Raw genomic sequence first — 95,060 nt, forward strand, 5'->3', positions numbered from 1 at the left:
CACGCAGGAGCAGAACCCCCGAGGACTTGACTCGGCAGCCCGACGAAGACGAACCGCTGGACCGCCGCGACCAGAGCGAGAAAACCGTAGGCAATGACCGAGATGGGAACGCCCAAGACCGCTGCCAGCACGAGCGCTGCGATGTATGGCCTGGAACGAATCACGACGGTCGGATCGATACTGGGCGGCGACGCCGCAGGCTCGCTCATTCCGGGCAACCCGGTGCGACTGTGACGATTCGGGTCAACCCGAATCTCCATCGTCCGTCCGAAAGACGGCCCCCAGCAAACGGAGGCGCCGATAGGACCTGGAGAACGGGTGCGGTGCGCCCGTGGTACCAGTTGAGCATCCCTGCTCCTTCCGCTGGCCCTCCGCTCGACGGCGGGAGCGTTCAGTGAGGTCGCACAAGCGATAGAGGCTGGTCAATCACGTGTTCTTCACGCTAACGCTTCCGGTGGGGGCAGTCGTCACCCAACGCGGGTGAAAGAGAACGGGTCATCCACCAATGGATACTCCGGGAGCCGGTCTTCCTGCTTGCCCGGACCCGGGAACGCCGTTCGCGCCCCTGGCTCCTACGTGCGGCTTGGTTGAGGGTGGATGACCATCCGTACGGCCCCGGTCGCGGCAAGGGCATCGGCAAGCCGGAGGGCATCCCCTGCCCGCACGCCGTCTGTGGGCGGCACGGTGGGGGCCTCGCTGGTGCAGTTCAGCAGCGCGGCCGTGACTTCGGCGACCAGATCCGGGAACCGGCTGAACCGGTAGCCGCCGTCGGCGGGGTCTTCGACGTGGCCCAGGGCTCTGGTGACGAGCACGGCGGCCTGGGTCCTGCGTGCCATGCCGAGTTTCATCAGGATGGTCGAGACCATGTTCTTCACGGTCTTTTCTGCCAGGAACATCTCCTGGCTGATCTGGCGGTTGCTCAGCCCTTTCGCCAGGCCGATGGCGGCAGTCATTTCCCGCTTTGAGAGTCTCTGGAGTCTCTCGTCCTGCCCTTGCGGCCCGAGCAGGGAGAACGGGGCCACGAGCGCCGGATGGAACCGGGCGCTGTACGCGGTATGCCCGGCCAGGGCCCGGCGGATGAGCCTGAGTTGTTCGCTGCTGTCGTCCTGCTTGGACAGGCACCCCCGAGCGCCCGCCAGAATGGATTCGATCAGCACGGCTTCGTCGGTGTCCGCGGTCATCAGCACGCAGCGGATGCCCGGGTCGGCCGCGGTGATGGCCCGGCACACGTCTTCACCGGAACCGTCGGGAAGATCATCGTCAAGAATGACCAGCTCCGGGCGAAGGGCAGGGATCCGCCGGACTGCTTCGCGGGCGGATCCTGATTCCCCGGCGACGCTCAGGCCATCGGACTCGATCAGTTGACGCAGGCCCCGCCTCACGACCTCGTGGTCGTCCAGCAGATACACGCCTCGGCCGGCAAAGCTGTTGTGCGGGTGGTTTTCCGGGTCAGCCATCATTGCTGTTCCGTTCTTTCGCCTTTGAGACCCCAGAGGCGTTGTTAGTGAATCCCTGACGCCGGCCCCACTGATGCGAAGACGAACCCGGATCCCCATCCGGCCCCCCTGCCGGCGCGCATTCATGCGCGCCGGTCCTTTCTCCCCACGCTAGACCTAATACCCGCTTAGTCCTAACAGCCTCCGGGCAACAGCGCAGTTCGGCCGCGTTCCCGGCTGACAGGTCTATTCCGTAGTCGGTGCCCTCGGTTGAGAACCGCACGGCTTCCTCGGCATCCTCGGCATCCTCCCCAGAAAGATCATCGATCAGCCGGACATTGATGTCGCCGGCGGCTAAGTCGTAGCTTGGAATGGCGCGCAGTGGTCAGCTTTGGACTCGCTGCCGGTACTGCCGCGGAGTTTCCCCTGCGTCGTTGAGAAAGTGCCGGTTGAAGTTGGACAGATTCGAGAAGCCGACTTCGTAACAGATCTCGGAGATCGCTTTTTCGCTCCGCTCCAGCAGGCGCCGTGCGTGGGCCAGTCGAAGTTTCCGGACCAGGTCACTGAAGTTCTGGCCGGTGGCACGTTTGAAGTACTTCGAGAATGTCGGCTCCGGCATCCCCACCATGGCTGCGGCCTCCGACATCTTGACGCTGCCGGCGTGGTTGCTGAATACGTACTCGAGAACCATGTCCACCACGGCCGCGGCCTGGCCGTCCAGCTGCGGCCTGAACCATTCGTCGGCAAGGTAGCGCCGTTCCTCCTGGGGCGCCCGCGCCAGAATTGTAAATAGCTCCAAGAGGTGGCGGAGCCGATCCAAGCCGGTGGACGCACCGATCGCCTCGATGGACGCTGCGGCCGACGCGGCTGAGCGGCCCAGGAACTCGACGCCGCGTGCGGACTGTTCCAGCAGGGGTTTGAGTTCGGCCAGTTCTGGGACCAGGGCAGCGGTCTGCTCGACCCATTTTCCGTCAAACTGGATGACTGCGTCCCGCTTCTCCAGGACTTCGCCGGGCTCAAGGTCGCTGACCCAATCATGCGGCAGCCCCGACCCCACGAGAGACACCTGGCCGGCCTCGAAGGTGCCGATGTGGTCTCCGACGATGAATTTTCCGGTGCCCTTGCGGATGAGGTGGATCTCGTACTCGGGATGATAATTCCAGCGCGCCACAGGGCTGGGGTAGTCGTGCTCATGCCACCGGACCGAGTGGTTGGGGTCGGGCGGGATAACCTCCCGGTTGGCGTGCATTCCCAGCAGCCGTTCGGCCAGCCTGGCAGTTGCTCCGTCGAGAGGCTCCGCGGCAGTCATTGCAATTCTCCGTTTGGTGAGTGGTTATGAAATCTGGACGGCACCTAAGCGCCTTCCCCTAGGTTAGCGGCTTCTTGGAAGAAGAGCGGCGAAAATTAGTATCAGAAATTGGCAACCAGGACGCTAGTTGTGTCATACCCCACAGGCCTAATCTTGAGGAACAGCAGCACGGCAACCGGCCTCGAGCCGGTCGCCCGTCTTCGGCCCCGCACCCCGACGCAGCAGTCGGAATGGGCAGCATCGCACCCCCTGAAGAACAAAGGAGTCCTTAATGCGCGCAAAAATACGCGTCGCCACGTTGGCGGCAGGCGCCCTGTGCGTGGCACTCAGCGCCTCGGCCTGCGCAGGCGCCGGTGGCGGCAATTCCGCCGGTGACCCCAACAGCATCAATGTCCTGATGGTGAACAACCCCCAAATGGAGGACCTGCAGCGGCTCACCGCTGATAACTTCACCAAGGAAACCGGAATCAGGGTCAACTACACCGTCCTGCCGGAAAACGACGTCCGAGCCAAAATCAGCCAGGAATTCTCGAGCCAGGCCGGCCAGTACGACATTGCGTCGCTGTCCAACTACGAAATCCCCTTCTATTCCGCCAACGGCTGGCTGGCACCGCTGGACAACGTGGCCAAGAATGCCGAGTTCAACCAGGCGGACATCCTGCCGGCCTACACCGCCTCCCTGACCGGCAAGGACGGCAAGCTCTATGGTGAACCGTTTTACGGTGAGTCTTCCTTCCTGATGTACCGGAAAGACATCTTCGACGCCAAGGGCCTAACGATGCCGGAGAAACCGACGTGGGACGAGGTCGCAGCCCTCGCCGCCAAGGTCGACGGGGCAGCGCCGGGGATGAAGGGCATCTGCCTGCGCGGCGAGCCCGGCTGGGGCCAGGTCTTCGCACCCCTGACCACCGTGGTGAACACGTTCGGCGGGACCTGGTTCGACAAGGACTGGAACGCAAAGGTCAACGCTCCCGAGTTCACCGCGGCGGTCGATTTCTACACCAAGCTGGTCCGCGACCACGGCGAAGCAGGGGCCGCCCAGGCCGGGTTCACCGAGTGCCTGAACAACATGAGCCAGGGCAAGACCGCGATGTGGTACGACGCCACCTCGGCGGCCGGGGCACTGGAAGCGGAGGCCTCCCCTGTGAAGGGGAGGATTGGGTACGCCCAGGCCCCGGTGAAGGAGACTAAGTCCTCGGGCTGGCTGTGGACCTGGTCCTGGGCCATGCAGGCGGCTTCCAAGAAGCAGGACGCTGCCGGGAAGTTCATTGCCTGGGCCAGTTCCAAGAAGTACGAGGAACTGGTCGCTGCCAAGCTCGGCTGGGCCAAGGTCCCGTCCGGCAAGCGCATCTCCACCTACGAGAACGCCGACTTCCAGCAGGCAGCGCCATTCTTCAAAGCCGAACGCTTTGCCATTGAAAACGCCGATCCGAAAAACCCCGGCGTCCAGCCGCGGCCGGCTGTCGGCATCCAATTTGTCGGTATCCCCGAGTTCGCCGCCCTGGGCACCAGAGTGTCCCAAGGTGTCAGCTCTGCCATCGCCGGCCAGGGCTCCGTGGCCGATGCCGTGGCCAAGGGCCAGGAAGCCGCACAAAAAGTCGGCGACAAGTACAAGTAGCAACAACCGAACCGCAGGAGAACATCATGACTACCGCAACGGCGCGCGTCTCCCGGCACGGGAGCAGCACAGCCAAACCTTCCAAGAACGCCAGCGCGCGGGAACGCGCCGTGGCCTGGGCACGGCGTGCACCGCTGCTGCCGGCACTGATCTTCCTCATCATTGTCACCCAGCTTCCGTTCGTGGTGACCCTGATCATCTCGTTCATGAACTGGAACAGCCTGAGCCCGGACAAGACCGGGTTCGCCGGCATTGAGAACTACATCCAGGTACTCACCGATCCCTACATGCTGCAGGCGATCGTCACCACCATTGTCGAGACCGTCTCGGTGGTCCTAGCCAGCCTGGTCCTCGGCCTTGGCCTGGCCCTGCTCCTGGACAAGAAGTTCATTGGCCGCGGCCTGGCCCGAACCCTGCTGATCGCACCGTTCCTCATAGTTCCGGTTGCCGCGGCGCTCATCTGGAAGCATGCCATCCTCAACCCCGTCTACGGCCTGATCAACGGCGCCCTCACCTGGATTTGGTCGCTCTTTGGCAGCGACGCCCCGCCCCAGCCGGACCTGTTGTCCCAGGCGCCCCTAATGGCCATCATCGTCTCGCTGGTCTGGCAGTGGACTCCGTTCATGATGCTCATCCTCCTCGCCGGCCTTCAGTCCCGTCCGATGGACACCGTCGAAGCCGCCCAGATGGACGGCGCAAGCCCCTGGGACATCTTCCGCCACCTCACGCTGCCGCACCTGCGGCAGTACATGGAACTCGGCGGACTGCTCGGGGCCATCTACATCGTGCAGAATTTCGACGCTACGTTCGTCATCACCTCCGGCGGCCTGGGCACGGCCAACCTGCCCTACGCCATCTATGAGACGTTCTACTACGCCAACGAATACGGGCTGGCGTCCGCCGCCGGCGTCGTGGTGGTCATCGGCACCATCATCGTGGCAACCTTCGCACTCCGCACCGTATTCTCGCTCTTCAAGAAGGAGGCAGCACGATGAGCACGCTCACCCCGGCCGAACCCCGGGCATCAGTCCCCGCCCCGCCCGCCCGCACTACCGGTTCCCGACGCCGGGGCAAGTCACGCATGGACCCCACGCGCAACAACACGGCCGCCGGCATCGCCGCCTGGCTGCTGGCCCTGCTGTTCGCGGTACCGGTCCTGTGGATGATCCTGACCTCGTTCCACTCGGAAACGGACGCCGCGACGAACCCGCCCTCCATCGCCGCCGACCTTAACCTGGACGCCTACAAGGAATTCTTCGGGGCAACTTCCGGCGTCAGCCCGTGGCCGTCGCTGATCAACTCCGCCACCGCCTCGATCTTCTCCACCGTCCTCGTCCTGTTGCTGGCCATCCCGGCCGCCTACGCCCTGTCCATCCGGCCGGTGAAGAAGTGGACCGACGTCATGTTCTTCTTCCTCTCCACCAAGATGATGCCCGTCGTCGCGGCCGTCCTGCCGCTCTACCTTTTCGCCAAAACCGCCGGGGCGCTGGACAACATCTGGTTCCTGGGCCTGATGTACACGTCGATGAACCTGCCCATCGCCGTGTGGATGATGCGCTCTTTCCTCGACGAAGTGCCCGTTGAAATGCTCGAGGCCTCCCAGATCGACGGCGCGGGCCTGTTGCTGACGCTCCGGAAGGTCGTCGCCCCCGTCGCGATGCCCGGCATCGCCGCCACCGCGCTGATCTGCTTCATCTTCAGCTGGAACGAACTCCTCCTCGCCCGGGTCCTCACCGGCGTCGTGGCCGGCACCGCCCCGGTCTTCCTCACCGGCTTCGTCTCAGGACAAGGACTGTTCCTCGCCAAGGTCTGCGCCGCCGCCGTCGTGATCTCCCTGCCCGTACTCTTCGCCGGTTTTGCCGCCCAGGACAAACTCGTCCAGGGACTCTCCCTCGGCGCCGTGAAATAGCGCCGTCAAATAGCGCCGTCAAGTAACCGGCCCCCTTCGATTCTCAAAGGAATACTTCGATGACAACGTCAACCGCACAGTCCCGCGCCTCCGGGCATTCTGAAGTACCGGCCACCATGCGCGCCGCCGTCCTCAAACGCCAGGGCGACATGGCCATGGAAACCCTGCCCGTCCCGAAGCTGGAAGCGGACCAGGTCCTGGTGAAGGTCGCCGCCGTCGGCGTCTGCGGCAGCGACGTCCACTACTACGAGCACGGCCGGATCGGGGACTACGTCGTGGACCACCCGCTGATCCTCGGCCACGAGCTCTCCGGCCGGATCGCCGCCGTCGGAAGCGATGTTGACCCGGGCCGCATCGGCCAGAGGGTCGCCGTCGAACCGCAGCGGCCCTGCCGGAAATGCAGGCAGTGCAAAGCAGGACGGTACAACCTGTGCCCCGACATCGAGTTCTATGCCACCCCGCCGGTCGACGGGGCCTTCACCGAATACGTGACCATCCAGGGCGACTTCGCCTACGAGATCCCGGACAGCGTCAGCGACGAGGCAGCCGCCCTCATTGAACCGCTCTCCGTCGGCCTCTGGGCCTGCGAACGCGCCGGTATCAAGCCCGGCAGCCGCGTCCTGATCGCCGGCGCCGGGCCCATCGGCATCATCGCCGCCCAGGCCGCCCGCGCCTACGGCGCCGCCGAAATCTACATCAGCGACATCGCCGAAGACCGCTTGGCCTTCGCCCTGAAACACGGCGCCACGCACGCCCTCAACGCCGGGACCGACAGCGTCGAAGGGCTCGACGTCGATTCCTTCATCGACGCCTCCGGCGCCCCGCAAGCCGTCCGCTCGGGCATCAAAGCCGTAGGCCCCGCCGGCAGGGTCATCCTGGTCGGGCTCGGAGCCGACGACGTCGAACTCCCCGTCTCCTACATCCAGAACCACGAAATCTGGCTCTCCGGCGTCTTCCGCTACACCAACACCTGGCCCCTTGCCATCCAGCTCATCGCCGACGGCAAGGTGGACCTGGACATCCTGGTCACCGGCAAGTTCACCCTCGCCGAATCCGAAGAAGCCCTGAAGGCGGGAAAGCAGACCGGCCAGCTCAAAGCCGTCGTCTACCCGGGCCGCTAGGCTCCGCGGCTCCGGGACATCAGCAACCACTCTCAGCACCAACCTGCAAGGAAGCAGACATGCCACCACCCGAGAACGGTCCCCAGCCAGACCTCTCTGACAACGTCCCCCTGTTCACCGTCATCGGCGAATCACTCGTCGACATCATCGATGACCCGCGCCGAGGAACCACCGCGCCCGAAACCCACCCCGGAGGCAGCCCCCTGAACGTTGCAGTCGGCTGCGCCCGCCTGGACCTCCGAACCAGCCTCATCACGCACTTCGCCGAAGACCGCCATGGGCGGATGATCGCCGAGCATCTGGACGGCAACCGCGTCCGGGCCATCGTGGGCGGTTCCCTGCCGACATCAACCGCGCTGGCATCCCTGGACGCCACCGGAGCCGCGCAATATTCGTTCTCCGTCACTTGGGATATAAACGCGGCCTCCATCCCGGCCCTGGCTGCAGTGGAGAGCTCACTCCATGTCCACACCGGCTCCATCGCGACGGCGCTCCCCCCGGGCGGCACGTCGGTACGGGGACTGATCGAGGCGGCCCGGCCCCACGCCACCATCAGCTTCGACCCCAACTGCCGGCCCGCCATCAGCCCCGAAACGGCTGCCGCCCGCCAACGGGCAGAAGACTTCGTTGCCGTCGCCGACATCGTCAAAGCCAGCGACGAAGACCTCCGCTGGCTCTACCCCGGCAGGACCCAGGACGAATCGATGGCAGCGTGGCTGGAGCTCGGACCATCGTTAGTGGCACTGACCCGTGGCGCCCAGGGCCCGGTGATCCTCACCCGGCGCTGCCGTGTGGAGATGCCCGGAGAATCCGTCACCGTGACCGACACCGTCGGGGCAGGGGACTCCTTCATGGCCGCACTGATCTCCGGACTCGCCCAAATGGACTTACTCGGGGCCGCATCCAGATCACGCCTGCAAGACCTTGGCCCGGACGAACTGCTCGCCTTGGCCGCATACGCGAACAGAGCCGCTGCGATCACTTGCTCCCGGCAGGGGGCAAATCCACCCACCTCCGGAGAATTGGGATCGATGACCGGATTCTTTGCTGCATCGGGGGATAGCCCGCCGACGGCGGAGCGGGGCAAACTTTGGCCGTCATGCGGAGTCGAAGCCCCGATTTAGTCCCCGGCTTTGAGGCTTCCTGCTGTGACGGTGGCGAGGTCGTCACGGAACATTTCGGGCTCGTTGGCGACAGGGAGGTCCACAATGTCTTCGGCTGCATCGAGAGATTCGACTGAGTCTGGTGTCAGGGAGGTGAAGACGGCGGTGAGGTCGTCTTGTTCGGGTCCGCGGTCGGCGACGAGTTCGAGAGTCTTGTGGTCAGCGGCATCAATATCAAGACTGTCGATCAGGACGCGGGCGATCTGGTCCCTGGCGATAACGCCGTCGGAGGGTGAGCCGGACTGTCGCCTGTCGCCCTGGATCATGACGACCTTCCGCTGGTCGGGTTGATTGTAGTCAAACCAGCCGGGGCGCACGATCGTGTACGGATGACCGCTGGCGCGGATGAGGCGCTCACTGCGCAGCTTCCACTGGGCGTAGGCGACGCCTGGTCGTGTTATCCCGATGGCGGTCATGAGCGCGATGCGTGGCCGGCGGCCGCCCAAGGCCTTCAGGACGTTGGCGACGCCGGCGTAGTCGTTATCCCGCACGTCGCGTTCGCTGGTCGTGGATCCGTGGGTGAACACGATTGAGTCGACTCCGTCGACGGCCGGCCCGAGGGTTTCGGGACGAGTCAGATCCCCGATCACCAGGTCCACCCTTTCGGGGAGTAGGCGGGCGGCGCGGGTCTGGTCGCGCACGAGCGCCCGGACCGCGTAACCCTGTCGCAGCGCCTCGGCCACTGCGTGGCGGCCGATGCTGCCGGTGGCGCCAACGATGAGCACGGTGGAGGGACGGTCGATCACTTCTTCTCCTTGACGGGGATCTGCGGGGTGGGCTGCTGGGTCGCGGCCCAACTGGCGAGGACTTTCAGAGCGTCTTCGGAGGGTGTCCCGGGATCTGCTGTGTACACGTTGATGCGCAGTCCCGGGTCTGCGGGCAGCTCAAGTGCTTCAAAGCTCAAGTCCAAGTCACCAACGATCGGGTGGTGGAGCCGCTTCCGGCCGGCGCGGTGGTACTTCACATCGTGACGGGCCCACCGGGTGCGGAACTCCTCGCTGCGGGTTGAGAGTTCACCGATCAGATCCGTGAGGTCCTTGTCGTAGGGGTTCTTCCCGGCCGTGGAGCGCAGGACTGCGACGACGTCGTCCGCTGCTCGTTCCCAATCAGCGAAGAACTCCCGCGCTTTCGGATTCAGGAAGGTGAAGCGTGCGCTGTTCGGCGGAGTGGGCCCCTCTGCCATCATGTCCAGATAAAGGGCACGCCCCAGTTCGTTGGAGGCGAGGACATCCCCTCGGTCGTTGCGGACCCAGGCCGGCGCCGTCGTGATCGCATCGATGACGCGCTGCACGCTCGGCCGCACCGTCTGGGGGCTGCGCTTGCGCCGCACCCGGGGGGAGGCGGTCGCGGCGCGGGCAAGGTCAAAAAGGTGGGCCGTTTCGGCGTCGTCGAGCTTCAGGGCACGCCCGAGGGCTTCAAGGACACTGTCCGAGGCGCCGGAGAGGTTTCCCCGCTCAAGGCGTATGTAGTAATCGATGCTCATTCCGGCGAGCATGGCGACTTCCTCACGGCGCAGGCCGGCAACGCGCCGGTTGCCGCCATAGGCCGGCAGGCCGGCCTCCTCGGGCGTGATCCTTGCACGGCGGGAGGTCAGGAATTTCCGCACGTCGTCGCTGTGTGTCATGGCATCCACGCTACGCGCGGTCGATGGGACGAGGGAGGGACTGGCAATACCCGGAACGACAGTGACTCCCGGCCCGTAAGGAATCAAGGTTGCATTGAAAGCATGAAACCTGCACCCGCAACCGCTCCCCACTCGGCGGCGATCCTAGCGATCATCCTCGTCAGCTACTTTATGATCCTGCTGGACAACTCGGTCATCTTCACCGCGCTGCCGAGCCTGCAGGCCGATCTGCGGCTGACGACCAGCGAGCTTTCCTGGGTTCAGGATGCGTACACGCTGGTCTTCGGCGGCCTGCTTCTCCTTGGCGCCCGTGCAGGCGATCTGCTCGGACGGCGGCGTGTCTTCGTCTTCGGGCTGGTGGTGTTCTCGATCGCGTCCCTGCTGATCGGCGTCGCCCCGGCGGGGTGGTGGGCGATCGCCGGCCGCGCCGTCCAGGGTATCGGAGCCGCGATCGTCGCGCCCGCATCACTGTCCCTACTCACCGCGAGCTTCCCGGAGGGCCGTGAACGCACCCGTGCCGTCGCTTTGTACGGTGCTACCGCGGGGATCGGCGCAAGCCTGGGGCTGGTCATCGGCGGCGCGCTGGCCCACTGGATCTCCTGGCGCGCCGGGTTCTTCGTCAACGTACCCATTGGCGCCGCGATGATCGCGCTCGCGCCGCGGTTCATCCCGGAAACAGGCCGGACCCGCGGCCGCTTCGACGTGCTCGGGGCGCTCAGCGCCACACTGGGTGTCGGCGCTCTCGTGTTCGGCATCATCAACACCACCGACGCCGGCTGGACCTCACCGGTCGCAATCACGGCCGTCAATGCCGGCGTCGTGCTCCTGGTCGTGTTCGTGCTAATCGAGCGCAGGGCGGCCCAGCCGATCATGCCCTTGCGGCTGTTCGCGAGCCGCCGCCGCACCGGCGCCTACCTGGCACGTTTCCTGTATCTGGGCGCAATGATCGGGTTCTTCTTCTTCACCACCCAGTTCCTGCAGGAAGTGCTCGGCTTCGACCCGCTGCAGGCGGGCATCGGGTTTCTACCCATGACGGCGGTCAACTTCGCCGTCGCGATGAGCATCCCCAGGCTCGTGGGCCGGATGCCGGGCTCGGTCCCGCTCCTGACCGGGATCCTGCTCACGTTGACCGGGATGTTCTGGCTCAGCCGAACCGGAGTCGACTCCGCATACCTGACTGGGGTGGCTCTGCCGATGATCCTCATCGGGGCCGGTCAGGGCCTCGCTTTTGCGCCACTGACCTCGTTCGGCATCACCGGCGCCCCCGCGTCCGACGCCGGCGCCGCATCCGGCCTGGTGAACACCTTTCACCAGGTCGGCACCTGCCTCGGGCTTGGTATCGCGGTCGCTGCCGCAGCGACCGTCCCGACCACGGGTTCTGCCGTAGCCCACCTGGCCGCGCAGGTCAGCGTTGCGCTGACCACGGGCAGCGTCCTACTGTTCCTTGCCCTGGCCGTCACCGCCACCCTCATCCTGCCAGCAGACTTGGCTGCCCGCCGCACCAGGGCACCCCGGATAGCCGTGCCCGTACCGGAGGCCGAGCGCGTCCGCTGAGCTGGCCGGCCCGGCAAGCCCAGGGCAACACCAACGAGCGGCACCCCTCGCGGTGCCGCCTCCCGCTCGATGGAGGTAATGATGTGCCCTCCCGCAACTCCCCACCTCTGAATACCGTGAAAGGCATGGACATGAAACTTACTCTCAACAACGGCATCACGATGCCCGCCCTCGGTCTGGGCGTCTTCCAAAGCGCCCCCGAGAAGACCACGGCCGCCGTCGAGGCCGCGCTTGCTGCCGGCTACCGGCATATCGATACCGCCGCCGCGTACGGCAACGAGCGGGAGGTCGGTGAGGGCATCCGCAACTCGGGCCTGGACCGTCCAGAGGTGTTCATCGAGACCAAAGTCTGGGTCAGCGACTACGGCCACGCCGAGACGCTGCATGCTTGGGACAAAGCGACGGGCAAGCTCGGCGTTGACTACTTGGACCTGCTCATCCTGCACCAGCCCGCCCCGGACCGGTTCGAGAAAACCATTGCCGCGTACAAAGCACTTGAGCGCCTGCTCGCTGACGGGCGCGTGCGGGCCATCGGCGTCAGCAACTTCATGCCGCACCACCTCGAGCAGCTGCTGGCCACCACCGAGATCGTCCCGGCCGTGAACCAGATCGAACTGCACCCGTACTTCACCCAGCCGGACGTCCAGGCAGCCGACACCGAACACGGGATCCTCACCCAGGCATGGTCACCGATCGGCGGCATCACCTTCTACCCGGGATGGGGCGAGGACCGCAGGAACGTGATGGAAGACCCGACGATCACCAGCATCGGACAAACGCACGGCAAGAGCCCAGCCCAGGTCATGCTCCGCTGGCACTTGCAGCAGGGCCGTTCAGCCATCCCGAAGTCGACCAACCCCGCACGCATCGCCGAGAACTTCGACGTCTTCGACTTTGAACTCAGTGCCGACGAACTCGCCGCCGTCGACGCGCTCGATACGGGCGTGCGCAACGGACCGGACCCCGACGAGGCCCGCGAAGAGCGCTTCGCCATGGTCATCCCCGAAGCCTGAGACAGAGAGTAGACACCACCATGGAATATCGCCCACTTGGCCGCACCGGCGTGCAGGTCAGTCCCTTATGCCCGGTTTTGCCGCCCGCACACTCACCGACGCCACGATCTGGGGATCCAGGTCCACCTGGCACCTGACGCTGAGTTCCTGGTTCGAACCCCACGGAGACGACTGGGTCATAGCACGCACCGTCGCATCCACCTGGTAATTCCCACGCAGCCCGTCCATTTGACGCACGAAAGATTCCAAACCGAAAGAAGGATCATCATGACTGACCAACCCAAGCAGCTCGGTGGCGGCCGAAAGATGTTCGGCGACTTCGCGCCGAAGCTTGCCGAGCTCACCGACGACGTCCTCTTCGAAGACGTCTGGAACCGGCCTGAACTCTCCGCACGGGACCGCAGCCTCATCACCGTGGCCGTGCTCACCGCTGGCGGAAACACCGCCCAGCTGGGCTTCCACCTCGGCCGCGCCATCGAGAACGGCGTGACCCAAGAGGAGCTCATCGAAGCCATCACCCACGTCACGCTCTACGCGGGCTGGCCCCAGGGCATGTCTGCCATGGGCGTCGCCAAACAGCTCTTCACAGACAACAAGTAAGGAACATCATGAACATCGAACCCTCTGTGCCCACCACGAAAAACCCGGCGGCCCAGTTCGCTGGCGACGTCTGGCTCGACCCAATCGCGCTCCCCCACGAGTCTGACCAGACGATGGTCGTCGCGCCCGTCCGCTTCGCGCCCGGAGCACGCACAGCCTGGCACTCCCACCAGCACGGTCAATATCTGCGCGTCACCCAAGGTGTAGGCCGTTTCGGTACCCGAGACGGAAAGATCATCGAAGTCCATCCCGGCCAGACGCTCTACACCCCGCCCGGCGAGGAGCATTGGCACGCCGCCGCCCCGGGCTGCTTCATGGAACACATTGCCATGATCCAAAACGGCGAAGACCCGTCCAAGACCACCACTTGGCGCGAGCACATAACAGACGACGAGTACAACGGCCGCTAACCGCGGCTTTCCCCCAAGGGCTTCGGTGTTTCAGCGCCGTCGGGTCTGGACCAATTTCCCTATTGGAGGGACGCCGTCAGGCGCGCCAGGTTGTCGAATACTTTTTGGGCTATGGGCCGCCGGATCCAGTCCTCGAGCTGCAGCTCACGGCTTTCCACGCGGTACCCGTCTTCGATCCGGCGAATTGCGTCCACAAAACCGCGGCCGTGCACAAGGACGGAAACTTCCATGTTGAGGCTGAAAGAACGGACATCCATGTTGCTGGACCCAATCACCGCAACCTCCTCATCGATGGTGAAGTGCTTAGAGTGCAGTACCTTTGGCGCCCGGTAAAGGTAAATCCTGACGCCGGCGCGGAGCAGTGCCTCGTAGTAGGAACGCTGCGCGTGATAGACCATGCTCTGGTCTCCGACCTCGGAAACAAAGAGCTCGACACTTAGCCCCCGCGCGGCTGCCGTGACAATAGCCATCAGGATGGATTCGTCCGGGACAAAGTATGGACTGGTGATGCTGACGCGACGCTCAGCTTTGTGGATTAGCGTCGCGTAGAGCTTCAAATTGTTGTCGTTGTCGAAGCTGGGACCACTGGGCAGGACCTGTGCGTCAACGAGCGCGGAACGTTGGCTGACTCCTAGGGGGCTTGAATCCAGTGGCAGTATCACACCCGTTTCGCTGTACCAGTCCGTCGCGAAGACCGCATCCAGCTCCCGGACCACAGGTCCCTCGACGCGCATCATCAGCTCGTGCCACTGGAGCCCGCGCTTCAGGTTGCCCTTCGTGTCGTAGCTCGCGTCGATGACGTTCTGGGACCCAGTGAATCCCACGCGGCCATCGACGACGAAGATCTTCCGGTGATTGCGCAGGTCCGGCCTCTGCCATTCGCCGCGCCACGGCCGCACCGGCAGCATGGGGCGATATTCCGCCCCTATCTTCTGGAGGAAGTCCAAGGTTTCTTTCCGGCCGGGGAACTTGAGGCCAGCCAGATGATCGGACAGAACCCGGACGTCAACGCCGCGTGATCTTGCTCGGGCCAACGCTTGAAAATACGGCGCCGTCGTTGCGTCCAACACCAGGATGTAAAACTCCACGTGCACATAACTGGTGGCCGAATCGATCTCAGCGATCATGGCATCGAAAGTGCCGTTGTAGTCGCCCAACAGGGTCGCACTGTTGCCCGCGACCATAGGGAGCGCCCCAAGGTTGCTGTTCAACACTACCGCCGAATGTAGCCACTCCGGCCAGTCAAGGCCGCGGCTGATCAGTGGGCTGCCTTCAGTCCGCGCCAGGACCAGAGCGTTGACTTCGCGCTGTTTGTCCCGGCGCGCCTTGGGCAGTTTCGAGTAACCGACAAAGAAATACGCGACTGCACCCAGGATCGGTATGAAAATTATGGCGAGCACCCAGGCAATAGCCGAGGACGGACGGCGATTCATCGACACGAGGACAGCTGCGACGGTCACGAGCAATATGTGGGCCGCAAGCAGGAGCAACGCAAATGTTTCAGCGTCCTGGAAGAATCCGCGCACGGCTGCCTACTTCGATGCCGCGAAGGCCGTCAAACCAGCACCCGGCTTTTGATTCTTTCAAACTGATCGCGAAAAAGGTCACCGATGATCGCAAAAACACCAAACAGGTAGGCAAAGAAAACGGACGCAGCGAAGAACCGCCAGAAAATATCCCACGAGTTTTCCCAGAAACTCATTTGTGTTACCTGCTCTCAAAGACGCGGTCTCGTTTCCGGGACGGCCTGTCCCTCAGCCCTACCCGTGGAGGGTATGACTATTGTTGGCGCTAAGCCCGGCATGGACCTCACCCGCTGCGGGTGAAATCCCGGAAATGTTTGGAGCGAATTCCGGAAACGAGTTCATGAGCGTCTGGCCGAAGGGCTGCTCACAAATAGCTCGAGAAGGGAAAATCCGTACGCTTTCAGGAGCCAGAGCCGGTGAAACTTTTGTCAGCTCGTGGTTCGGTGCCTTTCAGTGGGTGTGTGCTCGCTCGCTCCCCAGCTTGCGAGGAGGCGGAGACGTTCCGCTGAAGGGGAGCCTGGCTCTGCGGTGTAAACCATAAGCACGAGGCCTGGCTCGGCGGTGATCGCGAGTTCCTCGTACGCGAGGGTAAGTTCCCCGGCCACGGGGTGATGGAAGCGTTTTGTTCCGGAGCCATGGGTGCGTACGTTGTGCGCGCCCCATAGTGCACGGAAGGTCTCGCTTCGTGTCGACAGCTCTCCGACAAGGTCCTGCATTGTGCGGTCGTGAGGGTCCCGGCCCGCTTCGGCACGCATGATGCCCACGCACATCTCGCCAAACTGCTCCCAGTCGGGGTAGAAGTCGCGCGAAGCCGGGTCCAGGAACTGAAACCTCGCGAGGTTCGGGGTGCGGCCACTGTCTCCGATCACCCGCGAGTAGAAGGCGCGCCCCAAGGCGTTTGTCGCGAGCAGGTTCTGGTACGGGTCGCGGACGAATGCGACACCCTCGGTGATCGCTTCCAGCGCCCACTGCAGGCTCAAGCGGGCCCCGGCTTGGGCGGTGGCGCGTTTGCGGAGCCTCCCGGAGGTCGGGATGCCATCTGCCGCCCGGGCCAGGTCGAACAAGTGCGCCCGCTCGGTGTCATCGAGACGAAGGGCGCGGGCGACGGATTCGAGCACGGACGCGGACGCGCCCGCGATGGAACCGCGCTCGAGCTTCGCGTAGTACTCCACGCTGACGTCGGCGAGTAACGCGACTTCGCTGCGCCTCAGCCCGGCCACCCGACGATTCGACCCCGCGGCAATGCCGGCGTCTTCCGGTGTGAGTCGTGCGCGCCGCGACATCAGGAACTCTCGCACTTCAGCCCGGTTATCCATGGTTCAAGGGTAAATCGGCAGGGAGGAACGAGGGGTTCCCTCTCGGTACACCCCTCAACAGAGACTCCCCCGCGCACGGAAAGAAGGTTGGACTGGTTGGACCCGATGAACAGGAGAGCAAATTATGCGTGGTGTTGTCATGTACGGCGCCGTCGGACTCTCGGCGATCCTCGCCGCCAAGCAGCTCGGCGCCAAGGGTTCTATCCCACGGCCCGTGGGATAGACCTCCCGCCGCGTCCGATCTCCAAGCCCGATCCCCGGCATCACCGCCCCGCACGAAAGGAGCCACATGACAACCGTCCCCACACGAACACCTGCACCAGAAGTCAGGGCACAGCAAAAGCTGCCTTTGCTCGCCCTCGTCGTCCTGGCCGCAATGGGATTCATCCTCGTCGCTACCGAAACCATGCCAGCCGGCCTGCTCCCCGTCATCGCAGCAGGCCTCCACACAAGCGAAGGAACTGTCGGTCTGCTCGTCAGCGCCTACGCTCTCGGGACGGTCCTCGCCACCATTCCCGCGATCACCCTCACCCGCGGCATGCGACGAAAGCCTCTGCTGCTCGCGAGTATCGCCGGACTCGTGATGGCCAACACGCTCACCACGTTCTCTCCTGAGGCGACACTGTCTCTCGTCTCACGATTCCTCGCCGGCGCGTTCTCGGGAACCATTTGGGGAATGCTCGCTGCCTACGGCCGCCGCATCAGCCCGCCCCAAAACGCCGGGCTGTCCCTGGCCATCGTTTCCATGGGCGCTCCCCTCGGGTTCGCTTTCGGCACCCCCCTCGGCGCCTGGATCGGAAGGACCTTCGACTGGCGATGGTCCTTCGGCGCGCTCTCCGTCCTCGCACTCGTCGTCGGCGCACTGATCATCGCATTCGTCCCTGATGCCCCCGGGCAACCGGCCACGTTGCGGCTTCCCCTGGGGCGCGTGTTCCGGATCCCCGGAGTAGCCCTCATCCTCACCGTCATCGTCGTCTGGATGCTCGCCCACAGCACCATCTACACCTACATTGCCCCCTACCTCCGCGCCACAGAAACCGGCCTCTCCGCCGACCTCGTCCTACTGATCTACGGCATCGCATCGGTCATCGGCGTGGCCATCACCGGAGCGCTGCTGGACCGCTGCCCCCGGCCCCTCCTGCACCTGAGCGTCACCGCGTTCGTCGCATCCGGAGTCATCCTGCTCATCGGACACAGATCGGCCCTGGCCATCGTGATCGCCAGCGCCCTCTGGGGCGTCGCGTTCGGCGGCGCGTCAGCCCAGCTGCAGGGCCCGCTGACCACCGCAGGAGGCGAAAACGCCGACGTCGCCAACGCGTTCCTCCCGGTCGCCTTCAACATAGCAATCTTCGGCGCCGGCATCCTCGGCGCACTCCTCCTGACGCCATTCGACGGGCTGGCGCTACCGGTAGTCATGATCGCCCTCGGGATCGCAGCCCTCCTGCTCACCCTGTATGGCCGCCGGTCGGCATTCCTCCGCCGCCTCTGAGCAGATCCAGTTCCTGCAATGAGGGCAGGCACGGATGGGGGACTCTGCAAATAGCGCTCAAGCGGGCACCACAGGCCACGACGCACGCAACCTGCTTCCCAGCTGAGCCACCACAGTACGCAGCGATACGCGGCTCAAGACGACCGACTCAGCCCCTCAGCGGTCAGCCCGCGCCCTGGCCCTCGCGGGCCACCTCTTCCAGAATCCTGGCCGTCGGCGCTGCCGTCATCAGCTGCCCTATCACCTCGGGTTTGTCCCACACCTGGCTGCGCAACGTTTCCAGAAAGACGGTCGCGGCGTCCTTGGTGTCGAAGTCGAGGAGCACGGCCACGCTGTTCTGGTCCTCCGTGTCCCGGAACACCCGGATAGACCGGGCGCCCGAGGCGGCGCGGCCTGCGGGATCGGTGTCGAAGACTTTCTTCCATGCCTCGTAGTCCCGGACCGGATAGCTAATATGCAGGGTGAACATCGTCGTTCCTTTCCCTCGGGCTGTGTCAGGACCACGATAGGTCGTCCAGCGTCATCCCGGTAGGGCCGGAGGGCGGCCCTGCTCCCCTGCGGCGCGGCCTCGAAACCTTCGGCCCTCGCTAGACCAAACCCTTCGGGCCGGCCGTGGCAGGTCCGACCAGCCCGGTGTAAACGGGGCCGCGGGGCCACAGCGTGCTCCGCCGCGTCCTCGAGCCCAGACCTACGCCCTCGTTGATGGGCTGTGTTGCGGGAGGCGGCAGAGGTGGCGCAGCCGGAATGCGACCGCGAAGATCCAGGCCATAAACGTGACCAGAATGGCCCGTTGCACGAGACCTTTCCAGTCGAAGAGTCCGTTCCCGGGCTGCTGGCTGATCTTGAGCAGAACGATCCCGAGAGTAAGGACCACGCCGCTGAGAAGTGTCCACCCCGCCAGGGGGCGCCAGGCCGGGTCCCTGCGGAAGCGCCGGTAGAAAACGAAGCAACTGAACGGCGCGAACGTGAAGACGATGGCGCCGAAGATACCGTGCACCATGCCATGCGGACTGGTTTGGCCGAACATCGCCGACGGGTCGGTGACGAACGGCCCCGAGGCAATCAGGCTGACGCCGATCCCCTGCACAAGAAACGGCCCGGCCCGGGAAGCCGCGCCGGCGCTGAAACAAGCGGCCAGACCGCGGCCGAACATCAACACCAAGGCGCCCGTCAGCACGAAGTTGAGGACCTGGACCCACCCATAGGAGCCAAGAGACAGCTCGCTGACGAACATACCCGTCCAGGAGTAGCCGGGGTACAGCCACCCGTAGACGGTGAAGACGGATACAAACAGAACGGCGCCCGCCATGCCCGCCACGGCCCCCACCCGGACGCGCCGTCGGGCGGCCGCCGACAAGCCGGGGACAGGGCTCGGGATCACAAGGTGGAGCCTAGTACGATCCGAGGGTCATACGACACGGCACCGGGAAGCAATTTGGTGCGTACGCTGATGGTGACATGAGCGTTCACGGCTTCGGGTTCGCGCATAACTCTTGGCCGCGAAGATCGTCCAATACGGCCGCAGCCACCGCGGACCAGGCCACACCAACTTCCGAACTGGAGAATCTCTAGGCCTTCGCGGACGTCAGAACATAGTTCGGCCCGTTCCGTAAGCCCGCACGCACCCTGCCCACGCGGTAGATGATCGTCGATATTGAGCGGCCCGCTCACGGGTGGTTGCGTCGGCCGATCAGGACGAAGCGGCTTCGATGATCTTCTCATCGCCCTCGTTCACGGCCTTGACCACGGCGTCGTAGTCACCACTGTCGATGGCTTTGCTGACCTTCTTGGTGGCCTTGTCGACCGCCTCGTCGACGCGGTCGAGGTAGAGGTCGTCGACGACGGCAACGATCGCCGAGGAGCCCGGCGGCAGCCACTCCTCCGCGTCGACGCCGATGGACTTCTCCTCGTGACGCTTCGCGATGGCCCCCACACCTGCGCCGATCCCAGCACCGATCACGCCGGACAGCAGAAGCGGCGGAGCGAACAGTCCGACCACCAGCCCGCCGATGGCGCCGGCCTTGGTGCTGCCGGCGACCAGTCCGCCCCCATGCTCCTTGACCTCGGTCTTGCCCGAGGCGTCACGCGACAGAACGACCGCAGCCGCCACAGCCGCGTCGTCCATGCTCTTGATCGCCTTGAAATCGTCCGCCGCCGAGCCCGTGTCGGCGTACGACGAAACGAACAAGATGTAGTTGTGCTCTGCCATGGTGTGCCCTCCACTTGGTTCTGGCCGGCGTAGCGGCCACCCCGCTTCCTACTGGATGCTGTCTCCGGACGGTCTTAGACAGAACCGCCCCAGCTGCAAGAGGCCTGTCGCGCCCGGACCGGCGCCGTACGCACATCGGGCGTCGGGTAGGTCCAACTCTTGCCCCGGCAGGCTCGCACCGGCAGGGCCCTAAGTCACTGGTTCAGCGAAGAACCCTCTGGCAGGCAGCCGGGCCCCAATGCCTTGGCTCATGGTCGGACTTGAGGCCGGCGCAGGAATACCCGGCCCGGTTTTATCCGGCGAACCGGGCTGCCTGCCAGGTGGGCACCTGACCTGGCCGTGGCGCGCTTTTCAATGGAAGCGGTGTCCCGCAAAGCGCCGAACAGCATGTGCGGGGATCATCGGATGTCTCACTCACACAGCTGAGCGCTGCGGCGGCGCGGACGGCCTACTCGCCGAGCTCACTGGCTCCCGAAATGCCTCATTGACGCGTTGATCCTTCTAAATCTGTTCCACGGTGAGGTCAGGGGGCGCTGTGCCGCCGCGGGCCGTGCCGTGACCGCAGCGTTGTCTTGACGCGGCGCGGCCACAAGCGTATACAAGGGCCATCCCGGTGTCGTCGCGGGGGTTATGACCGTGGAACAAACTCGGGCGGCGCGGGGACCGTCATTATGAACCGTGGCGGAGCAGCGAAGTGAGGTGTGAGCGATGACCGGATTAGCCGCCCTCCGCTTCGTGGCGCTCGGCTCGGCAGGCTTCGTCGCCGCGGAAGCAGGGATTGCGGACGAATGGGCGTACTACTTCGGCGTCTTCGTGATTGTGCTGGCCCAGTGCGCCGGTGTACCGCTTCCCGCCGTGGCCGTACTGCTTGGGGCCTACGCCTCGGCGCGCCACGGAGATCTGAACCTTGCTGCCGTTATCGCGGTCGGCAGCCTGGGCGCCATGCTCGGCAGCACTATTGGCTACGTACTTGGGCGGGTGGGAGGCCGTCCGTTGATGCTGCGACTCGCACGGCGCTTCCACGCCGACGAGAATCGCATCGTCCAGCTGGAGTCGTTCTTCGATCGGCACGGCGGAACAGCCTTGTTCTTCGGCCGCTGGGTCATTGTCGTCCGGCTCTGGGGTGCCATTGCCGCAGGGGCTGCCAAGATGCCGTGGCCCAAGTTCCTGCTGTGGAACATCACGGGGTCCATTGCGTGGGTCGCGAGCCTCAGCGTTCTCGCCTATCTGGCCGGGGCGCTGGCCCATGCCATCGGTGACGCTCTCGACATCGGCGGCTGGGTGCTGGTCCCCATCGTCGTGCTTGGCCTGGTGATCGTCTGGCGCCGGCGCAGACGCCGGAAGCTCAAGTCAGCGCAAGCGTCAGGGGACGACGTGCCCGACGCCGAATGAAGCCGGGGCCTAGCTGCCCCGCGCGGGATCAACCTCGGCCCCTACGCTTGAACGTCCGCCCAGGTATTCCCGGTTAGGCGGCTGTTCCTGTCGCCGCATTCGCCGTGCGGTACGAGGATCCAAGTAGGCACTCGGGTTCCTCCGCGCAGGGTGGAAGGGGCAATGCCCACACTCTAAAGCAAAAACCCCTCTGACGAGGTGTGCTGTGCCCGAGGTGGGACTCGGACTGCATTTCCTCCCCTGCAAACACTGGACTCCCCCGGAAACACGCGGAATCCGGTCCGATCCAACTCCAGTGCGACCACGTCCGGAGCTCAAAGTGTGTACGTTGTACACACTTCCCCGCCCACAACCTGGATGAGATGGAATAAGGTCCTGATCTCTCTTCCTAGGAGACTTTGGCGTGCCATAGTCTGGGCACGCCAGCCTGCGGCCGAAGGTGAAAAAGGCGGAAAGCAGGACAGAAGACGCGTAGAAGGGACCAACCATGCTGCTCTGTGCAACCTGCGCCGTCGAACGCGACGAACCTACCCCGGGGGTCTGCCCGATTTGCGCCGATGAGCGGCAGTACGTGCCCGAGGACGGCCAAAAATGGCTCACGCTGGACGGCCTGGCGCAGGAGGGCCAGCAGACAGTGTTGAAGGAGAACGAGCCGGGACTGACCGGGATCACGACGGAGCCCAAAGTCGGGATCGGCCAGACCGCCCAGCTTGTGGTGACACACGAGGGTTCGCTGCTGTGGGATCCGGTCGGATATGTCGATGACAGCGCTGTGCAGGCAGTCCTCGAGCGGGGCCCGGTCCTGGCGATCGCCGCTAGCCATCCACACATGTTTGGTGTGCAGGTCGAATGGTCGCATCGGCTCGGTGGCGTCCCTGTACTTGTGGCCGACGCAGACCGGGGATGGCTGGGACGCGATGATCCGGTCATCGAATGCTGGTCCGGCAGTCAAGCTATCGCGGAAGGGTTGACACTGCACCAGACCGGCGGACACTTCCCGGGCAGCGCGGTGGTGAACTGGGCCGCAGGGGCTGGCGGCAGAGGAGTTCTGATGACCGGTGACAGCGTGTATCCGAATCCGGACCGTCGCTCCATCGCCTTCATGCGCAGCTACCCGAATCATTTGCCGCTATCCGGCGCGGTGGCGTTGCGGCTCGCCGCGCAGTTGGGAGAGCTCAAGTTCGACCGGATCTACGGCAACTTCAACAATGTAATCGCCTCCGGGGCAAAGGCCATTCTGCACGATTCAGCCCAACGGCACGCTGCTTGGGCGCGAGGAGACTTCGACCATATGACCTGAACCGCCGTCTGCACGAGGGCTTGGAGCGCCTGCCCCTGGCCGTCGTGGCGGTTGCGGACGGCTGAGATGTGCTGCCTCGGATCCTTTATTGGAAGTGCTTAAGGAAGCCGCCGACGATGTCTGTCCCGGTGATCTAGGAGGAGTCGTCGCTGGCCAGGAAACAGTGTGGTGGTGGCGATCTTCTCGGACTTGGCGGCCCGGCCGCCCCGCGGATCCATGAGCCGAAATACTCGTCTCGAACGGCGGCTTGGGTCCATCATGGGGAGAAGGCGTCAGCTCGGCGTTCCAGACGTGTTGGGGGTATGTCCATGAACCACAGGAATTCATTCGTGCTGCCGATCAGCTCGGTGCCAGCTGACCGCCGCTCGCTGTTGAAGGCAGTCGGCGTCGGAGCTGCGGGCATGGCAGGGATGCCGCTGCTGGCCGCCTGCACCGACCAAAGAGCCAGTCAATCTGGCGCCTCCGGCACGCCGTCGGCCTCGCTCCTGCCGGCACCGGAACCACAGGTCAAACCGCTCCTGGACCAACAGAAGGTCAATGACGCCGTTGCCAAGCTTGACGGGATAGTCCAGGGGGCCATGGGGAACACCGGAGTCCCCGGAATCGCGGTGGCAGTGGTCTACCGGGACCAGGTGCTGTACGCCAAGGGCTTCGGCGTGCGGGAGTCGGGCAAGCCCGAGACAGTCGACGCGGACACGGTCTTTCAACTGGCCTCGGTGTCCAAACCACTGGCTTCCACGGTGGCGGCCGTAGCCGTGGGCCGCAAGGCCATCTCCTGGACGGACCCGGTGATCATGCACAGTCCGGGGTTCGCCCTCAAAGACCCTTTCGTTACGGCAAACGCCACGATGGCGGACCTCTTGTCCCATCAAAGCGGCTTGCGGACGGGAGCGGGTGATCTGCTGGAAGACCTCGCGTTCGACCAGTCCTACATTCTCAGCCACCTCAACCAGCAACCGCTCGACACATTCAGGTCAAGCTACAACTACAGCAACTTCGGCTACACCTCCGGCGCCAAGGCCGCTGCCGATGCCATGAATATGCCATGGGCAGACCTCGCCGAAGACGTGTTGTTCAAGCCCCTTGGCATGACCTCCACCAGCTACCGCCATGCGGACTACCAAAAAGCGTCTAACAGGGCTCTCATCCATGTGCCCGCCGGCAACGAGACCTGGGTCGCCAAATACAGCCGGGACGCCGACGCCGAAGCACCCGCCGGCGGCGCCAGCTCCTCCGTGAATGACCTGGCCCGCTGGATCCGCCTGCAGCTCGCCAACGGCAGATTTGGAGGCAAGGACGTTGTAGACCCTGACGAGCTTGGCGTCACGCATGTCCCGCACGCAGTGTCGGGCCTTCCCGCGACACCGGCCGCCCGCACCCGCTTCTACGGCCTCGGCTGGAACGTCTCCTACGACGATTACGCCCGGCTCCAACTCGGGCACTCAGGAGCCTTCAACCTCGGTGCCGCGACCGCCGTCTCCATGCTGCCGGGCGAGCAGCTGGGCATCGTGGCCCTGACGAACGGCCGTCCGCAGGGCATTCCGGAAGCCATCTGCGCCGCATTCCTGGACACCGCCCAGAACGGCGCCGCGACAGTTGACTGGTTCGGATTCACCGCGGGCGTCTTCCAGAAGATCGACGAGGCGGACAAGCCAAAAGTCGACTACTCCCAGGCGCCCGCACAGGCCAAACCGGCGCGGGGCAGCGACTTCTACATAGGCAGCTATGCGAACCCCTACTACGGCCCGCTCACCGTCGCGGTGGAGAACGGCGGGTTGTTCATGGAGCTCGGCCCCGCTGGCAGCACCACCAGGTTCCCCCTCAACCACTTCGACGGCGATACCTTCAGCTTTGAATCCATCGGGGAGAACGCCAACGGCCTCGCAGGGGCAATCTTCGCCTCTGCCGCAGGTGCGGCGCCCGGTGCCGGCGGCACGGCGTCGAGCGTGAGGCTCGACTTCTACGATCCGACCGGACTGGGCACCTTCACCCGTGGCTGATTCCGGCCTCCGGGAACGTCTTCCGTAGGCTTCCAAGGCACACATTGCCCGGAGCCAAGGTACCCATGCCGATCAACAAACGCTCGCCCAAGGAGGACGAGTCTGCCGGGTTCAGGACTCTCGCAGACGTGGCGATCAACCGGATCCCGCAGCGGACCGGGATCTTTGCAGTGCCCGCCAGCCGGAATCGTGAACGCGGACAGATCCCAGGAGGGCGTGGTGTCTAGGTTCACCCGGCGGTCCCCGGCACACCGTTACTGATCCTGGATACGGTCACAGTGCTACGTGTTGAGGTCCCAGTGGACACGGATTGCCTCTGCAATCGGTCCGGCCGTGACTTCGACTCGCAGAGCAACGGGCGCGGTCCCTGTCTCTTCGATAACCGCGTCGTGGTAAACGCGGCCGCATGAGGGACACAGGGTGTAGATATCCTCGTCCTCAGGCCATGCAGCCAGCCCCGCGGGCACGGGAGTGTTTGCGTCGTTGTGAACGGGAATGCCTTGTGAGTTGGCCTGAATCAATCCCTGGTTGCTGACGGTATTGCCGCATACGCAGGTGATGGTGGTGACGTCATGATCGATGACCTCAGCGAATTCGGTGTCCATGATGAGCTCCCCGGTGTTGGAAGAAAGCGTTCTGTCGTAGATTGTGCCTGCGGACCCAGCTGCAGGGGTCGTGCCGCATCCTGCTTCAGCGGTTCAGGTTCCGCAGAACGTCCGGTAGGGGCCGAAGCTTTCCGGGGCGGCGTCGGCGTAGTGCTCGAGACCGGGCCGCTCGTCGAAGGGTGAGGCTACTGCGTCCATCAACCGTTCCAACGGTCCCGTATTCCCGCCGGTAGCGGCAGCCAGGGCCTCCTCCACCAGGTGGTTCCGCGGGATGTAGACGGGGTTGACCCGGTCCATGGCGTCTGCGTCCGGCGCGAAGGCACGCCAGCGCCTCGCCCAGGCGTCGAACCCTGCCGGGTTCAGAAGCTGGCCGCGTGCAGGTTCGGCCTGGCCGCGGGCGGCTTGGCCGAGATGCCGGAAAAACGTAGTGTAGTCCGCCCTTGACTCCTGAACCAGAGCCACCAGTTCGTCCACAAGAGGCGAGGTCACCTCATCGTCGAGCCCTTCACGGAACCCCAGCTTGGCCTTCATTCCTGCCGACCAGGCTTCACTGTACTGCCGGCGGAACCCCCTAAGTGCTTCCATCGCGAGCTCCACCGCCTGCTCCTGGTCATCGTGGAGCAGAGGCAGGAGAGACTCTGCGAGCCGGGCAAGGTTCCACTCCGCCACCACCGGCTGATTGCGGTAGGCATACCGTCCGGTCTCGTCGATCGAACTGTAGACGGCGGCGGGGTCGAAGCCTTCCATGAAGGCACACGGCCCGAAGTCGAGGGTTTCGCCCGAGATCGTCATGTTGTCGGTGTTCATGACCCCGTGAACGAACCCTACGAGCATCCACCGGGCCACCAGTGAAGCCTGGGCTGATATGACCGCCTGGAATAGTGCGAGATAACGGTTCTCGGCGTCCGCGGCGACCCGGTAATGACGGGTTAGTGCGTATTCGGCGAGGCGGCGAAGGAGTCCTACGTCGCCCGTGGCCCGGGCGTACTGGAAGCTCCCCACACGCAGGTGGCTGCTGGCAACCCGGGTAAGAACGGCGCCTGGCAGGAGCGTCTCGCGCTGCACCGAACGCCCCGTCGCGACGACGGCGAGGGATCGCGTGGTGGGGATGTTCAGCGCGTGCATTGACTCGCTCACGATGTATTCGCGCAGCATAGGACCGACCGCTGCCTGGCCGTCGCCGTTTCGCGCAAACGGCGTGCGTCCTGATCCCTTGAGATGGATGTCGCGGAGCTGCCCGTCCGCGTGCCCGATCTCGCCGAGCAGCAATGCGCGCCCGTCGCCGAGACGGGGTGCGTACCAGCCAAACTGGTGGCCGGCGTAGGCCTGTGCCACCGGGCTGGACTCCCCAGGGATGGCGTTGCCGATCAGCAGGCGCAGACCCTCAGGGCTCCTGAGAAAGGCCGGATCGAGACCTAGCTCGGTGGCAAGGTGCTCGTTGAGTACCAGAAGGTGCGGGTCGGGAGCCTCCTGCGCGCGCCACGGCATGGCCATCTCCTTGAACTCCCGGGCGAAGCGGCCATCAAATGTGACGGTTGAATGCGCGATGTCACTCATCTATTAAGGATACGGGCGACACTGTCAGCAATGTCGCCTGCCCGTATCCGCTCGCCGCCGCAAGGCGATCCACTGCAGCGCTCAAGGTCAGCTGCCGCAACACTGCCAATCGGTGTAGACAGCACGGCTGCCCTGGTTCTCATGAGTGCCGCGAACAGTCCTGACACACTACATGCGGACGTCCCGCCAGATTCTTCGAAAGGCATGTCACACAAACTGCATAGGCGCATGAACTCGTGTCAGCAGAAGTAGGCAACGCGAGGGTCGCGGATGAGCCACGGAATCACACGGACACCGGTGCGGACCCTGCACACCCCCTCTTGGCCGGACAAACGTCCGCCGCCCGCTCCCCCCAGCAGGCGGAGGGTCCACTAGCTGCTGTGGTTGAACCTCGATGCCACGCTACGAGCGCCCACCGACAATTAGAACGCACGCCAATTTAGACTGCACCCATGAACGAAACTCACAGAACCAACACAGACCCGGCTTTCGAAGCTGCCTACGAAGCCGCACAAAAGAGTCTCCGAGAGGGCGGCATCCCGATCGGTGCTGCCCTGGCCCGCGGCGGGGAAGTGATTGCCAGCGGCCACAACGAGCGTGTCCAGCATGGTGATCCAATCGCCCACGGCGAGATGTCTGCGCTGCGGGCTGCCGGACGCCAGAAGAGCTACCGGGACACGACCCTGTACACCACCCTGGCACCGTGTGCGATGTGTACCGGGACCATCATCCAGTTCAAGATTCCGCGCGTGGTGGTGGGCGAAGCCGAGACATTCCCCGGCGAATTCGAACTTCTCCGCGCACGCGGCGTCGAAGTAGTGGTGTTGAACGATGCCCGATGCGTCGAGATGATGCGCACCTTCCAAGACGAACACCCTGAACTATGGGCCGAGGACATCGCCGAGTAATCAGCAGCAGAAAGGAAGAACGGTGAAAGGGGTCGCGACCATGCCAAAGCCATCGTGTGCCGCGACATCATGCGCCTGTCACCTGGATTCGCCGCCCCCTGGCATTCTCCGCCATGGGCCTTCAGCCCGTGAACTCATTCGGCGCTGCCCGTCTTCGCGGCGTATGCAGTGGCTTGGGCCCGCACCTGGCGAATGTAGGAATCGGACTGGTTGTAGGAGTAGATGGCGTCCGTCCACCCTTGCGCGGTTGTGAGGTCACGTCCGTGGGCGCACAGATAGGTCGCCGCGCTGAGGGCGGCGTCGTCAATATTGAACGGGTCGACTTTTCCGTCCCCGTTCCCGTCCCGCCCTACAAGATGCCAGGTGGAGGGAATGAACTGCATGGGTCCGACGGCGTGGTCCCAGCGGGCGTCGCCGTCCAGGGCGCCCGCATCCGTGTCGGCGATGGCGGCGAATCCGGCGCCATTGAGGCTCGGGCCCACAATTGGGCCGCTCGCCTGCCCTGCGGTATTAAGGCTGCCGCCGCCGTAGGTTCCGTGCGCGGATTCGACGAAGCCGACAGCTGCCACGGTGTTCCAACCGATCCCGCACATCGGAGCGGAATCGTTGGCCGTGGCTGCCGCAGCAACGTAGGCCCGGAGCGCGCGGGCAGGGATCCCGGTCTGCGCGGCAGCCCGGATGAGCCACTGGGCATCCGGGCTCCGGGTTACGTTCACGGCGGTGGTGATGCCGGTGGAGAACACTTCGAGTTTCGCCCCCGCGCGCGGCGGTGGAGAGAGGGCGCCGCGGACGTCTGCGCCGGGCTGCCGAGTTGCCCAGAACGAGAACGCGGTGATGACGCAAACCGCGAACAGGCTGAAAACCATAAGGCGTTTTAGACGGAGCACGGACTAATCAAACCATCCAAGCTCCGTGACTGGTTGACGAAACGGTTCTCATCGGAGCAAGGAGGCCGTCGGGTCGGTCGCGGGTGCTTTGGCCGGCCACGCGGACCTGGCACCGAACGCTCCATAGGCACCACGGCGTCCCACCGTTCCGCCACGTCGGCCATTCCCCGGCGGCATTCGCACATTGCTTTCCACCGCAGCTTCTGGGAAGCGTCGGAGAATGCTTTGCTGCTTCGCCTGTGGCCGGTCACTGAAGCGCACTTGACGATTGCCCTGGCCCAGGACAAGGCCACGCGCGCGGATCCGGTCCGCACACATGAAGTGCATGCACAACTCGTCGCCACCTTGCGGACCGACGATATGGCGGCCATGGAAGCGGCCTTCACGACGCACACCATGGACAGCGCCGAGGAACTGATTGCGCTGCTGAGCGGAGACCGCAAAACAGTATGAGGATATTGGTCATCGGAGCGAGCGGGCTTCCGGGAACGGCCGCTGCCAGCGCGCTGGAAGGGCGCCACGAGGTTCTCCGGGCCTCCCGGTCCGGAGAAGTCGAGGTGGATCTGGCAAGTTCAGCGTCCATCGCGGTTATGTTCGACCGCGTCGGCAAGGCGGACGCCGTCGTAGCATGCACGGGGATCCTCGAATCGTTTGTGATGGCCACGGCTGCCGAGCTTCCCCGCGGCCTGCGCATCAACGCCGTCAGCCCGTCGGTCCTGGAAGAAGCAACCGGCTACCTCAGCTACTCCCCCGGTTTCGCACGGTTCCCGGCAGACGAAGCAGGCCAGGCCTACGTCAAGTCCGTTGATGGAGTCCAGAGGGGCCGCGTATTTTCGCTCGGCCAAGCGCACCGCGGCTCTTCGCAACTGACCGTCCCGGCCCGGAAGCAACCGCAACGCCGGCCGGTCGCCACTTAAGGCGACCGGCGGGCGTTGCACTTTCTCGGTTTGTGGGACTAGTTCACTGCGGAGAGTGCTTCGTCGTAGATGTCCAGGGCCCTCCGGACTTCCTCGGGTGTGACGACTGCCGGCGGGACGACGTGGATGCGGTTGTCGGCGATGAAGGGCAAGAGCCCGCGGTTCAGGAGTTCAGCTTTGATGCGCCCCATGAAGGCGGGGGTGACGGGCTGGCGGGTCTGCTGGTCCTGGACGAGCTCGAGGGCCCAGAAGACGCCGCGTCCGCGGACTTCTCCGATGACCGGATGGCGGGCGGCGAGGGCGGCCAGGCCTGGCGTGAGGTGGTCGCGGCCGATGTGTGCGGCGTTTTCCACGATGTTGTCCTCTTCGAAGGCGTCGATGGAGGCGACGATGGAGGCGGCCGCGAGGGGGTGGCCGGAGTAGGTCAGTCCTCCGGGGAACACCCGCTCATCGAACGTGGCAGATATGTCTTCGGAGATGATGACACCGCCGACGGGGACGTAGCCTGAGTTGACGCCCTTGGCGAAGGTGATCAGGTCCGGCTTGACGTTGTAGGCGTCCAGGGCGAACCAGTCGCCGGTGCGGCCGAACCCTGCCATCACTTCGTCGAGGATCAGCATGATGCCGTGCTGGTCGCAGAGGGCGCGGACGCCTTCCAGGTACCCGGGCGGCGGGAGCAGGATGCCGGCGGTGCCGGGAACGGTTTCCAGGAGCACTGCCGCCACGGACTGCGGTCCCTCGAGTTCAATCGTCCGGCGCAGGTGCTGCAGCGCGCGCTCGGACTCCTGTTGCGGCGTCTCCGCCCAGAACTCAGAGCGGTACAGGTAGGGTCCGAAGACGTGGACGTGGCCGCGGGAGTATTCGTTGGGGATCCTCCGCCAGTCGCCGGTGGCCACGATGGCCGCTCCCGTGTTGCCGTGGTAGGACCGGTACCGGGAGATCACCTTGTCCCGTCCGGTGTGCAGGCGTGCCATGCGGATGGCGTTCTCGTTGGCGTCGGCGCCGCCGTTGGTGAAGAAGATCTTGTTCATGCCTGCCGGTGCGTGGGCCAGGATCCGCTCAGCGGCCAGCCCGCGGGTGTGGTTGGCGTGGGCCGGGGCAACGGTGACCAGGGCGTCGGCCTGCTCCTTGATCGCCTCGATCACGCGGGGGTGCTGGTGCCCGATGTTCGTGTTGACCAGCTGGCTGGAGAAATCCAGGTAGGTCCGGCCGTCATGGTCCCAGACAGTGCTCCCCGAACCGCCGGCAATGACCATCGGATTCAGGGCTTTTTGTGCCGACCACGAGTGGAAGACATTCGCCCGGTCCAGGGCGATCACGTCCGAGTTGGTGATAGGTGCGGCTAGAGCGGTCCGGCTGTGGGCCATGATGGTTCCTCTCGGGGACGGTGTAGTGCGTTCCCCTTCATAGTCCGCCGCAACATCCAGTCATGTCCTTGTACATTTTTATACTCGTGGCTATGAGTTTCGACGATCCGGCAGGGGTGGCCTAAGTGCTGCCCACCATTACCGCCCTGCTGCACACCCGGGCCCTGAATCTGCGGCTCGTGGTCCCCGACCCGGCCAGTCCGGCATTGGACGCGCCTGTGTCCTGGGTGCACAGTTCGGATCTGGATGACCCGACGCCGTTTCTAGACCCGGGACAGTTGCTGCTGACCGACGGGACGCAGTTCCCGTTCAGCGAAGCGGCCGCCGACGCATACGGCAGCTACGTCAGGCGCCTGGTGGACCACGGAATCTGTGGCCTGGGCTTTGCCACCCAGGTGATCCATGGAGTGCTTCCGGAAGGACTGGTAGCGGCCTGCCGCGAGCAGGGCCTGCCTCTGCTGGAGGTGCCGGACCGCACGCCGTTCATTGCCGTTATCCGCACCGTGGCGGACTGGCTGGCCAAGGAGCAGAACGCCAGGTCCGAGTGGTCACTCCAGGCGCAGCGGGCCATCGCCCGGGCGGCCCTGCGCCCGGACGGGCTGCGGTCGATACTTGCCGAGCTGGAGCGGCAGCTTCATTGCTGGGTTGCCCTGTTTGATGCAGCGGGAAACCACCTCCTGATGCCCAACAGCCGCCCGGTGCCGTCGGATCTGATGCCGGCGGTCCGGGAAGCCGTACTGCGCGCACTGGAGCAGGGCAACAGGTCCGTGGCCCAGCTGACGGTGGAAGACCAGCAGGTCACCCTGCAGACCCTCGGCCGGCGGCACAGTCTCAGGGGGGTCCTGGCCCTGGGCGCCATCGAGCCGCTGGATCCGGCCCGCACAGACATCATCAACAGTGTGATCGCCTTGGCCAGCCTCGCGCTGGAGCAGGCGCGGACACTGGACACGGCGCGCAGGCACCTGCGCTCGGGCGTGTTTGAGCAGATGCTCTCCGGAAACACCGAGGTGGCCGCGCGGACGGCACGGCAGGTGTGGGGAAAGCTGCCCGGCGAACCGGTCATCGTGACGGTGGCCCAGCCGCCGCGGCAGGGACAAAACCTGCTCGAGGCCCTCGAACTGCTTTCCGATGACCACCGCGGCGCGGTCTTCTACGCACAGCGGGGCGAAAAGGTCGTCGTGCTTGCCAATCCGGTGCACCAACAGAAGGTGGAGGCGGTCCTGGGAAGATATGGCGCCAGGGCCGGGACGTCGGCAGAGACTGCCTTTGATGGCCTGCTGCGGGGCGTGAAGGAAGGCGAGAAGGCCCTGGCCAGGGCGACCGAGTTGTCACGGGCGGTGGTCACCTTCGCGGATATTGCCGGTGGCGGCATGCTTGGGCTGCTCCCGCGGGAGGAAGCTGAATCGGTGGCACGCCGGCTCGTGGATCCACTGGTGAAGCACGACGACGTGGAACAGTCACAGCTGCTGCCGACAGTTGCTGCGTGGCTGGCCAATAACTGTGTCTGGGACCGTACCGCGCGCCAGTTGGGCGTGCACCGGCACACGTTGCGGAACAGGGTTGCGGCTGCGGGCAGCATCCTGGGTCTGAACCTGGACGGGCTGCGGGACCGGCTGGAACTGTTCACGGCGCTCCAGTTCCTGGAGATAGACGAGGGGCACCCGGAGCGCTGAACGCGCCGCGTGCCCCTCAGTCGGTGACGCCGGGACTCAGTTCTGGGGGAAGCCCAGGTTGATTCCGCCGTGGCTGGGGTCGAGCCAGCGGGACGTGATCGCTTTTTCCTGGGTGAAGAACTGGAAGCCCTGGATGCCGTAGGCTTTGGCGCTTCCAAAGATGGAGGCCTTGAACCCTCCGAAGGAGTAGTAGGCCACCGGGACGGGGATGGGCACGTTAATGCCCACCATGCCCACCTGGACTTCATTCTGGAAGCGGCGGGCCGCGCCGCCGTCGTTGGTGAAGATAGCTGTTCCGTTGCCGAATGCGCCGGAGTTGATCAGTTCCAGGCCCTCTTCGTAGGAGCTGACGCGGACCACGGACAGGACCGGCCCGAAGATCTCCTCCTGGTAGACGCGCGAGGTCACCGGCACGTCGTCGATCAGCGTCGGGCCGAGCCAGAAGCCGTTCTCGTCGCCGTCGACCTTGATGTTCCGGCCGTCCACCACGACTTTGGCGCCGTCGGTCTCGGCAAGGTCTATGTAGGAGGCGACCTTGTCCCGGTGCTGCCGGGTGACCAGGGGGCCCATGTCGCAGTTCCTGCGTCCGTCACCGATCTTGAGCGCGGCCATGCGGGAGGTGATCTTTTCGATCAGCTGGTCCGCCACCGGTTCCACGGCGACAATCACGCTGATGGCCATGCACCGCTCCCCCGCCGAGCCGAATCCTGCGTTGATGGCCGCGTCGGCGGTGAGCTCGAGATCGGCATCCGGGAGAACGAGCATGTGGTTCTTCGCGCCGCCCAAGGCTTGGACGCGCTTTCCGTGGCGGGCCGCGGATTCGTGGATGTACCGGGCGATGGGGGTGGAACCGACGAAGGAGATCGCCTTGACGTCCGGGTGCTCCAGCAGTCCGTCCACGGCTTCCTTATCGCCGTGCAGGACGTTGAAGACACCCTCCGGAAGGCCGGCTTCGGTGAAGAGCGCAGCGAGCCAGTTGGCAGCGGACGGGTCTTTCTCGCTGGGCTTCAGGACAACAGTGTTGCCTGCCGCGATAGCGATGGGGAAGAACCAGAGCGGCACCATGGCCGGGAAGTTGAACGGGCTGATGATGCCCACGACGCCCAGCGGTGACTTGGTGGAGTAGACATCTACGCCGCTGGAGACGTTCTCGGAGTGCTCGCCCTTGATCAGGTGCGGGAAGCCGGTGGCCAGCTCGACGACTTCCAGGCCGCGGGTGATTTCGCCGAGGGCGTCGGAAACCACTTTGCCGTGCTCCGAGGTGATGATCCCGGCCAGTTCGCCCTTTCGCTCATTGAGCAGCTCCCGGAACCGGAAGATGATCTGCTGGCGCCTGGTGATGGACAGGTCCCGCCATGCGGGGAATGCCTTGTGGGCCGAGGAGATTGCCGCCTCGATGTCCGCGGCGGAGCCGAGCCCGACCAGCTTTGACTCCTTGCCGAGGGCAGGATCAAACACCGGGGCCGTACGGTCGCCCGACGAGGGCATCTCCTGTCCGCCGACAAAGTGCGGGACAACCTGCAGTTCGTTGATATCAGACACAGTCTTCTCTTTCTACGGTGCGGAGGCGATGGAAATCATCTGTTGCCACCGTAAGCGCCCGCCCGCGCAGGAAGTGCTATACAAATGTCCATCACGGAGAACACCGCTTACCAAAGGTCCAAGCACCGACCGGTCCGCCACCGCCTCAGCGTAGGGCCCGGTTCTCCGAGGGATCGAATCAGGCGCCCTATGCGAATGGACGTAGTCGTATCCGATCCCCGCGTCCCTAGACCTGCTCTGAACGGCCGTGGGCGCGCCAGCCGCCGCCGTCGAGGATGCGCCAGTTCACGTTCGGCACTCGTGCGCCTGTCGTGGTCCCAGACCGGTCCTCGCTGTTCCGCAAACGCTAGGTGGAGTCTTATTGGCGGGACCGAACCCGCACCTGGTTGGCGAACGCCGCTGAGCGAGCTGGTGGTGAACGGTGCAGCCCCGCCAACCCCATTGGCAGGGCGCGAACGGCACCTCCAACAAATTCCGGCCCGATCACCCGCATTGGCATTAGATGCATCCCTGGACGGGGCGCTGGATGCATGGAAGCCCGTGGCCGCGACTGAAGGGGCCTTCGTCTCCTTCACCAGAGATGGGACGATGTTCGACTGCTTGTGTCGGCGACCCGATCCGGCCGCTATTGGCCGGGATGGGAGAAGGTGAGGCTTGCGATGTGGTCGAGGAGCGTGTCGCGGTCGAGGCCCAGAAGGGCCGAGGCGAGACTGGCGACCAGATCAAGCACGTCCTCGCTGCTGGCGGTGCCGGCCAGTACATCCATGACCAGGCCGTCTTCCTGGGCCACCAAAGTCCGCGCAATCTTCGCAGGTTGCAGGACCGGAAAGAACTCACCGGCCTGCATCCCGTCGGCAATGATTCGTTCATACGTCGCTTGCTGGGTACGGGTGAGTTCCGCTTGGATCCGTCGGTGTTCCAGGTCCCGGAGCGAATGGGTCCAGTATTCGTAGAGTATCCGGGACGCGTCGTCGTCCAGTCCCGCAGTGGTGCCTGCGCTGATGACGGCGGCGAGCCTGACGGTGGGACTCATGGCGGGGTCCGCTGCCTCCGCCAGTCGCGCGAGGAACCGGTCGGATGAGGCCTGGACGGCCGCCGCGGTGATCTCCGCAAGGCTTCCGTAGTAGTACAGGACCGCGTTGGCGGCCATGCCCGCCTCCGCCGCAATCGCCCGCAGTGTCGCAGCCTCCGCGCCGTCCCGGGCCGCAACGGCCTGTGCTGCTGCCGCAATCTCCCTGCGGCGCACTTCCCTCTTGCTGAGATCTGCCATTGCCATTCCTCCCCCTGGCCCAATGCCTATTGACAACGAGTCTAGACCGGTATTGAATGGCATTCAAATTTGAATGTGATTCAAATAACTTTGATTCGATAAGGAGTCTCCGTGTCACATCCCCTTCCACCCCCCGCCGCTCCGCCCGCCACCCCTCCGGCAGCCACCCTTCCGGCCGCCGCTGCGACCAAGGGACTGAAGGCCGGCTCGATTGGCATCGGCCCCACCGTGGCGCTGGGTCTAGCCGCCGTGGCCCCCGCGTACAGCCTGGCCGTCACCCTGGGCTTCGTTGTCCTGGCGGTCGGGTCGAGCACTCCCGCCGCATTCCTTCTGGGCTTCGTGCCTATCCTTTTCACGGCCTTCGCATTCCGGGACCTCAATCGGGAAATGCCTGACTGCGGCGGGGTTTTCGTGTGGATCTCACGGGTCTTCGGCCCGTGGTCGGGCTGGTTCTTCGGAGGCTGGGTCCCCCAGATTGCCACCTTCATCTCCAGCGCGGCCCTGGCACAGGTTGCCACGACGTATCTTCTGACCTTTCTGGGGCTTGGCTGGGCCGCCTCGCAACCGGTCATCGTCGCGGCCATCGCGTGCGGGCTGATCGCCATGAGCGGCGTCGTGGCGGCGCGGGGAATCGAACTCTCCGCTTGGCTTCAATACGCGCTCATTGCCTTGCAACTGCTTGCCCTGGGCGGTTTCTGCATTGGCGCCTTTACCGCCATGGCCGCCGGCACCGCGGCGGCGGGCGCCGAGCGGCCACGGCTGGACTGGTTCAACCCCTTTGCCTCCGGAGATCTCTCCGGCCTGGTCCACGGCGTCATCCTGTGCCTGTTCATCTACTGGGGCTGGGACGCGCTGATAGCGGTCAATGAGGAAACAACCGACCGCAAGGGAACACCCGGGCGGGCCGTGGTCATCACGACGGTGATCCTGCTGTTCTTCTACGTCGTGACCGCGACGGCAGCCGTCGGATTTGCCGGAACCGCCGGCATCACGGATCCCGCAACCGTCTCGGACGTCCTGTCCGTGCTCGGCCCCCAAGCCACCGGCGGCCTCTTCGGGCAGGTCATCATCCTCGCCGTGGGCACCTCGGCATTGGCGGCGCTGATGACCGTCGCGATCAGCAACCCCCGGTCCTGGCTCAGCATGGGCACGTACGGCGCACTGCCCGCCGCCACCACGAAGATGCATCCCTCCAGGGGGACACCCACCACGTCAATCATCTGGTGGGCGCTCCTCAGCATTGCCGTAACGGTCGTCCTGACAGCGATCAGCGCCGACTTCATCGGCCTGGCCATTCTCTCCGTCGGCCTGATGATCGCCGCCTACTACGCCGCGACGGCGCTGGCCTGCGTGGTGTACTTCGCTCCCCAGATGCGCACCTCCGCCTCCGCCCTTGTGGTCAAGGGCATCCTCCCGGGCATGGGCGCCCTCCTGATGACTGGAGCCTTTGCGTACACCGCCGTCGACATGCTGTCCCCCGACTACGCCGGTCTCTCCTGGCTCGGCATCGGAAGCGTGTTCTGGATCGGCATCGGCGCCCTCGCCCTCGGCGTCCTGGTCATCGCCATCATCCGGCCCGGTCTCCGGCCGTACTTTGCCGGACAAACCATCCCCCGCGGAACCTTCTCCACCCGACACGAACTGCCATCCATCCTGAGCAGCGAAACCGAGGCATAAATGCGCGTCCTGTCCATTGCAGCAATCCAGACCAAACCCGTACCCTACGACGTCGAAGCAACCTGGCAACGCTTCGCCGCCCAGGCCGAAACGGCCAAGGACCTTGGCCCCGAGGTCGACATCATCGTCGCCCCCGAACTTCTGCTCGCAGCGCCCGGAGAATTCCTGGTCCCGGACCCTGAGGCCGAAACCCGGTCCGCCGGGCCCATCCCCAGCGCGCTCACCGACCGGATCGCGGACCTGGCCCGCCGTCTGGGGGTCTGGCTCGTGCCCGGATCCCTGCTGGAAACCGACGGCGGGAACACCTACAACACGGCAATCGCCGTTTCCCCCGACGGCGAGATCGTGGCCCGGTACCGGAAGCTCTTTCCCTGGCGCCCCTTCGAAACAACGACGCCGGGCGACTCGTTCGTGACCTTCGACATCCCCGGCCGGGGACGCGTAGGCCTCGCCATCTGCTTCGATGGAAGCTTTCCCGAGGTCGCCCGGCAACTGGCATGGCTCGGAGCCGAGGTCATCATCCAGCCCACCCTCACCACAACCCGGGACAGGGCGATGGAAATCGTGATGTCACAGGCCAACGCCTTCGCAAACCAGATCTACGTCGTGAACGTCAACGGCGCCGACCCGTCAGCCGTCGGGGAGAGCGTGATTGTGGACCCGGAGGGCACCATCATGCAGCAGGCCAGAGGAGGCGAGGAAATCCTCTTCGGCGTCCTGGACCTCGACCGGGTCACACAGGTCCGCCGCTACGGAACCCACGGCATCAATCGGCCATGGGCTCAGCTCCACGACCAGGAAGGAATCCTGCGCTACCCGATGTACGGCGGCGCACATTTCCAGCCCCCGGCGTGGAGCACCCCGGACCCGGACGGTTCACGCGTGAACCAGCTCAGCCCCTCAACGGCCTGACCGCTTTTCCACGGCCGCGCCCCACCACCACAACGAGTGCGTACCTCCGGTCCCGGAGGTACGCACTCGTTGCCAGAAACGACCATCGCCGGCACGATCTCATCCGCACCCGCCAGCTGTCGGTCGCTGTGAAGCGGTGTGACCCTTGCCGCCAACGTTCTAGGCGCGTGCGCAACATTCAAGATCAGGGGAAGTCTGATGCCCAATAACCTCAAATCCGCGGACACTGTCATCGTTAATGCCAGGGTGCACACCCTCGATGCACGACAACCATCTGTTAGCACAATCGCCATCGCGAACGGCAGGATCCTCGCCTCTGGCGGCAACCACCTTCTTGGTGAGCACCGGGGTCCACGAACACGAGTGCACGATGCCAAGGGCCAAACCATCACGCCGGGACTCATCGACGGGCACATCCACCCCATCCAGGGTTCGGAAATCACGGTCGGTGTCGATTTCGGCCCAGTGTCAACGTTTGCCGGTTTCCTCGCCGTCCTGCGCACCGAAGCACTTCGAGTGCTTTCGGAGGATTCGAAGGGGTGGGTCCGCGGATGGAACCTTGATTACGGCGTCTTTGAAGGCAGACGAATATCCGCTGACCTGATTGAGGAGTCGGTCTACGGCCTCCCGACGTACATTCTGCTCTTTGACCTTCACACCGCACTGGCGAGCAAAGAAGCTCTGGGACTGAGTGGCATCACGGGAGGTCGCCGGTTTTGCGACAATTCAGAGATAGTTGTTGACGACGCCGGGAACCCCACAGGGGAACTGCGGGAAGCCACCGCCTACGACTTGGTTGGAGCCGTCGCGCCGGCTCTTTCTGCAGCGCAGGCCGTTGAGAGGGCACGGGAGCTGATCTCCTGCTTGTCGAGAACCGGCATTACCTCAGGAACGATCATGGATGGTGACCTTGCTTCGCTCGATTTCATCGACGAGATCGATAGCACCGGATCGGGGCTGCCGGTCAGGCTGGTTTCCGCACTCGAGCATCGGCCCGGCCTGACTGCTGAAGAAGCCCGGCCCTACGTCCTGTCAAGGGATCGACGGGGTCGCCGTTGGCGCGGCGGGCTCGTAAAACTCTTCCTGGATGGTGTTATCGATACGGGAACCGGCTGGCTCTATGAACCGGACACGTTGGGCGGCGGACTGAGATCATTCTGGCCCGATCCGGCTGAGTATGCGGCAACCGTCAAACAATATGGCGACGCAGGATTTCAGATCGCGACGCACGCTATCGGTGATCGTGCCATTGGTGCTGCGATCGACGCATACGTCTCGGCCGGCGTGCGGTCCCGGCGGGGAGCCCCGCACCGGATTGAGCATCTGGAGTGCCTTGCGGACAGGGACCTCGCACGCCTGTCCACGGCAGGAATCACCGCATCGATGCAGCCCCTGCACATGCAATGGCGAAAGCCGGACGGATCCGACTCATGGTCCAGCCGCCTGGGGACCGAGCGATCGAAACGGGCCTGGAGGATCCGTGACGTCATAGATTCAGGTGCTCCCGTCGCGTTGGGCTCGGATTGGCCGGTGGCTCAATACGACGCACGCATCGGCATGGCATGGGCCCGCCTGCGTCGCATCCCGGGCCAGACTGATGCGCCTGTCTTTGAGTCTTCACAAAGGTTGACGGCGCTCGAAGCGCTCAAGGGCTTCTCGGTCTGGGCCGCCGAGGCCCAAGGAGACTATGACCAGGGAACCATCCGGCCCGGGAACAAGGCCGATCTCGCGATATGGGCCGATGATCCCCTTCTGGTTTCCGCCGACGACCTTATTGACCTCCCGATCGAATCGACCTGGGTGGATGGAGAAAGTGTCTTCAGCCGCCAAGAATAGGCCGACGCCACCGCCCTATGGTGCCGCCAACAACCACAGACGGACTCTCTTTCCGCGCTCCATCCCAGCCCGACACCCACAGGCGTTCACCCCTGACCTGACAGGACGCGCTGCAAACCAATCCCTAACCTGCGCGGTTCCCACGCTGTCTCATCACAGTCGACCCAAACTGCTGAATCGAGCCGGATGGGGGCGATTGGCTGCTGTGGTTCTGGTGGTTTGCTTGCTGGTGATGGGCCGCTCACAGAGTGCGCCAAGGCAGCGATCGTGTGGGAAATTACTTTGTTCGACAACACCGGTTGGCGAGCGGATACTGAAGAACCATGAAGCCTACCCAATGCGGGTTGCGCATCCAGCTTCTCGGCTCGTTCATCGTGTACGTCAACGGGAACGCCGTCGAGAACAGCCACTGGCGGCTGCAGAAGGCAAAGGCCGTAGTGGCGATGCTGGCGTTGGCGCGTGGTCAGCGTGGCCGTCGCGAGCAGGTACTGGACCACCTGTGGCCTGACATGGAGCCGGTGGCCGCCGCACGGAATCTGCATCAGACCCTGTACGTCGCTCGCCGTACGCTCGCTGGAGCAGGCCGCGACGGGCTGCTCGCCATCCGCGGTGAAGTGGTCGTGCTGGATGACACGGGCCCGGTCGATGTCGATGTCCTGCAGTTCGAGCGTTCGGCCGTGGCAGCGTTGGCTGCCGGTGTCGAGGCAAGCCTGCGCGATGCGGCCGACTTGTACAGTGGTGATCTTCTGCCGGATCTGCCGGATGCGGATTGGCTGACGACACGCCGCGATGAGCTCCGGGAAATCCATCGCGAGGTACTGGTGAAACTGGCGTCCACGGTCGCGCAGCGCGCACCGGAGGAAGCGTTGGTCATCCTCACCCATGCCCTCGAATCCGATCCCCTCCACGAGGGAGCCGTGCGCGCGCAGATGGTGGTGCTGGCTGGAATGGGCCGGCGGTCGGAAGCATTGGCACGATATGAGCGGCTGGTCGACGAACTCCTCGACGCATTCGGGACCGACCCGGACACCCGGACAATGGGACTGTTTCGCGAGTTGTTGACCGGCTCGCCGCCCGAGGAGCGCCTCCACCAGCCCGCCGGCGTGAACGGCGAAGACGATGCCATCGGTTATCTGCCATCCCCGTTGACAAGCTTCATCGGGCGCGAGCGTGAGCTCGTTGACGTCGAGCGGCTGATGGGCCATGCTCGCCTGCTCACCCTCACCGGGGCAGGCGGCAGCGGCAAGACCAGGCTGGCCTTGGAGGCCGCGAAGACAGTTCGTCCTGAGTACGTGGACGGAGTCTGGTTCGTCGACCTCGCGGCCGTTGGGGAATCGCTGCTGGTGGCCGATGCCGTAGCCGAGGTCCTCGGGTTGGATTCCGGCGCGGCACCAAGCCGCGTGCAAGCGCTGGTCGACCAACTGCGGCGACGCTCGCTGCTCCTCGTGCTGGACAACTGCGAACACCTGCTCGCGGCCTGTGCGCAACTCGTCGTCATGCTACTTGACGGATGCCCTGGGGTTAAAGTGCTGGCCACCAGCCGGGAGCCACTCCATGCCGACGGGGAGTACACCTACCGGGTGCCGTCATTGCCCCTGCCCTCGGCCCTGCGGACCGACGCTCTCGACCTGGCCGTGCTGGGCCGTCTGCCCTCTGTCCGGCTTTTCGTTGAGCGGGCAGCGCAGGTCCGCCCGGGTTTCGCGCTCGATGCCGACAATGCGCAGGGGGTGACAGAGTTGTGCCGACGGCTCGACGGGATGCCGCTGGCCCTGGAATTGGCCGCGGCCAGAACCGCCGTACTCGAACCCGCCGAGATCGTCCAGAGATTGGGCGATGCTTTGTCCATGCTCGGCGGGGGAACCAGCGGCGTCACACGGCACCAGACGCTGCGTGGCACCTTGGAATGGAGCCACGAACTGCTCACCAAACCGGAGCAGGTTCTGCTGCGCCGGCTGTCTGTGTTCGCGGGTGGTTTCACCCTCGACGCTGTGGTATCGGTCTGCGCTGACGCGCCCCTCCAGCAAATCGAACTGCTCGACCTGTTGGCCAAGTTGGTGGACAAGTCTTTGGTGGTCGCGGAAAGGAGGGGCGCCGGGACCCGATACCGGCAATTGGAGACGGTCCGCCAGTTTGGCCACGAGAATCTCGATCATGCAGGTGAGGCCGCTCAACTGGCGGCTGCGCATTGCGCCTACTTCCTTGCCGTCGCCGAATCCCACAATCCCGAACGGGCCACCGGGGTGGTCATCGAACAGCCGAAGGTGCTCGACCGCGAGCACGACAACCTGCGCGCTGCGTTGCGCTGGTCGTGCGCCCACGAGCCCGAGACCGCGCTCCGGCTCGCCGCCAGCCTGTGGCGGTTCTGGTTCGTCCGCGGTCACGCGGTCGAGGGAGCACGGTGGGTCGAGCGTGCCTTGGCGGTGGCTCCCGACTCGACCCGGCCTCGGGCGGCCGCTCTGATCGGCCTGACCGGGCTGGACAGCCGGCAGGGCCGCAGCGATCGGCATCGGGCGCTCGGCGCGGAGGCCCTGGCAATTATGCGGGAGATCGGCAACCCCGACGAGGTGGCGATGGCCCGGCTCATTGAGACCTCGCTCGCCTGGAGCACTTTCGACTTGGACGAGGCCGAACAGCTGGCAGCCGACGTCCACACCGAGGCAGTCGAGGGTGGCAGACCCGAACATGCCGCTGCCAGCAGTTGGCTGCTCGGCCAGTGCGCGTTGTCCCGGGAGGACGGACCACTCGCCGCCCGTCACCTAAACACCTGCATGAGCGAACTCGCACAGTCTGAGACCAGCACTCCACCCTTCCTGCCGGTGATCACGCCCAGCCTGCAACTGGTCCCGATCGCCGGACGGTTGGTCCCCTGCGTCGAGGAGACCCTGCTGTTGGGCCGGCGGGTTGGCGTCATCCAAGCCAAAGGCTACGTGCTGTCCGCGATCGGCTACGCGGCCAGGCTTTCGATGGACACGCAGTCTGCGATATCCGTCATCACGGATGCAGCCGAACATTTCGCCGAGTTAGGAGATGACCTGGCTAGGGCGCAAACACTTCACCAACTTGGCTGCATTCTGCGCGACTGTGGCGACCACGGCGCGGCCGATGAGACCCTGTCCTTGGCGCGGGAGCTTCGGCTCGGCCTGGGCGACCGACGCGGCGAGCTGCTGACGGAGATTAATATCGCCCTGCTGCGCGCCATGGGTGGTGATATCGCCCGCGGCCTGACAGACGCTCGGCGTTGCCTTTCGGGGTTCGAGTCCGCGGGAGATCAGGTGGGGATGGGCGCCACGCTGACCATTCTCGGTGCCGCCGAACTGATCTCCGGGGAGGTCCGGGCAGCGCGGGAAATGTACAGGCGGGCAGCGGAAAGGCTCGACCCGTGGCGGCGACACACTGGCTGGCAACGGTTGATGGTGGCAGAGCTATCCAACGAGCTCGGCGACCCGCATCGGGCGGCCCGCGAAATTGACAGGGCTGGAGCGATTTTCGACCGAACGAGATGCGTCATCGCCGGTCAGCGGCTCGCTGCACTGCGTAGGCGGGGCTCGGATGATGATGTTGAGACGGCGTTGAGTTCTCGTTGAGGACGGTTCACTAGCGTTATTCCTGGATCTGGCAAATAGGTCTGACAAACAAACAGCAATCAGGAGGAACGCATCGTGACAACGACGCAGACTGGGCCGACCCGCATCGGCGAGGCCACCATCGCCGAGTTCGCCGCCGGCCTGCGCGGCAAGGTCGTCCGGCCAGGGGACGCGGACTACGACCGCGAACGCAGCATCTGGAACGGGGCGCACGACCGCCGCCCGACGCTCATCGCACGCTGTGCGGGTGTGGCAGATGTGATCCGCACGGTCGATCTCGCGCGCAGCGAGGGGTTGCCGTTGTCGGTTCGCGGCGGTGGCCATTCGATCCCCGGGTTTTCCACCGTCGACGACGGTATCGTGCTGGACCTTTCGCTGATGAAGGGGGTCCAGGTAGACCCTGCCCGCCGCCGCGTGGCGGCACAGGCAGGGTGTACCTGGAAAGACGTGGATGCAGAGACACAGCAATTCGGGCTTGCGGTGACCGGTGGCCTGGTGTCCTCGACCGGCATCGCCGGCTTCACCACCGGCGGCGGCATCGGCTGGCTCGTGCGCAAGCACGGGCTGGCCAGCGACAACATGGTCGGCGCCGACGTCGTCACCGCTGACGGGCAGTTTATTCACGCCAGTGCCGACGAGCACCCCGATTTGTTCTGGGGACTGCGCGGCGGCGGCGGCAATTTCGGTGTGGTGACGTCCTTCGACTATCAGTTGCACGAAGTGGGGCCCATCGTCCTTTCCGGCCTGGTTTTCTACCCCGCAGAAGAGGCGGAGCAGGTGTTGCACGGCTATCGGGCGGCCTGCGCGGCGGCCCCCGATGAGCTGACCACGCTGGTCAACATGACCACGGCACCGCCGGTCCCGTTCCTGCCAGAATCGGTGCACGGCAAGCCAGTCATCGCTGTGGGAGGGTGCTGGTCCGGCGATCTCGATGCCGGCGAGGCCGCCACCGCGCCCTTCCGGTCATTGGGCACGGTCATCGCCGATGTGTTCGGGGCCAACCCGTACGCGGGGTGGCAACAGGCGCTCGATCCGCTGTACCCGCGGGGCGTGCACAACTATTTCCGCTCGGCATTTCTTCGCGCCGCCGACGACGCGTCCGTGCGCGTGCTGTTGGACTCGTTTGCCGCATTTCCCAACGCCATGACGGAGATTCACCTGCACCACCTTGGCGGCGCTGTCGGCCGGGTTCCGGCCGAAGCAACGGCCTTCGCACTCCGCGACCAGGAATTCGTCATCAATGTTATTGCGCGCACGCCGACGGCGGAAGGCTTCGCGGATGTCGTCGAATGGGCCCGGGGCGTGACGTCCGCGCTCGGTCCGGATGTGGCGGCCTACGTGAATTTCACAGGTGAAGCGAATACGGCGCTCGTCCGGGCGTCGTACCCGGCGGACACATACCGGCGGCTCGTGGAACTAAAGAACGAATTCGACCCCACCAATCTATTCCGGTTGAACCAGAACATCGCCCCCACGGTGTGACAGCACTGCCTGCGTGAGAAGTGGATGATCGACCGAGGATCGGGAAGCAACCTGACAGCCCGCGCCCCTAACCTGAAGTTGCGTGAGTTGAGGCAGGAAGATCCCCGGGTTTCCGGGGATCTTCCTGCCGGTCTCGTGGGAAGCAGGCAAGGAGCGAGCCACAAGGCAGCAACGGCAGGAAACTCACTCCGGTCTGGACAACGTGCGCGCCGCCCGATCGCTATGCGGGCGATGTTTGGGAGCCTCGCAAACGCTATGCGGGTTCCCGCGAATAGCTGGCCGGCTCAGTCGCCGACGGCCTCGCGGCCGCGTCGCACGATGAGCGGGTCGGCGTCGTGGACTACCGAGGTGTCTTTGCCGTCGTAGTCGAACTGGTTGAGGAAGAAGCGCATGGCGTTGATCCGCCCCCGCTTCTTGTCGTTGGACTTGATCGTGATCCACGGAGCATGGTCCGTGTCGGTGCGCAGGAACGTCTCCTGCTTGGCCGCCGTGTACTCTTCCCACCGGTCCAGAGAAGCCAGGTCCATCGGCGAGAGCTTCCAGCGCCGCACGGGATCGATCTGCCGGATCGCGAAGCGGGTGCGCTGCTCATGCCGGGTCACCGAGAACCAGAACTTGGTCAGGTGAATGCCGGAGTCCACCAGCATCCTCTCGAAGAGAGGTGCCTGAACCATAAACGTCTCGTACTCCTCTTCCGAGCAGAAGGCCATGACCCGTTCGACATTCGCCCGGTTGTACCAGGAGCGGTCAAACATCACGATCTCCCCGGCCGAGGGCAGGTGCTGGATGTAGCGCTGGAAATACCACTGGCCCTGTTCACGGTCGGAGGGTTTGGCCAGCGCCACCGCCCGGGCCGAGCGGGGATTCAAGTGCTCGGTGAAGCGCTTGATCGTTCCGCCCTTGCCGGCCGCATCCCGGCCCTCGAAGACGATCACATGCCGGTGCTCCTGGTCCTGGCCCCAGTACTGGAATTTCAGCAGCTCAACCTGCAGCCGGTATTTCTCCAGCTCGTAGTCCTCACGGGACATCCGTTCCTCGTATGGGTAGCCCTCCCGCCACGTCTCCACGGCCGAACCGCCGGGATCGATCAGTTCCGGGTCCTCGCCCTGTCCGCCGCGCACCGAGTAACCGAGCTCAACGAGATGGTCTATGGCGTGGCGCAGATTGTCCCTGACCCACGATTGGTCCCCTGGTGTCCACTGCGCGGCCTGCGACATCCGACTCTCCTTCCGGCCTCGACCAACCGTGACGGCATTCTAACAGGGCGACCCGTCGAGCCGAAGGACACCGCCGGAACACCTTGCCTTCGGTTTCCGCAGAGAACACCGCGTGATGCCGACGACTTGTCCGCGGAGGCAACCCGCACGGCAAACGGGCACGCCGTTCCGGGCACCGTGTCCGGAAGGGATGCCAGCGAGGGCCGGCGCCTCCGGCGCCCCTGGAAGCCATGGCGAGGCAGATCGTCTGGTAGCCGCCGGGGTCGCGGTCCACGGTTCAGCGATCAGCTTCATCCCGTCAAACATCGGGTCGGCGTCAATCAAACTCGAAGAACGCCGACAGCATGTCGACCCGTTCCGAGGCTCGGGCCGTCCGACGCCGGGAATGACCGACGACGGCGACCGGCGCCCTGACTTCCGGTCAATCGCGCCCGACCATCACCATTGATACCCAGGGCTGGGGATGCGCCAGAGCATTCCCATGGCCGATTCGGCCATGACCGTCAAGAACAAGACGCACCAACCCGATCCGCGGGCCAGGGTGCGCACAATGTACACATCCTAATTTCGCCATCCCAACTCCCCTCCACCGGACTCCCGGTGACGGTTGATGTCACTCCCGTCGCCCAAACCTTCGGAAGAGAGGGTTGCCGGCCGGGGGCCTGGCTCTTAGGAAGTTCGCCAGCCGAGCTCGCGCGCAGGAATGATGAGCTCCGTTGCTACCTTAAGCTCCATGCCATCAACGTGACACGGCCTGCGAAGCCCGTAGCCGTAGTTCCCTTAGAACAGCGGCCATGGCACCGCCGACATCTCACCGCTCGGCGCCGGAAACCGCCCTGCCAAGCGCAACCGGGCGCAGCGCGCGGCGAGCGATGCAATTTCCTCGGCGCTGAGCAACTCCGCCAGGTCTCGGCCCAGCCCACCGTGCAGTCCCTCGCTCACACGATCTATGCCGTCGCGTTCCTCGGCGGTCAGAGCGTCTCCCAGCCATCCCCACAGCACCGTGCGCAGCTTGTGGTCACGGTGAAAGGTGAGCCCATGGTCCACGCCGTACCGGTGCCCGTCCGTCATGGCAAGAATGTGGTCGCCTTTGCGGTCGGCATTGTTGACGACCAGGTCGAACACCGCCATGCGTCTGAGCGCTGGCGAGTCTTCGTGAACGAGGGCGACCATCCGTCCTTCCTCATCCCGTCCCTCGAGAACCTGTTTCCAGCCCGTCTCGGGCACGTGGTCCGTCGCGACCAGGTCCACAGCATTCTGGGCCGGGTCCTGCTCCTGCCAGAGCTGCACCATTCCTTCACCCATCGGACCATCGCGCAGCCAGGTCTGCGGCACGACGTCCCAGCCGAAGACCTGCGAGACCAGGTAGGCGGCCACCTCCCGGTAAGCCAGACTGCCATCGGGAAAATCCCACAGCGGACTTTCGCCTGCTATCGGCTTATAGACGACCACCACGTCGCCGATGCTGCCCAGAAATGTCGCGTTCGAAGCCGTTGTGATGCGGCCGGTGAGCGTCAGAGCGGCGGTCAGTAGGTCCGGCGCTGGCATCAGACCTCGGGAAGGGTGCAGATGTGCCCGTCGGCGTCTATGGGGTAACCGCAGAGCGGGCACGTCGGACGCCCGGCGCCCACGATCTCACGGGTGCGCTTGGCGAAGGCGCGGGCGGTGCCGACCGGCATTCGTACCAGCAGCATTTCGGGCTCGTTAGCGCCGTCCTCATCAAGCGATTCATCATCGTCATCGTCATCGTCACTAGCATCGACATCGGTGATGGGGTAGGCCTCTATTACGACCTGGGCCGTGGTTGGGTCCCAACCCAGGCTGATGGCGCCGGTGCGAAACTGCTCCTGAACGGCCTCGAGCTGGTCATTGTCGACAAGTTCAATGGGAGTACTCGTGGGAACGCTGAAGGGGTTGCCCTCGACGGTGATGAGCTGGTCGAGAATGTCGTCGATCTTCTCCGCGAGCAGAGCCGACTGCTGCTTCTCCAGGGCAATACTCACCATCTGCGTCCCTGCGCGCACCTGCAGGTAGAAGGTGCGCGCCCCCGGAAGGCCAATGGTGCCAACGACGACCCGATCAGGCCAGGCAAACTCGTGAACACGTGTAGGCATGTCAGTATTTTAGGCACATGGGGTTCATGGCGCCTTTTGCCCTGCACCGCCGCCCACCGGCGCGTCGCCAGAGTGGATGCCGTTCGAGAGCCACGACAGATCACCCGCGTCGGTGTTGGTCGCGTAGACGCTCGGCCGACTAGCACCGTAGCGCACGATCGATACGGAGGCGGGGCCCACGTTAATACGCTGGAACAGGTCAAGGTGCATGCCGAGCGCGTCGGCGAGGATTGACTTGATGATGTCACCGTGACTCACTGCCACCCACACGGCCCCTGGCCCGTACTCGGCTTCGAAGGCTGCATCGTGGCGTCGAATCGCTGCCACCGACCGAGCCTGCATCGCGGCCATGGATTCGCCGCCGGGAAAGACGACGGCGGACGGTTGCGACTGCACAACCGGCCACAAATCCTCGGTCGCGAGATCACTGAGCCTGCGGCCCTGCCACTGGCCGTAATCGCACTCGGTGAGATCGAGATCGACCGGCGCGTACGGCGTGCCAGCCTGGCGATCGAGGATCAGCCGGGCGGTCTGCTGACAACGCTCAAGAGGGCTCGACACCACCCCGACCACGGGCACGGCCGCGAGCCGGTCTCCGGTCAGAGCCGCCTGGTCCCGCCCGATCTGGTCCAGGCTGACGCCGACGGCCCGACCGGCCAGCAGTCCAGTGGCATTGGCTGTGGTGCGGCCGTGCCGCACGAGAATAACTGTCGCCATCCACCCACCCTAACCACCCGCTCGATGACGGTGTGAACCGTACCTGGTCGCGCGCCGAACATGCAGACGGCGATGACGGCGAAAATAATGGCGGCGGCGGGTTAAGAGGTGGGAAGACCGTGGCAGCAAGGCCTACCAATTTCTACAACCCGCCGACGAAGCCAGCCCGCCAACCGACTGGCCAGGCTCACCGGCCTCATGATCAGCTCCGGATCAAGCCACCCCTCCTGCACGTACCGTCATCCCAAGGCCGCACCGTCAGGGGGAAATGGCTGTGCCGGCTGCCGGTTCGGCTGAGGTTGGAAGAATCCGCCGTCTAACCGGGGCGGCGAAGCGGGGAGCCTTGTCCGGCGCGGGTCCTTTAAGGGCGGAAGGGCCGGCTCACCGCTGACGCATACAGAAGAGCCCCCAACCGTCCGGGGATGATCCCGGATAGTTGGGGTCTTTCGTTGGTTCCTCTGGGAAGGTGCGGGGGGAACCGGCCCACCCCCAATAAATAGTTACCTGGGGCCACTTCCTAATCGCCACGCTAGCCATGTCCGACGGCCACGGCAACTGGTAGGGCGGTCCAGTCCAGCCGCCGTGGCAACGTAATTCCAGAGTCGTCTGCACGGCCACTACAGGTCCCTAACGGGAACCCTCAGCAGAACTCAGCAGAACATTTCAGTCGGCAGTCGGCTCCTCGTCGTTAGCGACAGCCTCGATCCAATCCACCGCCTCGTCGGAAAGCTGGGGACCGACTGCTGATTCGCCAGCCCACCACTCAGAATCGGTCGTGCCGCCCGTAACTGCCATGATGTCGGCGATTACATTCGGCAGCAGCGGTTCGCCGTTGTGCTCAATGAGCCAGTCGCGTGATTCCGCATCGACCAGAGGCCACCACTCGAAGATGTTCATCAACGCAGTATTGCACCGACGAAATCGTGCGCACACAGTCCGCAGTGGGACTAACTCCGGCGGAGGCACCGGTCAACGAGCGCGGCCAGCCCCGATAGCGACGCCCCAGGGGTCTCCCGTTGGGGATCGTGCAACGGGCGGTCAGGCCGGGTTAGCTGCAGAATTCGAGGCAAGGACGTCTTTGCGGATTGCCCAACGGCCGATGGCTGCCGCTGCGCCAACAGTGGCCCATGGGATCAGCAGCCAGGGTTGCCAGCCGAAGCCCAAGACGCTTCCCAGCAGCCAGAACACGAGGGTGGGCACCGCGAAAAAGGCCCCGATGTGGATCCTCTGATTCCGGACCGGGCCCAAAAGATAGGCCAACACCCAGGCCAATGGCGCCGCAACCACCAAAGAACCTCCGAAGCCATACAAAATCACCATGCCCAAAAAGCCCCACACGTGGCCGGCGTCAGCGCCGTCCCGCGCGGCGGGTACGCCATAGCCTCCCGCAACCAGGAGCAGTAGCAGGCCCACCCAGAGCGAGGTGGCGATGAGCCAGCCCTTGATGAACGCGTACGCATCCAGGACCACCCTGTGTGACCGAACTGCCTGCGGCTGCGCCGCATCCCCCAATGCCATGGGCTTAGCCTACCGATGCGCAAAAGCTTCCCGCCCGTGCCGAGCGTGCGGCCGTCCGATAATGGATCCTGTTACGGCAACCCTTTTCGTGTAAGTCTTTGCCGTAGTCCCGAGGAAGTAGGGTCAAGGCTGGAGGCTAGGCTCGTCAGCCGCAGTACTACAGGGAGATCTGCTGGACCGCGCTCGCTATGAACCCCAGAGTGTTGATCAATGCCAGTGTGGCTATGCCATACCCAACGGCCAGGGCAGCAAAGGCTAGCCCGCGGCCTCGTTCGCCTCTCAGTGAGATCTGATTGAGGGCAACGTGTCCTGGCCCCACTGCAAATACAGCGAGAACCGCGACGCCAAATACCCAGAATCCTGATGCAGCGATGGCGGCGAAAATGATGGCCGCAACGGCCAGTTTGTTCAGTCGAGCAGTTGACGTGCGAGCCGGCACCATAGGCGTACTCATTTCGGTTCCACCAACCTCGTTAGTACCAGCGAGTCTAGCTGGCCCCGCCCGCAGACAGAACGGATCCGAAGCGTTCCGTTTCGGGAACCTGCTGCGGGATGGACACGTCCGGCTCTCCTTCGAGCTCGCGCAGTTCGAAGGCCGAGCACATAGGTGGCCCAGGGGAACTCACCCTAGATCCCAGTGAGGAACTGACTGCAGCCGTCGAAGTACTCCGAGACTTGCTGTCCGCCCGAAAATTGTGAGCCTCCGGGCGTAGTCGCCACTACTGAGGCAGACTCTCATGGGGCGGCTACTCCCGGCCCGTCTTTACCCGTGCATGCCAGTTAGTGCAGGCCCTCATTGGATTAGGGACCTCCCATGTACGCCCCAACCGCGCACGGGGGTGTCCTCGAAGAATGTCATCAGCCGACTCCCTTGATCTGCTCTGATCACTCACATTCACCCCGGATCTCCCCGCGGTCGTCGGCGTTATGCGCACTCCTGCGGTCTCGATCCCATTACCACCTCGACAAACCGCCGCCGTCGGCGGGTAGCCTTGGTTCATGGCCTCATCCGCACCCACCCTCGCGACGCGCTGGGATCCGCTGACCCCGCGCGCCGCTGCCGAGCTGCTCGGTCTGTCATCGGCGCGCTGGTGGCTCTCCGGCGGGGTGGCACTCGACCACTGGCTCGGCACGAGCACTCGCGAGCACCAAAATACCGATGTCAGCACGACGGCTGCCGACCTGCCCCGGCTGGTGCACGACATTCCGGCGCCGTTTAGCGCTTGGGTTCCGTCAGGCGACGGCGTGATCCCCTGGGCAACGGCCGATATGGATGCCGATCTGCAGCCGGTCCGTATCCACGACGACGCGACGGGCGCATGGGTACTGCAGATCGACGTCGAGGACGGCACGGATCGCGTCTGGGTCTACCGCCGAGATCCGCGACTGCAGCTGCCGTGGGATCGTGCCGTGATCGACGTCGACGGGATCCCGACCGGGGCGCCCGAGGTGCAGCTGGTCTGGAAGGCGCTGCGTCCCCGCCCGGAGGACGACGCCGACAAGGATGCGGTGCTACCGGAGCTCTCAGACGAAGCCCGCGCCTGGTGGGAGCACGCGATTCTGACGATCCACCCGCACTCGTCGTGGTCGATCCACGTGCGTAGCCCGTTCGCTCCGGGTAAGGCCAGCTGGAACAGGACGAAACGCTAGCCTCCCGCTTGAGCCCGCCGGCGATGGGAGCCCTGACTTACCCTGCCTATGCAGTGTCGATGAGGTGGCCTAGGACCCAGCCGATTCACAAGAGCGAGTCGTGGCATCCTCCTCCCAGGTCATGCTGCCCGTGCCGTGGATAACAGCCGCCTTCACTAAAAGAACCTCACAATCTCTAGGTCGACTGGCGACGCCGGGTCGCACGGTCCCCACAGATCTCTTCAGTCGCGCCGACGCAGCATGAAGGGCCCGTCCGATCTTGAGACGACCGCAGACAGTAGCCACTACGACCTGTATTCATCCGCCGCAACCGCATCAAGCACCAGCGAGCGGAACCATCGCTGCGCCTGGGAGAGGCTGGCCTCGCGCCGCGTGTACAACTCCACCGGTGTGCTCTGCCCGGACCAGGGCAGCTCGGCGATGCGAAGGCGGGGGAACCAGCCACAGAACACCCCCGCTACATGTCGAGGCAGCAGGACGACCAGATCCGTTGCCTCGAGTACGGCGGGCACGGTGCCGTATTCCTCCATGGTCAGCACGACCTGGGACATCAGGTCGTGTTCGGTCAGCGTCTGCACGGGATACACGTGCCCGCCCCGGGCGGAGACCCGCACAAAGCGCCGCCCTGCGAACATGTCAGGCCCTGTCGCGGGCAGCGGATGCGCCCCGGACGACAGCGCCACGTATTCGACCGAACGCACGTGCGTCCGCCACAGCCGCGGCGTGGTGATCCGCGACACTGTCAGTGCCAGATCGACGGTTCCGCGGATCAGACCGCCCTCGACCTCGTCCGAATCGAGACGTTCCACCTGAAGCCGCGGATCGGCGCCGACCCGACTGAGGGCGGTCATGATCGGCGGGAGGAAGGTCTGCTCGCCGATCGAGGTGAGTCCGAGGACGAGTTCGCCGCTGAATCCGGTCGGCTCGAACACCTCCGATCCGATGACGGTTGCGTCTATCTGTGCCAGGGCGTTGTGTAGGGGCCCAAACAGTTGCGTCGCCTTCGCGGTCGGCACCATGTCGTTCCCCTCCCGACGGAAGAGCTCGTCGCCGAACCGTTCCCTGAGCCGCTTCAGGGAGTAGCTGACCGTGGGCTGTGTTACGTGCAGCCGGCCGGCGGCGGCCGTGACGCTGCGCAGCTCGTACAGCGTGACGAATGTCCGGATCAGGTTCAGGTCGGTGAACGTCATCTCATAGATCCCATCTATGGCTCTGTCTTTGCATATCTATTGGATCACAGTGGCCCACATCCCCTAAAGTCAGTTTTAGGCAGCACCGATTCAACAACGTGCAGCTGCTCTCGCACCGCTTACACTCAGTGACAAGGACGACACGCGTGATTATCGACATCCACGGCCACTACACCACAGCTCCAGCGCAGCTCGGAGCCTGGCGTGACCTGCAGATCGCTTTTACTGAAGGACGCGCGGACGCTCCTGATCCCGAGACCCTGCGCATCAGCGATGACGACATCCGTGAGACCATCGAGGCCAACCAGCTCAAGCTCATGAACGAGCGCGGCAGCGACGTCACCGTATTCAGCCCTCGTGCCTCGTTCATGGCGCACCACATCGGAGACCTCGCTGTGAGCGAGACCTGGGCCCGGATCTGCAACGACCTGTGCGCCCGCGTCAGCGAGCTCTACCCCGAACGCTTCCTGATGGGGGCGATGCTCCCCCAGTCCCCCGGTGCGGATCCCGCGACGAGCGTTGCCGAGCTTACTCGCGCCGTCGAGGAACTCGGCGCCGTCACCGTGAACCTCAACCCCGACCCGTCCGGCGGCAACTGGACGTCCCCGCCGCTGACCGATCGCTCGTGGTACCCGATATACGAGAAACTCGTCGAGTACGAGATCCCGGCCATGGTGCACGTCAGCACGTCGTGCAACCCGGCCTTCCACACGACCGGAGCGCACTACCTCAACGCCGACACCACCGCGTTCATGCAACTGCTCCAGGGCGACCTGTTCCGCGACTTCCCCGAGCTTAAGCTCGTAATCCCCCACGGCGGCGGCGCCGTTCCCTACCACTGGGGGCGCTTCCGCGGACTCGCAATGGCGCTGGGCAAGCCCGTGCTCGAGGAGCACCTGCTGAACAACGTGTTCTTCGACACCTGCGTGTACCACCAGCCCGGCATCGACCTTCTCACCAACGTCATCCCCACCGAGAACATCCTCTTCGCGAGCGAAATGATCGGCGCCGTGCGCGACATCGACCCGCGCAGCGGACACTACTTCGACGACACCAAGCGGTACGTCGACGCCACCACGAACCTGAACGACGCGCAGCGCGCGCAGGTGTTCGAAGCCAACGCCCGCCGTGTCTACCCACGGCTTGACCGCGCCCTCACTGCGCGCGGACTCTGAGAGGACCATCCATGCGACTGAACAACCTCGGCATCGTCCGCACCAACATCGAACGGCCGGATCCCACGGACGTCGAACGGCTTTCGCAGTTCGGCGTCGCCACCATCCACGAGGCGATGGGTCGAGTCGGGCTCCTGCGTCCCTACATCAGGCCGGCCTACACCGGCGCCAAGCTCTGTGGTCCGGCAGTGACCGTGCTGCTGCAGCCCGGTGACAACTGGATGTTCCACGTCGCGGCCGAGCAGGTGCAGGAGGGCGATGTGATCGTCGCCGGCTGCACCACCGAAAGCGAGGACGGCTTCTTCGGCGAACTGCTCGCCACCTCACTGACCGCCCGCGGCTGCAAGGGCCTGGTGATCGACGGCGGTGTCCGCGACGTCGCCGATCTGGAGAAGATGGACTTCCCGGTGTTCTCCCGCGCTGTCAACGCCAAGGGCACGGTCAAAGCCACCCTCGGATCGGTGAACATCCCCGTAGTGGTCGCGAACGCCGTGGTGAACCCGGGCGATGTGGTCGTGGCCGACGTCGACGGCGTCGTGGTTGTCCCGCGCGAGCTGGTCGGAGCGGTGGCAGACGCCAGCCAGAAGCGCGAGGATAACGAGGAAGCCAAACGCGCAAAATTCCGCGAGGGCGTCTTGGGCCTGGACATCTACGGCATGCGCGAGCCTCTCGCCAAGGCCGGCCTGGAATACGTGGAGAACTGATGATGACACACGGCGACACCACCGGAGATTTCGAGAAGTCGGAGGGCTGGCTCGACTGGTACGACGGGCCGAGCACCCCGACGTTCCGGCTCCCAGAGGGCTCTGTAGACGCCCACTGCCACGTGTTTGGGCCGGGCGGGCAGTTCCCCTACGCACCCCAGCGCAAGTACACCCCGTGCGACGCCTCGGCAGACCAGCTGTTCGCCTTGCGAGACCATCTGGGCTTCGACCGCAACGTCATCGTGCAAGCGACATGCCACGGTTCCGACAACCGAGCCCTGGTCGACGCATTGCAGCGCAGCGCAGGTCGCGCCCGCGGCGTTGCGACCGTCCGCCGTGACGTGACCGACGAGCAACTCGCCGAGCTGCATGAGGCCGGGGTACGGGGCGTCCGGTTCAACTTCGTCAAACGCCTGGTCGACCGCGTGCCCACCGACTCGCTCGAGGAGATCGTGGCCAAGATCTCGCCACTCGGATGGCACGTTGTGATCTACTTCGAGGCCGAGGACCTGCCCGAGCTGTACGACTTCTTCTCGTCGATCCCGACCGACGTGGTCGTCGATCACATGGGACGGCCCGACGTGACCAAGGACCCGGACGGTCCCGAGTTCGAGCTGTTCCTGCGGTTCATGCGTGAGAACACCAACGTGTGGACCAAGGTCTCCTGCCCCGAGCGTCTGTCCGTCACCGGACCTCGCGCTCTCGACGGCGAGCAGCACGCCTACCGCGACGTCGTGCCGTTCGCCCGCCGCGTGGTCGAGGAGTTCCCCGACCGCGTCCTCTGGGGAACCGACTGGCCGCACCCCAACCTCAAGGACCACATGCCCGACGACGGGCTGCTGGTCGACTACATCCCACAGATCGCGACGACGCCCGAGCTCCAGCAGAAGCTGCTCGTGGACAACCCGCGCCGCCTCTACTGGCCCGAAGGAGCATGACATGGCACTCGACAAGCCGTACAAGGACGTTCCCGGCACGATCATCTTCGACGCGGAGATGGCCCGCAAGGGATACCACCTCAACCAGTTCTCGATGTCGCTGATGAAGCCCGAGAACCGCAAGCGCTACCTGGCCGACCGCGAGGCGTACCTCGATGAGTGGCCCCTTTCGCCCAAGCAGCGCCAGGCTGTGCTGGACATGGACCTCAACGCCATGATGGCCGAGGGCGGCAACATCTACTTCCTGAGCAAGATCGGCGCCACGCACGGCCTGAGCTTCCAGCAGATGGCCGGCTCCATGACTGGCATGTCCGAGGCCGCCTACCGCGACATGATGATCGGCGGCGGACGCCGCCCCGAGGGCAACCGCCTTAAGGACCTCGACGGCTGGGCCCCGCCGGCGCCGCGCGAGAAGTCCGAGACCATGCGCGAGAACGCCCCGGCGAAGTACATGTCGGCGCTGTTCACCTCGCATGTCCCGGCGATCGGTGCCGCGATGGACCTCGGCAAAACCGAGGAGCCGTACTGGAAGAAGGTGTTCTCCGGGTACGAGTGGACCCGCAGGTGGGCCAAGGAGAATACGCCCGACGTCGTCATCCTCGTCTACAACGACCACGCCACGGCCTTCGACTCGTCGATCATCCCCACCTTCGTGCTCGGCACAGGGGCAGAGTACCCGGTCGCGGACGAGGGCTACGGCCCCCGCCCTGTGCCCGACGTGAAGGGCTACCCGGAGTTCGCCGCGCACATCGCGCAGTCGGTCATCCAGGACGACTTCGACCTCACCCTCGTCAACGAGATGGTCGTGGACCACGGGCTCACCGTGCCGCTCTCGCTCGTCTTCGGCGACGTCGAGGAGTGGCCATGCAAGGTCATCCCGCTGGCCGTCAACGTGGTGCAGTATCCGGTGCCTTCCGGCCGCCGCTGCTACGAGCTCGGGCGCGCGCTCCGCCGTGCGCTCGACAAGTGGGACGGCCCGGAGCTCAACGTACAGATCTGGGGCACCGGCGGCATGAGCCACCAGCTCCAGGGTCCGCGTGCCGGCCTCATCAACGAGGAGTGGGACAACGCGTTCCTCGACCACCTCATCGCCGACCCGCTGGGCCTGACCGAGTGGGATCACATGGAGTACGTCGATGAGGCGGGCTCCGAGGGCATCGAGCTCGTCGACTGGCTCATCGCGCGCGGCGCGATGGACGACCAGTTCGGCGGCGAGGCGCCTTCCGTTGACCACCGGTTCTACCACGTGCCGGCGTCGAACACCGCCGTCGGCCACCTTGTTCTCACGAACCCGACCGACTGACCGCATCCGCAACCTAGGAGCCCCCATGACTGACAAGATCCGTGTGGCCGTCGTCGGCGCCGCAGGCGCCTTCGGCATGAAACATCTCGACGGCCTGATGAACATCCCCGATGCCGAGGTGACCGTCGTCAGCGGCACGCGGCTCGAACCGACCCAGGCAGTCGCCGCGAAATACGGCGTCGCCAACGCCGTCGTCGGGCTCGACGCCGTGCTCGAGCGCGACGACGTCGATGCGGTGATCCTCGCGACGCCCACGGGTCTGCACGCCTCGCAGACGCAGGAGGTCCTCAAGGCCGGCAAGCACGTGCAGGTCGAGATCCCGCTCGCCGACTCGCTCGCCGACGCCGAGGCAGCGCTCGCCGCGGCCGAAGCTTCCGACCGCGTCGCCATGGTGGGCCACACGCGGCGGTTCAACCCCTCGCACCAGCTCGTGCACAACCGGATCGCCGAGGGCTCGTTCAACGTGCAGCAGATGGACGTGCAGACGTACTTCTTCCGCCGCACCAACACGAACGCGAAGGGCGAGGCCCGGTCCTGGACCGACCACCTTCTGTGGCACCACGCTGCGCACACCGTCGACTTGTTCGCCTACCAGGCCGGCAAGATCGTGCAGGCGAACGCGATCCAGGGCCCGATCCACCCCGAACTCGGCATCGCGATGGACATGTCCATCCAGCTCAAGAGCGAGTCGGGCGCGATCTGTACGCTGTCGCTGTCGTTCAACAACAACGGGCCGTTCGGCACGTTCTTCCGCTACATCGGCGACACCGAGACCTACATCGCGCGCTACGACGAGCTCTACAACGGCCGTGAGGAGTCGATCGACGTGTCGCACGTCGCTGTCAGCATGAACGGTATCGAGCTGCAGGATCGTGAGTTCATCTCGGCAATCCGCGAGGGACGCGAGCCGAACTCGTCGCTTCGCCAGGTGATCGACTGCTACCGCGTGCTCGGCTCGCTTGAGAAGCAGCTGGCGTGAGGCTGCCCTCCACCGGGCTCGGCTGCATGTCGCTGAGCCACGCGTACGGCGTCCCCCCGTCGCGTGACGAGGGGCTGGCGATGCTGCGCGCGGCTCTTGATGAAGGCATCGGGATGCTCGACACGGCGACGCTTTACGGCGGCGGCCGCAACGAGGAACTTGTCGGTGCCGCGATCGCGGGGCGCCGTGACGAGGTGTTCCTGGCGAGCAAATGCGGGATGGCGTCCGTCGACGGCGTGAAAGTCATCGATGGACGCCCCGATACGCTGCGCGCACAGGTCGATGCTTCGCTGAGCCGGCTCGGTGTCGACTACATCGACCTGTACTACCTGCACCGGTGGGACAAGAAGGTGCCGATCGGCGACAGCGTCGGCGCGCTGGCCGAGATGGTCGCCGCGGGCAAGATCGGCGCAATCGGCCTGTCCGAGGTGTCGGTGGCGCGGCTGCGCGAGGCGCAGGCAATCGCCCCTATTGCGGCCGTGCAGAACGAGTACTCGCTGTGGAGTCGCAATGCCGAGCTTGGCATGCTCGACGCCACTCGCGAGGACGGCGTGACTCTGGTTGCGTTTTCGCCGGTCGCACGTGGCTTCCTCGCGGATGCGATCAAGGACCCGGGCGAGATGGCCCCGAACGACATCCGCCGCAGCATGCCGCGCTTCCAGCCCGAGCACTGGGGTGCGAATGCGGCACTGCTGGAATCCTGGCGGGAGCTGGCTGCGGAGGCCGGTTGCACGCCCGCACAGCTCGCACTGGCCTGGCTGCTCTCCCGCGGCGATCACGTTCTGCCGATCCCGGGAACAACGAGCATCGCGCACCTACGTGAGAACATGGCGGCGGCCGGCATCTCTGTCGACGGCGCGCTGCTGGCGCGGGCCGGCGGGCTGATTGGCACGGCCACGATCTCTGGCGCGCGCTATGCACCGGCATCTGCCGCCGAAGTCGACGCCGAGACCTTCGAGGATGCCGCATGAAGGCGATCTCGTCGATGGCCACCCGCCACGTTCTCGCCGACCTCGCTGAAGCTGCCGCCGCGGCCGGGCTACCGCTTCTACAGATCGAATCCGTCGGCGGAGTGGACGCCGCCCGGCGGGTTGCCGGCGGCGAGCCGTTCGACCTTGTGTTCCTCGCCGTGGACGCTCTCCAACGCCTCGCTGCCGAGCGGCACGTCGATCCGGCCTCCATCACCCCGATCGTCCTGTCGGAGGTAGCCGTAGGCGTGCCCACACGCAGCCCCGATGCAGCCAAACGTCCCGAAGGCACGGCCTTTGCTAATGCCGATGAGCTTCGCAGCGCCCTGCGCACGGCATCCCGCATCGGCTATTCCACCGGTCCGAGCGGAACCGAACTGTTGTTAATGATCGACCAATGGGGCATGACCGATGAGGTCCGCGACCGGCTGGTGCAGGCCCGTCCAGGCGTGCCCGTGGCGCGCCTGCTCGCCGAGGGCGAGGTCGATCTCGGCCTGCAGCAGCTCAGCGAGTTGGTCGGGCAGCCCGGCGTGCGCATCCTCGGCGTCCTCCCCGCCGACTGCGCGATCAGCACGGTCTTCGCGGGTGCTGTCGCGACATCCTCCAGCGACGCGGCGGGCGCGGCGGAGCTGTTGGCCTTCTTCCGCTCCGACCTCGCGGCGTCTATCAAGTCCTTGCACAGTTTTGGCGCGCCCTGAGGTCTCGCTGTGACGGATTGGCTGTTATGACCGCCCTAGTTCACTCTGTTTCTTGGCTGGTCGTTTGTGCCGATATCAGGTGTTCCGCGTTGTCACGCCTTCTGCTTGCAGGAACGACCCAGAGGATTAGCGCGATGGCTGTCGCGACAGCGCCGCCCATCATGATCGCTGTCCATCCTCCGAGCTGCCAGAGAGCGGTCGCGAGCGTCGAACCGGCGGCCCCGCCGATGAAGTTGCTCACCACATACGCCGTATTGAGACGGCTGCGTGCCCCATGGTCGACGGCAAGAACACGGGCCTGAGTCAAGGTCGAGACCGTGCGCACCGCAATGTCCAAAAGGATGATCACTGCGAGCAGCACGATGATGGATGTGGCCCCGATCCAGGCGAGGAAAAAGCACACCAGGGTGAGCGCCAGAGCTGCGCTGATGACGGGCGTGGAGAAGCCTCGATCGTGCAGGCGCCCGGATCGTTGTGCCGCGACGGCGCCGGCGATTCCCGCAAGCCCGACCAGGCCGATCGTGGTGACGGAGTACGAGAACGGTGGGGATGCGAGCAGAAACGTCAACGCCGTCCAGAAGAGCGTGAGCACGCCGAAGGCAGTTCCACCGACGAACAGTGACATGCGAACGGAGGGGTGTCGTTTGATCACGCCGAAGGTGGAGCCGAGCAGGGCGGCGTAACCCAGCTTGGCCCGTGGATCCATCGGTGGAATGGTCCGTCGCAGGAGGACCGCCGAGACAAGGGCCAGGGCGGCAGCTACGGCGTACGGCGCCCGCCACCCGAACGCTTCGGCGAGAAGGCCACTGATCGTGCGCGAAGCAAGAACTCCGATCATCAGCCCCGAGGCGACGGTTCCGATCACGTGTCCGCGCTGGCCCGGCTCGGCAAGGTCACCGGCAAGGGGCGTCAGCAGGGGCCCGGACACTGTTGTGAGGCCAACCAGGACCAGTGCGAAGAGCAACACCTCAAAGGTCGGAGCTACGGCAGCTACAGTAAGGGCGGCGGCGCAAAGGAGCATCATCAGCGGCAGGAGACGTCGTCGATCCACGACATCACCTAACGGAACGATCAGGAAGGTGCCGACAGCGTATCCGACCTGCGCGGTCGTGACCAGCAACCCGGCGGTCCCAAGCGAGGTTCCGAACGAGGACGCTATCTCCTCAAGCAGCGGTTGTGCCCAGTACAGGTTGGCCACGGCTGCTCCACCCGCGACGGCAAAGAGCAGGATCATGGCTTGGTTGATTTGTGCTGGTGCCGGTGCCGGTGCAGTTATTGACTCCAAGGGTTGTCCTTCTGGTCGGTGTTGGCTGGAAAGCATCCGCCGTGATTCCTGCCGGAATCGTGGACGGACTTAGAGGCTGGCTTCGGCGCCATGTTGGGACGTTGCCCGGGTACGGGCCAGGACCGGGAGCGTCAGTAGACCGAGGACTGCCATGATGATCGCGATGGTCAGCGGGCCCAGGACGCCCAGCGTCGATTCGAGCGCCTTCGCGCCAAACCAGGTGCCGATTGCCGTTCCACCGTTAAACGCAGATACGGAAACGGCGGCAGCCAATGTTGGCGCACCGTGGGCGAAGCGGACAGCGAGTCCGGTTCCGACGGGCGGTATGCCCATACCGGCAATGCCCAGCAGGAACATGAGAACAAACATGCCAAAGGCGTTCGTTGAGAAGGGGACGAGCAGCCCCATCAGCACCACGGTGCCTGCGGTGGCTGTGATGAAGGTGGTGACCGGGTGTTTGTCGGCGTACCGTCCGGCAAGGTTGGTTCCGATGATGGCGCCGAGGCCGAAGACAACGAAGAGCAACGGCACTGCCCAGGTCGGCATTCCTGCACGGTCAGTGGCCAGCGGGGAAAGATAGCTGAAGGCTGTCATGTAGCCGCCGGTGGCAAGAACGGTCGCGATGACAAGAATGGCCATCCGGCCGGTCATGATCGCCCTTACTTCGGCACGCACGGATGGCACGTGGGAGCGGGTGTCTGCGGGCGTGAACCGCGCAATAACGGGAGCTGCGAGGAGAGACAGGATCGCCAGGGCCCAGAATGTCCCTCGCCAGCCAAGGAGCTGGCCGGCGAAGGATCCGAGCGGGACGCCCGCAACGGTGGCAAGGCCGACGCCGCTCATCATGACACCCAAGGCACGGGAGCTGTTGGCCGGGCCGGCCGCCTGCGTGGCGACGACAGCGGCCACGGACCAGAATGCCCCTGCCGCCAGGGCAGTGATGACACGCGCGAGGAGAACGATCCCGAAGTCGCTTCCCAGCGCCGCCATGACGTGTCCGGCCGCAAAGACCACCAGCGCGAAAACGAGCGTGGCGCGCCGCGGCAGGCGCAGGGTCGCCAGAGCCATGACAGGGGAACCAACGATCATTCCGACCGCGAAGGCCGTGATCAAGAGCCCGACCTGGGCAAGACCGACGCCCAGATCGGCCGCGATCTCCTGGAGAAGTCCCGCGACGATGTACTCGGTAGTGATCATCAGGAACGTGCCCAACGCAAGCAGCGGAACGACGAACGGGAGCCGTTGCCGGGTCGGCACCGCCGGAGTAGTGGATGTCGTCATACGCGCAAAACTTCTTTCGGTGGAGTGGAGGCCGGAACCGATAGGTTCCGTCCCTTCGACGATCCCGTACCTGCCCTGCGCAGAGAAGGCCCTGTTGAGACATGGTCTGGCAGGTCCTGTTTCGTCTCTTCCGTTCCTCGTAACGTCAGCAAGGCGGGCCATTGGAGAACGCCGAACCCTTGAGAAGGAATGTCTTTGAACACCACCACCACACTCACCCCAGCGGGAGTCCGTCATTCAAAGGCAGCGCTGCTCGCCGCCGTCACCGGATTTTTCGTCATCACGCTCGATGCCGTGGTGGTCAACGTCGCTCTGCGCCAAATCAGCCTCGACCTCGGTGCGACGATCACCGGTTTGCAGTGGATCGTTGACGGATACACGTTGTTGTTCGCCTCGTGCTTGTTATCGGCCGGAGCGTTTTCTGACCGGGTCGGAGCCAGGCGTGCTTACGCAATCGGCATGGCCGCGTTCGTGGTCACCTCGCTGGGATGCGGACTCGCGCCCACCGTCACTGTGCTGATTGTGGCAAGGATCCTCCAGGGAACTGCGGCGGCAGTGATGCTTCCCGCATCGATGGCGTTGATCGGCGAAGCCTTTCCCGACCCCATCAAGCGTGCACGCGCTGTCGGGATGTGGGCCATGGGAGGGGCACTGGCTTCAATCTCCGGACCCGTGCTGGGCGGTCTGCTTTCGCTCGTCGACTGGCGGTTGATTTTCCTGATCAACCTTCCAGTCGGGGCGGCGGCATTGCTGCTGCTCCGGCGCGTTCCACGCTCGCCCCAACGGTCCGTCCCTGTCGACTGGGCCGGACAGGTCACTGCGATCACCGCCATGGGTGCCCTCACCTACGGTGCCATCGAAGCCGGAGCTGCCGGCATCACGGCACCGCCAACGATCGTTGCATTTGGCTTGTTCGTCCTTGCAGGTGCAGGCTTCGTCGTTTCGCAGCGCCGCGGAGCGCACCCCATGGTGCCGCTGCCGCTGCTGGGCAACCGGACCCTGGCTGTGTCCACGGGCATTGGCTTTTCCTACATGGTGGGCTACTTCGGCCTGCCGTTCGTCATGAGCCTCTACTTGCAGCAGGAACGCGGGCTCTCACCGGTGGAAACCGGAGCGGTCTTCGTTCCCATGATGCTCGCTGGCGCGATCCTCACGCCATTCATCGCCGGACTGTCCCAGCGCTGTGGCGCACGCACACTCATCGCCGGCGGGATGGGCCTGATGGCCACAGGACTCACCCTTATCGCCCTCCTGCCGGCCGCCATGCCGGTCTGGGTAGTGGCCGCTGTGATGATCCTTGTGGGTCTCGCCGGCCCCCTGGTCATCCCGACCATCACCGCCGTCCTGCTGAACAACTTCGATTCACAGCGTGCGGGCACCGTGAGCGGCATCTTCAACACCAGCCGTCAAATTGGCGGGGCATTGGCGGTCGCGGTGTTCGGCTCCCTGCTCGCCCGCTCGACCACCTTCCTTCAAGGCTTCTCCACCAGCCTGCTGATAGCGGCCGGTCTCGCCCTGGCAATGGCAACCCTCGCCACCCGTTTGCCGCGGCGATGAACGCACCTGAGCGTTGGGGGGACCTGACAGGTCCTGTCAGCACCCAAGGCTGCTCGCCTACCCTTGGAGATATGGATTCCCGGTCCGAGATCAGCAGCTTTCTCACGTCCCGCCGCGCCAAACTCACCCCCGAGCAGGCAGGTGTCCCGCTCTACAGCGGAGCCCGCCGCGTCCCCGGCCTGCGACGCGAAGAAGTAGCGCACCTCGCCGGCGTCAGCGTCGACTACTACGCCCGTCTCGAACGCGGCAAAATCTCCGGTGCGTCCCGCGAAGTCATCGAAGCAATAGCCCGCGCCCTGCAGCTCGACGAAGACGAACGCGACCACCTGCTCGACCTCACCCGGATCACCCAACGGCGCGCGCCGCGACGGAAACCCTCCAACCGCAGCACCGTCAGGCCAGGTATCCAGAGTGTCCTGGACTCCATCGATGCCCCCGCATTCGTGCAGAACGCCCGACTTGACCGCCTCGCCTCCAACAGAATCGGCCGGGCACTCTACTCACTGCCTGACGACGGATCCCGCGACCGCTTCAACTACGCGCACTACCTGTTCCTGGACTCACGAGCCCAACGGTTCCACCGCGACTTCGACACCGCCAAACACAACGTCGTCGCGCTCCTGCACGCCGCAACGGCCAAGGACCCCTGCGACAAGGAACTGATCGAGATCATCGGCACCCTCTCGACCCAAAGCAATGAGTTCCGCTCGCTCTGGGCCTCCCACGACGTCTTCCGCTACCGGTCCGGAGCCAAAATGCTCACCCACTCGGCCGTCGGCGACCTCGAATTCGGCTACGAATCATTCGAACTCTCCACAGACCCAGGCCTGGTCATGCTCGTCTACACCGTCGAACCCGGATCCGCGACCGCCGACGCCATGCGAATACTCGCCAGCTGGACCGCACCCACCATCTACTCCCACTGAACCGGTCGCCCTGTGGAGACAGGAACCTGGAAAGGCTCAAGCAGGACCTACCGAGGCGCCGGCTGCAGCCCGTCAGTGAACCGGTGTCGCCAGTCCTGGGGCTACGTCTTGGCAGGCGTCACTTGCGAGCGTGCGACGAGTCCAGATCGCTGGTCCGCAAGAAGGTCGCCTCCGTCCACCAGGTCCGCACTATCGTTGCCCGGCAGCCTTGGACAATCCTGCCTGCCGGCCGCCGAAGTCGTTGCCGATCTGCCGCGCGGCGTCCTGCAGGAGCGGAACGACCGTTTTCTCGATGGCTTCCGCGGGGGCCCGGTGCGTCTGCAAGGAGACGTTGATGGCCGCGACGACGTCGTTGCCGCGCCACACGGGCACGGCCACGCCGCGCAGGCCCTCCTCCAGTTCCTGTGACACCATCGACCAGCCCTTGACGCGGGCTGAGTCTATTTCTGCCCGGAGCTGGTCGACGCTTCCGATGGAACGCTCGGTGAAGCGCTGCAGATGGACCGAGTCGAAGTAGGCCTGCAGTTCCGGTTCTGATAGCGCCGCCAGGAGGACGCGCCCCATCGACGTCGCCCAAGCTGGGAACCGAGTGCCCACACTGATGGAGACGCTGAGCAGCCGCGGAGAGGGCACGCAAGCCACGTAGACGACGTCGGTGCCGTCCAGGATGCACAGCGAGGTTGTTTCGTTGAGCCGCGCTGCCAGGGACTTCAGGTGCGGCTCCGCCACTCTGGGGAGCGTCAGGTTCGCCAGGAATGACTGGCCGATGTCCAGCGAGCGTGGCGTCAGCTCGAACTGCGGGCCGTCGGCGCGGAGGTAGCCCAGATCCGTCAGGGTCAGCAGGAACCGCCGCGCGGAGGCCCGGGTCATGTCCGCCTTGACGGCGACCTGGGAAACGGTCAGCCGCGGAGAGGCCGCGGTAAAGGCGAGCAGGACGTCGAAGGCCTTTTCCACCGACTTCACAAAATACGCCGGTTGCTCCTCCATGGACTCCCTGCCTTCTTGAACCTGCACTAGGGCCGGCAGATACCGAAAGGCTGCAGGCTTTTACGATCATATAAGGCCCCGGACAACGACGGCGGCGCGTGCGTCCCGGCGTCGGGCTGTATGTCAGCTCTTCGTCCGGATGGCGGCGAGCGTGCGCTGTATCAGGGCATCCGCCTGCGGCGCCAGGTCCAGGAGCGGAATCATGGCGGCCGCCTGGGCTCGGAGGTGGTCCCAACCGTCGGCACAGCACAGTCCTTGGTCCCTCGCGGCGGCTATTGTGCCGGTCACGTGTCCGGCGTAGACGAAGTCGTAGACGAACGCGTCCCCGGCCAGCCGGCCCCCGCCCCAGACCGGCGCGTCGTCGCTCCCTTTGCCAACCGGCGTCGCGTTGACGATCAGCGAGGCCCGGGACGCCTGTTCCTGCGCCTCCGCCCACGTGGCCGTCTCCGCGTCCATGCCCAGGCTCGCGCCGAGGGCAAGCAGCTGCCGCGCGGCCCCCGGGTCCCGGTCGGAGATCGTGACCCGCCCGGCCAGCCCCTTGAGCGCCACAAGCGCTGCCCGGGCCGCGCCGCCGGCCCCCAGCATGACCGCATGCCGCTGGTGCCGGCCACCGAGCAGTTTGGCGACGGCGGCAACGTCGGTGTTGTGCGCGGCCAGCCTCCGCCCGTCCCGGATGAGCAAGTTGGAGGCGCCGCTCAGCCGGACCGCTTCGGTCGCAACGTCGGCGGCCTGCGCGGCCCACTGCTTGTGGGGCATTGTGACATTGGCGGCGACGACGTCGGATTCCAGGAGCCGGGCGCGGACCCCGGCCATGGGCACGTCGCGAGGCACATCCCAGGCCTCATAGGCCCAGCTACTGCCGAGTTGTTCGAGGACGGGATTCCACAGCCCCGGCGACATGGCCTGCGAGGCTTCCGAGCCGATGAGGAACAGCCGGGAGGCCGGTGTCTGGTTGTCCATGGTGCCACCTTTCAGGGAGGGGAAGCCGCCGGGCGAAGCAATCAATCGTTGTGAGGCACCTCACGCTGCGGTATGCTATTCCATAATCGCATACCGCACAGCTGCTCGGTATGCGCACACACTAAAAAATCTCCCATCTCCAAATCCCCGTCTTTCAGTGCGGAAGGACCAGCACCATGACCAAACTCGCAACCAGCCCCACGGTCGTAGAAGAGGAGCGTAAGCTCAAGCGAGCCAAGAAGGCGGCCCTGGCCGCGTTTCTGGGCGGCGCCCTCGAGTACTACGACTTCTTCATCTATGCCACCGCGGCATCGCTGATCTTCTCCAAGATCTTCTTCCCACCCGGCGACCCCACGGCCGCCCTGCTGGCATCCTTCGCGACCTTCGGCGTCGCCTACGTGGCACGGCCCTTCGGCGCGGTGCTCTTCGGCCACCTCGGCGACAAAATCGGCCGCAAGTCCACACTGGTCCTGACCCTGGTCATGATGGGCGCTGCAACCTTCCTCATCGGCATGCTGCCCGACTTCAGCACCGCCGGATACTGGGCACCGGCCCTGCTGGTGCTGCTGCGCCTCATGCAGGGCCTCTCCGCCGGCGCCGAAACCGCCGGAGCCTCCGCACTGACCATGGAAGAGGCCCCCACCGGCCGCCGCGGCTTCTTCGCGAGCTTCGCGATGAGCGGCATCTCCTTCGGCATCGTGCTGGCCTCGCTGGCGTTCCTGCCCGTTGCCGCCATGAGCGAAGCCGACCGCCTCGCCTGGGGCTGGCGCATCCCGTTCTGGCTCTCCATCTTCGTCCTGATCGTCGCGTTCCTCGTCCGCCGCACGCTGGAAGAACCTGAGGTCTTCGAAGAAAAGCACGACCACGGCGAACTCGTGAAGCTGCCCTTCGCCAAGATGTTCAAGACGCACCCGGCGCAGTTCTTCCAGGTAGCTCTCATGTCCTTCCAAGTGGTGACCAACACCTTCATGCAGTCCTTCGGCCTGGCCTACGCCGTGTCCGTCGGGGTGAGCGCATCGACCATGCTGACGGTCAGCATCCTCGGCAACGTGATCGCAATCGTCACGCAACCGCTCGCGGCCCGCCTCTCGGACCGGTTCGGACGCCGCATTGTCTTCATCACCGGCGTCATCGGGTCCGGGCTGATGATCTTCGTCTACTTCTCCGTGATCTCCACCGGCAACATCCCCATGATCTTCGTGGCCAGCACGCTGATCACCGCAGGCACCTACGCCGCCTCGAACGCCGTCTACCCGGCCTGGTTCTCCGAGCTGTTCAACGTCAAGGTCCGTTACTCCGGCATGGCTATCGGCCTGCAGATCGGCATCCTCTGCGCCGGCTTCACCCCGCTGCTCGGCACCGCGCTGGTCGGTGGGGACAAAGCCAACTGGGGCCCGGCCGCCTGGATCGTCGCCGCCTCCTCACTCCTGGCCGTCGCCGGCGCCGCATGGGCCCGCGAAACCAGCAAGACCCCGCTGCGCGAACTTGGCAACCCCGTCAACTGACCGTCCAACTGGGCTGCGAAAGCCTCCAATACGGGGGACGACTGCGGGAGAAGAGGAACTCCAGCGATCGTTCTACCGGCAAGACCTGGAAGGGCTACATGGAGGACATGGGCGCTCCCTGCCAGCATCCCGAACTCGATTCCAGGGACGATCGCCAGAGAGCCAAAGTCGGCGACCAGTACGCAACGCGCCACAACCCGTTCGTGTACTTTGAGGAAATCACGTCCTCCCCGGACTGCCAGAAAAACGTCGTGGACTACACCCATTTCGCTAATGATCTGAAGTCCCCGGACACGACACCGAACCTTTCCTACATCACACCCAACCTGTGCAATGACGGGCACGACAGCCCCTGCGTCGACGGCGGGCCGGGCGGCCTCGAAAGTGCCGACAGCTGGCTGCAGCAGCAGATTCCGGCCATCCTGGACTCGCCGGCCTTCAAACAGGACGGGGTGCTGGTCATTACCTTCGACGAAGCCGACAGCAAGACCTCCGGTCCGTCGGGAGTCCCCGGAGGCACGGCTGGCGGGCGGGTCGGCGCGCTGGTGATCTCGCCGTTCACCAAAGGGGGAACAACATCGGACAGGATGTACAACCACTACAGCCTGCTCGCCAGCATCGAGGACATCTCTTCAGTACCCCGGCTCGGATACGCGGGGGCGGCCGGCCAGAACAGCTTCGGCCCGGACGTCTTCAACGCCCGGTAGCCGCCGGTGCCGCCGGGTTTCTCAGCCTTGCCGTTCCCGGTCGTGGGTCCTTGGCTAACATCACCTCGTGCCGCTGGCGCCCGGAGTTGCTCCCTCGCCCCGGGGTCAGAGGCTAGCTGACCTCTCACCCGCCCGTCGGACTATTTGAGGAGCTTGGCGGGACATGTTGCCCTCCGGTGCCGCATCCAGGCCGTTGACCGGTTCCGCAGACCGGAGGCACAGTGGTAGCCTCCAGGCGGGGCCGTTCGCGAGGCCGCTTGCGAGCGCCCGACGACGGGGAGGGCCACCATGTCGACCAGGGTTCCGAAGAAGCAGATGACCGTCATTCAAGCGGCCTTCATCGGCGTGGGTTCGATGGTGGGCGCGGGAATCTTCGCCCTCTTAGGAGCAGCGGGCGCCGTCGCCGGCTCGGCCGTGTGGGTGTCCTTTCTGGTCGCCGGAGCCATCGCAGGTCTTCAGGGGTACTCGTTTGCAAAGCTTGGCGCCACCTATCCTTCCGGTGGGGGCATGCTCGCCTACCTGGCCCGAGGGTTCGGAGAAGGCCACGTCACCGGGATCGTTTCATGGCTGTTCTATGTGACCGGAGCGATCGTCGGAGCAATGGTGGCGTCGTCCTTCGGCGGCTATGCCAGTGCAGTGCTGACCAATCGTGACCCAGGCTGGGCCAAGGTGTTCGCCGTCGCGCTCATCGCGGTCATGACTTTCCTGAACGCCGTCGGGTCCACGGCGGTGGCAAAAGTCCAGTCCGTGATCGTGAAGGTGGTGCTGGGCATCCTGTCCGTGTTCGCGATCGTCACGATCGTTAACTGGAACCCGACGCTCCTCGACCCAGCGGGCTACCCAGGCGTTCGCGAGATCGTCGCGAGCGTGGCGTTGACGTTCTTCGCCTTCCTCGGGTTCGGTGTCATCACCTTCACCGCGAAGGATCTGCCTGACCCGTCGCGTCAACTGCCTCGCGCCATGTATCTGGCGCTGGCGATCGCCACCACGGTGTACGTAGCCGTCTCCCTGGGCGTCTTCGGGACGCTGACCGCCGACCAGGTCGTCGCCTACGGCGCCACGGCGCTGGCCGAGGCCGCCAAGCCCACGCTCGGCCAGTTCGGCTACGTACTGATGGTCATCACGGCCCTGCTCTCTACTTCCGGGGCGGTGAACGCCAGCCTCTACCCCTCTGTGGGGATGACCCGGCATCTGGCCTCGGTGGGCCAGTTCCCACCGGTTTTCGGCCGCTCCCTGGGCCGCCGGCAAGTACCGGTCGGGCTGCTGGTCATGGCCGGCCTCGCGGCAGTAATGGTGCGGCTGTTCAACCTGAACAGCATCGCATCGCTCGGAAGTGCGGTAGCACTGCTCATTTTCTCCGCCGTCACCCTGGCCCGCTTCAAGGTGTACCGGGAGACCGGTGCCCTGCTTTTCATGCTCATCATCGCCCTGATCGCGACCCTGGGAACGTTCGTCGTATTTTGCACCACCACGCTCGTCAACGAACCCGCCACCGCCGCCGCGCTGGCGGTTATCCTCGCCCTGGCCCTGATCACCGACCTGCTCTGGAAACGCACCCGAAACCGCGCAAATTAGCACCCCGCAGACCTGACGCATAGGGGAGTTAGAGACTGTTCCCTGCTAATTTCTAAGTCCATGCTGTAGGCACCGAGAACTTTGTGTGATAAGGGGGCAGTGGCATGTTCAAACCGTCGACTACTCGCCCCAGGCGGTATAGCTCCGCCTGGCCCGTGGCACAGACCACGGGGCGCCCCGGGATGTGGCTCCCGTGAGCGAACAGGCACTGACCCGGCCGAAGGCGCCCCCTGCCGTGTGGATCTCCTGGGTGGCCCTGACGCTGATGACCACCAGTTCGGTCGCCAGTCTCCGAGCGGCCCCGACCATGGCCGTCTACGGCCTCGCTTCAGTCTTCCTCTACGTGGTTCCCGCGATCGTCTTCCTGCTGCCCACCTCCCTCGTGTCCGCCGAGCTGGCCTCCGGATGGAAGGGCGGCATCTACAACTGGGTATCGTCCGGAATCTCCAAACCAATGGGCTTCCTGGCGGTGTGGTGCCAGTTCGCAATGACAATTTTCTACTATCCGACCCTGCTGGGATTCGTCGCGAGCACGCTCGCCTACGTCTTCAACCCGGCACTGGCCAGCAACGGCGTGTGGACAGCCTTGGTGATCGTGGTGTTCTACTGGGCCGGCGTGTATGTCTCCTCTCGCGGCACGAAGGGCGTGGCAGGCCTGGCCAGCGGTGGCCTGATCATTGGCACCCTGATCCCGGGCGCCCTGCTCGTCATCCTGGGTGTGGTCTTCCTCGGCCAGGGCAATCCGTCCGCCGCTCCGATGACCGCGGCAAACTTCTTCCCCGAGTGGGCCGGACTGGCCAGCCTCGTGCTGATCGTGAACAACTTCCTGTCCTACAGCGGCATGGAGATGAATGCGGTGCACGTGTCCTCCCTGAAGAACCCGTCCAAGGAGTACCCGAAGTCGATGTTCCTGGCCATGGGACTCGTACTGCTCATCTTCATCCTGCCGGCGCTAGCGATCAGCTGGATCGTCCCGGCCGATGAGCTCTCCCTCACCGCGGGTGTCATGCAGGCCTTCGACGCGGTGCTGGCGTCCTTCAACATGCAAGGTCTCACGCCGATCCTGGGCATCATGCTCGTCGCGGCCTCCCTCGGCGGCATGCTGACCTGGCTGGCCGGTCCGTCCAAGGGCCTGCTGCTGATCTCGCGTGAGGAAGGCTACCTCCCGCCGTTCCTGCAAAAGCTGAACAAGAACGGCATCCAGCAGAACCTCCTGGTCATCCAGGGGCTCGTCACCACCGTGATCGCGCTCGGATATGCGCTGATCCCGGACGTCTCGAGCACGTACTGGATCTTCTCGGTGATCACCACGCAGGTCTACCTGATCATGTACCTGCTCATGTTCGTGGCCGCCGTCCGGCTCCGCCGCAACGACCCTGAGCACCCGCGTGGCTTCCGAGCGCCGATGCTGCTGACGCTGTGCGGCGTAGGATTCGCAGCCTCCCTGGCCGCGCTGCTTGTCGGGTTCGTCCCGCCGTCGCAATTCGGCAACGGGGATCCGCTTGTCTATTTCCTGATCGTCGGCGGCGGCGCACTGGGGCTCGGCCTGCTCGTGCCGTTCCTCTTCTATAGGTTCCGCAAGCCCTCCTGGAAGCTGCCCGACCAACAAACGCAGACGGAGGTGCCGAAGTCATGAGCACGCAGACTGAGTCCTCAACCAAGCGCAGCCGCTCGGTCATCTACATCGTTGCCATGACCTTGCTCGTGGTGTTCGCCGTTGTCGCACTGCTGAACTTCAGGCAGGCGAGGGAGACGCAACAGTCCCTGACGAAGGCCGACCAGCTGATCGCGACGATCGAATCGGCCGGGGGGACGGCCCCCTCGCGCGAACAGATAGCCCGTGTACTCGGCGACGACGGCGGCGCGGTCTGCGCGAACCCGAACAATGCGCTGAGCCGGGCCACCTTCCTGAGCCAGCTGACGAACGGGGCCACCGGGCCAGGCAACAGGCCCGTGATCGCGAACGCCCGCATCGCCATCGGCGAGGTCGCGATTATCAAGGTCTACTGCCCGGACCAGCTCGCTGAGTTCCAGCAGTTCATCAATGACCTCAAGACGTACCGCACTGGTGGTGCGTGAGCCGTGGACCTCCGAGACCGCATCACCGAACTAATGCGACCGGCACGGGAGGAGTTGGCCGAGTTCGTCGCCATCCGGTCTGTGGCGGACCCGCGGCAGTTCCCCGTCGAGGAGTGTGCCAGGGCCGCTCAGTGGGTGCTCGAAAAATTCGCTGAGCTCGGATTTTCCGATGCCCATCTCGAGCGGACGCCGGACGGCTCCGACGCAGTCGTCGGCTCAAGACCGGGCCCCGATCCGGAGGCGCCCACCGTGCTCCTCTACGCGCACTACGACGTGCAGCCACCCCTCGATGATGCCGCGTGGCGCACCCCGCCCTTCGAACTCACCGAAGTGGGCGGCCGCTGGTACGGCCGCGGCGCCGCCGACTGCAAGGGCAACATCCTCGCCCACCTTCTCGCACTCAGGGCGCTCGGCGACGACGTACTGGTGAATCTGAAGCTCGTTGTCGAGGGATCGGAGGAACAGGGCACCGGCGGGCTCGAGGCATTCGTGGCGAGCCGCCCCGGGCTGCTCAGAGCCGATACCATCCTGGTCTGCGACACCGGCAACGCCGCCGTGGGACACCCTGCGGCCACAGTGACCCTCCGCGGCATGGTCAACGTCGTGGTGAGCGTGGAGGCGATGACATCCGAACTCCACTCAGGCATGTTCGGCGGCGCAGCGCCCGATGCCCTCGCCGCTCTGATCTCGATGCTGGCATCGCTGCGCGACACGCGAGGCAACACCACTGTCACCGGGTTGGACAACGCCCAGACCTGGACGGGCGCACCTTACCCGCCCGAGCAGTTCCGTTCCGACGCCGGGGTGCTCGAGGGCGTCACGTTGCTAGGCAGTGGCACCGTTTCCGACATGCTCTGGGCGCGTCCGGCCGTCACCGTGCTAGGCATTGATTGCCCGCCGGTGACGGGGTCGACCGCGGCGATCGTACCGCGGGCCGCCGCCCGATTGAACCTGCGCGTCCCGCCCGGCATGGCAGCCGCTGACGCCCACACAGCGCTGGTCGAGCACCTCAAGGCCACCGCCCCCTGGGGAGTCCACGTCGCCGTGGACCTGGAGGCCATCGGGTCACCCTTCAAGGCGGCAGTTGGCGGGCCGGCGTTTAATGCCATGAGTGCCGCAATGGCCGAGGCATACGGGCAGCCGATGACCACCCTGGGCCAGGGCGGATCAATCCCCCTCTGCAATGTCTTCGCCGACACCTACCCGGACGCGGAAATCATCCTGCTGGGCGTCGAAGAACCGCTCGCACTCATCCACGCACCCAACGAGAGCGTCGATCCGGGCGAAATCAGCGCCCTGGCCGAGTCCCTGGCCCTCTTCCTCCAGCACTACACCACCCTGTCCGGCTAGCCGCCCCCGCCCGTACCAGTGGACGACCACCACCGCGTTGATGAGGTTCGCATAAACCAGTCACGCTCTGTGACTGGGGCAACGGCCGCGGTTCGGCCGTGGCCGCTAAGCCGGACTACCTGCTTGCCTGCATCGGCCAAATCGCGCCTGCCGGCGGCATCGGTGGGTCGCATGGGTTCTGCCCAGCGCTCGGCCTGGCCAATGCGAGATCGCTCCTGAGGACTCTCAGGAGCGATCTCGTTCCGGGTCCACGTCAGTGTGTGGAGCACGTCGGCTGACTAGTGGACTATTCTCATTTCGTGCGAGGTCTGGTTGAGTCGCCGTCCGCCGTCAGGAACGACCGTCACAATGTCCTCGATCCTTACGCCGAACCTGCCCGGCAGGTAGATTCCGGGTTCGATCGAGAAGCACATGCCGGGGTGGAGGATCTGGGTTTCGCCCTCGACCATGTACGGCGGCTCATGGGTCGTCAATCCGATTCCGTGCCCGACCCGGTGAATAAAGTAGTCGCCGTAGCCGGCTTCAGCGATCACCGCCCGGGACACTCGATCGATCTCCTGACACTCGACGCCTGGCCGCACGGCCTCGAACCCGGCCTGCTGTGCGTGTTTGACAACGTCGTGAACCTCGCGCTCCTCGGCGGTGGGTTCGCCGACGTGCACAGTCCGCGTCGTGTCTGATCCATAGCCGTGCTTGAGGCCGCCGAAGTCAAGCACCACCATGTCACCGTCCTCGATGATCCGCGGGCCGATCTCGTGGTGAGGGTTGGCGCCGTTCGGACCCGAACCGACGACGGTGAAGTCCACCTGCGAATGACCGAATTGGCGAAGCAGGTCCGCGAGATCAGAGCCGACGTCAGCCTCGCTGCGCCCAGCGAACCGCACTGTGACGATCTCCTCGTACGCCTGGTCTGCGGCCGCGCCAGCCGCCGCCAGCCGCTCGATCTCGTCGTCATCCTTGATCGCCCGAAGCATCGGCAGGGCGGACGTCATCGAGACGTAGGACGACTTGGGCAGTCGGTCCTGCGGGCCGAGGAGGTGCATGGCCCAGGCCGAGTCAGAGACGGCATAACGTCCGGTGCCAGCCATCAGCGCCGCAGATTCCGTGTAGGGGTCGCTCCCGTCTGTCCAGTCGGTGATCCTCAGCATCGAGGCGCCGGCGGCTGCTTCCGCGTCGGGCCTCTCGAGCCTCGGAACGATCATGGCGGGCTCCGCGTCGACGGGGACCACGAGCATGGTGATGCGTTCGGTGATGGCCACGGGTGCATACCCCGTGAGGTACAGCAAGTCCGGTCCAGGAGTGACCAGGATGCCGTCGAGCCCGGCATCCTGGGCGGCGTGAGCTGCTCGCCGCAACCGCTCGGCGAAGTCACCGGCGGTGAACGGAGCCGGCTCGGAAAAGCTGCGATGATCACTCATGGTTCGCATTGTCGTGCGCGGAGCATCACCGGTCAACCCATCGCGCCTACGACCGCTGCCAGTGCGGAGGGACGAGCCTCCGGTAATCCCGCATCACTGCCCCGACATTCCGTTACGCGTCCCGTTGCCCGCAAGGTGGGGCCCGTTGGGGCACTTGCGTCTGGATGACCGTCTTACAACAGGCTTTTCCTTCCGGCAGGCTCTTGTCGGGGATATTCTGGGGAAATCAGCAGCGCGAGCGAGCCGGTGGTCATGGCTCGTGGAGGAGGCTGTATAGCGTCATTGGCAGCCGCCCTGCCGCAGCAGGGCTGGAGGCCTTCCTGTTAGGAGCTGCCTTGAATTCTTCAATGACGAGACCACCCAACCGTTCTGGCGGCGGGGCTCAGAGGACGTTCGGCGTCGAGGAGGAATTCCTGCTCGTCGATGCCACGACGGGGCAGCCCGTACCCGCCGCGGAAGCGTGCTTGACCAAGGCCCCACAGCACCCCGGAACGAGTGGCGGCCCATTCTTGGCTTTGGAGGTCCAGCAAGAGCAGCTCGAGGCCGTTGGCCCTGTCTGTTCCACGCTCCAGGAAGTAATTGCGGGGATCCGAGAGGGCCGGCGGCTTGCCGACGAGGCGGCCCGCTCGGTGGGCGCACGAGCGGCCGCCGTGGCCACCAGTCCCGTCCCGGCCAGTCCTACCCTCGTACCGCAGCCCCGTTTCCTGAACATGGCAACCCGGTTCGGGTTGACGCTTCGGGAGCAACTCACCTGCGGCTTCCATATTCATGTCGGTATCACCGACGGTGAGGAAGGGGTGGCAGTCCTGGACCGAATCCGGGTCTGGTTGCCCGTGCTGCTGGCGCTGAGCGCGAACTCCCCTTTCTGGCAGGGCGCCGACACCGGATACGCAAGCTTCCGCTACCAGGTGTGGAACCGCTGGCCGACCGCCGGGCCCAGCGAAAGGTTCGGATCAGAACGGGAATACCACCGGTACGTGCAATCCCTGCTGACAACGGGCGTACTCCTCGACGAGGGCATGGTGTACTTCGACGCGCGCCTCTCCCGGAATCACCCGACGGTGGAGGTGCGCATTGCCGACGTCTGCATGGAGGCCTCACACGCGGCCGCCATTGCCGCGATCGTGCGGGCACTCGTTGAACGGGCCGCCCAGGAATGGCGCGCCGGGATTTCTGCGCCCCCGCTATCCGCCGGGCAACTGCGCCTGGCGGCGTGGACGGCAAGTCAATCAGGAGTCGACGACACCCTCCTGCACCCCCTGCTGAACGCTCCATGCCCGGCCGCCGAAGTGGTCCAGGTCCTCCTCTCCCATATCCGGCCAGCCCTGGCCGACAGCGGGGACGAGGAGCAAGTGACCTCGGAAGTGGCCCGGATCCTGACCACCGGCACGGGCGCACGCCGGCAGCGCGAGATCATGATGAGCACCCAGAGCCTGCCCGCCGTGGTGCTCGAGGCCATCGGACACACCCACGGGACCGCCCCGGCACCTCATCGCCGGTCCCGGCGCCTGCAAACTAGCTGACTGACCCGACAGGCCACGAAAGGACAGCCACTACAGCGTCGGCCGAGGAGTGCTGCATCTCTGCTGCCTCGCGGCGCCGGTCGATGGCGCTCTCAGACCAGGGCTTAGGTCTTGATCCTTTCAAACTCGTCAGCGCTGATGGTTCCGGAGTCCCGAACAGCCGTGGCTTCGGAGATCTCCTCGCTGGGACTCGCTGCCGCGACACTGCGGATGTAGGCATCCGAGGACTCCCGGTTGGCCCGCGCCCGTTCCATGGACCGCTCCGCCATGCCCTTTCCGCGGGCAATCAAAATACACCAGCACGCCCAACAAGGGCACGAAGACCAGGAAGAGGATCCAGAGGGCCTTCGACCAGCCGCTCAGCTTGTCGTCGCGGAACAGGTCCCCAAAGACGGCGAACAACGGCCAGAAGAATGCGATGAAGGCATGCACACAGAAAAACCACCAGAAAAATCCCAAAGGTCTTCTAAGAAACCTATATCAACTTCCCTGCTTTCGGGCGGAGCGGTGTTGTACGGGAATGCAGCCCGGGCACGTCTGAGGCTGGCTGCAGGTGTTCCAAGGGAAGCTGGGCGTCAGCATTTGGTCGCCGTCTTTTTGGAGGTCGCTGATGGCGGCCTGGACGTTGGCGGCGTCGTCCCTAAGCGAGGCTGCCGCCTGAGTCAGGGTGGCGTCGTCCGGGACGGCTTTGACGGCTGCGTCGAACTTGTTTTCGGCCGCTTTGACGGCGTCCATCTCGTCCTTGGCTACGTCCTGGCTGGCCTTGACCAGGTCGTCGTACGTTTTCGCGACCTGTTCGCTTGCCGATTTGATCTGTTCTATCGTGGCGCCCGGCTTCAGTGTCTGTTTGAAATTTGTCAGGGACCCGGCGAAGGCGCTGGCAGCAGCGCAGGCCTGCGAAACGTTCTTCTCCGCTCTGGCGCTCCTGACGCTGGTGCCGGGGCTGGACGTGCTGCAGCTCGTGAGCAGTGCGACGGCTGCCGCGGCTACGATCGCTCCTGCAAGGATCGGGTGTGGTCTGGACACTGGAGGCTCCTTTTCGAAATGGATTGCGGCAGGCAGGCCTGCCATGCGCGAGTCCGACTTTTGTCTGCCCGCACCGTGTGTCTGGACCTCATCCGGGGAAGGTGATCCGTAGTGGCGGTACAGGAATCCCACGGCGCCCGCGTCATGAAATAGCCCCGCGTCTGGGCGTCCCCGAGGACCGGATCAATGGTCACCTCGGCGCGACGGGAACGGTCGGGAGTCAACAAAGCGGGGCGGTTACCGGGCCGGCGGCACCCTGGTCGTCACCAAACTCGATCGGTTCGCCCGGCCCCTGTCCGGTGCTCGAAATCATCATCGAGGACATGACGAGAGTTTCCCAAGGGTTCCGGCCGCCAACAGCGATGACCATGAGGGTTTGATCCCAAGTCCAAGCAAGTCATGCAGTTCCAGGCGCTCCCGGCCATGAAGGAGTGAACAGCAACACCGCTGTCCCAGGCCAAGAGAAGGAGCCGCCAGAGCGCAACTGCCGCCTACAAAAATGGGCCCCGCAGGGGCCCATAAAGGAGATTTGTACACATTCAGCGGCTCGCAAGCCCCTGAACAGGGAAAATACGTGCCCGAGGTGGGAGTCGAACCGGGTTCCAGCCCTTGAAAATCCGCCAATCCCCCGCAAACATCGCCAATCCGGTCCATTCCGGCCGACATACGACCCGATCCGAAGCCCAGGGTGTGCACAATGTGCACACCCTCTTTCTTGCCAACTTCGGCGCCCCAACCGGGCTGCCGAAACGGCCGTCCGTGCGGAACAGTTTTGACTGGCGATTTCATTCCGGCAGTAAGAGTCGACCTCCGGAATACGACCGGCCGCGAATAGGCACAGCACGAGGGGGCGTGTACTTTACCGATCACACCAAGGGCTGCGTCGGATCGTTTCAACCGGCTCTCGCTCACCTCCAGTTGACGTCGCAACCGTGGGATCTCGGCCTGCTCCGGGGACAGCTTCCCGATGCCTTCCCCGGGATTCTCTGCCAGGACAGTCCTGTTCAAGGCCGCGGACCGGATAACCCCCGAACCTCCTCGCACCCTGGTTCCAGTCCTATGTCAGCCCACCCGCGCGCTTCATATGGTCTCTAGTCCTCCATCCGCCACCTAATGAGCTTCAACGTCCCGTTGCCGGCGCGCACCGCAGTCGTGATGTTGTTTCCACTGGGAACTGCCAAAGCGACTTCGCTGACAGCACCCGCCTTGTCATCGCTGTCCCCAGTTCTTAGGATAATTCCGCTGTTCGGATCGACATCCCAACTGATCAGTTTCAAGGAGCCGTTGCCGGCGCGCACCGCCGTCACGTATCGCGCGTCGCCTAAACGCGAGATGCAGATGCAGGTTGCGGGGCCGGCATGGTTGTCGCTGTCGTGGAGCCGCTGGATCTGTGTACCGTCCGGTGACAGCGACCAGCTGATGAGCTTCAGCGAGCCGTTGCCAGCCCGGACCGCCGTGACCAGCCCCGCCATGGCGATTTCACTCACCTCACCGGCTTGGTCACCGCTGTCGCCCAGGCGGGAAATATTCTTGCCGTCTTCGGAAAAGCCCCAGCTGATGAGTTTGAGCTTGCCGTTACCGGCCCGAACGGCGGTGAGCACAACATTCGGCAACGGCACCGAGACCGCGATGAGGCTTACTGCGCCCGCCTGGTCATCGCTGTCGCCCAGACGCGTGATCGTTCCCGTGGCGTTGTCGAGAGCCCAGCTAATGAGTTTCAGAGAGCCATTGCCCGCCCGAACCGCCGTCACCAGGTCCGCTGCTGTCTTCGGCGGCCCCGGCACGATGGTGACAATGCTGGCTGCCCCAGCTTTGCCATGAGTGTCTTTGAGACGAGAGATCGGGCCCGAACCGATCCCGTCATCCCAAGAAATGAGAAGCAGATCTCCGCTGCCGTCGCGGACGGCGGTGACGGTAAGGTTCCGATTTCTTGCGACGGCAATCGCGCTTACCTCGCCTGCCTGATCGTCGCTGTCCGAGTTCCGAGTAACAGCGCCCGGGCCGCCAGTGCTCCAATTGATCAGTTTCAGATTGCCCGACCCCGTTCTTACCGCCGTCAGCGAATAAAACCCGAGCTGCTCAACCGCTATATCAGTGGCGGCACCAGCCAATGCTCCGCTGTCGCCCACCCGCGTGAAATTTGTCATGATTCAAACCCTCCCCAAATGGCCCAAACCGGAGGCGCGAGTCCGATGCTCGCCAGCGCCTGCGACAGTCCGCCGGCGGCGGAATTCTCCCGACTGTAGGCCAATTACCCGACATGGTTCGCCTGATCAGGCGCGCTGTCAAGGAGCCAACGATATCCCCGTGCTTCGTCTTGGCTGCGGCTAACCCAAATGTGGTCGCGTCACATCTTCCTGACCCCAGCTACGCGCATCTCCGGCCGCGAAACCAAATGAAATTCTCCCAAATCGCTCGTAGACTTGGGCGTACTTGAGGGAGGTTCCGATGGACACGGGTGATCGTCTTACCGATTCTCTGCTGGACGTGATTGAGCTCCAAAACTTTCTGCATGACTTCATCCGTGCGTTGACGGTTCGCCGACTCAAGCCTGGCGAAGATGTCAGCCATGTTGCCGAAGAACTGGGTCTGACAGCGCCAACGGGCTGGCAGCGAGAGCCCATTACGTGGGCCGGTGGTACTGAAGATTTTGGAACCAACGAGGATCATAAGGGGCAGACTCTGGTGCTCGTGCAACCTGGCCATCCCGAGGCGGTAGGACTGACCATCGGATGCATCCGCGTTCATGGACGGCGGTATTGCATTGAATGCGGTTGGCTGTACTGTCGGATCGTTATCAGGTTCTAGGGAGAAGAGTTCGCGGTAGCCAGATGGAACCGCCTCCTGGCAGAGTCTCTGGCGGAGGAAATGCCGGGGCCGCCATCCCACACCTCACTGCTGCCGGCCAGCCTGCCGAGAAGCATCGCGGCGTCCCGAAACCGGCCGGCAGACCACTCTCCACCCGGAGTTTCGGGGATGTCCTCCATCCAGATGGCGGTGCATTGGCCGTCCAGTTCGTCGATTCGGTAGACGTCGGATAGCCGGCCGCCGGCTGGCATGGCCTCCGCCAGGCCAGAGGCATAAACATCGACTTCGGTGCGCCGTGGATAGTAGCGGACCAAGTCGTCTCTGACGTTCGGAGGAACCTGCCTGATGCCGCTCCACAGCAACGGGGATTGAACCAGCTAAACGACGGTGCTGAATGCTGCGACCCGGGCGGGGGCCGCCGGCGCCGTCTCGGGTCCGTGCTGTGCCTTCGACCCGCCAGAGGCCGCCAGTGGTCATGTTGAACATCGGCGATCTTTGTGGCGCTGGCTGACTGCAACTCCGCTGCCGGGTCCTGCAGGGCGGCTGCTGCTATGCCCTCCAGCTTGCCGCGGCATCCACGGAGGCGGGACCGAGGACTGAGTCTGTGAGTTAGGGTACGCAGGCCGGTAGCGGAGTGGCTAGCCGCATTTGATCATCCCCTTTGGTGAGCGGGCAGGTTCGGATTGTCACCAGACGTGGGACGCGGGGCCGGCAGGTGCCTGATGCCACGGACAGTGTTCCCGTTGATCGGGCCCCGGTCACATAGCCTCGATGTCACGCCGTCTATGGCCAACAACATATCTTCCACGTGCGATTTAGACTGCACCCATGTCAGAAACTGAACGAACCATCACAGACCCGGTCTTCGAGGCCGCCCTACGAGGCAGCACAAAAGAGCCTCCGAGAGGGCGGCATCCCGATCGGTGCTGCCCTGGCCCGCGGCGGGGAAGTGATTGCCAGTGGCCACAACGAGCGTGTCCAGCATGGAGATCCAATCGCCCACGGCGAGATGTCTGCCGGGTTGCCGAGCAGCCACGCGGACTCGTAGCTTGAGTCGCATGGCGCAGATGGCTAGAAGGCCGCGGAAGCCGCGGGTGAGCCGGTATCCGGACGCAGGGTGTCCAGATGAGCTCGGGAGGCACCGTGTCGTTACTCGGGAAGGCACCACCGCGACCAGACCGATCAGCCTCGTGGTTTCAGCACAGTCGAGCGGTTCTCGCTCTCTCGTTTAGTCCGGCGATTCTCAGGGCAAGCCGGAGGGCAGAAAGAAAAGCGGACGGATGAGCCGGAATGCCGGAAGATTCCCGGGACTGAACAGCACGGCACGACCCGCGGCACTGCCATCCTCGCCGTCGCGGTTACATCTTCGTGATCGAGCTGGGGAACAAGGACCACGACGAGGTCTGGGGCGCCAGTTCGGCGGCCACCTATTTGTCGAAGACCCTGCGCGCGCAGGGTGTGCTGCTCACCCAGTATTACGGGACGGCGCACAACTCCAATCCCGACTACCTGGCCCAGACTTCCGGGCAAGGCTCAAACGTCATGACGCGCATCGATTGCCCGGTCTATGCCAGGTTCAAACAGACCGGAACGTCCGAGCCGGACCAGGTGCAGGGCATTGGCTGCGTGTATCCGGCATCGGTTCCCACACTTGCAGGCCAGCTCACTTCCGCCGGCAGGACCTGGAAGGGCTACATGGAGGACATGGGCTCCCCCTGCCAGCATCCCGAGCCCGGCGACAAGGACGATCACCAGCGCGCCCAGGTCGGCGACCAGTACGCAACACGCCACAACCCGTTCGTATATTTTGAAGAAATCACGTCGTCCCCTGACTGCCAGGAGAACGTTGTGGACTACACGCACTTAGGTCCGGGCCGCCCACAGCTATCGTGTGCCGCGAAATCGTACCCCTGTAGCCTGACGGGCCAGCACCGCCAGGCGTACTTCTCCGGGGGATAGGACACTGCAAGTTAGGTAGGGCGATTACGGAGATGGTGGCCTTGGTGCGGGCGCAGTTGTAGCTTCGAAGGAGAAGGCGGGGATGTTCCCTGTGCGGTCCGAGAGCGACATGACATCCCGCGGGTCTGCGCGGTGCACGATGTCAGGAGGTCTGGATTTTGATGGATAAGGATCAGCAGGAGTCGGCGCCTGTTGCCTTCTTGCTGGCAAACGAGGGAGTCGACGAAGCCTGGTTGGCCTACTACGGAATCGGCGGCAACCTCGATGAGTGAGCCGTCGACGCATATCTTCACGGATTACCGCCCGTGCCGGGGCTCGACGGCAATCTGCCGGCGATTGCCATAAACGAACGCCTGGCTCAACTCCGGTTGCCGCAGTTCGCTTCCTACAATGGCTAACGACATCACGGAGCCTTCAGCACCCCGGCGACAGGCGTGTAGGTGGTCCCGGGCCAGGGCAAGCATGGCCCGGAAGGGTTTTGCCTCCGCCGGTGCGGTCGTAGTTGGTCTTAGGCTCGGCTTGGCAGCGGGCGGGGTCGCATCCGGCCGGTCCGCACAGCGGTAAGGCGTCGGCAAGCCGGCGGGCGTCCGTTGCCCACCAGTTCGTCAAGCGCAGAGCCCGGATGTCTCCGGCTCCAGGCAGACGACCGCTGACAGACGGTCAATTACCAGAGTGACTGTGCTATGCGGGGGCCATAGGGAGCGCTTGCCGCAATCAGCGAAGTTGCTGCTCCGTGCCGGATCTGTTGTAGAACCGGTCCGCTGCGGACTGAACCCTTTCAAGAAGGGTATTGGCCGCGGCGGCCCGATCCAGGAAGTACTGCCGCTGATGCACATCCACCTCTGTGGCCGCCCCTTGATCTGCCTGCACGCTAGCGGCGCCCTAGGCGTAAACGAGGATGGCATAGTCATCTTGGCCACTACGGTCAAGGGTGATGACCAACGGCCCGTCCGATGTGCTCCTGGCGTATACCTATCGCCCGGGGACCCCGTATACGGATCCCGGGGTGCCGGCCGCCTTAGCCCTGAAGGTGCGTGCATGGTGCCCTGGTGCTGGAGAGTCCGGTCCAACAGGCGGAAAGATTGCGGCCGGGGCTCCCGACCGCTGGTCCGTCTGCCGGACGGCCTCCTGCAGCGGCACCGCCCCTCACGCCCTCTGGAGGTGGTGGTCAGGGTTGGACGGCGTCAAAGAAGCGAAAGTCTGAAGGGGTTCCAGTGCCCAGGGCGTCGCGTGCCTTGGCCTGAATGAACTGCCTGTCCTCTTCCGTGAGCACTGATTCGCCATGCACATCGGTGTCGACTTTCTCACTTGTTTCCTTGTTGAAAATGGCCGTAAGGGTGCGTGGCAGGACCATGCAACCCGGGTTGTCCATCAGCCACTGCTGCGTGGTCGGATCGAGCCGGTTCCATTGTTCCTTGATATGCATATGAGTCACTGCTGCCTCTCGGGCATCGGTTCAACAAAGAGACCTGTCAGACCGTTGTCAGCAGGGGAATGCGTGCCATGACATCGGGCTGTCCGTTACGGAACGTCGATGCCTCCTAACCCCATTGGACTTGAGGCAGAACTTGGAGGAAATATCCGGACGTCAGGATGCGTCCGGTTGGTGCACGGGGGGCACTTATGCCGTCAGGACTGGAGTCCCCCACCGAAGTCCGCTCCCCCTAGTGAAACCCTACGTTCCCCGCGGTAGAAAGGAACGTCAGTCAACTTGACAAATTACCTGTCAAGTTAAGGCTCAATGCCGGCAAAAGCGCATTTGTACTGATCTGCACTGACCCCGGTATCTGCTCTCCAGGCGTCCCGCGCTGCCCTACTCCAGGCGGACGGCCACTAGCTGGTTCGCGTCCGGCCAATTCTTGAAACGCGTTCTCACAGCCGTCGGTTCCACTGTCTGATGACCACAAAACGGATCGACTACGGCCAAGGTGAAGAAAAAGGCCCTGGTCGTCATGTCTATAACCGCTCTGCCGGGCACGGACAGACCAACCACGGCAGCCCCGAGGCTGACCTGAGTTAGACCCCTGACAGCGGGAAGTCTGAGAACCGGTTGTCCCAATGCCAGGCCGCTCGATGGGTTGCTGGCCTGGCGCGGCGTCGTCAGGGACGTGGTGTCTGGTCAGCGGTGATGATGATGTTTGTTCCCCAGAGGTCGGCGGTGTAGCAGCTGACCAGAATGAGCCGGTCGGGGACCTTGTTCCAGATGGGGCTGTTTTTGAGTGTGTTCTTGTTTTCCGTGGAAACAGTGGTGACGGTATAGGTTGCGGTACCGGCTGATGTCGTGATGATGATCCGGTCGCCGGGTTTTGCCCGGCTACTCAGGTGGTTGAAGGCGGAGTCCCGGCCCTCCCAGCTGTGGCCGATGATGTATGTAGTGTCTGTGGAACCCGGGCTGCCATATGGCGTGAGCCAGTATGCATCGACAGTCATGGGCGGAACGATCGACGCCGGTCCCTGCTCCGGTGGCGTCAGCGGCAGCACGTCCTGGTCCATGCCCACGCCGGGATAGGTGATGTGCAGCGGCGGGGAACCTTGGAATGCGGGGGCCGTCGACGCCGCATCCGGCGAGGCGGTCGACGCCGCATCCGGCGAGGCGTTCGACGCCGCATCCGGCGAGGCGTTCGACGCCGCATCCGGCGAGGCGTTCGCGGGTGCAAGTGGTGTTGTGACTGTGACTGCTCCTGCAGCAGGCGGAGGCGAGGCTGGCCCTGCCGTGAGACTGATCACAGCGGCGAGTGCTGTCGCGGCCAGTGCAGCGCCGGTTATCAGCCCGGTTCGCAGCCGGCGGCGGCCGCCGGACGCAGCAAGGGCACGTTCAGTCATGGACTGCTCATCCAGGCTAGGGACGATTCTCCAGCCGCTTTGGGTGCGCCCATGAGCTGCCGCCCGTTCTTGGCTACTTGGCACCTCGGAATGAGCGCTTCTTCCGGCTCAGCATCCACACCCCGACCAAGCCTGTCGATACGGCGGCCGCGCCGATAGCCGGCACCGCGTCGGAGGTCGGGACCTCTGCCGCGGTATCGATGTTCAGGCCACGGCTCCTTCCCCCCGCGGAGGCAGCCGGCGTCGGGGTTGTGCTGGAGGACGGCGACGCCGTGGCACAACCGGGCGTCGTGAAGACGTTGGTGTCCAGCGATACCTGCCCGTTCCGGGCCAGCGCCCTGCCCTGGACCGTCGCGCCCTTGGTGGCCGTGATCGAGGTAAGGGCCAGGATATTCCCCTTGAAGGCCGACCCCGTGCCCAGGGTTACGGAGGTGCCGACCTGCCAGTAAATGTTGCAGGCCTGGGCGCTGTTGGTCAGTACGATGCTGCTGGCCGAGGCGGTCGTTAAGGTTGAGGCAACCTGGAAAATGAACACCGAGTTCGGGTTTCCTTTTCCGTCGAGGGTCAGTGCGCCGCTGACGGCCAGCGGGCCGGAGGATTTGTACACGCCGGGAGCCAGGGTCTGCCCGACCAGGTCACCGGCCACAGAAGCGGTCACGGCCCGGCCGGCCGCGTCGTTGTAGGCGGTGGTCAGATCCGACTGGGCCCGCCCTGCCTGCGCGTCGCCGGCGTGGGTGGCCCCGGCCGCCAGGCCTGGCGGGAATCCTGTGATGGCACTGCCCGGATTTACTCCGAGGTTGCCGACCAGGGTAGTGGGCCCTGTGTTGGTAACGGTCGTTCCTGCCAGGACGGAGTACGCAGAAACTGTGCCCAAACCCACCGGGGCATCGGCGGCGTATGCCGCGGACTGCCCGGCTACTGCCCACGCCAACAGCGCAACCACACCGATGGCGGCCCCAGCCGCGGTGCGGTGCCGCGCCCGGGGACCGCGGGTACGGGATCCATCGCTGGATTCATTTTGCACATGTTTCTGCCCAGGCGAAATCGTAAGCATAATTGGAACCCTTGCTGATCGGCGGCCCGGCCGACCTCGTGGGTCCCGTAGCTTTGCGTGCCGGGCTCGCGCCCGGGGTGCCTTTGTCGACGAGCGAATGCTCGATCTGCAGCAACAGTACAGGTGAAAAGGGACAGGTACTGACATGCTTGCCTGCGTCCAGCAAGTTCGGTCGTACTTTTGGTTTTCCTCGACCGCCGAGTCGGTGAGGCTGCCACGACCTACTGGGGGCTGTCAGTGGGCCAGGGATCGCCGGGCGGAACTGCGCCGTCGACGCCGGGTCCCCCACAGCCCGGACCACCAGGCCGGGGCCTTTCAGCACTAGGCTGAAACGGTGGCTGGCCAAATGCCCGGCGGAACACCGGGACGGGAGCTGGGCCGGAAAACGCCTGGCCAAGCTGGAAGCCGCGTCGTGACACTCCGAGGAACTAGCCCAGGCGGCCGGTCGAACTGGCCCCGTCAAACTACGGCATCATCAAACTGGTCGAACTGCTCATCATCGACGACGTCTTCGGACGCAAACCGTGGGTGGCCAGGGACCCGTACGGTAGGGACGGGCGTGCAGTGATTGTCCGGGCTCGTAGTTGGTAGGACGTGCGTGAAGGATCGGTGAGGAATCAGATGGCTGGAGTTGTTGGGTGGGTGGCTTTTTCCGCGGGTGTACTCATCCTGGTCTGGACGTGGACGAGCGTGATCGGGACTCTGATTGTGCCGCGGCAGCACAAGGACCGGCTTTCCGAGGCAGCGGCTTTGCTGGCTAAGGCGATTTTTGCTGTGGCCCGCCGTCCGATCAGGACATATCGGCGCTTGGACCGGTTGCTTGCCTGGCAGGCACCGATGTCTTTGTTCATCCGGCTCGGCATGTGGATGTTGTTGTTCTACCTGTCCTTCGCACTGATGCTTCTTCCCTTCGTCCAGAACCAGCCGGGCCGGGCGTTCAGCGAGGCGGGGTCGGCGCTGTTCACGCTCGGCTACGCTCCGCCGGACGAGCTGGGGAACACGTTGTTGGTGTACTCGGCGGCTTTCACCGGCCTGGTCGTCATCGCGCTACAGATCGGGTACCTGCCCACCCTGTACGCGGCTTTCAACCGTCGGGAATCCGAAGTGACCCTTCTTGTGTCACGTGCCGGGTCCCCGGCCTGGGGCCCGGAACTTCTCATCCGGACCCGGTTCGGGCTCTCGACCGTAGACAGCACTGCGGAGCTGGGGGCGCTCTACGGCACCTGGGAACGCTGGGCGGCGGAGGTTGCCGAGTCTCACGGCACCTATCTCACTCTCTGCACGCTCCGGTCCCCGCTGCCAGATTCGAACTGGCTGATCGCGCTGCTCAGCGTCATGGACAGTGCCGCCCTGCAACTCTCCCTCAGTCCCGGCACCGCGCCAACCCTAAGGGCCCGGCTGCTTCTCCGTATGGGATTTTCCTGCCTGAACCAGATCGCGTACGCGCTCTCCATCCCCGTCGTGGAGGACGTCGACCCGGACGCCGAGACCGAGCTGACGTTTGCCGAATTCAACGAGGCCGTGGACATGCTCCGGTCGGTCGGGTACCCGGTGGAACATTCGGCGGAACAGGCGTGGCCGCACTTCCGCGGGTGGAGGCTTAACTATGAGCCAGTTGCCTACCGACTGGCCTACGTCATCGACGCGCCCCCGGCACTTTGGAGTGGAACCCGGAGACTGGTGACGGCCCAGATTCCGCCCAAGCGGCCAGCCAACCGGGTGGCATCGGAAGCCCAACCCGAAGATCCCCAACTCGACATCCGCGGCCCCGAATAGACACGCCCATGCCCCTAGCGCCGGAGGGCTGGGGCCGAGTACCAAGTTTCCATCCGACAACTGTGATCTTCATCCGAGATACCTTCAGAGGCTGATGCAGGCCGGGTCACTGCGATGCTCTCGACCTGTGGACGGAGTCAGGACTGGGCCCTCATGGCGTACAGAAGCAATGGATGTCGCCGAGGCGAGGGAACAGCCCGTGTATCACTACATTTTCTTCAGCGCTGCCTGTGTGACGGCAAGTTGCCGGTCATTCCCTTTTAGGCGGCGTCCTCGTGCCGGCCGTGGGCCGTCGATGGGGCGGGTAGATTGCCGACGCGGCTGGCTCCCACCAGCTTGGCGCGGGTAGCCCATGGCTTCCGGGGTGGCCGCCCTGCCAGTGTCGCGGCGGAAGTCACCCGAGCCAAAGGCAAGGCGGACGGCAACCTAGGCCTTCGCGTCGTTGGCTTCCTCGATGCCGACGACGGGCTCGACGAGGAGGATGACCGGGGGTCGTGCCGTCGATCCGGTCACAGCTCCCCGTGGCCTGGTGGCCGAATCGGTCGTGGCCAGCATGACGCCCAATAGACCCGGGGGTACCGCGGAGCCCGGTGAGGGCGTCGACCCAGAAAGGGCTGGTGGCGTCGAGGATAGGTCTGGCTAACTCCGATGCTGCGGATTATTCTGCAGTTGCTGCCGTTTCTTCCTGTGCTGTCCCAACTTTCAAAGCCTGCCCGGCGTTCATCCCTGCCCGAAGGAACAATTCCCGTGATGCGGTCGCCAGGCCCAGGGCAGTCGCGGCGATATCTTCCAGTGCCTGGTGGATGCACGTCACGGCGGCGGCATCGGCCGGGGCCGTGCTCGCGCCGGAGTGGGCTGCCCGCAACGACGCATACCGGGCGACCTTTCTTTTCAGGTCCCTGGCGAGATCCTCGATCTCTGCCACCAGCTGGTCCCGCCAAACGCCGGAATCCTGCACGCTGCTTCTGAGACCAGTCGCAGATGGCGGCCGGTTCAGACCCGGACTTTGCCGTCCTCCCAGGAACCCGGCCAGCTCGGCGGCGAGCTCCTCGAGACCCAGGGCCGACGGCGACGGCGGCCACGCCCGGCCGGCATCAGGTTGCAGCGAATCAGGACGGTAGGCGCCAAAGAACGGGGCCATGGCGCTCACAGGCCGCGGAAGAATGGACAATAAGTGCCATCCGGTCCAGTTCAGGCGGCCACAATCGGGAGGCACATTGACTGACGGCACAGGTTCAATGGCGGAGGGACTGGATGCCGTCCTGTGCGCCGGATTCCTTGGGTCGTTGAAGATCAAGGTACTTGCCGGTCGTCGTTCCGCATCGCGCCCGTCACCCGCCGGTCCGGCACCTCCATCCGCGGCGAATTCCCTGCCCGCTCCGGCAACAAACAACTCAAAAATGCGCTCTTCAGATCCTCCTGGATAGCCTCCTGCCACGACCCGCTCTCCAAGGCCTACTACGACGGGAAACGCGCCTAAGGAAAGAAACACAACGCCGCCATCATCTGCCTCGCCCGCCGGCGCTGCGACGTCATCCACGCGATGCTCAAAAACGGCACCCTCTACCAAGAAAAGGCACTCCAGGCCGCTTGACCAAAAGCATAGGGACACCCCCGGACGCACGCTGACCGCGGAGCACCAGCAGGGCGACTAAGTGAACGGCCCCCAGCGCCCGCGGCGGTTGGTGCACACGATTGTGAAGAGCGCCCACTGACGGTCTGGCTGAGTCCCTGGCACGGTCCGGTGGTCTGCTCATGGGTCGGGTTTGGGAGTAGATTGTTCACATCCGCTGAGGGTCCCGCGTATCAGCGAAACGAGCACGTGGACAAGGATCCGGATGGCCCGTCCGTACCGCATTGACACTCACCAGCACATCGTTCCGCCTGGGTATGCGCGCTGGATGCTTGAAAAGGGCATCCGCCCCGGCGGCATTGGCCTGCCGTCGTGGTCCGAGCGCTCAGCGTTGAAGTTCATGGACAGGCACGAGGTGCAGACCGGCATCTTGTCCCTGTCCACGCCCGGCGTGTACTTCGGGGACGCTGCGGAGGCACGGCGGCGGGCCCGGGAGATCAATGAATACTGTGCAGAGGTGGTCGCGGCCCGGCCTGAGCGGTTCGGGTTCTTCGCGACGCTCACACTGCCGGACGTACATGGCGCCCTGGCGGAGGCCCAGTACGCCCTGGACACCCTGCTCGCGGACGGGATCGTGTTGCTGGCCAACAACGACGGCCGCTACCTGGGCGATCCTGGCTTTGAGCCTCTGCTGGAGTTCCTGCACCACCGCCGGGCCGTAGTGTTCATCCACCCCGCTGAACTGCCCGCTCCGGCGGTGCCGGGCATACCCGCCTTTGCCGCAGATTTCATGCTCGACACCACCCGCACCGCTATCAGCCTGGTCCTGTCGGGTGCTATGGAAAAGTTCTCGGGAATCAAGTTCATCCTGGCCCACGCGGGCGGTTTCGTTCCTTACATCGCCTACAGGATCCTGCTGACGATGCTCAACGATAAGGATCTGGCCCTCAGCGCGCTGGCGGCGCTGGGAGATAAGAAGCAGTCCATCTTGCGGCGTTTTTACTACGACGTGGCCCTATCCGCCAGCCCGGCGGCCCTGCCAAGCCTGCTCGAGGTAGCTGACCCGGGCCGCATCACATACGGCACTGACTTCCCCTTCGCCCCCTCTGCGGCGATCGATTTCCTGAACATGCAGTATGAGAACTATCCGCTGGATCCCGGATTGCGTGCGGCGATAGACCGCGGCAATTCCGAGGCGCTTTTTCCCCGGTTGAGGCCTGAGCGGACTTAATTCATATTGTGCGCGTTGCGCTCCCTGGCCAGGGGTTCCGGTGGTCTTCCTGTCTCTATGGCCCCTCGCCGTTTTTCGCAGCGAGGACCTCTCCACCCGGTGCGTCGCTGCATGGTCGAATGGATCGACGTCAAATAGGGCACTGCCTACGTCGGGAGCGGTCCACAAGGCATATGTGGCTCTTCGGACATCCGGTAGGGGTCATCGGTGGCTCCCGAGGACCCGGTCGCTAGCCAGCCCTGACGAACGAGGTCCCATGGATCCGCGGGCACGGCACCCCTCCGCCCCGCTGGACGTACGCCGTGTGGTGTGGTCAGGTTAGGGAATGGAGCGTTGGGACGGCACGACTAACCGGATCACGGTCCTCCACGACGCGTTCGGGAACCGACCCGGCCTGATCAAGGACTGGGGATTCGCCGCACTCGTCGAGTTCGAGGGGCGTCGGATCCTTTTCGACACCGGAAACGACTCGTCGACGCTTGCCGCCAACGCCGACGCCCTCGGTGTTGACCTGCGCGCGATCAACCTTGTTGTGGTCTCGCATCGGCACGGCGACCACACCTCCGGGCTCGGTCACCTCCTACACATAAACCCCGACGTCCCTGTCTACGCCCCGGCCGAGTTGTACGGCGTGTTCGGCTCGCGCCTGCCCGGCCACTTTTACCCGCGCCGTCCGTCGCTGCCAAGGTCCATGCAGTACTACGACGGCGAACCTCCCGACGTCATCCACCACGGCACGCCGTGGCCCGGCGCACGATTCAGCTGGGTCGAGGAATTGACCCCATTAGGGAGCAACGCGTGGCTGATCCCCGTCGTCTCGGAGGTGCCGGGAACGCGTGAGCTGCGCGAGATCACCCTCGCGCTGTCGACATCGCAGGGACTAGTGCTCTTGGTGGGATGCTCCCACCCGGGGATCGAGCGGATCCTGGAGGCCGCTGCCGCGATCGACGACCGTGTCTACTGCATCGTCGGCGGCCTCCATCTCGTCCTCGCCGACGAGCCCGAGGTGCGTCGCGTCGCGCACGCACTTCGCGACAATTGGCACGTGCAGACCATCGCCCCGGGACACTGCACGGGTGAACCTGCCTTCCTGACACTGAGCGAGGCGTTCGGCGACCGCTACCTCTACGCCGGCCTGGGGGAATCGGTCCCAGTCCCGCGACCCGCCGCGATGTGACGCGGATACCACTGATCTGCGGTCGCCCGCGCAGCCACGATCAAGGCATCGCCACCCGCACAGTGACGTGATCGACTGGGTCAACGCTGCTTGACATGGAAAAGGAGCTCATCACCGCCGAGCCGAACGCCGGGCCACATGGCGAGGCCGTGTCGGCGACTCAATCAGTCTGTAGCGAATCCGGCCTGCTTGAGCTCGCGGCGCCACACTTCCCGCCATTGAGAGTCGTCGGCGTACGGGATGTAGACGAGGCCATTGATGGCTCTTCGGACATTCGGTGGCGTGTGGGGCTCGCCGGGTTGATGCTGGGCGGGTAGGGGTCGAGGTCCCCGAGGATCAGTAGTGCTAACTCCCTGATTCCGACCGAGGACCTCGACGTGCTTCACCTTACTTCGGGGTGCGCTGACGCGCGCTCGGCCACCGCCCCGTGTTCCCGTTGTGACCTGCTTGTTGGTCTCGATGGTGTTCATGTCGAGCATGTCGACCGCCGTGAGGACGTGCTAGTCGTGACGGTATCCAGCCCGGCCGCCCCGACCGGATGCCCGGCGTGCGGCGTGATCGCCGTGGGCCGCGGACGACGCCGACGGGTCCTGCACGACGTGCCCAGCGTGACGCGGGTGCGGATCGTGTGGCGGCAACGGGTCTGGCGGTGCACCGACGATGCGTGCAGCAAGAAGACGTTCGTGGAGCAGCTCCCATCGATGGTCGCTGCGCGGGGTTCGATCACGCAGCGCACAACCGCGTGGGCGGTCGGTCAGTTGCGTCGCGAACACGCGACCGTGCACGGTCTCGCCCGGCAGCTGGGCACGTCGTGGAAGACGGTGTGGCGTGCGATCGAACCCGAGCTGGTGCGGCTCGCCGCCGACGAGTCTCGGTTCGAGAACGTCACGACACTCGGGGTGGACGAGCATGTCTGGCATCACGTCGACTCGCGAAAGCGGGGCCCGAAGGAGCTGACCGGGATGGTCGATCTCACCCGCGACGCGAAGGGGAGAACGCGGGCCAGGCTGCTGGATCTCGTGCCCGGCCGGTCCGGGGCCGTCTACAAGGTCTGGCTCGACGAGCGTGGCGACGCGTTCCGGGAGGGCGTCAAGATCGCCGCGTTGGACCCGTTCGCTGGCTACAAGACCGCGATCGACGACAAGCTGCAGGACGCTGTCGCGGTGCTCGACGCATTCCACGTGGTCAAGCTCGGCACCGCAGCGGTCGACGAAGTCCGCCGCCGGGTGCAGCAGGACACGCTCGGGCATCGGGGACGCAAGGGCGACCCGCTCTACGGGATCCAGACCATCCTCCGTGCCGGGGAAGAGAACCTCACCGACAAGCAAAGCGCCCGCCTGCACGCCGCGGTCGAGGCCGACCCCGCGCACGACGAAGTGTTCGTCGCGTGGCAGTGCGCCCAGCTGCTCCGCTCCGCCTACCACCAGAAGAACCTGGCCGACGGACGACGAATCGCGCAACGCGTTGTAGACACGTTCCCCACCTGCCCGATCCCCGAGATCGCCCGCCTTGGCCGCACCCTGCGCCGATGGAAGGACGCGTTCCTGGCCTACTTCACCACCGGGCGATCATCCAACGGCGGCACCGAAGCCGTGAACGGGATCATCGAGCTCCACCGCCGCCTCGCGCGCGGGTTCCGCAACCGCGAGAACTACCGGCTCCGCATGCTCCTCGCCGCCGGCGGCCTCACCCCATGACCCCCACCAGATGTCCGAAGAGCCGCATATGTAGGCGTTGTAACGCCCGAGGGCCGGTCGCCCTACCTGCGCTGATATGCCGACAAGGAGTGGAACAACCATCTGCTCTCGTTGACCCACTTTTAGAGTCCGGCAGCCGATCGTTCGGCCAAGGCTCAGAAAATCTGCTTCACATACCCTCGGCGATCATGCTGTAGAGGGCAAGCAACAAGCCCGACGCCGCATATTGCCGCTCCCGTAGGATCGGCACGACAAGGTCCACCTACGAAAGGAACACATGATCTTCCCAGGCGGCAGCATCGATCCGTACGCGGTTCCGGCGAGGGATTTGAACGAATCCTTCATTGGGGCCCACTTCGGCCTCACCAAGGGTGCCGAGGTCATCTACGGAAAGATCGGTGCGATC

84 protein-coding genes, 3 pseudogenes and 1 riboswitch (1 of these 88 cut by a window edge) are annotated in these 95,060 nt (G+C 64.7%); of the genes and pseudogenes, 48 read left to right on the plus strand and 39 right to left on the minus strand.

The features are described 5' to 3' along the window. The 4 genes from ABD243_RS19025 to ABD243_RS19035 form a co-directional block, all read right to left on the minus strand. Positions 1 to 209 carry the beginning of a chloride channel protein gene (locus tag ABD243_RS19025; RefSeq protein ID WP_344367922.1) on the minus strand. The gene continues 1,168 nt to the left of window position 1, outside the view, so the window shows 209 of its 1,377 coding nt (coding positions 1–209); its start codon is at positions 207 to 209; its stop codon lies beyond the left edge, outside the window. A 363-nt stretch (positions 210 to 572) separates the two neighbouring features. Then, positions 573 to 1,460, minus strand: a complete 888-nt coding sequence (locus ABD243_RS19030) for a response regulator (RefSeq protein WP_344367923.1) — start codon at positions 1,458 to 1,460, stop codon at positions 573 to 575. Then, on the minus strand, positions 1,450 to 1,818 hold the full coding sequence (locus tag ABD243_RS20965; RefSeq protein ID WP_425547257.1) for an Lsr2 dimerization domain-containing protein: 369 nt from the start codon (positions 1,816 to 1,818) through the stop codon (positions 1,450 to 1,452). Before ABD243_RS20965 ends, ABD243_RS19030 begins: the two co-directional genes overlap by 11 nt. A 3-nt stretch (positions 1,819 to 1,821) precedes the next feature. Further along, the gene (locus tag ABD243_RS19035; protein WP_344367924.1) at positions 1,822 to 2,745 is read right to left on the minus strand and encodes an AraC family transcriptional regulator; all 924 of its coding nucleotides are present in this window, start codon (positions 2,743 to 2,745) and stop codon (positions 1,822 to 1,824) included. Between the two features lie 271 nt (positions 2,746 to 3,016). Here ABD243_RS19035 and ABD243_RS19040 point away from each other — a divergent pair, with 271 nt between their 5' ends. The 5 genes from ABD243_RS19040 to ABD243_RS19060 are packed head-to-tail and all read left to right on the plus strand — an operon-like array spanning position 3,017 to position 8,517. Next, a complete protein-coding gene (locus ABD243_RS19040) occupies positions 3,017 to 4,363 on the plus strand; it encodes an ABC transporter substrate-binding protein (RefSeq protein ID WP_344367925.1) in 1,347 nt (448 codons plus the stop codon). A 26-nt stretch (positions 4,364 to 4,389) separates the two neighbouring features. Beyond that, the gene (locus ABD243_RS19045; RefSeq protein WP_344367926.1) at positions 4,390 to 5,358 is read left to right on the plus strand and encodes a carbohydrate ABC transporter permease; all 969 of its coding nucleotides are present in this window, start codon (positions 4,390 to 4,392) and stop codon (positions 5,356 to 5,358) included. Beyond that, entirely contained in the window at positions 5,355 to 6,272 is a 918-nt protein-coding gene (locus ABD243_RS19050) for a carbohydrate ABC transporter permease (protein WP_344367927.1), read from the plus strand. Before ABD243_RS19045 ends, ABD243_RS19050 begins: the two co-directional genes overlap by 4 nt. 59 nt (positions 6,273 to 6,331) lie before the next feature. Next, a complete protein-coding gene (locus ABD243_RS19055; RefSeq protein ID WP_344367928.1) occupies positions 6,332 to 7,393 on the plus strand; it encodes an NAD(P)-dependent alcohol dehydrogenase in 1,062 nt (353 codons plus the stop codon). A 59-nt stretch (positions 7,394 to 7,452) separates the two neighbouring features. Beyond that, positions 7,453 to 8,517: a carbohydrate kinase family protein gene (locus tag ABD243_RS19060; protein ID WP_344367929.1), complete on the plus strand. Its 1,065-nt coding sequence runs from the start codon at positions 7,453 to 7,455 to the stop codon at positions 8,515 to 8,517. Here ABD243_RS19060 and ABD243_RS19065 read toward each other — a convergent pair. Both ABD243_RS19065 and ABD243_RS19070 read right to left on the minus strand, forming a co-directional pair. Next, on the minus strand, positions 8,514 to 9,302 hold the full coding sequence (locus ABD243_RS19065; RefSeq protein WP_344367930.1) for an SDR family oxidoreductase: 789 nt from the start codon (positions 9,300 to 9,302) through the stop codon (positions 8,514 to 8,516). The genes ABD243_RS19060 and ABD243_RS19065 overlap by 4 nt on opposite strands. Further along, positions 9,299 to 10,180 (minus strand): helix-turn-helix transcriptional regulator, encoded by an 882-nt coding sequence (locus ABD243_RS19070; RefSeq protein ID WP_344367931.1) that lies wholly within the window; start codon positions 10,178 to 10,180, stop codon positions 9,299 to 9,301. Before ABD243_RS19070 ends, ABD243_RS19065 begins: the two co-directional genes overlap by 4 nt. 102 nt (positions 10,181 to 10,282) lie before the next feature. Between ABD243_RS19070 and ABD243_RS19075 the strand changes: the two genes are divergently transcribed. The 4 genes from ABD243_RS19075 (at position 10,283) to ABD243_RS19090 (ending at position 13,757) form a co-directional block, all read left to right on the plus strand. Beyond that, positions 10,283 to 11,734, plus strand: coding sequence for an MFS transporter (locus ABD243_RS19075; protein WP_344367932.1), 1,452 nt, complete (start codon positions 10,283 to 10,285; stop codon positions 11,732 to 11,734). A 131-nt stretch (positions 11,735 to 11,865) separates the two neighbouring features. Further along, positions 11,866 to 12,747, plus strand: a complete 882-nt coding sequence (locus ABD243_RS19080; protein WP_344367933.1) for an aldo/keto reductase — start codon at positions 11,866 to 11,868, stop codon at positions 12,745 to 12,747. Positions 12,748 to 13,014: 267 nt separating this feature from the next. Then, the gene (locus ABD243_RS19085; RefSeq protein ID WP_344367934.1) at positions 13,015 to 13,347 is read left to right on the plus strand and encodes a carboxymuconolactone decarboxylase family protein; all 333 of its coding nucleotides are present in this window, start codon (positions 13,015 to 13,017) and stop codon (positions 13,345 to 13,347) included. Positions 13,348 to 13,355: 8 nt separating this feature from the next. Next, positions 13,356 to 13,757: a (R)-mandelonitrile lyase gene (locus ABD243_RS19090; RefSeq protein ID WP_344367935.1), complete on the plus strand. Its 402-nt coding sequence runs from the start codon at positions 13,356 to 13,358 to the stop codon at positions 13,755 to 13,757. 59 nt (positions 13,758 to 13,816) lie between these two features. Here ABD243_RS19090 and cls read toward each other — a convergent pair whose 3' ends face one another. From cls to ABD243_RS19105, 3 genes are all read right to left on the minus strand, one after another. Continuing rightward, complete coding sequence (gene cls / locus ABD243_RS19095; RefSeq protein WP_344367936.1) at positions 13,817 to 15,283, minus strand: cardiolipin synthase; 1,467 nt, start codon at positions 15,281 to 15,283, stop codon at positions 13,817 to 13,819. Between the two features lie 29 nt (positions 15,284 to 15,312). Then, complete coding sequence (locus ABD243_RS19100; RefSeq protein WP_344367937.1) at positions 15,313 to 15,459, minus strand: hypothetical protein; 147 nt, start codon at positions 15,457 to 15,459, stop codon at positions 15,313 to 15,315. 252 nt (positions 15,460 to 15,711) lie between these two features. Further along, a complete protein-coding gene (locus ABD243_RS19105; RefSeq protein WP_344367939.1) occupies positions 15,712 to 16,599 on the minus strand; it encodes a helix-turn-helix transcriptional regulator in 888 nt (295 codons plus the stop codon). 289 nt (positions 16,600 to 16,888) lie between these two features. Here ABD243_RS19105 and ABD243_RS19110 point away from each other — a divergent pair, with 289 nt between their 5' ends. Beyond that, positions 16,889 to 18,088, plus strand: a complete 1,200-nt coding sequence (locus tag ABD243_RS19110) for an MFS transporter (protein ID WP_344367940.1) — start codon at positions 16,889 to 16,891, stop codon at positions 18,086 to 18,088. A gap of 163 nt (positions 18,089 to 18,251) precedes the next feature. Here the strand turns inward: ABD243_RS19110 and ABD243_RS19115 are convergent, their stop codons facing one another. From ABD243_RS19115 to ABD243_RS19125, 3 genes are all read right to left on the minus strand, one after another. Further along, the gene (locus ABD243_RS19115; RefSeq protein WP_344367941.1) at positions 18,252 to 18,557 is read right to left on the minus strand and encodes a hypothetical protein; all 306 of its coding nucleotides are present in this window, start codon (positions 18,555 to 18,557) and stop codon (positions 18,252 to 18,254) included. A 219-nt stretch (positions 18,558 to 18,776) separates the two neighbouring features. After that, positions 18,777 to 19,469, minus strand: coding sequence for a DUF998 domain-containing protein (locus ABD243_RS19120; RefSeq protein ID WP_344367942.1), 693 nt, complete (start codon positions 19,467 to 19,469; stop codon positions 18,777 to 18,779). A gap of 309 nt (positions 19,470 to 19,778) precedes the next feature. Further along, on the minus strand, positions 19,779 to 20,297 hold the full coding sequence (locus ABD243_RS19125; protein ID WP_344367943.1) for a DUF1269 domain-containing protein: 519 nt from the start codon (positions 20,295 to 20,297) through the stop codon (positions 19,779 to 19,781). 708 nt (positions 20,298 to 21,005) lie between these two features. Here ABD243_RS19125 and ABD243_RS19130 point away from each other — a divergent pair. The 3 genes from ABD243_RS19130 (at position 21,006) to ABD243_RS19140 (ending at position 24,989) form a co-directional block, all read left to right on the plus strand. Further along, entirely contained in the window at positions 21,006 to 21,689 is a 684-nt protein-coding gene (locus tag ABD243_RS19130) for a DedA family protein (protein ID WP_344367945.1), read from the plus strand. A 487-nt stretch (positions 21,690 to 22,176) separates the two neighbouring features. Further along, a complete protein-coding gene (locus tag ABD243_RS19135; RefSeq protein ID WP_344367947.1) occupies positions 22,177 to 22,989 on the plus strand; it encodes a hydrolase in 813 nt (270 codons plus the stop codon). A 308-nt stretch (positions 22,990 to 23,297) separates the two neighbouring features. After that, a complete protein-coding gene (locus ABD243_RS19140) occupies positions 23,298 to 24,989 on the plus strand; it encodes a serine hydrolase (RefSeq protein ID WP_344367948.1) in 1,692 nt (563 codons plus the stop codon). Between the two features lie 281 nt (positions 24,990 to 25,270). On the opposite strand, the gene ABD243_RS19145 is transcribed toward ABD243_RS19140, so the two are convergent. Both ABD243_RS19145 and ABD243_RS19150 read right to left on the minus strand, forming a co-directional pair. Continuing rightward, a complete protein-coding gene (locus ABD243_RS19145) occupies positions 25,271 to 25,594 on the minus strand; it encodes a hypothetical protein (RefSeq protein WP_116767402.1) in 324 nt (107 codons plus the stop codon). A 93-nt stretch (positions 25,595 to 25,687) separates the two neighbouring features. Further along, positions 25,688 to 27,151 (minus strand): protein adenylyltransferase SelO, encoded by a 1,464-nt coding sequence (locus tag ABD243_RS19150; protein ID WP_344367949.1) that lies wholly within the window; start codon positions 27,149 to 27,151, stop codon positions 25,688 to 25,690. A 452-nt stretch (positions 27,152 to 27,603) separates the two neighbouring features. Between ABD243_RS19150 and ABD243_RS19155 the strand changes: the two genes are divergently transcribed. Continuing rightward, a complete protein-coding gene (locus ABD243_RS19155) occupies positions 27,604 to 28,059 on the plus strand; it encodes a nucleoside deaminase (protein ID WP_344367950.1) in 456 nt (151 codons plus the stop codon). Between the two features lie 134 nt (positions 28,060 to 28,193). On the opposite strand, the gene ABD243_RS19160 is transcribed toward ABD243_RS19155, so the two are convergent. Beyond that, a complete protein-coding gene (locus ABD243_RS19160) occupies positions 28,194 to 28,925 on the minus strand; it encodes a lytic transglycosylase domain-containing protein (RefSeq protein ID WP_344367951.1) in 732 nt (243 codons plus the stop codon). Positions 28,926 to 28,979: 54 nt separating this feature from the next. On the opposite strand from ABD243_RS19160, the gene ABD243_RS19165 reads away from it, so the two are divergent. Then, positions 28,980 to 29,399 (plus strand): FCD domain-containing protein, encoded by a 420-nt coding sequence (locus ABD243_RS19165; RefSeq protein ID WP_344367952.1) that lies wholly within the window; start codon positions 28,980 to 28,982, stop codon positions 29,397 to 29,399. Positions 29,400 to 29,404: 5 nt separating this feature from the next. Further along, complete coding sequence (locus tag ABD243_RS19170; RefSeq protein ID WP_344367953.1) at positions 29,405 to 29,863, plus strand: Rossmann-fold NAD(P)-binding domain-containing protein; 459 nt, start codon at positions 29,405 to 29,407, stop codon at positions 29,861 to 29,863. Between the two features lie 38 nt (positions 29,864 to 29,901). On the opposite strand, the gene ABD243_RS19175 is transcribed toward ABD243_RS19170, so the two are convergent. Further along, positions 29,902 to 31,230, minus strand: coding sequence for an aspartate aminotransferase family protein (locus ABD243_RS19175; RefSeq protein ID WP_344367955.1), 1,329 nt, complete (start codon positions 31,228 to 31,230; stop codon positions 29,902 to 29,904). A gap of 125 nt (positions 31,231 to 31,355) precedes the next feature. On the opposite strand from ABD243_RS19175, the gene ABD243_RS19180 reads away from it, so the two are divergent. Further along, positions 31,356 to 32,903: a PucR family transcriptional regulator gene (locus tag ABD243_RS19180; RefSeq protein WP_344367956.1), complete on the plus strand. Its 1,548-nt coding sequence runs from the start codon at positions 31,356 to 31,358 to the stop codon at positions 32,901 to 32,903. 36 nt (positions 32,904 to 32,939) lie between these two features. Here ABD243_RS19180 and ABD243_RS19185 read toward each other — a convergent pair whose 3' ends face one another. Together ABD243_RS19185 and ABD243_RS19190 are read right to left on the minus strand one after the other, a co-directional pair. Beyond that, positions 32,940 to 34,436 (minus strand): CoA-acylating methylmalonate-semialdehyde dehydrogenase, encoded by a 1,497-nt coding sequence (locus ABD243_RS19185; protein ID WP_425547258.1) that lies wholly within the window; start codon positions 34,434 to 34,436, stop codon positions 32,940 to 32,942. Between the two features lie 634 nt (positions 34,437 to 35,070). Further along, positions 35,071 to 35,715, minus strand: a complete 645-nt coding sequence (locus tag ABD243_RS19190; RefSeq protein WP_344367958.1) for a TetR family transcriptional regulator C-terminal domain-containing protein — start codon at positions 35,713 to 35,715, stop codon at positions 35,071 to 35,073. Positions 35,716 to 35,826: 111 nt separating this feature from the next. Here ABD243_RS19190 and ABD243_RS19195 point away from each other — a divergent pair, with 111 nt between their 5' ends. From ABD243_RS19195 to ABD243_RS19215, 5 genes are all read left to right on the plus strand, one after another. Beyond that, positions 35,827 to 37,392: an APC family permease gene (locus ABD243_RS19195; RefSeq protein ID WP_344367959.1), complete on the plus strand. Its 1,566-nt coding sequence runs from the start codon at positions 35,827 to 35,829 to the stop codon at positions 37,390 to 37,392. Beyond that, the gene (locus ABD243_RS19200) at positions 37,393 to 38,304 is read left to right on the plus strand and encodes a carbon-nitrogen hydrolase family protein (protein ID WP_344367960.1); all 912 of its coding nucleotides are present in this window, start codon (positions 37,393 to 37,395) and stop codon (positions 38,302 to 38,304) included. Between the two features lie 198 nt (positions 38,305 to 38,502). After that, a complete protein-coding gene (locus ABD243_RS19205) occupies positions 38,503 to 40,140 on the plus strand; it encodes an amidohydrolase (RefSeq protein WP_344367962.1) in 1,638 nt (545 codons plus the stop codon). Positions 40,141 to 40,463: 323 nt separating this feature from the next. Next, positions 40,464 to 43,724: an ATP-binding protein gene (locus tag ABD243_RS19210; RefSeq protein WP_344367965.1), complete on the plus strand. Its 3,261-nt coding sequence runs from the start codon at positions 40,464 to 40,466 to the stop codon at positions 43,722 to 43,724. A 75-nt stretch (positions 43,725 to 43,799) separates the two neighbouring features. Then, complete coding sequence (locus tag ABD243_RS19215; protein ID WP_344367966.1) at positions 43,800 to 45,206, plus strand: FAD-binding oxidoreductase; 1,407 nt, start codon at positions 43,800 to 43,802, stop codon at positions 45,204 to 45,206. A gap of 284 nt (positions 45,207 to 45,490) precedes the next feature. Here the strand turns inward: ABD243_RS19215 and ppk2 are convergent, their stop codons facing one another. The 6 genes from ppk2 to ABD243_RS19245 all read right to left on the minus strand — a co-directional run bounded on the left by ppk2 (position 45,491) and on the right by ABD243_RS19245 (position 50,772). Continuing rightward, complete coding sequence (gene ppk2 / locus ABD243_RS19220; protein ID WP_116767416.1) at positions 45,491 to 46,423, minus strand: polyphosphate kinase 2; 933 nt, start codon at positions 46,421 to 46,423, stop codon at positions 45,491 to 45,493. 780 nt (positions 46,424 to 47,203) lie between these two features. Continuing rightward, on the minus strand, positions 47,204 to 47,971 hold the full coding sequence (locus tag ABD243_RS19225) for an SCO1664 family protein (RefSeq protein WP_344367967.1): 768 nt from the start codon (positions 47,969 to 47,971) through the stop codon (positions 47,204 to 47,206). Then, positions 47,971 to 48,537 (minus strand): DUF3090 domain-containing protein, encoded by a 567-nt coding sequence (locus ABD243_RS19230; protein WP_344367969.1) that lies wholly within the window; start codon positions 48,535 to 48,537, stop codon positions 47,971 to 47,973. The genes ABD243_RS19225 and ABD243_RS19230 overlap by 1 nt, the downstream gene beginning before the upstream one ends. Before the next feature lie 24 nt (positions 48,538 to 48,561). Continuing rightward, on the minus strand, positions 48,562 to 49,254 hold the full coding sequence (locus ABD243_RS19235) for a histidine phosphatase family protein (protein ID WP_344367970.1): 693 nt from the start codon (positions 49,252 to 49,254) through the stop codon (positions 48,562 to 48,564). Positions 49,255 to 49,917: 663 nt separating this feature from the next. Next, positions 49,918 to 50,151 carry a hypothetical protein gene (locus tag ABD243_RS19240; RefSeq protein WP_344367972.1) on the minus strand — a complete coding sequence of 78 codons (234 nt, stop codon included), beginning with the start codon at positions 50,149 to 50,151 and terminating at the stop codon, positions 49,918 to 49,920. 141 nt (positions 50,152 to 50,292) lie between these two features. Then, entirely contained in the window at positions 50,293 to 50,772 is a 480-nt protein-coding gene (locus tag ABD243_RS19245; protein WP_344367973.1) for a hypothetical protein, read from the minus strand. Between the two features lie 999 nt (positions 50,773 to 51,771). Here ABD243_RS19245 and ABD243_RS19250 point away from each other — a divergent pair. After that, on the plus strand, positions 51,772 to 52,422 hold the full coding sequence (locus ABD243_RS19250) for a nucleotidyltransferase domain-containing protein (RefSeq protein ID WP_344367975.1): 651 nt from the start codon (positions 51,772 to 51,774) through the stop codon (positions 52,420 to 52,422). Positions 52,423 to 52,706: 284 nt separating this feature from the next. Here the strand turns inward: ABD243_RS19250 and ABD243_RS19255 are convergent, their stop codons facing one another. After that, a complete protein-coding gene (locus tag ABD243_RS19255) occupies positions 52,707 to 53,612 on the minus strand; it encodes a LysR family transcriptional regulator (RefSeq protein ID WP_344367976.1) in 906 nt (301 codons plus the stop codon). Positions 53,613 to 53,758: 146 nt separating this feature from the next. On the opposite strand from ABD243_RS19255, the gene ABD243_RS19260 reads away from it, so the two are divergent. The 7 genes from ABD243_RS19260 to ABD243_RS19290 are packed head-to-tail and all read left to right on the plus strand — an operon-like array spanning position 53,759 to position 60,377. Further along, positions 53,759 to 54,787, plus strand: coding sequence for an amidohydrolase family protein (locus ABD243_RS19260; RefSeq protein ID WP_344367978.1), 1,029 nt, complete (start codon positions 53,759 to 53,761; stop codon positions 54,785 to 54,787). An 11-nt stretch (positions 54,788 to 54,798) separates the two neighbouring features. Next, positions 54,799 to 55,491, plus strand: coding sequence for a 4-carboxy-4-hydroxy-2-oxoadipate aldolase/oxaloacetate decarboxylase (ligK, locus tag ABD243_RS19265; protein ID WP_344367980.1), 693 nt, complete (start codon positions 54,799 to 54,801; stop codon positions 55,489 to 55,491). Further along, positions 55,491 to 56,429 (plus strand): amidohydrolase family protein, encoded by a 939-nt coding sequence (locus tag ABD243_RS19270; protein WP_344367981.1) that lies wholly within the window; start codon positions 55,491 to 55,493, stop codon positions 56,427 to 56,429. The genes ligK and ABD243_RS19270 overlap by 1 nt, the downstream gene beginning before the upstream one ends. A 1-nt stretch (position 56,430) precedes the next feature. Further along, the gene (locus ABD243_RS19275; RefSeq protein ID WP_344367982.1) at positions 56,431 to 57,732 is read left to right on the plus strand and encodes a protocatechuate 4,5-dioxygenase subunit alpha/beta; all 1,302 of its coding nucleotides are present in this window, start codon (positions 56,431 to 56,433) and stop codon (positions 57,730 to 57,732) included. Between the two features lie 25 nt (positions 57,733 to 57,757). After that, positions 57,758 to 58,711, plus strand: a complete 954-nt coding sequence (locus tag ABD243_RS19280) for a Gfo/Idh/MocA family oxidoreductase (RefSeq protein WP_344367984.1) — start codon at positions 57,758 to 57,760, stop codon at positions 58,709 to 58,711. Further along, entirely contained in the window at positions 58,708 to 59,682 is a 975-nt protein-coding gene (locus tag ABD243_RS19285; protein WP_344367985.1) for an aldo/keto reductase, read from the plus strand. Before ABD243_RS19280 ends, ABD243_RS19285 begins: the two co-directional genes overlap by 4 nt. Then, positions 59,679 to 60,377, plus strand: coding sequence for a substrate-binding domain-containing protein (locus tag ABD243_RS19290; RefSeq protein WP_344367986.1), 699 nt, complete (start codon positions 59,679 to 59,681; stop codon positions 60,375 to 60,377). Before ABD243_RS19285 ends, ABD243_RS19290 begins: the two co-directional genes overlap by 4 nt. 40 nt (positions 60,378 to 60,417) lie before the next feature. On the opposite strand, the gene ABD243_RS19295 is transcribed toward ABD243_RS19290, so the two are convergent. Together ABD243_RS19295 and ABD243_RS19300 are read right to left on the minus strand one after the other, a co-directional pair. After that, complete coding sequence (locus ABD243_RS19295) at positions 60,418 to 61,698, minus strand: MFS transporter (protein WP_344367987.1); 1,281 nt, start codon at positions 61,696 to 61,698, stop codon at positions 60,418 to 60,420. A 33-nt stretch (positions 61,699 to 61,731) separates the two neighbouring features. Beyond that, entirely contained in the window at positions 61,732 to 62,943 is a 1,212-nt protein-coding gene (locus tag ABD243_RS19300) for an MFS transporter (RefSeq protein ID WP_344367989.1), read from the minus strand. A gap of 195 nt (positions 62,944 to 63,138) precedes the next feature. On the opposite strand from ABD243_RS19300, the gene ABD243_RS19305 reads away from it, so the two are divergent. Together ABD243_RS19305 and ABD243_RS19310 are read left to right on the plus strand one after the other, a co-directional pair. Then, positions 63,139 to 64,500: an MFS transporter gene (locus ABD243_RS19305; RefSeq protein WP_344367992.1), complete on the plus strand. Its 1,362-nt coding sequence runs from the start codon at positions 63,139 to 63,141 to the stop codon at positions 64,498 to 64,500. Positions 64,501 to 64,571: 71 nt separating this feature from the next. Further along, positions 64,572 to 65,426, plus strand: a complete 855-nt coding sequence (locus tag ABD243_RS19310) for a helix-turn-helix transcriptional regulator (RefSeq protein ID WP_344367993.1) — start codon at positions 64,572 to 64,574, stop codon at positions 65,424 to 65,426. A gap of 189 nt (positions 65,427 to 65,615) precedes the next feature. Here the strand turns inward: ABD243_RS19310 and ABD243_RS19315 are convergent, their stop codons facing one another. Then, on the minus strand, positions 65,616 to 66,413 hold the full coding sequence (locus ABD243_RS19315; protein WP_344367994.1) for an IclR family transcriptional regulator domain-containing protein: 798 nt from the start codon (positions 66,411 to 66,413) through the stop codon (positions 65,616 to 65,618). A gap of 123 nt (positions 66,414 to 66,536) precedes the next feature. Beyond that, positions 66,537 to 67,373 (minus strand): shikimate dehydrogenase family protein, encoded by an 837-nt coding sequence (locus ABD243_RS19320; RefSeq protein ID WP_344367996.1) that lies wholly within the window; start codon positions 67,371 to 67,373, stop codon positions 66,537 to 66,539. Between the two features lie 176 nt (positions 67,374 to 67,549). Here ABD243_RS19320 and ABD243_RS19325 point away from each other — a divergent pair, with 176 nt between their 5' ends. The 6 genes from ABD243_RS19325 (at position 67,550) to ABD243_RS19350 (ending at position 74,589) form a co-directional block, all read left to right on the plus strand. After that, on the plus strand, positions 67,550 to 68,878 hold the full coding sequence (locus ABD243_RS19325; protein WP_344367997.1) for an MFS transporter: 1,329 nt from the start codon (positions 67,550 to 67,552) through the stop codon (positions 68,876 to 68,878). After that, the gene (locus tag ABD243_RS19330; protein ID WP_344367998.1) at positions 68,821 to 69,585 is read left to right on the plus strand and encodes an alkaline phosphatase family protein; all 765 of its coding nucleotides are present in this window, start codon (positions 68,821 to 68,823) and stop codon (positions 69,583 to 69,585) included. The genes ABD243_RS19325 and ABD243_RS19330 overlap by 58 nt, the downstream gene beginning before the upstream one ends. A gap of 288 nt (positions 69,586 to 69,873) precedes the next feature. Further along, positions 69,874 to 71,160 carry an APC family permease gene (locus ABD243_RS19335; protein ID WP_344367999.1) on the plus strand — a complete coding sequence of 429 codons (1,287 nt, stop codon included), beginning with the start codon at positions 69,874 to 69,876 and terminating at the stop codon, positions 71,158 to 71,160. A gap of 193 nt (positions 71,161 to 71,353) precedes the next feature. After that, a complete protein-coding gene (gene gadC, locus ABD243_RS19340; RefSeq protein WP_344368000.1) occupies positions 71,354 to 72,796 on the plus strand; it encodes a glutamate/gamma-aminobutyrate antiporter GadC in 1,443 nt (480 codons plus the stop codon). Beyond that, positions 72,793 to 73,239, plus strand: a complete 447-nt coding sequence (locus ABD243_RS19345; RefSeq protein ID WP_344368001.1) for a hypothetical protein — start codon at positions 72,793 to 72,795, stop codon at positions 73,237 to 73,239. The genes gadC and ABD243_RS19345 overlap by 4 nt, the downstream gene beginning before the upstream one ends. Before the next feature lie 3 nt (positions 73,240 to 73,242). After that, a complete protein-coding gene (locus ABD243_RS19350) occupies positions 73,243 to 74,589 on the plus strand; it encodes a dipeptidase (protein ID WP_344368003.1) in 1,347 nt (448 codons plus the stop codon). A 278-nt stretch (positions 74,590 to 74,867) separates the two neighbouring features. On the opposite strand, the gene ABD243_RS19355 is transcribed toward ABD243_RS19350, so the two are convergent. Next, positions 74,868 to 76,007 carry an aminopeptidase P family protein gene (locus ABD243_RS19355; RefSeq protein ID WP_344368004.1) on the minus strand — a complete coding sequence of 380 codons (1,140 nt, stop codon included), beginning with the start codon at positions 76,005 to 76,007 and terminating at the stop codon, positions 74,868 to 74,870. Positions 76,008 to 76,354: 347 nt separating this feature from the next. Between ABD243_RS19355 and ABD243_RS19360 the strand changes: the two genes are divergently transcribed. Next, a complete protein-coding gene (locus ABD243_RS19360) occupies positions 76,355 to 77,530 on the plus strand; it encodes a glutamate--cysteine ligase (RefSeq protein WP_344368006.1) in 1,176 nt (391 codons plus the stop codon). Positions 77,531 to 77,634: 104 nt separating this feature from the next. Here the strand turns inward: ABD243_RS19360 and ABD243_RS19365 are convergent, their stop codons facing one another. The 4 genes and pseudogenes from ABD243_RS19365 to ABD243_RS19380 all read right to left on the minus strand — a co-directional run bounded on the left by ABD243_RS19365 (position 77,635) and on the right by ABD243_RS19380 (position 80,703). Then, positions 77,635 to 77,799 (minus strand): hypothetical protein, encoded by a 165-nt coding sequence (locus tag ABD243_RS19365; RefSeq protein WP_344368096.1) that lies wholly within the window; start codon positions 77,797 to 77,799, stop codon positions 77,635 to 77,637. Between the two features lie 64 nt (positions 77,800 to 77,863). Next, positions 77,864 to 77,962 (minus strand): annotated as a pseudogene (locus ABD243_RS19370) (hypothetical protein); the annotation flags it as partial. Between the two features lie 48 nt (positions 77,963 to 78,010). Then, positions 78,011 to 78,556 (minus strand): hypothetical protein, encoded by a 546-nt coding sequence (locus tag ABD243_RS19375; RefSeq protein ID WP_344368007.1) that lies wholly within the window; start codon positions 78,554 to 78,556, stop codon positions 78,011 to 78,013. A gap of 1,091 nt (positions 78,557 to 79,647) precedes the next feature. Continuing rightward, positions 79,648 to 80,703: a hypothetical protein gene (locus ABD243_RS19380; RefSeq protein WP_344368008.1), complete on the minus strand. Its 1,056-nt coding sequence runs from the start codon at positions 80,701 to 80,703 to the stop codon at positions 79,648 to 79,650. A gap of 301 nt (positions 80,704 to 81,004) precedes the next feature. Here ABD243_RS19380 and ABD243_RS19385 point away from each other — a divergent pair, with 301 nt between their 5' ends. The 3 genes and pseudogenes from ABD243_RS19385 (at position 81,005) to ABD243_RS19395 (ending at position 83,323) form a co-directional block, all read left to right on the plus strand. Further along, positions 81,005 to 81,364, plus strand: a complete 360-nt coding sequence (locus tag ABD243_RS19385) for a hypothetical protein (RefSeq protein ID WP_344368009.1) — start codon at positions 81,005 to 81,007, stop codon at positions 81,362 to 81,364. Positions 81,365 to 82,192: 828 nt separating this feature from the next. After that, positions 82,193 to 82,382, plus strand: a pseudogene (locus ABD243_RS19390) (nucleoside deaminase); the annotation flags it as partial. Positions 82,383 to 82,732: 350 nt separating this feature from the next. After that, positions 82,733 to 83,323, plus strand: a complete 591-nt coding sequence (locus tag ABD243_RS19395) for an alkaline phosphatase family protein (RefSeq protein WP_344368010.1) — start codon at positions 82,733 to 82,735, stop codon at positions 83,321 to 83,323. A gap of 1,168 nt (positions 83,324 to 84,491) precedes the next feature. On the opposite strand, the gene ABD243_RS19400 is transcribed toward ABD243_RS19395, so the two are convergent. The 3 genes from ABD243_RS19400 to ABD243_RS19410 form a co-directional block, all read right to left on the minus strand. After that, the gene (locus ABD243_RS19400) at positions 84,492 to 84,749 is read right to left on the minus strand and encodes a hypothetical protein (RefSeq protein ID WP_344368011.1); all 258 of its coding nucleotides are present in this window, start codon (positions 84,747 to 84,749) and stop codon (positions 84,492 to 84,494) included. Between the two features lie 674 nt (positions 84,750 to 85,423). After that, complete coding sequence (locus tag ABD243_RS19405; RefSeq protein WP_344368012.1) at positions 85,424 to 86,146, minus strand: class F sortase; 723 nt, start codon at positions 86,144 to 86,146, stop codon at positions 85,424 to 85,426. Positions 86,147 to 86,219: 73 nt separating this feature from the next. Further along, positions 86,220 to 87,200, minus strand: coding sequence for an ice-binding family protein (locus tag ABD243_RS19410; protein WP_344368014.1), 981 nt, complete (start codon positions 87,198 to 87,200; stop codon positions 86,220 to 86,222). A 17-nt stretch (positions 87,201 to 87,217) separates the two neighbouring features. After that, a riboswitch (cyclic di-GMP riboswitch) is annotated at positions 87,218 to 87,292 on the minus strand. Positions 87,293 to 87,821: 529 nt separating this feature from the next. Between ABD243_RS19410 and ABD243_RS19415 the strand changes: the two genes are divergently transcribed. After that, on the plus strand, positions 87,822 to 88,976 hold the full coding sequence (locus ABD243_RS19415; RefSeq protein WP_344368015.1) for a hypothetical protein: 1,155 nt from the start codon (positions 87,822 to 87,824) through the stop codon (positions 88,974 to 88,976). Between the two features lie 426 nt (positions 88,977 to 89,402). Here the strand turns inward: ABD243_RS19415 and ABD243_RS20970 are convergent, their stop codons facing one another. Then, the gene (locus ABD243_RS20970) at positions 89,403 to 89,531 is read right to left on the minus strand and encodes a hypothetical protein (RefSeq protein WP_425547248.1); all 129 of its coding nucleotides are present in this window, start codon (positions 89,529 to 89,531) and stop codon (positions 89,403 to 89,405) included. 103 nt (positions 89,532 to 89,634) lie between these two features. Then, on the minus strand, positions 89,635 to 90,126 hold the full coding sequence (locus ABD243_RS19425) for a hypothetical protein (RefSeq protein WP_344368016.1): 492 nt from the start codon (positions 90,124 to 90,126) through the stop codon (positions 89,635 to 89,637). A 171-nt stretch (positions 90,127 to 90,297) separates the two neighbouring features. Between ABD243_RS19425 and ABD243_RS19430 the strand changes: the two are divergent. From ABD243_RS19430 to ABD243_RS19450, 5 genes and pseudogenes are all read left to right on the plus strand, one after another. Further along, positions 90,298 to 90,570, plus strand: a pseudogene (locus ABD243_RS19430) (transposase); the annotation flags it as partial. Between the two features lie 244 nt (positions 90,571 to 90,814). After that, entirely contained in the window at positions 90,815 to 91,780 is a 966-nt protein-coding gene (locus ABD243_RS19435) for an amidohydrolase family protein (protein WP_344368018.1), read from the plus strand. A gap of 325 nt (positions 91,781 to 92,105) precedes the next feature. Then, positions 92,106 to 92,957, plus strand: coding sequence for an MBL fold metallo-hydrolase (locus tag ABD243_RS19440; RefSeq protein WP_344368021.1), 852 nt, complete (start codon positions 92,106 to 92,108; stop codon positions 92,955 to 92,957). 95 nt (positions 92,958 to 93,052) lie between these two features. Further along, a complete protein-coding gene (locus tag ABD243_RS19445) occupies positions 93,053 to 93,274 on the plus strand; it encodes a hypothetical protein (protein ID WP_344368024.1) in 222 nt (73 codons plus the stop codon). 60 nt (positions 93,275 to 93,334) lie between these two features. Next, complete coding sequence (locus ABD243_RS19450; protein ID WP_425547249.1) at positions 93,335 to 94,654, plus strand: ISL3 family transposase; 1,320 nt, start codon at positions 93,335 to 93,337, stop codon at positions 94,652 to 94,654. Positions 94,655 to 95,060 lie beyond the last annotated feature (406 nt).

Source organism: Arthrobacter humicola, from assembly GCF_039531445.1.
In the GTDB taxonomy this organism is placed as follows: domain Bacteria; phylum Actinomycetota; class Actinomycetes; order Actinomycetales; family Micrococcaceae; genus Arthrobacter; species Arthrobacter humicola.

Excerpts from the sequence above, each read along its gene's own strand:
- ABD243_RS19030 (WP_344367923.1), bottom strand. The coding sequence starts at position 1,460 with ATGATGGCTGACCCGGAAAACCACCCGCACAACAGCTTTGCCGGCCGA.
- ABD243_RS19035 (WP_344367924.1), bottom strand. The coding sequence starts at position 2,745 with ATGACTGCCGCGGAGCCTCTCGACGGAGCAACTGCCAGGCTGGCCGAA.
- ABD243_RS19040 (WP_344367925.1), top strand. The coding sequence starts at position 3,017 with ATGCGCGCAAAAATACGCGTCGCCACGTTGGCGGCAGGCGCCCTGTGC.
- ABD243_RS19045 (WP_344367926.1), top strand. The coding sequence starts at position 4,390 with ATGACTACCGCAACGGCGCGCGTCTCCCGGCACGGGAGCAGCACAGCC.
- ABD243_RS19050 (WP_344367927.1), top strand. The coding sequence starts at position 5,355 with ATGAGCACGCTCACCCCGGCCGAACCCCGGGCATCAGTCCCCGCCCCG.
- ABD243_RS19055 (WP_344367928.1), top strand. The coding sequence starts at position 6,332 with ATGACAACGTCAACCGCACAGTCCCGCGCCTCCGGGCATTCTGAAGTA.
- ABD243_RS19060 (WP_344367929.1), top strand. The coding sequence starts at position 7,453 with ATGCCACCACCCGAGAACGGTCCCCAGCCAGACCTCTCTGACAACGTC.
- ABD243_RS19070 (WP_344367931.1), bottom strand. The coding sequence starts at position 10,180 with ATGACACACAGCGACGACGTGCGGAAATTCCTGACCTCCCGCCGTGCA.
- ABD243_RS19075 (WP_344367932.1), top strand. The coding sequence starts at position 10,283 with ATGAAACCTGCACCCGCAACCGCTCCCCACTCGGCGGCGATCCTAGCG.
- ABD243_RS19080 (WP_344367933.1), top strand. The coding sequence starts at position 11,866 with ATGAAACTTACTCTCAACAACGGCATCACGATGCCCGCCCTCGGTCTG.
- ABD243_RS19085 (WP_344367934.1), top strand. The coding sequence starts at position 13,015 with ATGACTGACCAACCCAAGCAGCTCGGTGGCGGCCGAAAGATGTTCGGC.
- ABD243_RS19090 (WP_344367935.1), top strand. The coding sequence starts at position 13,356 with ATGAACATCGAACCCTCTGTGCCCACCACGAAAAACCCGGCGGCCCAG.
- ABD243_RS19100 (WP_344367937.1), bottom strand. The coding sequence starts at position 15,459 with ATGAGTTTCTGGGAAAACTCGTGGGATATTTTCTGGCGGTTCTTCGCT.
- ABD243_RS19105 (WP_344367939.1), bottom strand. The coding sequence starts at position 16,599 with ATGGATAACCGGGCTGAAGTGCGAGAGTTCCTGATGTCGCGGCGCGCA.
- ABD243_RS19110 (WP_344367940.1), top strand. The coding sequence starts at position 16,889 with ATGACAACCGTCCCCACACGAACACCTGCACCAGAAGTCAGGGCACAG.
- ABD243_RS19115 (WP_344367941.1), bottom strand. The coding sequence starts at position 18,557 with ATGTTCACCCTGCATATTAGCTATCCGGTCCGGGACTACGAGGCATGG.
- ABD243_RS19125 (WP_344367943.1), bottom strand. The coding sequence starts at position 20,297 with ATGGCAGAGCACAACTACATCTTGTTCGTTTCGTCGTACGCCGACACG.
- ABD243_RS19130 (WP_344367945.1), top strand. The coding sequence starts at position 21,006 with ATGACCGGATTAGCCGCCCTCCGCTTCGTGGCGCTCGGCTCGGCAGGC.
- ABD243_RS19135 (WP_344367947.1), top strand. The coding sequence starts at position 22,177 with ATGCTGCTCTGTGCAACCTGCGCCGTCGAACGCGACGAACCTACCCCG.
- ABD243_RS19140 (WP_344367948.1), top strand. The coding sequence starts at position 23,298 with ATGAACCACAGGAATTCATTCGTGCTGCCGATCAGCTCGGTGCCAGCT.
- ABD243_RS19145 (WP_116767402.1), bottom strand. The coding sequence starts at position 25,594 with ATGGACACCGAATTCGCTGAGGTCATCGATCATGACGTCACCACCATC.
- ABD243_RS19150 (WP_344367949.1), bottom strand. The coding sequence starts at position 27,151 with ATGAGTGACATCGCGCATTCAACCGTCACATTTGATGGCCGCTTCGCC.
- ABD243_RS19155 (WP_344367950.1), top strand. The coding sequence starts at position 27,604 with ATGAACGAAACTCACAGAACCAACACAGACCCGGCTTTCGAAGCTGCC.
- ABD243_RS19160 (WP_344367951.1), bottom strand. The coding sequence starts at position 28,925 with ATGGTTTTCAGCCTGTTCGCGGTTTGCGTCATCACCGCGTTCTCGTTC.
- ABD243_RS19175 (WP_344367955.1), bottom strand. The coding sequence starts at position 31,230 with ATGGCCCACAGCCGGACCGCTCTAGCCGCACCTATCACCAACTCGGAC.
- ABD243_RS19190 (WP_344367958.1), bottom strand. The coding sequence starts at position 35,715 with ATGGCAGATCTCAGCAAGAGGGAAGTGCGCCGCAGGGAGATTGCGGCA.
- ABD243_RS19200 (WP_344367960.1), top strand. The coding sequence starts at position 37,393 with ATGCGCGTCCTGTCCATTGCAGCAATCCAGACCAAACCCGTACCCTAC.
- ABD243_RS19205 (WP_344367962.1), top strand. The coding sequence starts at position 38,503 with ATGCCCAATAACCTCAAATCCGCGGACACTGTCATCGTTAATGCCAGG.
- ABD243_RS19210 (WP_344367965.1), top strand. The coding sequence starts at position 40,464 with ATGAAGCCTACCCAATGCGGGTTGCGCATCCAGCTTCTCGGCTCGTTC.
- ppk2 (WP_116767416.1), bottom strand. The coding sequence starts at position 46,423 with ATGTCGCAGGCCGCGCAGTGGACACCAGGGGACCAATCGTGGGTCAGG.
- ABD243_RS19225 (WP_344367967.1), bottom strand. The coding sequence starts at position 47,971 with ATGCCAGCGCCGGACCTACTGACCGCCGCTCTGACGCTCACCGGCCGC.
- ABD243_RS19230 (WP_344367969.1), bottom strand. The coding sequence starts at position 48,537 with ATGCCTACACGTGTTCACGAGTTTGCCTGGCCTGATCGGGTCGTCGTT.
- ABD243_RS19235 (WP_344367970.1), bottom strand. The coding sequence starts at position 49,254 with ATGGCGACAGTTATTCTCGTGCGGCACGGCCGCACCACAGCCAATGCC.
- ABD243_RS19240 (WP_344367972.1), bottom strand. The coding sequence starts at position 50,151 with ATGAACATCTTCGAGTGGTGGCCTCTGGTCGATGCGGAATCACGCGAC.
- ABD243_RS19245 (WP_344367973.1), bottom strand. The coding sequence starts at position 50,772 with ATGGCATTGGGGGATGCGGCGCAGCCGCAGGCAGTTCGGTCACACAGG.
- ABD243_RS19250 (WP_344367975.1), top strand. The coding sequence starts at position 51,772 with ATGGCCTCATCCGCACCCACCCTCGCGACGCGCTGGGATCCGCTGACC.
- ABD243_RS19255 (WP_344367976.1), bottom strand. The coding sequence starts at position 53,612 with ATGACGTTCACCGACCTGAACCTGATCCGGACATTCGTCACGCTGTAC.
- ligK (WP_344367980.1), top strand. The coding sequence starts at position 54,799 with ATGCGACTGAACAACCTCGGCATCGTCCGCACCAACATCGAACGGCCG.
- ABD243_RS19270 (WP_344367981.1), top strand. The coding sequence starts at position 55,491 with ATGATGACACACGGCGACACCACCGGAGATTTCGAGAAGTCGGAGGGC.
- ABD243_RS19275 (WP_344367982.1), top strand. The coding sequence starts at position 56,431 with ATGGCACTCGACAAGCCGTACAAGGACGTTCCCGGCACGATCATCTTC.
- ABD243_RS19280 (WP_344367984.1), top strand. The coding sequence starts at position 57,758 with ATGACTGACAAGATCCGTGTGGCCGTCGTCGGCGCCGCAGGCGCCTTC.
- ABD243_RS19290 (WP_344367986.1), top strand. The coding sequence starts at position 59,679 with ATGAAGGCGATCTCGTCGATGGCCACCCGCCACGTTCTCGCCGACCTC.
- ABD243_RS19295 (WP_344367987.1), bottom strand. The coding sequence starts at position 61,698 with ATGCTTTCCAGCCAACACCGACCAGAAGGACAACCCTTGGAGTCAATA.
- ABD243_RS19300 (WP_344367989.1), bottom strand. The coding sequence starts at position 62,943 with ATGACGACATCCACTACTCCGGCGGTGCCGACCCGGCAACGGCTCCCG.
- ABD243_RS19310 (WP_344367993.1), top strand. The coding sequence starts at position 64,572 with ATGGATTCCCGGTCCGAGATCAGCAGCTTTCTCACGTCCCGCCGCGCC.
- ABD243_RS19315 (WP_344367994.1), bottom strand. The coding sequence starts at position 66,413 with ATGGAGGAGCAACCGGCGTATTTTGTGAAGTCGGTGGAAAAGGCCTTC.
- ABD243_RS19320 (WP_344367996.1), bottom strand. The coding sequence starts at position 67,373 with ATGGACAACCAGACACCGGCCTCCCGGCTGTTCCTCATCGGCTCGGAA.
- ABD243_RS19325 (WP_344367997.1), top strand. The coding sequence starts at position 67,550 with ATGACCAAACTCGCAACCAGCCCCACGGTCGTAGAAGAGGAGCGTAAG.
- ABD243_RS19330 (WP_344367998.1), top strand. The coding sequence starts at position 68,821 with ATGGGCCCGCGAAACCAGCAAGACCCCGCTGCGCGAACTTGGCAACCC.
- ABD243_RS19335 (WP_344367999.1), top strand. The coding sequence starts at position 69,874 with ATGTCGACCAGGGTTCCGAAGAAGCAGATGACCGTCATTCAAGCGGCC.
- ABD243_RS19345 (WP_344368001.1), top strand. The coding sequence starts at position 72,793 with ATGAGCACGCAGACTGAGTCCTCAACCAAGCGCAGCCGCTCGGTCATC.
- ABD243_RS19355 (WP_344368004.1), bottom strand. The coding sequence starts at position 76,007 with ATGAGTGATCATCGCAGCTTTTCCGAGCCGGCTCCGTTCACCGCCGGT.
- ABD243_RS19360 (WP_344368006.1), top strand. The coding sequence starts at position 76,355 with ATGACGAGACCACCCAACCGTTCTGGCGGCGGGGCTCAGAGGACGTTC.
- ABD243_RS19365 (WP_344368096.1), bottom strand. The coding sequence starts at position 77,799 with ATGGCGGAGCGGTCCATGGAACGGGCGCGGGCCAACCGGGAGTCCTCG.
- ABD243_RS19380 (WP_344368008.1), bottom strand. The coding sequence starts at position 80,703 with ATGACAAATTTCACGCGGGTGGGCGACAGCGGAGCATTGGCTGGTGCC.
- ABD243_RS19385 (WP_344368009.1), top strand. The coding sequence starts at position 81,005 with ATGGACACGGGTGATCGTCTTACCGATTCTCTGCTGGACGTGATTGAG.
- ABD243_RS19400 (WP_344368011.1), bottom strand. The coding sequence starts at position 84,749 with ATGCATATCAAGGAACAATGGAACCGGCTCGATCCGACCACGCAGCAG.
- ABD243_RS19405 (WP_344368012.1), bottom strand. The coding sequence starts at position 86,146 with ATGACTGAACGTGCCCTTGCTGCGTCCGGCGGCCGCCGCCGGCTGCGA.
- ABD243_RS19410 (WP_344368014.1), bottom strand. The coding sequence starts at position 87,200 with ATGCTTACGATTTCGCCTGGGCAGAAACATGTGCAAAATGAATCCAGC.
- ABD243_RS19415 (WP_344368015.1), top strand. The coding sequence starts at position 87,822 with ATGGCTGGAGTTGTTGGGTGGGTGGCTTTTTCCGCGGGTGTACTCATC.
- ABD243_RS20970 (WP_425547248.1), bottom strand. The coding sequence starts at position 89,531 with ATGCTGGCCACGACCGATTCGGCCACCAGGCCACGGGGAGCTGTGACC.
- ABD243_RS19435 (WP_344368018.1), top strand. The coding sequence starts at position 90,815 with ATGGCCCGTCCGTACCGCATTGACACTCACCAGCACATCGTTCCGCCT.
- ABD243_RS19440 (WP_344368021.1), top strand. The coding sequence starts at position 92,106 with ATGGAGCGTTGGGACGGCACGACTAACCGGATCACGGTCCTCCACGAC.
- ABD243_RS19445 (WP_344368024.1), top strand. The coding sequence starts at position 93,053 with ATGGAAAAGGAGCTCATCACCGCCGAGCCGAACGCCGGGCCACATGGC.